This window comes from Cohnella baijiui, from assembly GCF_020731285.1.
GTDB lineage: Bacteria > Bacillota > Bacilli > Paenibacillales > Paenibacillaceae > Cohnella.
The window spans coordinates 55,896-157,009 of record NZ_JAJFOW010000010.1; the positions used below are offsets into that span (position 1 = coordinate 55,896).

At 62.0% G+C, this 101,114-nt stretch carries 72 protein-coding genes and 3 pseudogenes (1 of these 75 only partly in view); 16 read left to right on the forward strand and 59 right to left on the reverse strand.

Annotated elements, in window-relative coordinates; all coding sequences use genetic code 11:
- On the forward strand, nucleotides 1-773 hold the 3' portion of the coding sequence (locus LKX83_RS12770) for an AraC family transcriptional regulator (RefSeq protein WP_227882655.1). Its footprint begins 97 nt before the window's first position; 773 of the gene's 870 nt are visible here — the last part of the coding sequence; the start codon falls outside the window, past its left edge; its stop codon occupies nucleotides 771-773.
- Between the two features lie 171 nt (nucleotides 774-944).
- On the opposite strand, the gene LKX83_RS12775 is transcribed toward LKX83_RS12770, so the two are convergent.
- A complete protein-coding gene (locus LKX83_RS12775) occupies nucleotides 945-1,856 on the reverse strand; it encodes a helix-turn-helix transcriptional regulator (protein ID WP_227882656.1) in 912 nt (303 codons plus the stop codon).
- A gap of 137 nt (nucleotides 1,857-1,993) precedes the next feature.
- Between LKX83_RS12775 and LKX83_RS12780 the strand changes: the two genes are divergently transcribed.
- Nucleotides 1,994-2,728: a ThuA domain-containing protein gene (locus LKX83_RS12780; RefSeq protein WP_227882657.1), complete on the forward strand. Its 735-nt coding sequence runs from the start codon at nucleotides 1,994-1,996 to the stop codon at nucleotides 2,726-2,728.
- Between the two features lie 805 nt (nucleotides 2,729-3,533).
- Here LKX83_RS12780 and LKX83_RS12785 read toward each other — a convergent pair.
- The 3 genes and pseudogenes from LKX83_RS12785 to LKX83_RS34350 form a co-directional block, all read right to left on the reverse strand.
- Nucleotides 3,534-4,514, reverse strand: a complete 981-nt coding sequence (locus tag LKX83_RS12785; protein ID WP_227882658.1) for an NAD-dependent epimerase/dehydratase family protein — start codon at nucleotides 4,512-4,514, stop codon at nucleotides 3,534-3,536.
- Entirely contained in the window at nucleotides 4,511-5,086 is a 576-nt protein-coding gene (locus LKX83_RS12790; protein WP_227882659.1) for a TetR/AcrR family transcriptional regulator, read from the reverse strand. The genes LKX83_RS12785 and LKX83_RS12790 overlap by 4 nt, the downstream gene beginning before the upstream one ends.
- Before the next feature lie 805 nt (nucleotides 5,087-5,891).
- Nucleotides 5,892-6,022 (reverse strand): annotated as a pseudogene (locus tag LKX83_RS34350) (IS110 family transposase); the annotation flags it as partial.
- A gap of 278 nt (nucleotides 6,023-6,300) precedes the next feature.
- On the opposite strand from LKX83_RS34350, the gene LKX83_RS12795 reads away from it, so the two are divergent.
- The 3 genes from LKX83_RS12795 (at nucleotide 6,301) to LKX83_RS12805 (ending at nucleotide 9,347) form a co-directional block, all read left to right on the forward strand.
- Nucleotides 6,301-6,975: a futalosine hydrolase gene (locus tag LKX83_RS12795; RefSeq protein WP_227882660.1), complete on the forward strand. Its 675-nt coding sequence runs from the start codon at nucleotides 6,301-6,303 to the stop codon at nucleotides 6,973-6,975.
- Nucleotides 6,972-7,811 (forward strand): 1,4-dihydroxy-6-naphthoate synthase, encoded by an 840-nt coding sequence (locus LKX83_RS12800; protein ID WP_227882661.1) that lies wholly within the window; start codon nucleotides 6,972-6,974, stop codon nucleotides 7,809-7,811. The genes LKX83_RS12795 and LKX83_RS12800 overlap by 4 nt, the downstream gene beginning before the upstream one ends.
- Nucleotides 7,812-8,357: 546 nt before the next feature.
- Nucleotides 8,358-9,347: a bifunctional 3-deoxy-7-phosphoheptulonate synthase/chorismate mutase gene (locus LKX83_RS12805; protein WP_227882662.1), complete on the forward strand. Its 990-nt coding sequence runs from the start codon at nucleotides 8,358-8,360 to the stop codon at nucleotides 9,345-9,347.
- A gap of 193 nt (nucleotides 9,348-9,540) precedes the next feature.
- Here the strand turns inward: LKX83_RS12805 and LKX83_RS12810 are convergent, their stop codons facing one another.
- The 3 genes from LKX83_RS12810 to chrA all read right to left on the reverse strand — a co-directional run bounded on the left by LKX83_RS12810 (nucleotide 9,541) and on the right by chrA (nucleotide 13,650).
- On the reverse strand, nucleotides 9,541-10,719 hold the full coding sequence (locus LKX83_RS12810) for a MalY/PatB family protein (protein ID WP_227882663.1): 1,179 nt from the start codon (nucleotides 10,717-10,719) through the stop codon (nucleotides 9,541-9,543).
- Nucleotides 10,720-10,907: 188 nt separating this feature from the next.
- Nucleotides 10,908-11,741 carry a metallophosphoesterase gene (locus LKX83_RS12815; RefSeq protein WP_227882664.1) on the reverse strand — a complete coding sequence of 278 codons (834 nt, stop codon included), beginning with the start codon at nucleotides 11,739-11,741 and terminating at the stop codon, nucleotides 10,908-10,910.
- A gap of 535 nt (nucleotides 11,742-12,276) precedes the next feature.
- The gene (gene chrA / locus LKX83_RS12820) at nucleotides 12,277-13,650 is read right to left on the reverse strand and encodes a chromate efflux transporter (protein ID WP_227882665.1); all 1,374 of its coding nucleotides are present in this window, start codon (nucleotides 13,648-13,650) and stop codon (nucleotides 12,277-12,279) included.
- Nucleotides 13,651-13,807: 157 nt separating this feature from the next.
- On the opposite strand from chrA, the gene LKX83_RS12825 reads away from it, so the two are divergent.
- Nucleotides 13,808-14,827 carry an MsnO8 family LLM class oxidoreductase gene (locus tag LKX83_RS12825; RefSeq protein ID WP_227882666.1) on the forward strand — a complete coding sequence of 340 codons (1,020 nt, stop codon included), beginning with the start codon at nucleotides 13,808-13,810 and terminating at the stop codon, nucleotides 14,825-14,827.
- Nucleotides 14,828-14,958: 131 nt separating this feature from the next.
- Here the strand turns inward: LKX83_RS12825 and LKX83_RS12830 are convergent, their stop codons facing one another.
- The 5 genes from LKX83_RS12830 to LKX83_RS12850 are packed head-to-tail and all read right to left on the reverse strand — an operon-like array spanning nucleotide 14,959 to nucleotide 19,707.
- Nucleotides 14,959-15,939 (reverse strand): 1-phosphofructokinase family hexose kinase, encoded by a 981-nt coding sequence (locus LKX83_RS12830; protein WP_227882667.1) that lies wholly within the window; start codon nucleotides 15,937-15,939, stop codon nucleotides 14,959-14,961.
- On the reverse strand, nucleotides 15,900-16,769 hold the full coding sequence (gene fba / locus LKX83_RS12835; RefSeq protein WP_227882668.1) for a class II fructose-1,6-bisphosphate aldolase: 870 nt from the start codon (nucleotides 16,767-16,769) through the stop codon (nucleotides 15,900-15,902). The genes LKX83_RS12830 and fba overlap by 40 nt, the downstream gene beginning before the upstream one ends.
- A gap of 34 nt (nucleotides 16,770-16,803) precedes the next feature.
- A complete protein-coding gene (locus LKX83_RS12840) occupies nucleotides 16,804-17,757 on the reverse strand; it encodes an ROK family protein (protein WP_227882669.1) in 954 nt (317 codons plus the stop codon).
- Nucleotides 17,758-17,802: 45 nt separating this feature from the next.
- Nucleotides 17,803-18,618, reverse strand: a complete 816-nt coding sequence (locus LKX83_RS12845; RefSeq protein ID WP_227882670.1) for a DeoR/GlpR family DNA-binding transcription regulator — start codon at nucleotides 18,616-18,618, stop codon at nucleotides 17,803-17,805.
- 39 nt (nucleotides 18,619-18,657) lie between these two features.
- Nucleotides 18,658-19,707 carry an SIS domain-containing protein gene (locus LKX83_RS12850; protein WP_227882671.1) on the reverse strand — a complete coding sequence of 350 codons (1,050 nt, stop codon included), beginning with the start codon at nucleotides 19,705-19,707 and terminating at the stop codon, nucleotides 18,658-18,660.
- 211 nt (nucleotides 19,708-19,918) lie between these two features.
- On the opposite strand from LKX83_RS12850, the gene LKX83_RS34120 reads away from it, so the two are divergent.
- Nucleotides 19,919-20,581 (forward strand): DNA translocase FtsK, encoded by a 663-nt coding sequence (locus LKX83_RS34120; RefSeq protein WP_304518331.1) that lies wholly within the window; start codon nucleotides 19,919-19,921, stop codon nucleotides 20,579-20,581.
- A 25-nt stretch (nucleotides 20,582-20,606) separates the two neighbouring features.
- On the opposite strand, the gene LKX83_RS12860 is transcribed toward LKX83_RS34120, so the two are convergent.
- The 7 genes from LKX83_RS12860 to LKX83_RS12890 form a co-directional block, all read right to left on the reverse strand.
- Complete coding sequence (locus tag LKX83_RS12860) at nucleotides 20,607-21,770, reverse strand: MFS transporter (protein WP_227882725.1); 1,164 nt, start codon at nucleotides 21,768-21,770, stop codon at nucleotides 20,607-20,609.
- A 59-nt stretch (nucleotides 21,771-21,829) separates the two neighbouring features.
- Nucleotides 21,830-22,597: a hypothetical protein gene (locus tag LKX83_RS12865; protein ID WP_227882672.1), complete on the reverse strand. Its 768-nt coding sequence runs from the start codon at nucleotides 22,595-22,597 to the stop codon at nucleotides 21,830-21,832.
- Nucleotides 22,569-23,843 carry a M48 family metallopeptidase gene (locus LKX83_RS12870; RefSeq protein WP_227882673.1) on the reverse strand — a complete coding sequence of 425 codons (1,275 nt, stop codon included), beginning with the start codon at nucleotides 23,841-23,843 and terminating at the stop codon, nucleotides 22,569-22,571. Before LKX83_RS12870 ends, LKX83_RS12865 begins: the two co-directional genes overlap by 29 nt.
- A gap of 295 nt (nucleotides 23,844-24,138) precedes the next feature.
- Nucleotides 24,139-25,239, reverse strand: coding sequence for a GerAB/ArcD/ProY family transporter (locus LKX83_RS12875; RefSeq protein WP_227882674.1), 1,101 nt, complete (start codon nucleotides 25,237-25,239; stop codon nucleotides 24,139-24,141).
- Between the two features lie 20 nt (nucleotides 25,240-25,259).
- Complete coding sequence (locus tag LKX83_RS12880) at nucleotides 25,260-26,432, reverse strand: Ger(x)C family spore germination protein (RefSeq protein WP_227882675.1); 1,173 nt, start codon at nucleotides 26,430-26,432, stop codon at nucleotides 25,260-25,262.
- Nucleotides 26,429-27,940 carry a spore germination protein gene (locus LKX83_RS12885; RefSeq protein WP_227882676.1) on the reverse strand — a complete coding sequence of 504 codons (1,512 nt, stop codon included), beginning with the start codon at nucleotides 27,938-27,940 and terminating at the stop codon, nucleotides 26,429-26,431. The genes LKX83_RS12880 and LKX83_RS12885 overlap by 4 nt, the downstream gene beginning before the upstream one ends.
- A gap of 302 nt (nucleotides 27,941-28,242) precedes the next feature.
- Nucleotides 28,243-28,980 carry a phytanoyl-CoA dioxygenase family protein gene (locus LKX83_RS12890; RefSeq protein ID WP_227882677.1) on the reverse strand — a complete coding sequence of 246 codons (738 nt, stop codon included), beginning with the start codon at nucleotides 28,978-28,980 and terminating at the stop codon, nucleotides 28,243-28,245.
- Between the two features lie 167 nt (nucleotides 28,981-29,147).
- Here LKX83_RS12890 and LKX83_RS12895 point away from each other — a divergent pair, with 167 nt between their 5' ends.
- Both LKX83_RS12895 and fabV read left to right on the forward strand, forming a co-directional pair.
- On the forward strand, nucleotides 29,148-30,017 hold the full coding sequence (locus tag LKX83_RS12895) for a helix-turn-helix domain-containing protein (protein ID WP_227882678.1): 870 nt from the start codon (nucleotides 29,148-29,150) through the stop codon (nucleotides 30,015-30,017).
- A 125-nt stretch (nucleotides 30,018-30,142) separates the two neighbouring features.
- On the forward strand, nucleotides 30,143-31,333 hold the full coding sequence (gene fabV / locus LKX83_RS12900) for an enoyl-ACP reductase FabV (RefSeq protein ID WP_227882679.1): 1,191 nt from the start codon (nucleotides 30,143-30,145) through the stop codon (nucleotides 31,331-31,333).
- Between the two features lie 76 nt (nucleotides 31,334-31,409).
- On the opposite strand, the gene LKX83_RS12905 is transcribed toward fabV, so the two are convergent.
- Together LKX83_RS12905 and LKX83_RS12910 are read right to left on the reverse strand one after the other, a co-directional pair.
- A complete protein-coding gene (locus tag LKX83_RS12905; RefSeq protein WP_227882680.1) occupies nucleotides 31,410-32,819 on the reverse strand; it encodes a galactose-binding domain-containing protein in 1,410 nt (469 codons plus the stop codon).
- A 346-nt stretch (nucleotides 32,820-33,165) separates the two neighbouring features.
- Nucleotides 33,166-36,039: a family 78 glycoside hydrolase catalytic domain gene (locus tag LKX83_RS12910; RefSeq protein ID WP_227882681.1), complete on the reverse strand. Its 2,874-nt coding sequence runs from the start codon at nucleotides 36,037-36,039 to the stop codon at nucleotides 33,166-33,168.
- A 125-nt stretch (nucleotides 36,040-36,164) separates the two neighbouring features.
- Between LKX83_RS12910 and LKX83_RS12915 the strand changes: the two genes are divergently transcribed.
- The gene (locus LKX83_RS12915) at nucleotides 36,165-37,055 is read left to right on the forward strand and encodes an AraC family transcriptional regulator (RefSeq protein WP_227882682.1); all 891 of its coding nucleotides are present in this window, start codon (nucleotides 36,165-36,167) and stop codon (nucleotides 37,053-37,055) included.
- Here LKX83_RS12915 and LKX83_RS12920 read toward each other — a convergent pair.
- Complete coding sequence (locus tag LKX83_RS12920) at nucleotides 37,052-38,161, reverse strand: SGNH/GDSL hydrolase family protein (RefSeq protein WP_227882683.1); 1,110 nt, start codon at nucleotides 38,159-38,161, stop codon at nucleotides 37,052-37,054. The genes LKX83_RS12915 and LKX83_RS12920 overlap by 4 nt on opposite strands.
- Nucleotides 38,162-38,299: 138 nt before the next feature.
- On the opposite strand from LKX83_RS12920, the gene LKX83_RS12925 reads away from it, so the two are divergent.
- A complete protein-coding gene (locus LKX83_RS12925; protein ID WP_227882684.1) occupies nucleotides 38,300-38,458 on the forward strand; it encodes a hypothetical protein in 159 nt (52 codons plus the stop codon).
- A 161-nt stretch (nucleotides 38,459-38,619) separates the two neighbouring features.
- On the opposite strand, the gene LKX83_RS12930 is transcribed toward LKX83_RS12925, so the two are convergent.
- From LKX83_RS12930 to LKX83_RS12965, 8 genes and pseudogenes are all read right to left on the reverse strand, one after another.
- Nucleotides 38,620-40,191 (reverse strand): response regulator, encoded by a 1,572-nt coding sequence (locus LKX83_RS12930; RefSeq protein WP_227882685.1) that lies wholly within the window; start codon nucleotides 40,189-40,191, stop codon nucleotides 38,620-38,622.
- On the reverse strand, nucleotides 40,181-42,010 hold the full coding sequence (locus LKX83_RS12935) for a cache domain-containing sensor histidine kinase (RefSeq protein ID WP_227882686.1): 1,830 nt from the start codon (nucleotides 42,008-42,010) through the stop codon (nucleotides 40,181-40,183). The genes LKX83_RS12930 and LKX83_RS12935 overlap by 11 nt, the downstream gene beginning before the upstream one ends.
- 25 nt (nucleotides 42,011-42,035) lie before the next feature.
- On the reverse strand, nucleotides 42,036-43,364 hold the full coding sequence (locus tag LKX83_RS12940) for an ABC transporter substrate-binding protein (protein ID WP_227882687.1): 1,329 nt from the start codon (nucleotides 43,362-43,364) through the stop codon (nucleotides 42,036-42,038).
- Between the two features lie 189 nt (nucleotides 43,365-43,553).
- Nucleotides 43,554-45,155, reverse strand: a complete 1,602-nt coding sequence (locus tag LKX83_RS12945; RefSeq protein WP_227882688.1) for an ABC transporter substrate-binding protein — start codon at nucleotides 45,153-45,155, stop codon at nucleotides 43,554-43,556.
- A gap of 72 nt (nucleotides 45,156-45,227) precedes the next feature.
- The gene (locus tag LKX83_RS12950; RefSeq protein WP_227882689.1) at nucleotides 45,228-46,133 is read right to left on the reverse strand and encodes a carbohydrate ABC transporter permease; all 906 of its coding nucleotides are present in this window, start codon (nucleotides 46,131-46,133) and stop codon (nucleotides 45,228-45,230) included.
- A gap of 27 nt (nucleotides 46,134-46,160) precedes the next feature.
- Entirely contained in the window at nucleotides 46,161-47,123 is a 963-nt protein-coding gene (locus LKX83_RS12955) for an ABC transporter permease (protein ID WP_227882726.1), read from the reverse strand.
- A 60-nt stretch (nucleotides 47,124-47,183) separates the two neighbouring features.
- A pseudogene (locus LKX83_RS12960) lies at nucleotides 47,184-50,053 on the reverse strand (beta-galactosidase).
- A gap of 474 nt (nucleotides 50,054-50,527) precedes the next feature.
- Nucleotides 50,528-51,427 carry a helix-turn-helix transcriptional regulator gene (locus tag LKX83_RS12965; protein WP_227882690.1) on the reverse strand — a complete coding sequence of 300 codons (900 nt, stop codon included), beginning with the start codon at nucleotides 51,425-51,427 and terminating at the stop codon, nucleotides 50,528-50,530.
- Between the two features lie 120 nt (nucleotides 51,428-51,547).
- On the opposite strand from LKX83_RS12965, the gene LKX83_RS12970 reads away from it, so the two are divergent.
- Nucleotides 51,548-52,321 (forward strand): phytanoyl-CoA dioxygenase family protein, encoded by a 774-nt coding sequence (locus tag LKX83_RS12970; protein WP_227882691.1) that lies wholly within the window; start codon nucleotides 51,548-51,550, stop codon nucleotides 52,319-52,321.
- 144 nt (nucleotides 52,322-52,465) lie between these two features.
- The gene (locus LKX83_RS12975; protein WP_227882692.1) at nucleotides 52,466-53,320 is read left to right on the forward strand and encodes a sugar phosphate isomerase/epimerase family protein; all 855 of its coding nucleotides are present in this window, start codon (nucleotides 52,466-52,468) and stop codon (nucleotides 53,318-53,320) included.
- A 66-nt stretch (nucleotides 53,321-53,386) separates the two neighbouring features.
- Here the strand turns inward: LKX83_RS12975 and LKX83_RS12980 are convergent, their stop codons facing one another.
- The 14 genes and pseudogenes from LKX83_RS12980 to LKX83_RS13045 all read right to left on the reverse strand — a co-directional run bounded on the left by LKX83_RS12980 (nucleotide 53,387) and on the right by LKX83_RS13045 (nucleotide 71,487).
- Complete coding sequence (locus tag LKX83_RS12980) at nucleotides 53,387-53,869, reverse strand: C40 family peptidase (protein WP_227882693.1); 483 nt, start codon at nucleotides 53,867-53,869, stop codon at nucleotides 53,387-53,389.
- Nucleotides 53,870-54,055: 186 nt separating this feature from the next.
- Nucleotides 54,056-54,205: a hypothetical protein gene (locus LKX83_RS12985; RefSeq protein WP_227882694.1), complete on the reverse strand. Its 150-nt coding sequence runs from the start codon at nucleotides 54,203-54,205 to the stop codon at nucleotides 54,056-54,058.
- Between the two features lie 133 nt (nucleotides 54,206-54,338).
- Nucleotides 54,339-55,449 (reverse strand): annotated as a pseudogene (locus LKX83_RS12990) (IS3 family transposase).
- Nucleotides 55,450-55,669: 220 nt separating this feature from the next.
- The gene (locus LKX83_RS12995) at nucleotides 55,670-56,614 is read right to left on the reverse strand and encodes a transposase (RefSeq protein WP_227882695.1); all 945 of its coding nucleotides are present in this window, start codon (nucleotides 56,612-56,614) and stop codon (nucleotides 55,670-55,672) included.
- Nucleotides 56,615-57,144: 530 nt separating this feature from the next.
- Nucleotides 57,145-59,349 carry a hypothetical protein gene (locus tag LKX83_RS13000; RefSeq protein WP_227882696.1) on the reverse strand — a complete coding sequence of 735 codons (2,205 nt, stop codon included), beginning with the start codon at nucleotides 59,347-59,349 and terminating at the stop codon, nucleotides 57,145-57,147.
- A 99-nt stretch (nucleotides 59,350-59,448) separates the two neighbouring features.
- Nucleotides 59,449-61,155, reverse strand: a complete 1,707-nt coding sequence (locus LKX83_RS13005; RefSeq protein WP_227882697.1) for a type 2 periplasmic-binding domain-containing protein — start codon at nucleotides 61,153-61,155, stop codon at nucleotides 59,449-59,451.
- Nucleotides 61,156-61,210: 55 nt separating this feature from the next.
- A complete protein-coding gene (locus LKX83_RS13010; protein ID WP_227882698.1) occupies nucleotides 61,211-62,125 on the reverse strand; it encodes a carbohydrate ABC transporter permease in 915 nt (304 codons plus the stop codon).
- A gap of 33 nt (nucleotides 62,126-62,158) precedes the next feature.
- Nucleotides 62,159-63,109 carry an ABC transporter permease gene (locus LKX83_RS13015; protein ID WP_227882699.1) on the reverse strand — a complete coding sequence of 317 codons (951 nt, stop codon included), beginning with the start codon at nucleotides 63,107-63,109 and terminating at the stop codon, nucleotides 62,159-62,161.
- 272 nt (nucleotides 63,110-63,381) lie between these two features.
- Nucleotides 63,382-66,435 (reverse strand): alpha-mannosidase, encoded by a 3,054-nt coding sequence (locus LKX83_RS13020; RefSeq protein ID WP_227882700.1) that lies wholly within the window; start codon nucleotides 66,433-66,435, stop codon nucleotides 63,382-63,384.
- 229 nt (nucleotides 66,436-66,664) lie between these two features.
- Nucleotides 66,665-67,840 (reverse strand): substrate-binding domain-containing protein, encoded by a 1,176-nt coding sequence (locus LKX83_RS13025; RefSeq protein ID WP_227882701.1) that lies wholly within the window; start codon nucleotides 67,838-67,840, stop codon nucleotides 66,665-66,667.
- A gap of 230 nt (nucleotides 67,841-68,070) precedes the next feature.
- Nucleotides 68,071-68,631 carry an SLOG family protein gene (locus LKX83_RS13030; RefSeq protein WP_227882702.1) on the reverse strand — a complete coding sequence of 187 codons (561 nt, stop codon included), beginning with the start codon at nucleotides 68,629-68,631 and terminating at the stop codon, nucleotides 68,071-68,073.
- 60 nt (nucleotides 68,632-68,691) lie between these two features.
- Nucleotides 68,692-69,522, reverse strand: a complete 831-nt coding sequence (locus LKX83_RS13035; protein WP_227882703.1) for an NAD-dependent epimerase/dehydratase family protein — start codon at nucleotides 69,520-69,522, stop codon at nucleotides 68,692-68,694.
- Between the two features lie 29 nt (nucleotides 69,523-69,551).
- Nucleotides 69,552-70,775: an enolase C-terminal domain-like protein gene (locus tag LKX83_RS13040; protein ID WP_227882704.1), complete on the reverse strand. Its 1,224-nt coding sequence runs from the start codon at nucleotides 70,773-70,775 to the stop codon at nucleotides 69,552-69,554.
- A gap of 13 nt (nucleotides 70,776-70,788) precedes the next feature.
- Nucleotides 70,789-71,487: a sugar phosphate isomerase/epimerase family protein gene (locus LKX83_RS13045; protein ID WP_227882705.1), complete on the reverse strand. Its 699-nt coding sequence runs from the start codon at nucleotides 71,485-71,487 to the stop codon at nucleotides 70,789-70,791.
- 259 nt (nucleotides 71,488-71,746) lie between these two features.
- On the opposite strand from LKX83_RS13045, the gene ant(6) reads away from it, so the two are divergent.
- Nucleotides 71,747-72,607, forward strand: coding sequence for an aminoglycoside 6-adenylyltransferase (gene ant(6), locus LKX83_RS13050; protein ID WP_227882706.1), 861 nt, complete (start codon nucleotides 71,747-71,749; stop codon nucleotides 72,605-72,607).
- Nucleotides 72,608-72,759: 152 nt separating this feature from the next.
- Here the strand turns inward: ant(6) and LKX83_RS13055 are convergent, their stop codons facing one another.
- The 14 genes from LKX83_RS13055 to LKX83_RS13120 all read right to left on the reverse strand — a co-directional run bounded on the left by LKX83_RS13055 (nucleotide 72,760) and on the right by LKX83_RS13120 (nucleotide 98,524).
- On the reverse strand, nucleotides 72,760-74,895 hold the full coding sequence (locus LKX83_RS13055) for a carbohydrate-binding protein (RefSeq protein ID WP_227882707.1): 2,136 nt from the start codon (nucleotides 74,893-74,895) through the stop codon (nucleotides 72,760-72,762).
- Between the two features lie 220 nt (nucleotides 74,896-75,115).
- Nucleotides 75,116-81,115, reverse strand: a complete 6,000-nt coding sequence (locus tag LKX83_RS13060; protein ID WP_227882708.1) for an S-layer homology domain-containing protein — start codon at nucleotides 81,113-81,115, stop codon at nucleotides 75,116-75,118.
- 126 nt (nucleotides 81,116-81,241) lie between these two features.
- Nucleotides 81,242-82,807, reverse strand: a complete 1,566-nt coding sequence (locus LKX83_RS13065; RefSeq protein WP_227882709.1) for an extracellular solute-binding protein — start codon at nucleotides 82,805-82,807, stop codon at nucleotides 81,242-81,244.
- Nucleotides 82,808-82,865: 58 nt separating this feature from the next.
- Nucleotides 82,866-83,750 carry a carbohydrate ABC transporter permease gene (locus LKX83_RS13070; RefSeq protein WP_227882710.1) on the reverse strand — a complete coding sequence of 295 codons (885 nt, stop codon included), beginning with the start codon at nucleotides 83,748-83,750 and terminating at the stop codon, nucleotides 82,866-82,868.
- Between the two features lie 33 nt (nucleotides 83,751-83,783).
- Complete coding sequence (locus tag LKX83_RS13075) at nucleotides 83,784-84,710, reverse strand: ABC transporter permease (protein ID WP_227882711.1); 927 nt, start codon at nucleotides 84,708-84,710, stop codon at nucleotides 83,784-83,786.
- A 190-nt stretch (nucleotides 84,711-84,900) separates the two neighbouring features.
- Nucleotides 84,901-86,274: an ABC transporter substrate-binding protein gene (locus tag LKX83_RS13080; RefSeq protein ID WP_227882712.1), complete on the reverse strand. Its 1,374-nt coding sequence runs from the start codon at nucleotides 86,272-86,274 to the stop codon at nucleotides 84,901-84,903.
- A gap of 201 nt (nucleotides 86,275-86,475) precedes the next feature.
- Nucleotides 86,476-87,453: a carbohydrate ABC transporter permease gene (locus LKX83_RS13085; RefSeq protein ID WP_227882713.1), complete on the reverse strand. Its 978-nt coding sequence runs from the start codon at nucleotides 87,451-87,453 to the stop codon at nucleotides 86,476-86,478.
- Nucleotides 87,450-88,349 (reverse strand): carbohydrate ABC transporter permease, encoded by a 900-nt coding sequence (locus LKX83_RS13090; protein ID WP_227882714.1) that lies wholly within the window; start codon nucleotides 88,347-88,349, stop codon nucleotides 87,450-87,452. The genes LKX83_RS13085 and LKX83_RS13090 overlap by 4 nt, the downstream gene beginning before the upstream one ends.
- Nucleotides 88,346-90,292, reverse strand: coding sequence for a DUF5696 domain-containing protein (locus LKX83_RS13095; protein ID WP_227882715.1), 1,947 nt, complete (start codon nucleotides 90,290-90,292; stop codon nucleotides 88,346-88,348). The genes LKX83_RS13090 and LKX83_RS13095 overlap by 4 nt, the downstream gene beginning before the upstream one ends.
- A gap of 274 nt (nucleotides 90,293-90,566) precedes the next feature.
- Nucleotides 90,567-92,582, reverse strand: a complete 2,016-nt coding sequence (locus tag LKX83_RS13100; RefSeq protein WP_227882716.1) for a YIP1 family protein — start codon at nucleotides 92,580-92,582, stop codon at nucleotides 90,567-90,569.
- Nucleotides 92,583-92,609: 27 nt separating this feature from the next.
- Nucleotides 92,610-93,467: a carbohydrate ABC transporter permease gene (locus tag LKX83_RS13105; protein WP_227882717.1), complete on the reverse strand. Its 858-nt coding sequence runs from the start codon at nucleotides 93,465-93,467 to the stop codon at nucleotides 92,610-92,612.
- A gap of 4 nt (nucleotides 93,468-93,471) precedes the next feature.
- Nucleotides 93,472-94,446 (reverse strand): carbohydrate ABC transporter permease, encoded by a 975-nt coding sequence (locus LKX83_RS13110; RefSeq protein ID WP_227882718.1) that lies wholly within the window; start codon nucleotides 94,444-94,446, stop codon nucleotides 93,472-93,474.
- Nucleotides 94,443-97,394, reverse strand: a complete 2,952-nt coding sequence (locus LKX83_RS13115; RefSeq protein ID WP_227882719.1) for an extracellular solute-binding protein — start codon at nucleotides 97,392-97,394, stop codon at nucleotides 94,443-94,445. The genes LKX83_RS13110 and LKX83_RS13115 overlap by 4 nt, the downstream gene beginning before the upstream one ends.
- Nucleotides 97,391-98,524 (reverse strand): ABC transporter ATP-binding protein, encoded by a 1,134-nt coding sequence (locus tag LKX83_RS13120; RefSeq protein ID WP_227882720.1) that lies wholly within the window; start codon nucleotides 98,522-98,524, stop codon nucleotides 97,391-97,393. Before LKX83_RS13120 ends, LKX83_RS13115 begins: the two co-directional genes overlap by 4 nt.
- 283 nt (nucleotides 98,525-98,807) lie before the next feature.
- Here LKX83_RS13120 and LKX83_RS13125 point away from each other — a divergent pair, with 283 nt between their 5' ends.
- The gene (locus tag LKX83_RS13125; RefSeq protein ID WP_227882721.1) at nucleotides 98,808-98,957 is read left to right on the forward strand and encodes a hypothetical protein; all 150 of its coding nucleotides are present in this window, start codon (nucleotides 98,808-98,810) and stop codon (nucleotides 98,955-98,957) included.
- Nucleotides 98,958-99,016: 59 nt separating this feature from the next.
- Here the strand turns inward: LKX83_RS13125 and LKX83_RS13130 are convergent, their stop codons facing one another.
- On the reverse strand, nucleotides 99,017-99,583 hold the full coding sequence (locus tag LKX83_RS13130; protein ID WP_227882722.1) for a dihydrofolate reductase family protein: 567 nt from the start codon (nucleotides 99,581-99,583) through the stop codon (nucleotides 99,017-99,019).
- Nucleotides 99,584-99,943: 360 nt separating this feature from the next.
- Between LKX83_RS13130 and LKX83_RS13135 the strand changes: the two genes are divergently transcribed.
- Nucleotides 99,944-100,864: a hypothetical protein gene (locus LKX83_RS13135; RefSeq protein ID WP_227882723.1), complete on the forward strand. Its 921-nt coding sequence runs from the start codon at nucleotides 99,944-99,946 to the stop codon at nucleotides 100,862-100,864.
- The last annotated feature ends 250 nt before the right edge of the window (nucleotides 100,865-101,114 follow it).

Below are 101,114 nucleotides of genomic sequence, written 5' to 3' on the forward strand. Positions count from 1 at the left end.
TGAACGAGCACCGTCACGATTTTCTGGAAATTTGCTGCGTGGCCGAAGGCGCCGGCACCCATCACGCGGGAGACCGGTCGATGCCGGTCGCGCAAGGCGACGTCTTCTGGATCCCGGTCGGCGTCTCCCACGTGTTCCGTCCCGCCTCCGCGGCCAAAGGAAGAACGCTCATCGTCTACAACTGCGTCGTATCCGTCGATGCCGTGCGGCGGCTGCTCGACGCGTTCCCCGGCGGCGCGGTCTGCCTTCCTCTGCTGGCGCATGCCGAGCTAAGGCACTACCGGGACCTCGACGGAGAAGCCGGCCGGCTGTTCCGCAAGCTTCACCTCGCCTACGCTTCGCGCAGCGAGATCCGCGAGGCCTCCCTGCACGTCGGGCTGCTGGAGCTGCTGCTGCTGCTCTACCGTCTGGGCACGGAGGCTGCGTCCCCCGCCCCCGCGGCGCCCGCTGCCGGCGTGGAAGCCGTTCTCCGGCTGCTGCACGACAGGCCGGAGCGCCATCTGCCGCTGGCGGAAGCCGCGGCGCTGTGCGGCGTCGGCGAGCGGCAGTTCCGCCGGCTGTTCCGGCGGCAAACCGGCATGACGCTGACCGCCTACGCGCAGGACGTGCGTATCGGCGAGGCATGCCGGCTACTGCGTACAAGCGACCGGGCCGTCGCGGACATCGCCGCCGCGGTAGGCTATCAGGATCTCCCGTTCTTTCACGCGTTGTTCAAAAAGAAAACCGGCCTCGCTCCCCGCGATTATCGGCGAAGAGCCGCAGCCGCCGAGTGAGCGGAAGCGAGCGGCCGGGATCAGATCCCGCCTCGCGGCAGACACCCTTGCCTTTGTCTAAGGGTAGGCGCACGCCAGCTCCCCCTCCGGACTACCACCGTTTCGATGTCGCCCATGCCGGGCGCACGCAAAAAGGAGCCGCCCGCAGCGGCTCCTTTCATTTTCTGGCGATTAACCCCGCATCCGTTCCCTGAACTCTTTGGGCGAGCGCTGGTTGTGCCGTTTGAACAGCTTGTAGAACTGCGCCATGTTCCAGATGCCGACCTCGAAGCTGATCTCCATGATGCTCAGCTCCGTCGTCAGCAGCAGGCGTTCGGCTTTTTTGATCCGGTTGTAGTTGACGTAGTCGACGAACGGGATGCCCATCGTCCGTTTGAACGTCTTAATGAAGTGATGGTAGCTCATGTTCAGCAGGGCACGGACATCGTCCACGGAAATTTTTTCCCCCAGGTGCTGGTCGACGTAGTCGAGGACGGGGCGAAAGCGGCTGATCGCCGAGCCTTCCCCCGCCTGCAGCGTCTTGCGGGAGTCGCTGCGGAGCAGCAGGAGCAGCAGCCGCTTGATCGACGCACCGATCGCCATCTCGTACCCGGGTGCCTCCCGCTGCGACTCCTCGAAAATGTCGAGCACGAGCGAATACGCTACCCGCCGCGCCTCCGGCTGCTCGTCAAAAATATAGTTGAGCCGATCGAGCGGCTGGGTCAGCTCGGAGAACAGATTCAGGTAGGGCATCATGCTCTGGTCGAAATGGCGCGGCAGGTCGACCTGGAACACGATGTACTGCAGCGGCTCCGGCGTCGCCTTGTGCGTGCGGTGCGGGCGGGAAGCGCCCAGCACCATCACGTCTCCCGGTCCGAGCGTCCGCAGCCCCTGCATCGTCTGCACGGTCAGATGGCCGGTTACGATCGCCAGGAACTCCACTTCTTTATGGTAATGCCAGTTCCAGATCTCGCCGTGGCCGCAATCCGGCGCGTCCGAAGCCAGCTCCCAAATTTTATGGAACAGCAGCGGATGCTGGTACACGACCTCTTCGTTCACGGCATCCGCATGCGTGTCGGCGATCGCCGTCTGCTGTCGCGTCATCGCGATTCCCCCCTTTCGGACAATAGCAGTATACCACTTTTGAATATAAAAGGATTAAGATTCGGCATATTCGCAAGCGGCAGGTTTGCCTATACTAAGGACAGGAAAGCATATTCATCGCCAGGAGGAATCGAACGATGACACAACGCTTGCGAGTTACGGTATGGAACGAAAACCGCCACGAAAAGACGAACGAGAAAGTTCGCGACGTCTATCCGAACGGCATCCACGCCGCGATCGGCGAAGGATTGGGAACGAACGACTTTGAAGTCGCTTATGCGACGTTGGACGATGCCGAGCACGGTCTGACCGAAGCGCGTCTGAACGAGACGGACGTACTCTTCTGGTGGGGCCACATGGCACACGGCGAAGTGAGCGACGAGATCGTCGAGCGCGTGCATCAGCGCGTGCTGAAGGGCATGGGCCTCATCGTGCTCCATTCGGGCCACTTCTCCAAAATTTTCAAAAAGCTGATGGGCACCTCTTGCGACCTGAAATGGCGCGAAGCCGACGAGAAGGAGCGTCTGTGGGTCGTCTCCCCGGGCCATCCGATCGTCGAGGGCATCGGCGAGTACATCGAACTCGAGGCGGAGGAAATGTACGGCGAGCACTTCGACATCCCGCAGCCGGACGAGCTGGTGCTCGTGAGCTGGTTCGAAGGCGGCGAAGTGTTCCGCAGCGGCTGCACGTTCTCCCGCGGCCAGGGCAAAATCTTCTACTTCCGTCCCGGCCACGAAACGTACCCGACGTACTTCAATCCGCAAGTCCGCCGCATTCTCGCGAACGCCGCGAAGTGGGCCGCGCCGTCCACGCGCGACTACCCGAAATACGGCAACGCCAAGCCGTTGGAATCCATCAAGGCCAAAGGCTAAGCCGCTGGAAAACATCAAGGCCACAGGCTAAACGCTTGCGCTTGCGTGATCGAGCCGCCCCGTCCGAAGGACGCGGGCGGCTTTTTGGCGTGCGCGGGCGGAGGTGGAGCTGCCTTGCAGGAGGCAAGGCGGCGCAGTTGGAGCGTTTTGCTCCAACTGGCGTGGGCGCGGGGCGCTCGGCGGCGAAGTTGGGTAAGCTTCAAATAGCCCCCACCTTGTTGGAAGGTGAGGGTTATTTGACGCTTACGTTTTGTCCATGAGTTCTCATAACCTCCGCATTGATTCCCTTGATCATCTGAGTACGTGAAACCAAACGGACGACTGGTGACTATCGCCGGCCAACCGAATGGAAAGCGGGTAAAAGAGCAGGGCATTACGGCCATTTCATCAATTGGATCTCCAAGCACGGACCAGCTAGGGACTATCGCTAAGTGGGTCTCGGAAGGGAAAGTAAATGTTAAGATTACAGTAACTTTCCCAATGAAACTAGAAGGCGTGCGAATGCGCATGGGCTGAGCGAAACGGGGCACGCAAGGGGGAAAATCATCGTTAAGGCAGGATCACGAAAGGATGTCGGCAAGAAGGACTCAAGTGCACGCGCGAGTCCCATTCTGTCATTTCTACTATAATTAACAATCGATTAACCATAATTGCTCTTGCGTATACGGGCTGCGAAAATAGTGTAAGGAGTATAAATCCACCTACATCAAGCCTCATACCGCAGGCCAGTGTCAAACTTCATTCAATCCGTCCCCTTAGTTATACATAGTGAGCCGGGGATTGCCGTCGTTCGCCCTCCAAAGCACTATCGTCGAGCAGATGGTTCCTGATAGCTTTGCAAGCCGGCGTCGCGCAAAGTTCTTCCGACATAGCCCAACTCTCGACGTGCAGCGGCATCGTTGACAGTGAACTCACGCCCGATCATGCGTATCATCGAGCGTGAGATCGGCGGATCGCCGTCTTTCCGCGTAACGGCCCATATCGTGTCGAGCAGCCGGCCAATGGCAGAGGCAAGCCAGTAGGGCATCGAACGCAGCTTATCGATGGACAGGCCCTGCAAGTTCGCGAGCGAGGCGACGAACTCTCGGAAAGTCTGCCCTTCCTGGTCTTTGATGAAGAAGGCATGACCGCCTTCTCCGCGTTCAAGAGCGCATTGTATGGCTTCGACCACATTGTCCACGTGGCAGGTTGCAAAAGCGTAGTCGCCGCGGTTGATGAAGGCGAACTGTCCAGATCTGACTGCTTCGGGAAGTGCTCGACTAAACGGATCACCAGGCCCCCAGATAGCCGGTGGGCGGAGCGCGACGGTGCGAAAGCCGGGTTTGTTGGCTGCCAGAACCAATGGCTCGGCCCGTGCCTTGCTCGCCAGGTAGGCGGAGAAGTGGTTCGGGAAAGCTGGCGCGCTTTCATCGGCGTCGCGGATGGGCGTACCGCCATTATCCATGAGGATCCCCGCCGCGCTGATGTAGACGAATGTCTTCGCACCGGCGGACTCAGCTGCCTTCAACAAGGCTACGGTGCCATCGACGTTGGTACGGAAGAAGGGTTCGCGAGGCCCTGAGAAGCGGAACAGGGCGGCTGCGTGCACAACCGCATCAATCACCGGCAATAAGAGTGGCGTGTTGCTTTCGAGATCGGCATCGACTGGCGTCGCACCCATGGACTTGAGTTTGGCGTGAGATGATGTGGAGCGTGTAAGAGCGAAAATCTCGTGACCGTCCTCCCCGAGCTTCGCGATCAGGCGGCCGCCGAGCAGACCGGTGCCTCCCGTGACGAGAATTTTCATTGTGTTCGTCCTTTCTGTTCGGGATTTAGGATGGACCGTATGGCGCCCTCGCGGATTTGCTCCAGGACCTCAGAAGTGGGTGGCGCCACCTTGCGTAGCCGAGCTGTGACGTGAAGTAGGGATGCAGCATTCGCAGACGCCCACATGAGATCGGCAGCCACCTCCACCGTCGGCCTGAGCCGGCCCTCAGCGGCGATGGCCGCGATGCGTTGGATCAGGAGCGCAAAGGCCTGCTCGGCGGCGGGAATTTCAGCGTCGTCGAGAACGCGGCTCATCATCACCGCGTAGAGCCGTGGACGAGCCGCCGCGAAGCGCACGTAATCGTCCCAGCCCTCGCGTAGCGCCATCACCGGATCGGAGGATTGGGTGGCAGTCCTTTTGCTTTCGAGAAACTGTGTAAATGCTTCCGTAATGGCGGCGCTCAGAAGCCCGTCGGCGCTGCCGAAGTGATGGTACAGCGTCGGTGCGGTCACCTTCGCAATTGCGCAGACGGAGCGTGTCGAGAACTGTGCCTCGCCCTCTTCCTCGAGAACTTGTAAAGCCGCATTGAGCAGCGTGTCGTGTGTATTCATGTGACCAATATAGCACAGCTATATTGGTTCGTCTATAGCGATGCTATATTGGTGCCGATACCCTCCTGACATCCGATAAAACCCCAGTTCCCGACGCGACTGCATCCGTTTCCCGCACGGACGCTGAAAATTCCTCTAGTAGATTGATCCAAAAGTAATGTAACTATATTCCGGTTGTTGCTTTTCCGTTAGGTTACAAAAGGGATGCCAAAGTCATCATAAAAAACCGCCTAACAGCGCGGTCGTGGAGTCATCTCGTTCGTTCAAGCTGGCGGATTTCCGCCTCAACCTGAATTCGGTGCTTGACCAACGGGTTAGCCTCGAACGAGTGATCGGTTTGGAACATGGCTACGCTAACGGTTGTGATAGCGCTTAAACGGCCCAAAAAATGGAGGTTTCTTTTCTAACGGCTGTATGCGCGCTTATTTGGACGAAACAGCCCTTCTGTCTACGAAAAAACGGGAAATAGGATCGCTGGCACCCGCTACATTTTGCAAACCCCATTTTTACCCAAATAGCGTCGCTCGCAACCGTTAGAATTTTCGCCCGCTTTTACGCACTCCCATCTACTCCTCTGGTCAAGCATCGATATCGGTTTTGAGCTGGATTTCCGGTTAATCCCCGGGTTGGGGCTTAAGTACGTTATTTCAGGATCTTCCTACTAGATTCAGATGGTTATGGCAAACACAAAGTGCTCATTTTTGTCGAGCGCTCCCGCCATCGAAGTCTGGCACAGTATGGCATGCCGAAGGTGGTTGGCCCGTAGAAGCGACGTTCTCTATGCGGCATGCTGGTGGCCGACATCTTCCTGCAGCGGTGAAATAATCGTTGCCACGATTTTCCCACCTATACCGTGAATGGATTCGATAATCTGATACTCTTCAATCTCAACAGCGAGTGCAGCTATCTCACTTCGATGGCGGATAGATGCTCTTTTTTATTGAAGAAGCATCTGACCGATCACCGCCCAAGCCCCGCCGCCCTCTCCATCCCCCTGTCCGTACATTCCCACCTCTACGCCGCCCCCGGCGCCTCCTCCCGCCTCGCAGCCTCCCTTCTCCCCTCTCACAGCCGGAGCCGATACCGCTCCCGGCCAAAGGCGACTTTGTGAACCCTGGTCCGGAATACGTGAAACCGGCGCCCGACTCCTGTAAAATGGAGGGGATGCCTCCGTTGCGAGACATGCGGACGAACGACGGAAGGGAGCAGAACGGATGAAGGAACCTGCAACAACGACCGGCCGCGTCTTGATCATGACCGCGGTCGAGGCCGAGCGCGAGGCGGTGCTGCGCGGGCTGAACGGCGACGCCCGGTTCGACGTGCGCCTCGCGGGCGTCGGCCCGGCGACCGCCGCGGCGCGCACCGCCCTGGCGCTGGCGGCCGAAGACTACGCGCTCGTCGTGAGCGCGGGCATCGGCGGCGGCTTCGCGGAAGCGGCGCCCGTCGGCACGCTCGCGGTAGCCAGCCGCGTCGTGGCCGCGGATCTGGGCGCCGAGACGGCGGAAGGCGGCTTTGCCTCCGTGGACGAGCTCGGCTTCGGCTTGTCCGCGCTGGACGCCGACCCCCGCCTGGCGCCGGCGCTGGCGGAGGCGCTCCGCGCCGCCGGACAAGCCGTCGCCTACGGGCCGGTCCTCACGGTCGCGACCGCGACGGGCACGCGGCAGACGGCGGACGCCCTCGCGCGACGGACGCCTGGCGCTGTCGCCGAAGCGATGGAAGGCCACGGCGTCGCCGTCGCGGCGAACGAGCGGCAAACGCCGTTCCTCGAACTGCGCGCCATCTCGAACGCGATCGGGCCGCGAGACCGTTCCGCCTGGCGGATCGGCGATGCGCTATCGGCTCTGACCGCCGCTATCCCCGTACTAAAGGAGGCTGTACGTCAACCATGAAAATCGCCTATTCCCCTTGTCCGAACGACACCTTCGTTTTCCACGCCTGGGCGCACGGGCTCATCCCCGGCGCGCCCGCGCTGGAAGTGACGTATGCCGATATCGACATCACGAACGGCCTGGCGCTGAACGCGGAGCCCGGCGGACTCGATGTCCTGAAAATTTCGTACGCCGCGCTCCCTTGGGTTCATCCCGAGTATGCGCTGCTGCCCTGCGGGGGTGCGCTCGGCCGCGGCTGCGGCCCGCTCGTCCTCACCGCCGACGGCGCGGAAGGACCCGCGGCGCTGGCCGGCAAACGCGTCGCGGTGCCGAGCGAACGCTCCACCGCCTACCTGCTGTTCCGCCTGTGGGCGGCGCGCAACGTGCCGGGCGGCGTCGGCGAGATCGTCGTCATGCCGTTCCACGAGATCATGCCCGCGGTGCGCGACGGGAAGATCGACGCCGGGCTCGTCATCCACGAAGCCCGCTTCACCTATCCGAACTACGGGCTTACGATGCTCGTCGATCTCGGAAATTGGTGGGAATCCGACACCGGCCTGCCGATTCCGCTCGGCGCCATCATCGCCCGGCGCTCCCTCGACTTGCAAGCCGTCGCCGGTTGGATCCGCGCCTCCGTGGAATACGCCTGGGCGCACCCCGATGCTTCGCGCGAATACGTGATGGCGCATGCCCAAGAGCTGTCGCCGGACGTCGCGCAGGCGCATATCGACCTGTACGTGAATGACTTTACCGCAGCGCTCGGCGACGACGGCTACGCGGCAATCGACGCGCTGCTGTCCCGTGCCGCCGATGAAGGTCTCGTGCCGAAGATCGATTTGGCCGCGCTTCGCCTGTAACTCTTTTCCCGGCATATCCCAAGCGAAGCCGCCCACGGCGGCTTCTTTTCCGCGTGCGCCCCTTTCGTCCCGCAAGCCGAACCGGCAGCGCCTCTGCCGCCGCCCTCGGGCCGTATGCGCGGGGCCGCTCCGCCGCAATGAAGCAAAACTGCTTTAAAAGATCCGCTTGCACAATCGCTCGCACAAGCATACAATACGAACAAGCGAAAATTGCATGACGTACAAGCGATGAAGGAAAGAGTAAGCGGAACAGCGCTGCAGACAGGGAAGGGCCGCCACCGATTGAGAGCGCCCGGCAGACACGCCGCCGAAGTTCATTCCGGAGCTGACGCCTGAACGATGCCGGTAGTTTCGGCGTCCGGTAGGGCGGCCCGCCTCCCCGCGTTATCGGGATCAAGTGAGAACTGTGCCGTCCGCAGCCATGCGGTGCGCGCAGGTCTAATTAGGGTGGTACCACGACTCCTCGTCCCTTTGCGGCGGGGAGTTTTTTGCGTTCGCGGTGCAAGGCCAAAAGATCGCCAATCGGGGCAAAAGGAGAGAGCACGAATGAGTCAAGTCGGCTTGGAGAGCAACAAAGCGCGGCTGCGGGAAATCGACCGCCAGCTGCTGGCGTTATGGACGGAGCGGACGGAAGTCGTCCGCGAAACGGGGGATGACGAAGCGTTTCGGCTGCGCTTCGGGCAATTGATTCAGGAAGGGCTGACCCCCGCCGCGAGCCCGAAAAAACCGCTGCTCGTCAGCCGCCAATCGAAGATGGCCGACACGGTCATCCCGCTCGGGGACGTCGCCGTCGGCGGCGGACGGCCGTTCGTCGTCGCGGGGCCGTGCTCCGTGGAGAGCTACGCGCAGGTTCGGGCTGTCGCCGCTGCGCTGAAGGACGCGGGCGTCTCGGTTATGCGCGGCGGCGCGTTCAAGCCGCGGACGTCGCCGTACGAGTTCCAGGGACTCGGCATCGAAGGGCTGCGCATCCTGAAGGAAGCCGCCGACGAATTCGGCCTGAAGACGATCAGCGAGATCGTCGATCCCGCGCATTTGGAGTTGGCGTGCGACTATGTGGACGTCATCCAGATCGGCGCCCGCAACATGCACAACTTCGAGCTGCTGAAAGCCGCCGGCCGAATCGGCAAGCCGATCCTGCTCAAGCGGGGCCTGTCGGCGACGATCGACGAGTTTTTGCACGCGGCGGAATACGTCGTCTCGAGCGGCAACGGAAACGTCATGCTGATCGAACGCGGCATCCGGACGTACGAAAAGGCGACGCGCAACACGCTCGACATCTCCGCCGTGCCGATCCTGAAGCAGGAGAGCCATTTGCCGGTGCTCGTGGATGTCACGCATTCGACCGGACGCAAAAGCATCATGGCCCCCTGCGCTAAAGCCGCGCTCGCCGCGGGCGCCGACGGCGTCATGGTCGAGGTCCATCCCGATCCGGCCAAGGCGCTGTCCGATGCCGCCCAGCAGCTGGACCTGCCGGAGTTCCGCCGTTTCTATGAGGAGCTCGTCGGCTCCGGACTGCTCACGGGGCGACTAGCCTAGTTCGGCGTCTTATCGCGGCGGCCGGCCCATGGAAAATGAAAAGGACCTCTCCGGCTTTTCGTCCAGGGAGGTCCTTGGTGCAGAAAGGCGGTCGCGCAGCCCATCGTAGGCGAGGTTTGCTTGGATGTGCGGCCGTCAAGACGGGACTGCCGCCCGTTTTCGCCGCTCTTCGCGCGTCATGGTCAAGGCGCGGCTAGCGTCCGCTCGCGCCTCCGAGCGTCTCGGCGATGCGCCGCAGCCCCTCCTCGACCCGCGCGCGGCGGGAAGCGAGGTTGATCCGGATGAAGCCCTCGCCTTCGCTGACGAAGATCTTGCCGTCGCTGACCGCTACCTTGGCTTCGTTCACAAGCTTGGTCTGGATGTCCTTGGCGGACAGACCGAGCGCCCGCAGATCGACCCAGAGCAAATACGTAGCCTCGGGTACGAGGCATTTCGCCTCCGGCAGATGCTCCTCCAAATAACGGACGGCGAATTCGGCGTTGCCGCGAAGGTAATCGAGGCATTCCGCAAGCCATTCTTGCCCGTGGCGATAGGCAGCTTCGGTCGCGGCCGCGGACAGCGGATTCGGCTCCTTGTGGCCCAAGGCTTTATCGAAAGCGAGACGCAGCCCCTCGTTCGGCACGATGGCGAACGCCGATTGCAGTCCCGCGATGTTGAACGTCTTGCTCGGCGCGATGCAGACGACGGTCCGATCGGCCATGCGCGGATCCGCCAGGACGAGGGGATGGTGCTTGCCGCTGAGCACGAGGTCCGCGTGGATCTCGTCCGATATGACGGTAACGTCGTATCGGATGCACAGGTCCGCCAGGCGAGCCAACTCCTCCTGCGTCCAAACGCGGCCCACGGGATTGTGCGGACTGCACAGGAAGAGCAGCTTCGCTCCCGACGCCTTCAGTTTCGTTTCCAGATCTTCGAAGTCCATCTCGTAACGTCCGGTATCCGGATGCCGGCGAAGCGGATTGGAGACGATTTCCCGCCCCTGCGAGGTCACGACCGAACCGAACGGCCCGTACACCGGCGGCTGCACGATCACCTGGTCACCGGGCGACGTGAAGGCGCGGACCGACGTTTCGAGCAGCGAGATGACGCCCGGCGCAAAACGAATCCACGCCGGCTCGACCGCCCAGCCGTGGCGCTCCTTCATCCACGCCGCCACCGCCTCCAACGCCGAAGTCGGGATCGATGTATACATGAAAAGGCCGGCTTCCGCGCGGCGCACGATCGCATCGACGACCGGCTGCGGCGCCCGGAAATCCATATCGGCGACCCAGAGCGGCAGCAAGTCCTCTCCGCCGTACAGCTTGTCGGCCTGCCCCCATTTGAGCGTATCTTGAACGTCGTTCGTAAAATCCCGGTCAAAGTCGTATGGCATGATTCGAAGTCCTCCCGCGCATGCTTTTGGTTTGGCTTCATCATAGCTTCTATTGAAGATTTCCACAAGACGAGGGCATCTCCCCCGCCACCGCCCGCCCCCTTCGTACGCGCCTCCGCGCTCAGACAAAAGCCGGCCCCAGCCGCGCTAAGCGAGTCGGGAGCCGGCCCGGATCGGCCGCTGTTCGGTTACTCGATGTCGATGTCGATGACGCCGAGGGCAAGGGACACTTCGCGGTACGCATCCTGGGAATAACGCCATTCTCGGCGGTAGCCGAGGCAGCTGCTGATCAGCTCCGTCCCGGCCAGCGTCACCTGCTTGCGATAGTGGACGTGTCCGGAAATGGCGCACGGGATCGAGGCTCCGTACGCGCGGATCAGATCCCCGTAACGGGTGCTCCCGAGAAACGCGTTGAAATAATCCCAACCCGGACGCGTCTCCGGAACGGTGAGCGAGGCGTCCGGCACGACGTGCGTAACGAGGATGACGTGGCGGTCCCGGTAAGCGGCGAGCTGCGACCTCAGTTTGTCGTAAAAATACGCGGTCATCGCCGCGGGCTCGCGATCCCAACGGGCGTAGCGCTTGTCCTTCCACACCCGCCCGTCGAGCTCCATCCGCCCGAAGTCGGCTTCGTCGTAACGATCCGCGTTGCCCAGCGAATAGTCGAACCAGCCCGCGTCCCCGATGACGATCCACCGGTCGCCGAGCGGATAAGGCCCGGCCGCCAGATTATGCGTATACCGAAGCAACGCCTTGTAGGCGATCCAGGCGTCTTCTTCGGGCCGCGCCGCATTCCACAGATCATGGTTGCCCGGCACGAACAGGCAGGGCATCCCCGACCGCGCTTCGATCTCCTCGAGCGCGCGCAGCGTCACGCGATGGTCGTCCGAGACGTCCCCCGCCACGATGAGAAGTTCCGCGCCGCGCTCTCTCGCGGCGCGCGCCAGCGCTTCCTGGACGGTCGCCTGTCCGGGGACGTTGTTCTTGTCGATATGCAAATCCGAGAGGATGCCGATTTTCATTGCGGTTCACCTGCCTGGGAGTGGGATTGGTCCGGAAAGCCGCCCTTCGCCTCATTATAAGGCTCCCGGCAACGCGATCCAAGCCAGCCCCTTCTCTCGTCCAGGCTTCGGTCACGCCTCGTATAGGTGGCAGCGCACGCGGCGATCGTAGCCGACGTTGCTCGTTCGGCGAATGTATTCGAAATATCATACACATTCTCGTTGCGCATGCTCGTTCCGGCAGATTGTATTCGAAATATCGCACACATTCTCGCTGTACACGCTCACTCCGGCGAATGTATTCGAAATATCGCACACATTCTCGCTGCACACCTCACTCCGGCGAATGTATTCGAAATATCGCACACATTATCGCGGCGCACACTCATTCTGACGAATTGTATTCGAAATATCGCACACATTCTCGCTGCACACGCTCACTCGGCGAATGTATTCGAAATATCGCACATTCTCGCTGTGCCATTTGCGCGTGCCCGCCAGCCATGCCAACACGGCGGGCGGGGGAAAGCCAAAACCGCGCGGAACGTACCTCCACTCACCCCCAATAGCCCATCCCCCAGCCCAGGAGGACGCCCGCCACGACGACCGCCCAGGGCGGCAGGCGCCAAAAGACCAGCAGAGCAAACAGCACCAAGGCGGCTGCAAAGTCGCCCGCCGACCGAACGGTGGTCGTCCAGATCGGATCGTACAGCGCCGCGAGCAGCAAGCCGACGACCGCCGCGTTCACGCCGGCGAACGCCCCCTGCAAATGGGGGCTGCTGCGCAGCGACTGCCAGAACGGCAGCGCCCCCGCCGTCAGCAGAAACGCGGGCAGGAAAATGGCGATCGTCGCCACGGCCGCGCCGAGCGGCCCGTCGGCCGCGAACCCGACGTACGAGGCGAAGGTGAACAGCGGTCCGGGCACCGCCTGCGCCACGCCGTAGCCGGCCAGAAAATCCGCGTCGGACACCCATCCCTGCGGCACGACCTCGCCCCGCAGCAGCGGCAGGACGACGTGCCCCCCGCCGAATACGAGCGCGCCCGAGCGGTAAAAGGAGTCGAACAGCGCGACGAACCGGTCCCCGCCGAGGCGAAGCCAAGGCAGCAGGACGAGCAGCCCCGCGAACGCGAGCAGGAAGCCCGCGCCGAGCCGCCGGCCGATCGGCGCCCGGATGTCCGCGTCGGGCTGCGGCTCGGCCAGCCTGTCGCGGCGTCGGTAAACCAGCCAGCCGAAACCGGCGGCCGCGACGATCGCCGCGATCTGGCTCAGCGGATGTCGCCACAGCAGCGCGAGCGCGGCTGCGCCTACCGCCACGCTCGCGAGGACGCGGTCGGACGCCCACTTGCGTCCCATGTCGAGCACGGCCTGCGCGACGATCGCCACCGCGACCAGCTTCAACCCGTGCAGCCAGCCGGTCTCGGCCAGCGTCGCTCCGCGGGCGAAAGCGGCGAAGGCGACGAGCGCGAGAACGGACGGCAGGGTGAACCCGAGCCACGCCGCCAGCCCGCCCCAGAGCCCGCCGCGAAGCAGACCTACGCCGATGCCGACCTGGCTGCTGGCCGGCCCGGGCAAAAACTGGCAGAGCGCGACCAGGTCCGCATAGGCGCGCTCGGTCAGCCAGCGCCGCTTGCGGACATACTCCTCGCGAAAATAGCCAAGGTGCGCGACCGGGCCGCCAAACGATGTCAGCCCGAGCTTCAGGGCGACGAGCCCCGTTTCGCCGACGCGACGCCAGCGGCTTTCGCGGGACGGCGCGTCTGGTTCGGCCGCCACATCGCCCCGCAACGATCCGGCAAGCTTGGTGCGATCGGACCGCGCACCGGCTTCGGCCGTGCTGCTTTCGGCATCCAGACCGGCGGCCTCGATACCCGTCAGCCCCTCCGGCCGTCTCGCATCCGCAGCGGGTCCCCCGCATTTTTTCTCTCTCATCGTACGCCTCTCCTTGCTTTGATATCTGATGTTATGAATATACCAGACTTTCGTTAACGGAGGATCATCGCCGGCGGATTCGCCCCGTCAACGGTGGGAAAAGCCTCCCCGCTCCGCTATACTGAGAGCATAAGATTCCGGAATGGGAGGCTTCCTCTTGAACATCAGCATCTTGGACCAGGCCCCGATCGCCGCCGGCGGGAGCGCAGGCGACGCGCTCCGCCAAGCCGGCCAACTCGCGCAAGCGGCCGACAGGCTCGGCTACGTCCGCTATTGGCTGGCCGAGCACCACGACCTGGGCGGACTCGCCTGCTCGGCGCCCGAAGCGATGCTGGGCTACCTCGGGGCGCTGACCTCGCGGATTCGTCTCGGCGCCGGCGCCATCCTGCTGCCCTACTATCGTCCCTACAAAATCGCAGAGACGTTTAATCTGCTCGCATGCCTGTTCCCGGGGCGCATCGATCTCGGCATCGCGCGGTCCCCGGGCGGGCCGGCGGAATCGTCGATGGCGCTGTCGGACAACTATCTGGAGCACGTATGGAAGCTGCCCGAGGCGTTCGACGAGCTGCTCGGCTTTCTGGGCGACGGGTTCCCGGAATCGCACCCCTACGCCAAAACCTCCGCCGCGCCGCGACCGCCCGTCCCGCCCGCGCCGTGGGTGCTCGGCACGAGCGCGAAAAGCGCCAAACTTGCCGCCGAGCGGGGCGCATCTTACGCGTACGGGCACTTTATGAACGCGGAGCAGGCGGCCGAGGCGCGGGAGACGTACTTTCGCCACTTCCGGCCGCATCCCGGGCGCGGAAGCGGCAAGCCTTACTTTCTCATGGCCGTATCCGCCTTTTGCGCGGAAACGGAGGAGCGGGCGCTCGAACTGTCCCTCGGCACGTACGTCTGGAGGCGGCAAGCGGCAGACGGACGGCGTCCGGACGGCCTGCCGTCTGCCGCGGAGGCGAGGGCGGCGCTGGCCGGCGAAGACCTCGGCGGCGTTTATGCGCGCATCCGGCAAACTTCGGCGGTAGGGGACCCCGAGACCGTCCGGGCGCGTCTCTCCGCGCTGCAGGCGGAACACGGCGCGGACGAGCTGATGATTCTCTCCTACGCGCACGAATTTGCGGACCGCGTCCGTTCGTACGAGCTGATCGCGGGCGCGCTCGGGGCGAACGGAACCGAGGCGTAATTCGTGCGCAAGCCCTTCACCTGACGGCATCTTACGCGATCGGACGCGAACAGGCGCCGCCTGACGCGCCATGCCAAAAAGAGAGGCCCGGTGAGCCGCCAATGGGGCTTCCGGGCCTCTCTTTCGAACCCTTAATCGAGCACGTCGACGTCGATCTCGCGCAACAGCCGTTCGTGATCGGCCGGGTTCACCTGACCGGCGGCATCCGACAGCGCGTTTGCGCAGCCGGCCGCGGCCGCGTGCCGCAAGCTACGCTCGACCGGCCAGCCGCGCACGAACCCGAAGGCGAAACCCGCGACGAACGCGTCGCCGCTGCCGACCGCGTTGACCGCCTGAATCCGCGGAATGCGTACGCGGTACAGCCGCCCGTCCGCGCCGGCGACGGCGCCTTCGGCGCCGAGCGTCACCGCGACGTTCGGGATGCCCGAAGCGGCGAGTGCGGCCGCCGCCTGCCGGAAGCCGGCCTCGCCGCCTTCTTCGCCCGCCATCCAGGGCCGGATCTCGTCCTCGTTGGGTTTGATGAATGCGGGCCGCGCCGCGAGTCCCGCCGTCAGCGCCGCGCCGCTCGCGTCGAGGAACGCCTCCGCGCCCGCCTCGCGCGCGATGCCGATCAGCTCGGCGTACAAGTCTGGCGAGCAGCCGCGGGGCAGGCTGCCGGAGAAGATCACGAGCGCGGCGCCGGAAGCCAGCTCGCGGATTTTGGCCCGCATCGCCTGTTCGTCCTCGGGCCGGATATCGGGGCCGGGCTCCAGCACCTCGGTCGACGAGCCGTCGCGGCCGTCCATAAAGTTCAGGCAGAGCCGGGACTCTCCGTCCGCTTCGACGAAGTCCGATCCGATGCCCGCCGCCCGCACCTGCTCGGCGATGAACCTGCCATTATACCCGGCTGCGAAGCCCGTGGCCGTCACGTCCTCGTGGCCGAGATGCCGAAGCACGCGCGCCACGTTGATGCCTTTGCCGCCCGCCGCCGCGATCACCCGCTCCGCCCGCATCACCTTGCCCGCCTGCCAGGCCGGCATGTAATACGTCTTGTCGATGGCCGCGTTCAGCGTGACGGCGACGATCCGGGAAGTCATGGACGGCAGTCCTTCGCCCGGCCGATCGCGCCGCACAGGCGCATCTTCTCGATCGCCGCAGCCCGCAGCGCGTCCTTCGCAGGCACCATGTACTTGCGCGGGTCGTTCTCCGCCGGGTTTGCCGCGAACACATCCTTGATCGCGTCGGAGAACACGATGCGCAGCTCCGTCGCGACGTTCATCTTCGCCATGCCGAGCGAGACGGCCTTCTTCACTTGCGCCTCCGGAATGCCGGAGCCGCCGTGCAGGACGAGCGGAACCGCAACTTTCTCGGCGATGCGGCCGATCCGGTCGAAGTCGATGTTCGGCTCGCCCTTGTAGATGCCGTGCGCGGTACCGATCGCCGGGGCCAGCGTGTGGACGCCGGTCAGCTCGACGAAGCGCGCGCACTCGTCCGGATCGGCGAGCAGCGCGTCGCGTTCGTCGACGACGATATCGTCCTCGACGCCGCCGACGCGGCCCAGCTCCGCCTCCACGTTGATGCCGACCGCGTTAGCCGCTTCTACCACCTTGCGGGTGAGCGCGACGTTTTGGTCGAACGGATCGTGCGACGCGTCGATCATGACGGACGTATAGCCGGCACGAATGCACTGCATGATGACGTTGAAGTCGGTGCAATGGTCCAGATGCAGCGCGATCGGCACGCTCGAACGGTTTGCCGCTACCGTGGCCGCCGCCGCGATATAGTCCGGGCCGAGATGCTTGACGGTGCCGACCGTCGATTGCAGAATAAGCGGCGAGTTCGTCTCTTCGGCCGCCTCGACGACCGCCTGCAGCATTTCCAGCGTATGAACGTTAAAGGCGCCGACGCAGAATCCGCCTGCGCGCGCCGCTTCAAGCATGGATGTAGAAGATACCAATGCCATGGATGAGTCCCCCGTTTCGTTGTTCGCTCTCTCGCTAGGATAAGCGCGCTTTCGCCAGCATCGCGCTGCCGATCACGCCCGCGTCGTCGCCGAGCTCCGCCACCTTGATCCGGATGCCCGGACGGAAGTCCGGCAGCAGTCCGTCCATCAGCGTCTCGCGCAGCGGGCCGAGCAGCCGCTCTCCGGCCTGCGCCGCGCCGCCGCCGACGAGGATCGTCTCGGGGCTGACGAGATGCACGGCCGGAATCAGCGCCCGTCCCGTCAGCTCGCCGGCCCGTCGCACGATCTCGGTCGCCAGCGCATCGCCCGCGTCCATCGCGCGGGACAGATCGGCCGCAGCCAGCTCCGCCAGGCGTTCGCCCGGGAACCAGTCGGCGAGCACCGTCTCGCGTCCCGCCGCGATCGCCCGCTTGGCCTCGCGGACCATGCCCGAGGCCGAGGCGACTGCCTCCAGGCAGCCGACGAGCCCGCAGGCGCACGGGACGTCGACGCCGGCCATCGGACCGTGACCCAGCTCGCCCGCCATGCTTTTGTAGCCGTACAGCAAATGACCTTCCTGTACGATCGCGGCCGCAATGCCCGTGCCGATCGTCAGCCCGAGCACGTACGCGCTGCCGCGACCCGCGCCGTAGACGGCTTCGCCGTAAATATACATGCGCACATCGTTGTCGATGCGCGTCGGAATGCCGAGCCGGCGCTCCAGCTCTTGAACGACCGGCACGTCGCGCCACGCGAGGTTGGTCGAGTTGCGCGAGAGGCCGGCCGCCGGATCCACCAGGCCGGGGATGCCGACGCCGATGCCCGCCGGCGCCGCTCCAACGCGCTCGGCCGCTTCGCGCGCCATCGCCGCGATGCGGTCGAGCACCGCGGCCGGCCCTTCCGCGGCGCCGGTCGGGCGCTTCAGGGCGTGAAGCACGCGGCCGTCGTCCGCCACCGCTCCGCATACGATATTTGTGCCGCCTACGTCGACTCCGATCCACACGCTCATCGAAGCCCCTCCTTTTCCGCTGTCCGCTCTACCTTTTTCCGCATGTCACAGCTCCTCCTCGCGACCGAAGCCGGCCGGCGCCCGGGCGACGTGCATCCGCACGCCGGCCTCCTGCATCGCCCGCGAGATCGCCTCCGGCGGCTCGTTGTCGCTGATGCAGGCGTGCAGCCGCGTCAACGGGGCGACCGTGAACAGGGAAGAACGTCCCGCCTTCGTCCGGTCGAAGACGGCCACCGTCTTGTCCGCGCGCTCCATCAAAAGGGCGGCGATGTTCGCCTCCAGCTCGGAGTACGTGCTGACGCCCTGCTCGGTCAACCCGTCGATGCCCATGAACATCGTATGGATATTGACCGCCTTCACCGTTTGCTCGGCCAGCGGCCCGCACAGCTCGAAGCTTTTGTTGCGCAGCACGCCGCCCGTCAGGACGACCTGCAGCTCTTCGTTGTCCGACAGCTCCATCGCGATGTTGACCGCGTTGGTCACGACGGTAATCCGGCGTCTGCGCTTCAGCGCCCGGGCGATCAAAAACGTCGTGGTCCCGCCCGTCAGCCCGATGACGTCGCCTTCCTGCACGAGGTCGGCCGCCGCTTGCGCGATTGCTTCCTTTTCCCGGAAGAGCGCCTGCTGCTTTTCCCGGAACGGGATTTCCCGCAAACTCGCTTGCGGACCGGCGTACATCGCGCCTCCGCCCATCGTCCGGATGATCGCGCCCGTCTGCTCCAACTCCTCCAGATCGCGCCGCGCGGTCGCCTCCGAGCAGTCGAACGCCGAGACGAGCTCCTGCAGCGTGATGCTGCCGTTCGCCTCCAGGTAAGCGAGCAGGCGCTCCTGCCGCTCCGCCTTCAATCCGATGCGTGCCATCGGCATCCACTCCTATCGCCTGTCTTGGGCCGCGGCCGCCTAGATGATGACGACCTGCGTCAAATTCCGCGGATGGTCCGGATCGACGCCTTTGGCCATCGCCGAGCGGAAACCCAGATATTGCAGCGCCGGCAGGTACAGCGTCGCCCGCGCCTCGTCGCTCAGCTCCGCCCCGCCGATCTCGAACACCGCATCCGCGAACGCCGTGTCGTCTCCCGCCTTCGCCGTGACGAGCAGGACGAACGCGCCGTATGCCTTCATCTCTTCGGCGACTTTCAGCTCGTAGGAACGCGCCGTCTCGGAAACGAGCACCGCCACGAGCGTGCCCGGCTCGACGATCGACTTCGGCCCGTGGCGGAACTCCAGGGTGCCGTAGCTCTCCGTCCAGACGTACGCCATCTCCTTCAGCTTGAGGCAAACCTCCTGCGCCAAACCGAAATAGCTGCCCATGCCGAGATAGATCGTCTTCGCGAATGCATTTTCCGCCGCCAGCGCTTCCGCGAAGGCGTCCGCGCGTTTGACGACCTGTTCGGTCAACGCCATCGCCTCGGCCAGCTCGCCCAGCTTCTCCGGACCCGCGACCGTCGCGATCGCCGCCTGCATCATGAACGTCATGCTGCTGAACGACTTGGTCATGACGGTGCTCTGCTCCTTGCCGAGCGGAGAGACGAGGCATTCCGCGCGCTGCGCGAGGCCGCTGTCCTCATAGCAAGTAATGCCGCAGACCGTCCAGTTCGGCACGTCCTTCACCGCGTCGATCGCGAGCAGCACCTCGGTCGACTCGCCCGAGCGGGAAACCCCGACGAGCAGCGTCTTGCGCCCCCGCGCCACGGCCTGGTCCCGGAACAGAAAAATTTCCGAGGACGGAAACGCGCTCGCGCTGCGTCCCAGCCAAACGCGGAACGTCGCGGCCATCGTTTGCGCCTGATAATACGAAGAGCCGGAGCCGATGAAGACCACCTCTTCGAACGAGGTATCGGCCACATATTTCGCCACCCAATCCTGCTGCTGCTTCAACTGCGTCCAGGCGGCGGCGATCGCTTCGGCCTGCCCCCCGATTTCCGGATACGTCAAAACTCCACGGTTCACGGTTCGTCACTCCTATCTCCATTTTCCTGACAATTGAAATTATATCGCTTAAAAATGAAAATTTCAATCATAAATTATGATTGAATTTTTCTAAATCGAGCAAGCCCCGCGCCCAAGAGACAAGATCGTACAGCGCTCGCGCCGCGCTTTGACAAACATTGCGCGAAGATCCTGATACGATGGAGGAAAAGGAAACGGACGGTGACCGAGGATGCATATGGTCCAATTCGAGCTGCATCGGGACAAGTATCTGACGTTTGTAACCGACAACGAAAGGCTGGTGGCCTCGCTTCGGCGCAAGGAGTTCGTCCTGCAGCACCGGTCGGAGCTCCTCTTCGGCGCGCTCATGATCGATACCGACGGGGACGGCTACCGGTCCGCCGTCGCGATCGAGCCGTGGCTGGCGCAGCTCGCGGAGGACGGGCAACTCGGCCCCTTCATCGTCTCCTGCCACAAGTCGTCCGGCGCTCGGATCCAGGATCTCGTCGTCTTCGCCAACGGCAAATACGACCGAGACACCGTCGACCGCCTGAACGAATGCGTACGCCAGTCAGCGGGCGCGCCTCCCGGCGTCTCGCTCGTCGTCGGACGGGTGCGGACGCTTCTGCACATGGAGCCGGAGCGGGATCATCCGGGCGACGTGCTCTATGAAGAAGCCGCCGCGCTCATCCTCGAGACGCGGCGGGCTTCGGTGTCGCTGCTGCAGCGGCGGCTTCGGATCGGACATGCCCGAGCGTCGCGGCTCATGCAGCAGTTGGAGGCCCGAGGCGTCGTCGGACCCTACGTCAAGACGAAGCCGCGCTCGGTGCTGCTGGCCGTCGGCGCGGAGCCGGGCGCGGCGGCCGGGGACGCGCAGCGGGAGGCGGAAGGGTAGATCCTCCCCAACTCGGCACGTCGACTCAGAGCAATCGGCCCTGCCGCCGCAAATAGCGGTAGAGCGCAAGGCCGGCCAGCGCGCAGCAGAGCGCCGAGCCGCCGATCAGCCAAAAACCGGCCCGCAGGCCGAGCAGCTCCGACGCAGCGCCGATGACGAAGTTGCTGGCGACGCCGGCCAGACCGACCATGATGACGGTGAAGGTGATCGCCGTGTCGCTTCCCTTCGGATAAAGCTTGGCGAGCAGCGCCATCGCCGTCGGATAGATGGGCGCGATGCCGAAGCCGGACACCGCGAACAGCGCCGCAGCCGGCTCCCCGATCGCGAGGGAAAGCAACGTGCAGAGCGCCGACGCCGACGCGAACAGGATCATCGACCGCACGAAGCCGAATTTGTCGGCGAACGGGCCGAGCACGAGCCGCGCGACCGTAAAGCATAGGAAGAAGGCGGACAGCATGCCCGCCGCATCCGCTCTTCCCCACCCGTAGCTTTTCTCCAGGAAGTTCACGAGCCAGCTGCCAACCGCCAACTCCGCCACCACCCCGAACGACAGCAGGACGATGACGAACCACGCCACCGGATCGCGAACGTAGTCGCGCCAAGCGAGCGGCGCTTCGTGCGTATCCCCGTCGCGGCCCGGGAAACGTGCGAGCAAGCTCGGGATAAGCGGCAGCGCGCACAGGGACAGCAGCGCGGCGAACATGCCGCGCCAACCGAGCTCCGCGCCGCCGGCGAAGTTCGCCCCCATCAAGCCCGTCGCCGCCAGCGGGGCGGCCGTCGAGCTGAGCCCGTAGAAGAAATGGGACAAGTTCATCATCGTGCCCGTGTATTTGGTGAAGATCCGGGCGCTGAGCAATGCCAGCACGATCTCCAGCAGTCCGTTCCACAGGTTCAAGAAAAAGTAGCCGAACGCGAACGCGTAAAACGTTCCGGCCGCGCCGATCAGCCAGCCCGACGCCGCCATGCAGGCGAAGGCGACCGCGCAGGCCGCCTTGATGCCGAAGCGTCGGACGAACAGGCCCGCGAACGTGCAGGCGATCAGGAAGCCGATCGAGTTCAGCGACAAGGCGAGCCCCATCCGCGTCTCTCCGACGCCGAACTCCGCCTGGATCGCGGGCAGCGCGGGGCCTTTGAGGTTTTCCGAAATGCCGAATACGAGGTATCCGGCAAAAACGACCAGCATCAGCATCGCGAAGTTGGCGCGACCGGTTTGGGGTTTGCGCGCTTCGAGCTCGGTACGGGCGAGATTCAAGTCGTCGACATCCTTTCTTCCAGCCATGGCCAGACGGCCGCGAGCGTGACGTCCAGATTGGACTGCCCAGCCGCGTTCACGTACGGCTCGCGCCGCCGGAAATAATCGGCGTGGCCGCCCAAAATCGCGAGGCCGCGCACGGCGTCGGGCGCATGTTTGTCCGGCTGCCATGCAGGCATCCGGTAGCCGCCTGCCGCGCGCCAACCGCCGAAGCTGCCGATCCGGCAGATCGGATCGGCCGGACGGAGCCGGATCGCGTCCGCTCCTGCGCCATCCGGCGGCCGCTCTCTCGGGCGCGGCCGCCGCAGGCCCGCCGCGTACAGATACAGCACCGACCGGCGAAGCGCCGGCGGGATGCGGCAGCGCGGCGAGCCGATCATGACCACCGCGTCCGGCTCGCCTCCTTCCCGCGCGAGGCGCAGCCCGGATGCATGCACGGCCGCCACGCCGCCCCCGCTGTGCCCGACCCAGATCGTCCGGTCGGCGCGGGGCGAAGACGACGCGGCCTCGAGCGCGAGGCGGCCGCCGATCGACCGCCCGTAACGGGCGATGCCAAGCGGCAGATCGCGACGCATCTCCCGCAGCTGGGCGATCGCGCTTCGCGACCAATCGCCGTACGGGAACACCAGCTCAGCCCGGACAGTGCGGCCGGTTTCCGCGAGCTTCGCGGCGAGCGCTTCGCGCAAGCCTTCCATAAATAGCGGGGCCGTCTTGACCCCGGCAAGCACAAACAGGTTAACGGTCTCGGGGATGTTCCCGGTCATATCGCTCCGCATTGGCTATCCTTTCCAAATCGCTCGGGTGGGTGTCGCGGAACCATCGGACGAGCAGGGGCGGATTGACGTCGCCAAGGGAGGAGACCGCGAGCTTTTGATGCATCGTGACCGCGCCCTCCGCGCTGCCGATCAGCCGAAGCGCGTAGTCGTCCGCCGCTCCCTCGGCCTGCCGCGACACCGCGTTCGAAATCGGCAGCGACGCGAAGTTCAGCACGGAGATCAGCAGCAGGAGCAGCGGCAGCGCACTCCAGTCTGCCCGCCGCCGGATCCCCCACGCCGCGCCTTTGCGCCGCACGATCCGTTCGTACAGCCAGCCGCCGGCGGCCAGGGCGACGAAGCTGGAGCCGATCGCGCCAGCAGCGCTCCATTCCAGATGATGCATGACGTAATGTCCCATTTCGTGGGCCATGATCTGCAAAATTTCCGGCTCCTCCAGCTTGTTCAGCGTCGTATCCCACAGCACGATCCGCAACGAAGCGCCGATGCCGTTCACGTAGGCGTTCATGGCGTTCGTCTTGGACGACATCTCGACCTCGTAGACGCGATGGGCCGGAATGTCCGCCCGCGCGGCCAAATCCAGAATCCGTTGCTCCAGCTTCGGATCCGACAACGGCGCGAACTTGTTGTACAGCGGGTCGATGACGACCGGCTGGACGTACATCATGAACAGGGTGAACGGAACGGAGAGGAGCCACAGCTTCAGCCACCAGCGGCCGCGCCGAGAGAGGATCCAAAAGGCGACGGCCGCTGCCGCTAGCGCGGTGAGGTAGCCCACGCCGAAGTCGACGAGCTTATCCCGGAGCCAGCCGGCGACGGGCTGGGTCGAGATGCCGTAGCTGCGCGACACGGCGTAGCCGAGCACCCGGAGCGGCAGGTAGAGCAGAAACGACGCCGCTTGGACGAGCAGGACGAAGACGGGGAAGCGCACGGCGGCCGGCAGGCGAAGACGCGCCAGCGCTTCGTTCCAGCGGCGGGCTGCGCCGCCGAGGAGGAGGATGCCGTAGATCAGCCACTCCCAGGGGCCGCCGACGAAGAAAATCCAGTTTCGGACCGCGTTCAGCGTTTCGCTGTCCTTGAGCTGCGCGGGCGTGAAAAACGTCGCCGGGTCGGCCGCCGTGCCCTGGTAGGCGGCGGGAACGTCGTTCGGCGACGTATAGCGAACGTAAAGCGCCATGACGGCGGCATAAACGGCGAACAGGATAGCGTAACGCAGCAGCTTGGCGGTCGGTTTCATGGCGGCGGCTCCTCCCCGGCGGATCGCGACTTCTCATTAGCCTCATCATATCGAGCGGAACGCCCAATTGCAAAGCGCTCCCGGCAACGGACTAACGCCGAGGTTCGGGCGAATCCGGACGATGCGCAGGAATGAGCCCGTTTCGGACCTTGCGCCACACAAGTCTCCCTGCCGACCGCTTCGACGCGGCGAATGTGGGCGGCATCGTCTGCATCAAGTTGTTCCGCCCGTTCGGCGCCGGTCGCAAAAAGAGACTGCACGCGATCATCGCTTGCAGCCTCTTTCCCCGGTTGTTTCATGGCGCCCGACAACTTCTATTCCGTTTGAGCTTTCCAACAACAAGCAGCACCAATGGAAGAACGAACATATTGAGGGGCATCGCTATCGGAACCCAGTAATGCTGCAAATAATTCGAAGACGCTTGCGTGACGTTTTTCGGCAACAAGGCGAGCAACAATACGATGGGAGCGTTCAAGATCACCAGTCTTCGCCAACTTTTGATCCCCAACAGCTCCGTCGTTCCATATGCGATGATGAACATATAAAGTGCCAGCTTGATAAACACGCTGGCCACCCACGTGATGATCAAGAAAGGATCGAGGTTTTCGACAAACCCGAATAGCGAAATTTTTCGGGTCATTTCAAAAAAGGGATACCACAGCCGGGGACTCATATGAACGCCAATCGTCGTAATCGTCATGGTCATGGCGATCGTTACGATTGCAGAGGCAATTCCGACTGCCCAATAAACGTAGGTCTTTCCTTTTTCCGGCTGATACAGAAAGGTGGCAAGCATTAGATATTCGACGCAATGTCCCAGATAGGAGGCGGGAGGCAAAGCGCCCTTGAAGATCGCCGCTGCCCCGCTGTCTGCAAAAACAGGGAGTAAATTTTTCACGTTCACGTTGTTAAGGCTCGCAAAGAGGACGAGCAGAATCATCACGATGATGACCGGCCCGAGCATTTCGCTGCAGCGTCCAATCGATACAATTCCTTTAGAGGAGGATGACGCATAGGTAATAAGGAGGAGCATGACGATCATGATCGCAAGCTTTGGCGTTTCCGGCATAATCATAACGTTGATGACGTCGGTAAATTGTCGCAGCACGATCGGCGTAATCGTATACCACTGCACCAAATAAACGACCGCAACGAGTTGGCCAAGACGCTTCCCCAAGACAAATTGACTGATCCGGATGAGATCGTGCCCGGGATAAAGATCGGCTACATTCGTAATAAGCCAAGTCATCAACATGGCGAAACCGCCCGCGATTAAGGCCGACATCCACAAGTCCTGCCGAGCAAGCTGAACGGCCGGCGTCAGCGTCATGACCAACGTCATGCCCACATCCATGATTAGAATGATCCAAAAAAGCTGAAGACCGGTAATTTTCATCAGGTCTCTCCTATTCGCCGTTACTCCAACAAATGTCCCGACTTATTCGTTCTTCCTATGCGTTCCAAGTTCAGATCCGTATTTACGCGGACATCCATTTGGGGATAGGCTTGGAGCCATGCCCCTTTCTTCAATTTTTTCCACGCTTCCGGATGCTGAACATGCAGCTCTCTCGCGAATCCGATAACGTCCGACTTGAAGTCCTTTTGCGTTTGCGCGATCAGACCCACGATCTGGTCGTTCAGTTCCCGCAACAACACGCGCTCTGCCCTGTCATGATCAGGGGGTTTGCTCAGATCCAGGGTGGTATCGTTCGATACGGCTCTGACTGCCGCATGTACAGCAACCTCTGTCCGCAAACGACCTTGATCCGTAAACGTGCGGATTTTTTTTTGAAAATGAAGGAACTCGACCGTTAGCGTGCCCTTCGTAAATGGCTTCTCAGGCTCCAGCCTTACCGTGAGCTTCTGCCCCCTGGCTTGGCCATCCATCATTTTGAATGCTTTCAAATGCTCGCCGGAAAGGTAACCGACCAGTTTGTTGTTCCGATAGACCGCCGTTTGATCAATCTGGAAACCCGTTTCTCCCTCCTTCATGGATGAACGGATGGCGCCGGTGAAGGGCTGAATTTCATGCGTAGAGACAGCGTCAAGAAACTCGTCGATTTTGACAGCCGTTCCGTATCCTCCGGTTTGGAGCGTTTTCATCCCGATCGCAGGGATGACTTCCATTTGGTACGGGGCTTGCAATAGTTCTTTTGCGGATACCCCATGCGTTGTAAGAATATATGAATTGTACCGACTTTCCGGAAATCGAAGCAGGGAGTCGAGAACTTGATCGATGCCGTGACGGGCAAACGATTCGCCGATAATGACCACTGCCCGATGCCCGAAAAATATTTTTCGCGACAAACGCTCCTGCAACTGGCCGATTAATTCGTGCACGTTTGCTCCTTTTTCCGACACTGTCATGAACGGGTTCTTCCCCTTCCCGGAGCTTTGAAGCATTCCCGGCATTCCGATGGGAAGGGCGATCTGCAGCGTCAGCTCCACTTGCCCGTCATCCGTCATATCCGTACCGCTCGCCATGACTAGCGCGATTTCGTCCATTTCTCTGCGATCCCAACAACCGGCCAACATCAGGCAAACGAAGAGGAAGAAGAGAATGAATCGGCTATTCCGAGCGCTCCTCATCGCTTTTCCAACTCCTTTCGAAGTTGAATATGCTGCTGTCTCTTCGACATGAACTGCCAAGGGGCACGGGCAAAAACATCCTCCAATCCCGCTCGATTGAAAGGGGCCAATGGCCATAAGTAAGGCAAACCGAGGGATTCCAGTTGGCTGAGATGAATCAAGATCGCAATGACGCCGGCGCTTACTCCGTAAAGTCCTAATGTCCCTCCCAATATGACCAACGGAAATCGCAAGATGCTGAAAACTTGGCTCATGCCCGTATGGGGGATCAAAAACGATGCGATGCCTGTCATCGCCACGACAATAATGATCGGAGCGGATATAATTCCTGCTTGCACAGCCGCCTGTCCGATCACGAGCGCGCCTACGATACTGATGGTTTGACCGACTGGACGGGGCAGACGTACACCGGCTTCCCGAAGCGCCTCGAACGTCGCTTCCATCATCAAGATTTCGATCATGGCCGGAAACGGAACAATTTCTCTTGCATTCGCCAGGCTTAATGCCAGACTGGTCGGGATCATCTCCTGATGGAACGTCGTGATCGCCACATAAACGGAGGGAAGAACAAGCGCGAAGAACGCGAATAAAAATCGGAGCCACCTTAGTACCGTTCCAAAAAGGAAGCTCATGTAATAATCTTCGACCGACTGAAATCCATACCAGAACGTGATGGGCATGAGAAGCGTCATCGGCGTCCCATTCACAAGCACCAACACTCTTCCAACGACCAGAGAGGCGGCGGCCGTATCGGGGCGTTCGGTTGCCTGCGAAGTGGGAAAAGGGGAGTAGGGGTGGTCTCTTACTAATTCCTCTATATATCCGGACTCGATGACGGTGTCCATGTCGATTTTCGAAATGCGATTTTTGATTTCTTCCACTAAGCTCTGTACGGCATAACCCTCTACATACACCACCGCAACATCGGTTTTACTAAGCTTGCCGACGGTCAATCGCTCGATTTTCAATTGTGGACTCCGAATAATTTGCCGAAGAAGAGCCAGATTAACCGATAAATCCTCGACAAATCCGTACCGGGGCCCCCGGATGACGGCCTCCGTTTTCGGTTCTTCCAATTGCCGATGCTTTTGGTTCGTGAGCGGAATGGCTAACGCCGTTTGATGAGAATCGAAAAATAACACAACGCCGCTATAAATGACACGATGAACGACCTCTTCCAACGATTCCAGAATTTCAGGGGGAGCGGTAAACGGCAATATCACCTTCAGCCGCTCAGGCAGCCCGACCGCATTCTCGGTTGCTTTCGAATCCCATTTCTGCAGCGGTTCGAGAACGCCCTCGTTCCATTGGGACTCGTCAATAAGGACGCTTAAATACACGGCCAGACAAGTGATCGAATCGGACAAGGAAAACCTACGGATGACTAGATCCGAGCACTTCTCAAAAGCAGCGAGAATATTGGCTTCATTGACTTTCAGATCGCCGGAGATTTTTAGGGGTTCAATCGATTGTTCGGAAGCGTTTGTCCTTTTCGCTTTTATTCTCATCATGCGCACCTTAGCGTCGTTTTGGAAACCATCTTCATCTTTCCCATGTATTCTCCATTTATGTATGTCAAGCTTTAGGTGTCCACGAATAGGCACCCAGCAGAACAAAGCTGTAGGAAATGGAGCAGATAAATGGATCAGGTCAGGAAAATAGTCGGATTATTAATCATTGTCGCGATCTCGGGTATGGTTCTTTACTATGCCGTTGCCGATTGAGCGACGACGAAAATGAATCGCAGACGACTGGACGAACGGAAAAACCGCCGGGAGATCCCGGCGGTCCGTTCGTTTAAGCTTTGCAGTCATGCGTTGACGAAGGCGCTCCCCGCGATGTTTTTCCCCCGCGCGAGCCATACCTTGAAGCCCGGATTTTTCTCCGGAATGACGAGCGCTTCGGTGGAAAAGTACCGCATCGTGTAGCCGCAGCGGCGATAAGGGCTTTTGTTCGGCGCCGCCCCGTGGATAATCCGCGAGTCGTGCAGCGAGCACTCGCCCGGCTCCAGCTCGAAGTAGACGGCTTTGTTCTCGTCCACGTTTTTGATTTGCGTCGCGAACAGATTCGTCCGGCTGTCGATGTCTTCATAGTCGGAGAAGCCGTTGTCGTGCGTGCCGGGAATGACGCGCATGCAGCCGTTCTCCTTCCAGCTCCGGTCGATGGCGAGCCAGACGGTGACGATCTTGTCGAAGGCGCTGAGCCTGCCGTTCCAGTAGGCGGAGTCCTCGTGCCACGGCGTCGCGCGGCCTACGAACGGATCCTTGCATATGAAGTGGCTCGACCACAATCCGATGTTCGGGCCGATGAGCGGCTCGACCAGGTCAAGCACCTCGTCGCTCAGCAAATAGTCGAGCAGCCGCTCGTCGCGGAAGTGCGGCGTATCCAGCTCGTCCGAAAGCTTGCTCCCCTTTAGCGCGAGCTGCTCTTCGAAAATGTCGGTTAGGCCTTTCATCTTTTCGGGTCCGAACAGCGGTTTTTTGTGCAGCAGGTAGCCCTGCTCCCGATAATGCCGCGTTTGTTCCGGCGTGAGTGCGGGTACGGTCATCTTCGCTCTTCTCCTCTCGGCGTTAAATCTGCGATATCGCTTGATTTCATTGTAGGACTTTCAGCCTGCATGCGCTTCCAGTCTGTTCGGAAAAAATACGCTTATCTTCCGGTCTTGATGAATATGCGTTACAATCGCAGGGAGGACCGAAGAGGAGGTGCGATGCCTTGAGCGCCGAACGGGGCTACCCGGATCGCCTGACCATCGACCAGTATATGGCCGACGCAGCCTACTGTCTGTTCCGCCAGTCGCTGCCCGGCCGGGTATCGCTGCACTGGCACGAATTTTACGAGCTGACCTTCGTTCTCTCCGGCGAAGGGATCAACACGGTCAACGGCAAGGACGTTCCGCTGCGCGAGGGAAGCTTGTTCCTGCTCACGCCCGCCGACTTTCACGAGATCCGGCCGGTCGGCGGCCGGCCGCTGGAGCTGTACAACCTGATCTACCGCGAGGAGTGCATGGACCCGGAGCTGCGCGGCCTGCTCCTCGCACCGGACTGCCTCCGCCTTGCCGAGCTGGACGAGCATGCGGCGGCCGCGACCGCCGAGGCGTTCGCCCTGATCGAAGCCGAATCGCGCCGGGACGCGCCGGATATCGGCTCGCGCCTGCTGTTCCGCGGCGCGCTCGACCGGATCCTCGTCGCCCTGTATCGCCATGCCGAGCCCGGCGGCGCCCGCGATCGCGAAGCGGAAGCGGCCGGCCGGCATCCCGGCAGCGTCCAGCCGGCGCTGCTCTACATTCATCACCACTTCCGCGAGCCGATCTCGCTGCAGGACGCCGCCCGGCAGGCCGGTTTGTCGCCCCACTACTTCAGCGAGCGCTTCCGCCGGACGACCGGCTCGACGTTCCAGCATTATTTGCTGCATTTGCGCCTGCAGTACGCGCGCTCCCTGCTGCGGGCCTCGGCGCTGCCGGTGTCCGAGATCTGCTTCGTCTCCGGCTTCAATACGCTCGCCCATTTCGAGAAAATGTACAAGCGGCGCTACGGGCATCCGCCGAACGCGGGACGATCGGACGGGCGGACGGCGCGTTCGTAGCCGGTGCGTTTCCGTTTCCGATTTTTGCATGCCTTCTTCCCTAACGGGGCCCAAATTAGGTACAATAAGAGAGGGTTGTCCGCAGGGACGGCGCTACATTTTTCAAGGAAAAGGATAATTCGAATATGATCATTCAACCGAAAACGCGCGGCTTCATCTGCACGACCGCGCATCCGGACGGATGCGCCGCCCAAGTGCAGCGGCAAGTGGAATACGTTCAGTCGCAACCGGCCGTCGAAGGCCCCCGCAATGTGCTCGTCATCGGCGCCTCGACCGGCTACGGTCTCGCCTCGCGGATCGTCGCGTCGTTCGCCTCAGGCGCGAATACGATCGGCGTCTACTTCGACAAGCCCGCCGAAGGCGCGCGCACCGCGTCGGCCGGCTGGTACAACTCGGCGGCATTCGAACAGGCGGCGGCCGAAGCCGGCCGCAAGTCGTTCAGCATCGTCGGGGACGCTTTCTCCGACGAGATCAAGGCGAAGACGATCGACCTGATCAAGCGCGAGTTCGGCGCCGTCGACCTCGTCGTCTACAGCGTCGCTTCGCCGCGCCGCACCCATCCGAAGACGGGCGAGACGTTCGCGTCGGTCATCAAGCCGCTCGGGGACACTTACTCGAACAAGACGGTCAACTTCCATACCGGCGAAGTAACGACCGCCTCCATCGAGACCGCCACCGAAGACGAAGTGCGGCAGACGATCGCCGTCATGGGCGGCGAAGACTGGCAGATGTGGATCGATGCCCTGCAGGACGCCGGTGCGCTGGCGAGCGGCGCGACCACGGTCGCCTACACGTACATCGGACCCGAAATTACGCACGCCGTCTACCGCGAAGGGACGATCGGCCGCGCGAAGGAAGACCTCGAAGCGACGGGCCTTCGCCTGAACGCGCAGCTCTCCGAGACCGGGGGCCGCGCGTTCGTCTCCGTGAACAAGGCGCTCGTCACCCAGTCGAGCTCCGCGATTCCGGTCGTGCCGCTGTACATCTCCGTGCTCTACAAGGTGATGAAGGAGCGCGATCTGCACGAAGGCTGCATCGAGCAGATGTACCGCCTCTTCTCCGAGCGCCTGTACGGCGCGTCTCCGACGCCGGTCGACGACAAAGGCCGCATCCGGATCGACGATTGGGAGATGCGTCCCGAGATCCAGGCCGAAGTCGCCCGGCTTTGGGCCGAGCTGACGACGGACAACGTCTACGCGCTGTCCGATCTGGAAGGCTACCGCAAAGAGTTCTTCCAGCTGTTCGGCTTTGAGACGGACGGCATCGACTACGAAGCCGATGCCGATCCGGAAGTCGCCATTCCGAACCAGCAATAATTTCCCGCCATACGGCAAAAGGGCGCGCCGCCCGGGTCCATCGGATCCGGCATCGGCGCGCTCTTTTCTTCTCCCGCTATTCCTTTTCCTGCACCCCGTCTACGAACGATACGCCTTCGGTCCGGTACTGCCGGACCGCCGCCGAGACTTCGGCGGGCGTCAAGGCCCGGTCCTGTGCATGGTACACCCAATCCACATCCATGACGTAAGACCGCTTTTTGCCGCTTTCGAGCAGGCCTTCCGGCAGGAACCACAGGTTGAAGTGGATCGCCATGTCCTGGCGGGGATAGTACTTGCCCCCATGCGTGGACAGCCGCTTGCCGTCGACGTAATAGGTGATCTGACCTCCGGACACCGTCATGACGAGCTCGTGCCAGCCCGCGTAGCCGCCCGGGTGGTAGTCCTGCTCCGTATCCTGGCGCCACGGCTCGCTGCGGTAGGTAAACCAGGACGTATGCCAGAGCGCCGGCTGGTCGACGCCCCACCCGCCGTTCGGCAGCAGCTCGAAATCCAGCTCGCTGTAGAGCGGATCGTCGTCCCGCGCCATCGGCGAAATCGTGAAAAACGTCTGCACGATCCCGTCGCCGTCCGGGCCGGACACGGGCTTGTCCGTAAAGCGGACCCGGGCGGCGTACGTCCCTTCCCGGAACTTGGTCGCCGTCGTATAGATTTCCCCTTGGCGCGTCCCTTTGCCCTTCCCGTCCGTCTCGGCCGTCAGCCGCGCCAGCCGGTTGCCCGCGCCCGCGGGATCGGGCACGAACACGACCTGCCCGGTCCCCCACGACACGCCGCGGGGACCGGGACCGCCGCTATACGTCCGCACCCTCCAGCCGTGCTGGCCGAGCTTCTCATCCCGGGCGTCCGTATAGCTGAAATCGTCAAACAGCGCGCGTTTCACCTGCAGCGCGCCGCCTTCCGTTCGGGCGGAGCTCGCCGTGCCCCATACTTCCGCTTCGACGTAGTGGTTGAAGCCGTTCGCGCTGCTCCCGTTCGAGTAGAACCGCACGTAGCGCGCGCGGACGGCAGGGAACCGCACGCGCAAGCCGTCCGCCGACTCCGCGTACTGCGAGTTCTCGCCCCGTCCGAAGCCGACGCTGTTGTCCCGGTCGTTGTTAAACACCGTCGTCACGCCCGTCCGGAACGCCGGATCGTCGGACAGCCGGATAACGACGTCCCGATACGTCCGGCCGTCGGCGTAATAGTGCCAAAGCTTGATCTTGGCGACATCGAACGACTTGCCTAAGTCAATCTGCACCCACTGCACGCCGCTTGAGACGCTCGCGTAGTCGGCGCTGCTCTTCGTTCCGTCCGTCAGCACGGCGCCGCCGCGAAAATCCGCGTAACCGGCCTTTGCCGGCTTGCCCGCCGCCAGATTCACCAGCGGCTCCGCATGCGCCTTGGGCCAGGAGGCAACCCCCGACAGCAGCGCGATCGCCGCCGCCAGGCGCAGGGCGCCCCGTTTCCATCCATAATTCCGTTCGCTCATTCGCCCCTCCATCTCTCGTTGCCTGCGGCCGTTCCGCCGCCTTGACGTCCGTCTGTCCTCCTCCGCGAAATTTTCATCTAGAATAGGCGATCCATTCCGGTTTGTAAACCGGACCAGAAGACTAGGACCCGGGCGGACTTCCCCGCGCTTCCGGGAAAATCGTTCGCGGTTTCGCCTTCAAGACAAGCAGGCACGCGACGTCTCCCGCGGGTCTCGAAGCCGTTTAGCTTCTTTCTAGGGATCGGACTGCACAAAAAAACCGTCCCTTCGAAATGGCGGGATTCACCTCCATTTGGCAAAGGGACGGTTTGGTTGCGTTTGAAGAAGTCATCTTTTTACAAGGAGGTCACAGCGTTCCGTAGGTCTCGAGCTTCAGCTCCCCCTGCACGCCTTCGGGCCAGCGCACCTCGATCCGGACGTCCGACGGCGCCTCTACGCGAAGGGCAAGCCGCGTCCCTTCCCGGCGCCATCGCACGGCGATCTGGCCGCCCTGCGGCAGCGGCACGGCGCCCTCCGCCCAGGTCAATCCGCACGGCTCGGGCGCGATCTCCACCGTTCGCCAGCCCTCGTCCAGCCGCCGCACGCCGAGGATGCTCGCGCCGAGAAAGTAGCCCGGCGCCGCGGACCAGGCGTGGCAGTGGCTGCGCGTCAGTTGGTTCGGATTGGCCCGGTTCTCGTCGAAGTTCGGGTACATCTCCCAGCAGGTCGTCGCGCCGTGGTCCAGCATCATGCCGTACCGTTCGCGGATGTCGTCCAGCAGATGCCGATGCTGACCCGCTTTCTCCAGCGCTTCGTAATAGAAGAAGGACATGAACGGGCTGCCGATTTGCACGAACGCGGGCGGAGGCGAGAGCAGGAAGGCCTCCATCGCCGCTCGCCGATCGCCCTCGGCTACGTCGCACAGATAGGCGACCACCTGCGTCTGCATGCTGAAGACGTTCGAACGGCGGCCGTCGGCATGGATGCAGTCGAGGTAGGCCCCTTGCGCCTCGTCCCACAGATGCCGGTTGATCGCTTGGGCCAGAGCGTCGGCCTTCTCCGTGTAGGCGGGCGCTTCGTCGGCGGATCCGGCCAGCGCGGCCAGGCGCGCCGCCTGGCGAAGCGCCTTGACGAGAAACAGGTTCTGATGCGTCACGATGCCGTCGCCCGGCTGATCGATCGGCGCCCAGTCGAGCAGGTTCCACCCCCGGATAAAGAGCAGACCCGCTTCGTCCAGGTGCCGCAGGTAATGTTCCAGCGTGTGGCGGACGGACGGCCAAACGGCGCGCGCGAACGCCCGGTCGCCGGCATGGGCCGCGTATTCCTCGCAGGCGATGATCCAGAAAAAAGTCCAGTTCGGGATGACGCTGTTCCAGGCGCTCGGCACCTGATCCACGTAAAGCGGCGTCATATCCCCCGAGCCGGGCACGAGGTTCAGACAGCGCTTCACGATGTCGGTCGCCCCGAACACGTAATAGTTGACGAGCGCCTCGTTGCGGCTGTCGCCGACCCAGAATACCTGCTCGTAAGCGGGACAGTCGACGAACGTATCCTCCATGCACAGCCGCGTCGTGTGCCGGCTCATCTTCCAAATCTCGTTCAACTGCGCGTCCGAGCAGCGGAATTGCCCCCGCTCGGCCACGGGATACGTGCTCTGGTTCACGTACGCTTCATGGAGCTTGACGCGCCCGGCCCCGCCCCGCACCGTCAGCAGGAGGTAGCGGAAGCCTCGCCGCACGGGCGACAGGTACCGCTGCCTCCCCTCCCGGCAGACGTAGCGGAACGTATTGTCCAGCCCGTACGTGTGCTGGATGTAGTCGTCCCGCATATACTCCACCCCGTAGCCGTCCACGACCGTGCCGGCCGGCGCCTCGATCTCGAAGCCGACGTAGCCGGAGCGCTCCTGGCCCAGATCGAGGACGAGCTCGACGTCGCCGTCCGCGAACGCCGGCAGCTCGGCCGGCTCCGGCACCGGCAGCACGGCGTTCTGGAGCGACGGCGGGACCGCCAAACGCTCCGCGACCGTCCGCCAGACGCAGGATCCGAAGACATCGTCTTCGGTGTACAGGTCCGCGTCCGCCGGACGGATCCATTCCCGGTAAGCCGCAAATTCGGCCGCCGAAGCGCAGGACCGGAGCGCCACGTACGCCGGATGGTCCAGGCGCAGCTCGCGGCCTGGCTGGTGGTCGATCCGCTCCGTATGATCGAACGGACCGACGGTGACGAGCGGCGTCTCCCCCTTCTCCCCGCCATCCGCCGGACGGCGAAGGCGGAAGGGAACGTCGCCGTCGACCGCGAGATGGAAGCTCCCCCCGTGGTCGCCCGACGTGACGTCGACCAGCACCAGATGCTCGCCGGCCGCGAGCCGCAGCTCGTAATACCGCTCCGGCTGTTCGCCGCGCCAAGTCTCGCAGGGGACGCCGTCCACGAACAGACGGCTCGCCCGGCCGCCCGGGAAGCCGATCTCGACGCGGCCGTCCTCCTCCAGCTCCAGCAGCGTCGCCACGTAGCCGCAATACGCGATCGGATTGGCGTGGTTCGCGCTCTCCGGCACCATCTGGTTGCGCAGGTCGAGCGCGGCGGCGTAAGCCGGCGCCCGAACCCGGCGCAGCGACGCGACCGCGGCCGGATAATGCTTTTCCTCCGTCAGGAACGGGATGTCCCGCGGCACGAGTGTCGTCCAGGGGGCCGTTCCCGCCCCGCCGATCGGCCGCGCCCGCTCCCAGCCTCCGTCGTCGAATCCGGGCTGCGTCCAGCGGTCGTCGCCTTCCCGGGCGTCGATCACCTCCGCGAACCCTTGCTGGCAGGCCATCCGCGGAGAGCCGGTCTGCTGGCCCGGCAGCCGGATCGTGCGCCATTCGCCGTCCGTGGAGACCAGGGGGCGTCCCCCGGCTTCCGCATCGATCAGCAGACCGCCGCGACCCCGAATATAGTAAAAGTTGGACACGCCAAAATGCAGGACGAGCGCCGCGATCGTATTTTCGCCGGCGCGCAGCAAATGCCCGATCTCGTACGTATCGTAGAATTGCTCCTTCGGCCAGGAGCGGACCGGTCCGCGTCCGACCTGCTCTCCGTTCACGTACAAGATGTAACGGGAGTCGGCGCTGATATGCAGCCGCGCAGAAGTTCCTGCTTCCGCGGGGCCGTCGAACGTTCGCCTGAAGCAACGCCATTCGTTTCGCGGACTTTCCGCGTCGCCTCCCCAAATCCAGGAGGCTTGCCAAGCTCTGCCCGCCACCATCTTCTCGCCACCTTCGCTGATCTCGAATGGATTTCTCTCTCATTCTACCGCTTCCCCGGCGGCAGAAAAGGGTTGATCCTGCCATTATGCGGGAGTATGCTGACAAAAAGAGAGGAGGCGCCGCGATGATCAAACGTTCGGTCGAGCTGACGCCGGCCCGTCTGTTCCTGGACGACAAGCTGCCGTTTTACGTGAATCGGGTGTCGGAATCGTACGCGCTTCAGCAGCACGCGCACGAGTTCACAGAGCTCTGCTACGTGTTCGAGGGACAAGGCTTTCACTATATCGGGGAAGAGACGCTGTCCGTCGCCCAGGGGGATCTGTTTATCCTGCCCGTCGGGACCGACCACGTCTTCCGCCCCCGGTCGACCGATCCCCGGTACCCGCTCGTCGTCTACAATTTCCTGTTCGACGCCGCCCGAATGGCCCGTGCGCTGGCGGGCTTGCCGGGGATCGACGAGCTTCGGACCGCGCGATGGCAGCTCGACCTGCTTCCCGCGCCGGAGCGGCCGGGCTGGCGCCGGCTGCGGGACGATTCCGGCGCTTACCGGACGTTTTTCGCCGGCGCCTACCCGGAGCTGCTCGGCCGCCGGACCGGCTACGTTCCGCGCATGTACGGCGCGTTTCTCGTGCTTCTGACCGAGCTCGAACGCCATTTGGCCGAGAACGGGTCCGAACGCGGGGAGGCGGAGACGGCGCGGGGCGCGGGGGCGCTGGCCGCCGCGCTCGATTATATCCGAAGCGCCTACGGCGCGCCCATCACCGCCGCGCAAGCCGCCGCCGCGGCGCAGATGAGCGAGCGCCAGCTGCACCGCCTGTTTCCCCGGGCGACCGGCCTGACCTTCGCCCAATACGTGCAGGACCTGCGCGTCGGACGCGCGCGCGAGCTGCTCCGGACGACGCGGATGACCGTCCAGCAGGTGGCGGAGGCCGTAGGCTATCAGGACAAGGGCTATTTCGCGGACCTGTTCAAGAAAAAAACGGGGCTGACGCCCCGCGCCTACCGCCAGCGCTAGAGAATGCCGATAAACGCCAAGTCGAACCGCGTCCCCGCGCAATCCGGCGCGTTGCCGTGGACGACCTCGATTTCCGCCTCGTGCCGTCCTTCGGGCAGATCCTCTGCCAGCGTCTCCAACTTGAACCAGCCTTGCGGACCGCACCAGTCCGGCCGCTCCCGGACGGAGCGCATCCATTCGCCGCCGTCGATCCGCCAGCGGAATTCGGCGGACAGATTGCCGAAGTCGAAGCCGAGCGCGAGGCCCCGTCCCTCGAACGAAAAGCGGAGCTTCGCCCCGACCGCCGACGTCGAGAGCGCCCGGTCGATCCAGTGCAGCGTCACCCAGCGGCGGACCGTCCACGGGCCTTCCGTCCGGACGTCCTCGAACGGGACGAACCGCACCCGCTGCCAGTGGCCCTCGTGCAGCGGCGCCGGCAGCGGGCGTTCGGCGGCGTCTTCCGCGAGGTCCGCCGCGGCGTCCGCACGCAGCGTCTCCCGGAGGAAGCCGATGACGCTTTCGCCGTAGCTCAGGCTGCCGCGTTCGGTCGGATGAAGTCCGTCGGGCAGCCATTCCTCCCACCGCATGCGACCCCGCTTCACTTCCTCCAGCGCGTATTTGCCCATCCAGACCGAGCTGAGGCCGTAATGCTCGCCGAGCGCTTCGAATTCGGCGATGCTGTGCGGCGCGTCGCCGCGCATCATCGCCTCGTACATCGGCTGGCAGTACGTATAGACGAGCACCACGTCCCGCCGGCCGTCCGCCAGCAGCTGCCGCAGCAGGCCTTCCCGCGTCCGGTTGCGCCGCTCCGGCGGCGTGTCGTAGTCGTTCACCGCAAACTCGACGAACACGAGATCGCAGCCGGTGTCGATCAGGTCGCGCTTCGCCCGGAAGGCGGCCAGGTCGCTTCCCGTCGCGCCGATGCCCGCGTTCTCCACGAAGAACCGGACGTCCGGATAAGCCTCCGCGAGCCAGCGCGTCACCGGCTCCGGCCAGTTGTGACCGGGCCTCGCGTCCGTGATCGATCCGCCGATGAAGCCGATCGTGAGCGCGCCTTCCTTCAGCTTTCGTTTCGTGCGGGCCAGCCCGCCTCTCCTGCGTACAATGCCTTCTGCCATGGGCAACATGATCTCTCCTCCATTCGTTGGTTTCCTTCCTCTCATTCTATCAACCGGGCGATTTCCCGCAACCGGGCCAAGCGCACGTCTTTCAAAATGCCGCGACCGGGGTAATAAAGATCATCACAACGAGACGGAGGGATACGCATGGTACTCATTCTCGGCATTCTTGCAGTCGTCGTCGCCATCATCCTGTGGATTGCCAAGGTCGCCACCGAAGTCGTCTTCTCGTTCGGCGGCATCGGCGCGATCGTCATCATCATCGGCCTCATTCTGCTGACGCGCAACCGGAGAGGCGCGGTCTAGGCCGGCAAGCGGAAAAACTTCGAATCGGGTTTCATCAACCGATCGCGAAAAAGGAGCGTGCCCCGTTCGGGGAGCGCTCCTTTTTTCATGGCGGGGCGCTCCTTTTTAAGCGTCGGGACGCTTCGTCCTGGGCAGGAGTCCCCTTCGGACGCTGCGCAAGCCTACTCGCTTTTGCGGAATTCGGACACCGTCTGCCCCGCGACCTCCTTGAACACTTTGCAGAAATACGAGGCGTCGGGATAGCCGACCTTCTCCGCGACCTCGTACACTTTGAGCCGCGTCTCGCGGAGCAGGCGCTTGGCGACGTCCGTCCGATGGCGGTTCACGTACTCGGTGAGCCGCATCCCCGTCTCGCTGCGGAACAGATTGGACAGGTAGTTCGGGCTGAAGCCGAGCACGTCCGCCAGCGCGGGGAGCGTGATCTCCTCCGCGTAATGCTCGCGGATGTATGCGATCGCCTGCTGGATCTCCTTGCGGCACGGACGAGCGCCGGCGTCCGCGGACGGCGGGGACAGCTTTGCGAATTCGCCCAGGATGAGGGCGAAGAGGCGCTCCGGCGGCTCCATCCGGCGGAGCGCCTGCTGCAGCGCGGCCTGCCGGTCGCGCGCGGCGCGCGCCGCGTCTTCGCCGGCGCCGCGTTCCTCGGCGAGCACGGCCGCGAGCGAAAGGCCGTCGGCCAGACACTGCTGCAGCTGCGCCCGGTCGCACCGGAGGCGGCGCAAGCGGCCGACCAGCGCCTCGGTCGCCGCCTCGCCCGCGGCGGGGTCCCCCTTCCGCAGCGCGGCGAGCCAGTCGCGCGCGCAGGCGGGGTCCAGGCCGCCGGGCTCGGCCGGACGGCTCGCCCCGTAGACGCGCCCCCAGCCGTCGTACGCGGTCTGGAACAGCGCCGCGTCCGCCTGCGCGTACGCTGCCGGCAGCGCCGCGCACCCGCGGCGGGCGTCGCTCAAGCCGACCGACGCGCGGAGCCCGGCGGCCGCCGCCTCGGCCGGCAGGCGGACGGCCAGCGACCGCGCGGCGGACTGCGCCAGCGCCTCGTCGGGCGCGAAGACGGCGACCGCCCAGCACCCGGGCGACAGCCGGACCGTCAGCGCTTGGGCGCCGTCCGAAGCGCCCGCCCGCGCCCGCTCCAGCGCCTCGCGGAAGCGCTCGTCCGCGGCGGCGTCTCCCGCGAGCGCTTCGGCGCAAGCGAGCGCGAGAATTCGGTACGGCGCGGCGCCGTGCCGGAAGCCGCAAGCCTCCGCCTGGCGCGCCAGCTCCCGCTCGTCCGGCCAGTCGCCGAGCATCGCCCGCCGCGCGAATTCCGCCTCGGCCGCGGCGCGTTTCGCCTCCCTCTCCCCGCGCAGCCGCTCCGCCTCCTCCAGGCGCGCCTTCACCTGGTCGAGCAGCTGCGCCAGCGACTCCGGCTCGAGATCGTGCTTCAGCAGGTAATCCTGCGCGCCCAGCTTCAGCGAATCCTTGACGAACTGAAAGTCGTCGAACGAACTCAACATGACGACGACGGTATCGGGCGTGCGGCGCTTCACCGCTTCGATCAGGTCGATGCCGTTCATTTCCGGCATGCTGACGTCCGTCAGGATCAGATCGAAGCTCTCGCGATCCATCACCTGCAGCGCCTGCTTGCCGTTGATCGCTTCGGCTGCCAGCTCGAACCCGTGCGCCCGCCAGTCGATAATCGTCTTGACGGCATAGCGGTAGATGGCGTTGTCTTCGACGATCATGGCTCTATACGGCATGTCGGTTAGCCTCCTCCGGATGGGTCGTGTACGGCAGCCGGACGATCGCCCGCGTGCCCGCCCCGGGGGCGGTCTCGAAGCGCAGCCCGTAGGCGTCGCCGTGATGGGAGCGGATGCGCTCGTGCACGTTGCGGACGCCGATGCTGTTCAGTCCGGGATACTGCGTCTCGCGGTCGGCGACGAGGAGGCCGGCCGCGAACGCCGGCGTCATCCCGACGCCGTTGTCCTCGACGACGATCCGCAGCGCCGTTCCGTCGAGCGACGCCGCGATGCGGATGAGCCCGGTTCCTTTCGACATCTCCAGGCCGTGCAGAATGGCGTTCTCGACGAGCGGCTGCACGAGGAAACGAGGCACGATGCCCTCGGACAGCGATTCGTCCACGTCGAAGACGACCTCGAAGGCGTCGCCGTAACCGATTTTCTGAATGTGGATGTAGTTGCGCACGTCCTCCAGCTCCTCGGACAGCCGGTGGAACTCGCCGGCCTTCCGGATCGACGACTTCAGCAGCCCGGTGAGCGCGCCGACCATCCGCTCGATCTCGGTTTGGCCGCGGCTGCGCGAGAACCAGCGGATCGTGCCGAGCGTGTTGTACAAAAAGTGCGGGTTGATCTGCGCGAGCAGGACCGAGTATTCCGCCTTCTGCTTGGCGAGTCGCTCGGCGGACACGTGGTGGATCAGCTCGTCGATGCGCGCCACCATCATGTTGAACCGGATGGCGAGCATGCCGATTTCGTCGCGTCCGCGCGGCGTCGCTTTGACGTTGAAGTCGCCTTCCTCTACGCGCCGCATCGTGCGCTCCAGCCGCTTGATGTCGCGGGTCGTCCCGATGGACAGCCAGAACGCCAGGATCAGGGCGACAAAGATGAACAGGGTGCAGACGCCGACGATGATCGTCTCCAGCATCCGCGTCCCCGCGAGCAGCTGCGCGAGCGGGATGAAGCAAAGGATCGTCCAGCCGGTGTTCGCCGACCGGTACTCGGCCAGCAGCGCTTGCTCCCCCTTGACGCGGGCGACGCGCCCTTCGGGACCGACGCCATCTTCCAGCTCCGGCGAGGGGAGCGGCCGGACCAGCTCCGCGTCCGTCTGGCCGTAGCGGCCTTCGATCAGCGGCTGGCCTTGAGCGTTGACGATGACCAGATTGTCCGTATGGATGATCGAGCCGTCCGCGAGCAGACTCGTGAAGTAGGCGCGGTTGAGATGAAAGACGATGACGCCGAAGCGGCGGTCCACCTGATTGAGATCGAGATAATAACGGACAAGCGCGACTTCGTCGGTGCCCCGGTAGGACGATGTCCACGCGATCCCCCGCTTGCGGCTTCCGAGCTCCCGCTCCGCGCGGTCCATGATCTGCGCCGCCTTCGTCGTGTTCATTCCGCTGCCTTGGGCGGAGGGGCGCTCCCACCAGAACAGTCGGCCCTGGTTGTTGCGGATCGTGATCGCGTTGATCATCGGATTGTTGTTGCCGTATTGAAAGAGCAGGTTGGCGACGCGGGTGTAGGCGGAAGGATAGCTCTCGTCCGTGATCGGCTCGCTGCGTTCCGAGACGATCTGCGTCAGCAGCTTGTCGTTCAGCAGGAATACGGTGCCGTTCACGAATTCCTCTACCTTGTTGTCCACGTTTTTGGAAAATTGGTCGATGACGCTGAGAGAGAGCTCCCGCGTATTCGCCTCGATATAATGCTTCGAAGCGAAAGCGGCGGCGCTTCCGATCGCCAGCGCGAGCAGCAGGATGATGAACAGGTTCGACAGCAGGATCTTGGTCCGGATGCGAAAATGCTTCAGTCGCCCCAGCGGGTTAAGCCCTTCGAGCCATCGCATGATCGGGCTCCTTTCCGCCGCGCCGTCAGCGGCGCGGCCGAATTCGGTCGAACGCTTCGTCGAGCGCCCGGATGCACTTGTCGACATCGTGCCGCGGGTCGTAGAGGAACAAAGTCAGCTCGTTCTGATACGCGGCGAGAAGCTCCTGATTGATCACTTCGGGGTAAAAAAACGAGTAGTCGAACGACCGTCCCGTCTGCAAATATTGGCGATCCAGCTCCTCGAACGCCGGATCGAACGAGAGCGGGGCGCCGGCCGCGAGGGAGATGCCTTTTTTTTGCGTCTGGAACACCTCCGCCATTTCCGGCGTCGCGAAGGAACGTGCGACCTCGAGCGCCAGCGCCTTGTTCGGCGAATTGGGGTTGATGACGATGCCGCCGGTCGTCTTTATGGCAAAGCGGGCGTTTGCGGGATTTTCGGAGTAAGGAAAAGCGAACATGCCGATGTCGGCATCGGGGTTCTCCGACCGCAGCCCGTCGACGGTCCACGTCCCGTTGATGATCATCGCCGCCTCGCCGTGCGCCACCATCCGGAGCGCGTCGCTCCAGCCCGTGCTGAACGGCGCGTCGCCGACGTAGCGAAAGCGCTCGGCTAGCCGCTTCAAGACGCGCTTGAAGCCCCCTTTGTCATCCGCGAACGTCGCCTTGCCGGCTTCGATGTCCCGGATCCAGCTCGGCGCGCCGATGCCGCTCGCGATGACGTCCGGCTGAATGTCCGCGTTCAGCGTCCAGATGTCCTTGTAGCCGGCGGCGATCGGCGTGACGCCCGCCTTGCGCAGCCGTTCGCAGACCGCGAGGAATTCGCTCCACGTCGTCGGGACGCGTTCGATGCCCGCTTTGGCGAACGCCGCCTTGTTGTAGACGACGCCGACGCCGTCCCGGTCGAACGGCATCGCCCATACCCGGCCGTCGGCCGTCTTTACGCCCTTGAGCGCGTCGTCGCTAAGCCCGTCCAGCAGCGGTTGTCCGGTCAAATCCATTGCGTAGCCGGCATCGATGAACTCCTGCAGGGCGAAGATGCTGTCGGTCATGTAGAGATCCGGCATCTTCTCGACGGCGACCAGGTTGTGCAGCGTGCTGGCGTACGCGTTCGCGTCCGCGGCGATGATTTCGAAGTTGACCCGGGGATGGGACCGGGCGAACCGGCTTGTGCCGATCTCCAGCCATTTGCGGGCCCCCTCCTCGCGGAAGTGGTGGTACCAGACCAGCTTGACGGTCGGCGCCTTCGGCTTGCCGGAGGCGGGCCCCGTCGCGAGGCCGCCGTCGGCCCCCGGCCACCCGCAGCCCCCCAGTCCGCCCGCGAGCAGCAGGAGCGAGAGGGCACGGCAGACGTTTTTTCGAGTCCGTGTTTTCAAAGAATCACCTGCCGTCCCATGATCGTAGAAGCGCTTACATTCCCCATTTTACATGGATTCTTCGCCCCCTTCTATCCCCCGGCGGATGCAGCGCGCAGGTACTTTTTCCCCGATCGGCGGGAACCATGGCCAAGAGCCCCCTCGGACGAGGCGGCTCTTGGCGCTGCGGCGGAACGAAGAGCTGGGACTTTAGCCCTCGATCTGCTTTTTGTAAGCGTCGAGCTGCTTTTGCAGCTCGGCCAGCACCTTGTCGTAGCCGGCCGTTTTCAACTTGTTGCGGAATTCCTCGACGGCCTTCGCGGGATCGCCGGCCTTGCCGTAGGTGATCGCCGGCCCCAGCTCGCCGGTAACTTGGGAGATGGCCGTAATTTCCGCTTCGACCGGCGTCTTGTCGAAGACGAACTGGCCGTACGGATAAGGCTTTTTGATCTTGTCGTATTCGGCGTAAAGCGTGCCGATCTGATCCCAGGTCGTGTCGCTCGGAATTTCGAGCTTGTCGTTGCGGCCGCCCCAGAAGTCCGAGTAAAACTCGTCTTTTTTCGGATCGTAACCGCCCGGGCGAACCCGTTTGCCGTCTTTGATCTCGTATTGCACGCCTTCGATGCCGTAGTTGATCAGGCGGTACACCTTCTCGTCGTTGCGGATCAGGTCGTACGCCATCAGGGCGCGCTCCGGATTTTTGCTGTGCGCTCCGATCGACGTGCCGCCGTGGGTGATCGACAGCTCCATCAGGTTGCCGCTCGTCCGGGAGAACGGGTACATCTGCAGCTCCGAGCCGGGCTGCTCGCGGTCCATGTCGACGCGCAGGCCGCTGAACGTCTGCGTGTGGTGCTGATCGACGCCCGTGAGGCCGCCCTTGAGCAGCGTGCGCGTATCGCCTTTGTAGTTCAGCACGTCTTCGCGCCAGAAGCCTTTGTCGGCCCAGCTCTTCATCTTCTTGGCGAAGTCGAGGAACGTGTCCTCGAACACCGGGCTGACCGCCGTATAGCGCTCGTCGTAGCTCTTCGCGGCGAAGACGGGCAGGTAACCGGTCGACATCGGCAGCTCCAGATTCTGCGTATACGACTGAGTCCAGCCGCCGAACGTGCTCGTCCCGCCCGTCGCGTCCCACGGCACGACTTTTTTGTTGTCCTTCACGTACTGCATGTATTTCTCCATGCCGTCCCAATCCTTGATCGGCTCCGTGATGCCGGCTTCCTTGGCCCAGTCGCCGCGGTAGAAGAAGCCGTGGTTGACCCATTGGGTATAGGCGTCTTCGGGGATGAGCACGATTTTGCCGTTATACTTGCTTTGCGCCCAGTTTTCCGGCGGCACCGACTCCCAGGTGACCGGCGCGTACTTCGGCAGCAGATCGTCGAGGTTCAGGAAGGCGCCGCGCTGCGCGTTCGCCCACGTGTCGAGCCAGTCGGTGCCGATCGTGATCAAGTCGACCGCTTCGCCGGAAGCGAGCAGCAAATTGTACTTCGTCTGCCAGTCGGCCCACTCGACCCATTTCCACTCCAGCTCGGCGTTGATCTTTTCTTTCATGATCTTGTTGACTTCCTTCATCGTCGCTTCGAACTGCCCGTTCTTCGGCTTGTCGCCGAGGATGACGTAGCTGATCTTCACGAACTTGGACGTGTCGATTCCGCCGTTCCCTTCCGGCTTGGCCGATTCCCCGGCCGACGGCGAGCTTTCGTTTCCTTTGGGCGTGTTGTTCACGTCCGCTTTTTTGCCGCCCGAGCAGGCCGCGAGCGCGACGACGAGCGCCAGCACGGCGAGCATCGCGGTCATGCGTTTAAACGTCTGCATCCGATGGATCCTCCCCCGGTTTGTTGGATTTGGGGCGCGAATGCGCCCATATGGAGCAGATCGGCGTGGCCGTCAGCCTTTGACCGCGCCGACCGTGATCCCTTTGATGAAGTACCGCTGCACGAACGGGTAGAACAGGATGACCGGCCCCGTCGCGACGACGGCCGTTGCCATCTTCATCGACTCGAGCGGCAAGTCGCGCAGCTCGACGTTCGAGGCGGCCGCGGAATTGCGAATGTAATCCGCGCTGGTGATGACCGTGTACAGGAAAAGCTGCAGCGGCCGGTATTGCATGTTCGGAGACAGAAAGAGAAAAGAATGATACCACTCGTTCCAGTAGCCGATCGCGATGAACAAGCCAATCGTGGCGAGCGCGGGCGTCGTCATCGGCAGAATGAGCCGCACGAAGATCGTGAAGTCCCCGGCGCCGTCGATTTTGGCCGACTCGGTGATCGCGTGCGGAATCGATCGGACGAAGCTTTTCATCATGATGATGAGAAACGGGCTCATCAGCCCCGGCAGCAGGACAGCCAGGTAGTTGTCCTTTAGGCTCAAATACTGCGTCATCAACAAATAGAACGGCACGAGCCCGCCCGTGAACAGCGTCGTGAAGTAGATGAAGAACGAGATTCGGTTCCGATACGGAAAGTCCGGCCGCTGCAAAGCGTAACCCGTCATCGCGACGAGCAGCAGGCCGAGGGCCGTACCGACGATGGTAAGAAGAATCGTTACGACGTAAGCGCCGACAATCAGATCGGGATTTTCAAAGACGATCTTGTAGGCGAACGTGCTCCATATCCGCGGCCAAAAGTTAAAGCCGTGCTTCGCGATCGAACTTTCGGCGGTGAACGAGGTGCCGATCACGAGCAGGAAAGGCAGTAGGCAGCATAGGGCGAATAAGCCGATGAAGAGATAACCGAAGCTGCGAACGGCGATGGACGTCGCGTCGGTGCGAATTCGGGCGCGTGCCGCGTCCATGGCGGTCCCTCCTTTCGTTCATTCGGACTAGAAAAGCGAGTTGTCCGGCGACAGCTTCTTGACCAGCCAGTTCGCCGTGATAACCACGAGGAAGCCAAAGACGGACTGATACAGGCTTACGGCACTGCCGAGCGAGAAGTTGAAGTTGTTCATGAGCGATCGGAACACATACGTCTCGATGATGTCCGTCGTCGCGTACAGCGCCGTGTTGTTCGCGCCGACCAGGTTGTAGATCAGGCCGAAGTTCCCGCGGAGCACGCCGCCCAGCGAGAAGAGCAGCAGAATGATAAAAGTGGGCTTCAGCCACGGCAGCACGATATAGCGGATGCGCTGAAGGGCGTTGGCTCCGTCGATTTCAGCCGCCTCCACGATCTCCGAGTCGAGCCCCATGATCGCGGCGAAATAGACGATGGAGCCGTAGCCGGTCGACTGCCACAAATAAGTCAGCACGATGATGAACGGCCAGATGTGCGGGTTTGAATACGTCTTGACGGGATCCGCCCCGAACGCCTTCAGGACGACGTTTAGCAGACCGTAGTCGTAGCTCAGGATGTTGTAGGCGATCAGACCGATCAGGACGAAGGAAATGAAGTACGGGAGAAACATCAGCGTCTGCGTCAGCTTTTTGAACCACTTCTTGCGGATTTCGTTCAGCAGAATCGCGACGAAAATTTGCAGGACATTGCCAAGCAGGATGAAGGCGAGATTGTATAGGATCGTGTTGGCGGTCAGCCGCCACAGATCCCCCGTGATGACGAGAAACCGGAAGTTGTCCCAATGCACGAACGGGCTGCGGAAGATGCCATCCGTGTAGTTGTATTTGATGAAGGCCAGATAAAGTCCCGGCATCGGCAAGTAGGCGAAGACGAGGAAAAAGGCGATGGCGGGCAGGCACATGAGCAGCAAGGTCCGGTTCGCGCGCAGCCGGCGTAGCCGGGAGCGGGCCGGGGGCCGCAGCGCGGGATCCGCCGGCGTCGAGGTCGGCAGCATGTGGTCGGACTGGGCGAGCGTAGGCATGGTGAGCCTCCTTTCGTCGTAGGTCAATCGCAATCAGACCGGTTGGAACAGCAGCGCGTGCAATACGCCGGGCTCCGGCGCGTGAACGGCTTCCGCGAGGACGGTCAGCTCGCCGCCGGCGGCGTCGAACCAGATGCCCGGCAAGTAGAACGAGTCCTCGCTCCCGCCTTTCATCGCGGGCCGCTCGCCGCCTCCCGGCAGCCACAGGCGCGCGACGATCCGGCCGGCGAAGAAGACGGTGAGCTTGACGCGCTCGCCGCGGACGCGGACGCGCCAGCCGCGGCCGCCCGCCGAATTCGGCAGCGCGCCGTACGCCCAGGCGACGCCGCCCGGCTCCAGGCGGAGCGGCAGCGAGACTGCGACCGCGCTATGCCTGGCGGCGGCCGCATGGTTCAGCAGCTCCGCCTCCTCGGCGGCGGACAGCCGCCACGATTCGGCGGCGTTGCCTTCGAGCAGCGTCACGCGGCCGGCGGGCAGCCCCATCGTCCGCTCGAGCCGGATCGTCAGCTCGTGGGCGGTCGCCGCCGGATCCATGTACGGCGTGAGGTTCAGGTACGGATCAAACGGGGTAACCGGCCCTGCCTCGCGGCCGTCGACATACACGACGGCGGTCGCCTGCAAGCCGTCGAAGCGCAGCGTCCAGTCGTCCGCGCCGGACGAGAGGAAGATCGTCTTGCGGTACGTCTCGCGGGCCGGCTGATCCGGCGACATCCACCCGCCGAAGGCGACGATCGGCTCGCCGTATCCGGCCACGCCGGCATCGGCCTTCTCGTCCTTGTGAACTTGCGTCCGGCTCACCCGCCAGTTGCTCGTGATCTCCCGGGATCGGGTCACGGCGACGAGGCCGTTCAATCCTTTGGTGGCGCGAAGCCGCAGCCCGGGCAGCCGGATGTCGTCGAAGTTCGAGTGGCCCCAAATTTCCGTGCGCGCCGTCCATTGATGGACGGTTCCTCCTCCTTCCAGCGGGAGGTATCGACTGGAACCTCCCGGCGCGACCGTGCCTAGATATCTCCCGTCCGCGTAGAGCGAGACGACGTCGCTGCCCTCGCGGACGAGGACGCCCAACGTTTCCCCGTGGTAACGCGTCTCGGCTTCGTACCACGCGAAGCCGCGGTAGACGCCGTGTGCCTCCAACGGTCCGGCCGACGGGATCGCCGCAGCTATAGCCGTCATCGGCGCATGGGGCGCCTGCACCGCCATCGTCCACGCGACGGCGAGCGCTTCCGGCTCCGGCGCGGACGCGGCCGCCGCCCCGAAACGGATGCCGCCCGTCTCGTCGACGCCTTCGACGAGTAGCGCTTCGGCTCGCGGCAGGACGACGACCTCGAGTACCCGTCCGCCGGCCAGGCCGACGACGCAGCGACCGGTCTGCCCGCCGGCGAACCGGAGCAGGAGCCGGTCTCCCGCTTGGCTCGCGTCCATTCCCTCCGGCTCGACGAAGACGGTCTTCTCCGAGAGACGGAAGGCGACTTCTCCTTCCTCCCCCGTCTCCGTATGCAGCACCAGCGTCGTCTTGCCCGCGCCCCGTACCGCATCGCATAGTTCGGTCGTCGCATATTCGAGCGTGCCCGGCAGGCCCCACGGAGCCATCGGCACCTGCATCGGCAGGATGACGCAGCGGCCGGGCAGGACGGTCAGCGACCGCGTCTCGCCGCGCGAATCTTCATCCGGAATTCCGTCCCGCCATGCGACGGGAATCTCGGTCCTGAGCGGTGCTTCGCCCGTCTGGGAGACGAACAGCAGGCTCCCGCCTCCCGCCAGCGCCAGCCGGTAGCAGCTTGCGGCGGCCGGATCGGCGATGCCGGAGCCCGGCGGACGTTCTCCCGGGTCCGCCGGCAGCGCCTCGGCGAGCGCAGACCCGTAGGCGTTCAGGATGCGCCGCAGCAGCCTGCCCTCGTAAGCTTCCTCCCGCACCCTTCCTTCGGGGGAAATCATGCCGCCGAAGTCGTAGTCGCTCGTCATGAACGCGAGCGGCTCGCCCCAGTTGTTCGTTGCATTGGTGAAGCCGAAGTCCGTGCCCGATACTTGCAGGTAAGGCCCGAGCAGCTTGGCTCCGCAGGAGAGCAGCCGCCTGAGCAGAAAGTGGCTGCGGTTCGTCTCCGTGACGAGCAGCGGGTGCCCCTCTTCGGCTAGCCGCTCCCGGTAGGCCAGCACCTTGGATTCGAAGTCTGGATCCCGGTCGTACGGGTAAAAGTTGCAAGCCGGCACGATCTCCTCCGCCCGTCCGCCGGCGGCATCCAGTCCGCCCTGTCCCGCGCAAGCGACGAGAGGGACCGAAATGCCGCGTTCTCGCGCGAGGTCCCGCAGCGCTGCCAGATAGCCGCGGGGATCGGCGCAGCCGAAAAAGTCCAGCTCGTTCTCGAGCTGCACGCATACGATTGTCCCCCCGGCTCCAACCTGAAAGTCGCGGAGAATCGGCAGGATGCGGTCGAACCACCGGGAGACATGCCGGAGATATGCAGGATCGTTGTCCCGCAACCGGACATCCGGATCGGCGAGCAGATAGGAAGGCAGTGCGCCGCCGTCCCACTCCGAGCAAATGTAAGGGCCCGGCCGGGCTACAACCCATAGCCCGACTTCTTTGGCGATCCGCAAGAAAGCTTCCGCATCCCGCTCCCCGGAAAATCCCATACTCCTGGCGTCCGCTCATGATGATTCCAAGGGAAGTAAACGTCGATGGCGTTGTAGCCGTACGCCTTCAACTGCTCCATCCGTTCTCTCCAAAGACCGCGAGGAATTCGAAAGTAAAACAGAGATGCGCAAAGCAGAATCACGCTTTGGCCGTCCACCGAGACGCGATCCGGGGCAAGCCGAACCGTCCCCTCCAAACCGGTCTTTTGTTCCATCGTCATATTCCTCCTCTCATGCTCGTTTCGCTTCGCTGAGCCGGCTTCCGCGTCCATGCAGCTTCGGTGCAGTCACTCACCGGCTTGTTTGGCTATGATGCAGTCACTCACCTGCTACGCTGCAAGTCGCTCACCGCGCTTGTTTGGCTGCGCTGCGCCCGACTCCCGCGCTCATTTACCTACGCAGCAATCGATACCTCCATCCGTCCGCTCCATTTCATGTAAGCGGTTACGAAATTCATTGTAGAGCGTCCGCCCCGGCATCTCATTCAATAAAACTTCGATCTGCTGGAAAAAACAAAGAACCTTCGTCCGCTTCCGTCCGGTTTCGTTCTTCCAACTTGGCCGACGTGGCGATTTTGCTGGAAAAATCTACGATTTGTTGTCTTTATCCCCGAAATGGCACCCCGATGGGATATTCCCGATATTCCGATTCCCATTTCCCGTTGTCCAGATTCCCTACCCCCTGACAACTCTAAAAAGCCCCGCCTTCCCAAGAGAGGCGGGGCAGATCCCGTATACAGTTGACGTCTAACCTCGACCTAACAGCTTTTTCTTGCGAAACTCGGCCGGGGGCATACCAAAGGTGTCCGCGAACACGCGGGTGAAATAATGGAGGGATTGAAATCCTGTATGCTCCGCAATCTCCTTGATGGGGGAGACCGTTGTCTTCAGCAGCGTCTCCGCCGCCTGCATCCGTTCGCGTCGGATAAAGGCGACAAACGAGGTGTCGCCCTGCTCCCGGAACAAGCGCGAGAGGTGGCGCTCCGAGATATGCAGCGCAGCCGCGACGTCGCCCAGCTTGAGCGGCCGGGACAGGTTGTCGCGGATGAATCGCTTGGCGAGCTGCGTGAGATGCGAGGACGATCCGGCGCCGCCGGGCGGCCTCGCCGGAGATGGGCGCTGAGCCGGCAAGCGGCCTAATGCGCCGGGGAACGAAGCGAGCAGGACGCCGCCGAGCGCGGCCGTCTGCTCGGCACTCGTATCCCGGCGCCCGCACTGGCGCAGCAGCGCGCGCCACAAGAGGCCGGACGCGCCTTCTCCGTCCGCGATGACGGGCGCTTCACGGTCCCGCATCGCCGATTCGTAGGCGCTGGCCGCATCCGCTCGTTCCGGCGTCCCCGTCTCCAGCTCGTAGCCCGCATACAGCAGGCGAAGACCGTTCTCGCTGCGGATTTGATGCCAATCGCCGGGGAGGGAGACGAACAGGCTCCCGGCCGTCAGCCGGTACGTCTCCCCCTCCTCCTCGTACTCGCCTTCCCCCTCCACGACGTAGCAAGCTTCATAAAACGAATGCCGGTGAACCGGATTGTCCCGGTGATCCCATATCATGCCCCAATAATTCACGCGAAAGGCCAACTGCCCTGTTTCGCATGCTGTAACCATCTCGTTCAGATGCCGGTGCGCTTCGGCAAACTCCGCGGCGGACATCGCTCTTCACCTCCATGGCGTAAATGTTCAAATTCAAGTCGCGCTTGTGCAAATACGGCCGTTGCGATTTTCCTTATGATGATAGCAAGAAAGCCAGTTCAATCAAGGAGGCTGTTCAAGTTGATTAAAACAGAGGATGTCGATTTTTACAAGGAAAACGGCTACCTGCTCGTGCGGAGCGTCTTTACCCCGGACGAAGTCGAAGAGATGCGTCGGGCCGTGGACGGCATCATCGACCGCGCCGCGCGTTCCAAGTATGACCAGAACGCCGCCTGGCAGGGCGACTATCTCCCGCCGGAAGAGCTCAAAAAGCTTGTGCTCAAGGGCTTTCACGACGTTCACTACCACGACGCCGCCTTCACTCGCGCGGCCGTTCACCCGAAAATGGCCGCCGTCCTGTCACGGTTGATCGGACCTAACGTTCAGCTGCATCATAGCAAAATGCTCGTCAAACCTCCGGAGAAAGGGGCCGCCTTCCCGCTGCATCAGGATACGCCCTACTTCCCGCACGAGCATCATACGATGATCGCGGGGAGTGTCCATCTGGATGACTCGGACATGGAAAACGGCTGTCTTTGCGTCATCCCGGGCTCGCACAAGCAAGGACTGCTGCCTCACGTAGGCAAGTATTATTTGGATCATCGGGAGTATCCGCTTTCGGCCGCCACCCCCTGTCCGGCTCGCGCCGGCGACGTCCTGTTCTTCAACTATTTGACCATACACGGCTCCGACGTGAACAAGAGCCCGCGCAACCGCCGCAACGTCTTGTTCCAATACCGGGATCCGTCCGACCCGCCGTCCGAGGACGTCCACGTCAACTGGGGACAGGGACTCATGGTTTGCGGCGAAAATCCCGTCTATCGGGAGTTCAAGCCGGAATACAAGCTCCGGTAAACGAATCTGCCCCAACTGATCCCATACGGATCAATCCCATTGGACATATTCGCACAAACATTCGCCAAATGCAGCAGGTTCCGTGCGGCTCCGCGCATGGTAAGCTAGGGCTGTGACCGACCGAAAACGAGGAGGAATCGGAACATGTCCTATTTATCCGTGAGTACGTGGAGCCTGCACCGCTTGCTCGGTCCCCTGCGCTGGACGGCTTGGGATGCCAAGGCGGGCGAGCATCGTTCGCATGAACAGCCCCAGCCCCAGAAGCTGACGCTGCTGGAGCTGCCGGCGGAGCTGGCTGCGAGAGGGTACCGAGCCGTTGAAATCTGCCACTTTCACTTCCCGTCGGTCGAAGCATCCTATCTTGCACAGCTGCGCGATGCATTTGCAAACGCGAGCATTTCGTTCGACACGCTGCTGCTTGACTATGGGGACTTGACGGCGGAAGATGTGAAGCGCCGTCAGGCCGACTTCGCGCTCATGCGCCGTTGGATCGAGATCGCGGCGGCGGCGGGCGCCAAGCAAATTCGCATCGTCGCCGGCGAAGCCCAGCCTGACGACGCGGACGCCATCCGCCATTCGGCGGAAGCGCTTCAGTCTTTGGCCGTCTATGGAGACTCGCAAGGGGTGCGCGTTATAACCGAAAACTTCAAATCTCTGACCTCGAAGGGATCAAGCTGCCTGTCTCTGCTGAAGCAGGCCGGAGATCGCTTGGGAATGATCACCGATTTCGGCAATTTCTCGGGCAGCGCCAAGTATGAAGAACTGGCGATGATCTTGCCGCACAGCGTCTCCGTCCATGCAAAAGCCCACTACGACGAAAAGGGCTTCCCGGACGTGGCGGAGTACGTTCACTGCCTGGACACCGTTCGCGCATCGGGATTCGACGGCGCTTACGTGCTCATCTATGACGGACCCGGCGACATGTGGGCGGGTCTGGATCGCGTGAAACGCCTCGTCGAGCCGTATGTGAAGACGAATGAAGACAAAGTGAAAGCATAACAGCGTTCCACGAAAAAACGGGCCATTCGGCAGTGTTTCGCCGAGGGCCCGTTTGGGTTATGGATATTAAAGAATACGTTTCGCAGTTACGTAATTGTTCGTCCAGTAGCTGGAGTTGAGATTGGAGAGCGTGACGCCTTGGCTGCTGCTCGCGTGCAGAATCTTTCCGTTACCTGCGTAGATGGCCACGTGGCCGATCCAGTTGCCCGGCGAGCTGAAGAAGATGAGATCGCCTACGCTCAGATAAGACTTGGCGACCTTCTGGCCCAGCTGCGCTTGCGCCGCGGCGGTACGCGGCAGGTTCTTGCCCTGCTCTCCGAACACGTATTGCACGAACGACGAGCAATCAAATTCGGACGTATCCCCGCTCTGAGCGCCATAGCTGTAAGGCGTGCCGATGTATTGCTTGGCGAGCGTCAGCAACTCCAGCGACTCCGCCGTCGCGGCGCTGGCTTTCGATGCCGAACCGATCGCCGCTCCCCCGACCCATACCGAAGTAGCCAACATGCAAGACAACAAAACTTTCGTCATATATCTGCCAGTCTTCAAATCGTTGTTCCTCCCGACTTCTCTCGCGGTTCATTTTTCCGTCATGTTTGCTGAAATCACTATAACACACGGAAAATTACCGTTATTTTTCCAAGGAGAGAAGGAAGGCAGGCCAAACAACGTTTTGTTGACGTTTCTTAAAATCGCGTGAGAATTCTCTCATCCTTCATGCGAGATCAACCTCCCTCAAACCCCTTTATAACGATATCCCTCTTGCTCAGGATAGAGCGCTTCAAACGCCTTTACGACGATATCCCGTTCACTCAGGATAGAGAAACTCCACTCCCCTTTGCAACGATATCCCGCTTGCTCAGGAAGAATGACTTCAACACCCATTACGACGATATCCCTTTCGCTCAGGATAGGGAGACTTCAACCCTCTTTACGACGATATCCCTTTCGCTCAGGATAGAGAGTCTAACCCCCTTTTACGAAAGATCTGGATTGTCAACACGAAACTGGACAGTTTTTATGAGGGCAAACGCCTCGCTTCTACCGGTGTGCGGTAACCCAGTGTTCCGTGAATACGATGATGATTAAACCAATTGACATGATCGCCAAGCTCCAAGGTTAATTGCTCTAGGCTATGGAATTGTCTTTGGTTGACAAACTCCGTCTTAAACAGCTTGAATGTAGCCTCGGCTACCGCATTATCGTAAGGGCAGCCTTTCCTGCTAAGCGAGCGCTTAATCTCGAATGTCTCCAACGCCTCTGAGATCAGGCGATTATCGAATTCACTGCCACGATCGGTATGGAACATCCGGATGCAGTCCAACCGTACTGTGAGGCTTGCTACGGCCTTGTAGACGAGATCGGCCGTCTTCTGCACCCCGCAGCTGTAACCGATAATCTCGCGGTTAAAGAGATCGACAAATAAGCAGACGTAGTTCCATTACCGGCTACGCGTACGTAAGTCAGATCGCTTACGACGACGGCATACGGCTCGTCCTGGTTGAACTTGCGCTGCAGAAGGTTTTGGATCTCCGACTCGTTTGAGTCCGCCTTGTGGGGCTTGTACTGGGCGACGGTGTAAGTGGAAACAAGCCCATGTTTCTTCATGATTCGGCCGATTTTACGGCGTGAGGCACGCAAGGAGCGCTTGGTGAGCTCCACCTTGATTTTACGGGTGCCGTAGTTGTTGCGGCTGTCCCTAAAGATCTCGATAACCGAGTCTTCAAGCTTCTGCTCGTCCGGATTCAAGGCCGGCTTCGGCTCGTAGTAATAGGTGCTCTTGGGGAGTTGCAGGACGGTACACATTGCTGATACCGAGTATTTGTGTGCATTGTTGCGAATCACATTTACTTTCGTCCCATGATCAGCGCGGCTTGCTTTAAAATGTCGTTCTCCATCTTGAGCTGTTGATTTTCCTTACGCAGTGCAATGAGCTCGTTCTCTTCTGGGGTTCGATTATCCTTAGCAGAGAAAGACCCCGACCGCTGGCTCTGACTGATCCAGCGATCTAGAGCCGAGGCAGTCAAGTCGTATTCTCTTACAATGCTCGATCTCGACTTCCCGCTCTCATACAACTGCACCATCTGCTTTTTAAACTCTGTTGTAAATGTCCGTCTGGCTTGGGGCATTCCATATACGCTCCTTAGTCGCTTTTCTCTATTCTATCCCCCCTCATTTTTTCTGTCCAACTAAGTGTAGCCGATCCAATCCCGTTCGTTCAGATAGGAAAGGCTACCATAACAACTGTCATGATGAGGGACATACAGAATTTTCGTTCGGGATTGGGCTTATCTGCACATTGGTATGAAATCGATAAGAATATTTCTCTATACGCGCCCAAGTTAACGATTAAATGGCCCCCGAGGCGGCTTGCAGCCGCAGCCTTGAAGCCGGCGAAAGCATGGAGCGAGACGTTGCGTGGAACGGGGCCGAACCCTTGTCCGGGGAGCGGCGAACCAATTGAGGATAAGTAAGTGTAAAGGTGTTTGCGCAAAGCTGCGTGAGGGTGGCGGTCAGTTGGCGGGCATGATTAAAGCGAAAGGCAAATTCCGTCAAATAGGCTTGCAGATGTTTGGGGCCAATCCCGATAAAGGTAATGCTCAGCCAGCGGAAAGCAAATCTCAACATCTGCGACAAAGGCTTAAAATACCGTCTGCAAGGGCGCGTCTCGATGAACAATTGTTGGGCGCTGTCCGCCACTTGGCGCCGGGCAAAATCCTCTCCCAGCTCCCCGATCGGGTATCGGCGTTTCAATCGGGTGGGCGATACTTGTTCTATTTTGACATAGTTCAACTGCCCGTTCGCATCCACCTCGGCCCCCGCCAGAACGGGTTGATCCTTGGCATGCGGATAGGCGCTCGTATGAGAAAACGGACCGGAATAAATCGCGTCCTGGATATGTACGGTGCCCGTCAAAAGCGTCCTCTCGTTAGCCTCGGTCATCGCGTGGCGGAGCTTGTGATTGATCAACCAAGCCGTCTTGTAGGTTACCTGAATCCGTTGAGACAGCTCGCGCGCGCTGATGCCTGCGGACATCCATCGAATGGCCTGAAACCACTTGCGCAGCGGCGTTCGGCTTCCCTCCATAATAGTGCCGGCAAGCAGAGAGGTCTGATGCCGACAGGCGCGGCATTCGTATAGCGGATGATTACGGGTACGAATCGGATAGTACAGGCTGAAGTTGCAACGCGGGCACGAAAAACCGTTGGGCCACTTGGCGGCAAAAAGAATTTGTTCGCAGAAGGTTTCGGAAGCGTCCAAGTCTTCCGCTGGCACATTCGGAACACAAAACATGACCTTCCTCCCCCGCCCAAAAGGGAACGTATGTTCTTATTTTATTGTACCTTTTATTGGACGATATTTCAAGTTTTTTTGTAACCCCCCCCCCTCAAATTAGGGCTCACTGCCTCATCGTAAAACAATCAATCCGTTCCCTGACCGAAAGGGATATCGTTCGAAAGTAGCCAAAATCGAGTAAATTCGCTCCTTTTCCGAGCCATTGAAATAACGTGCATAACCGATCGTTCCTGAGCGATTGGGATTCCGTGCAAAACACCATTCCTGAGCGATTGGGATTCCGTGCAAAACACCGTTCCTGAGCGATCGGGATATCGTGCAAAAGTAGTAAAAAGAGATGTTGCTCCGAGTTATCCTTACAGAAGAAGGGTTCAAAGGTATGCGAACGGAGACTCGGGACGATCTGTGATTCGAAAAATCGGGACGATCCGTGAATCGCAAATGGGAAGCGCGAGGAGAGCCCTGCCGATACGTTAAAAACCGCAAGGCGCGAACTTCGCGCGCTTGCGGTCGATGGTGTTTCCTGGTTACCAGTAGACGGCTATTCGGACGCCTGAGGGCGAGCCGGCATGGCGGACGAGGGCCGTGCCCGACGTCGCATCGTAGCGGCACTCGGTGGCCGCGCCGTCGGCTTCCGCCCAGCGAGGCTGGGCCGGTACGCGGATGCGCGTGCTGACGGTCATGTCAGCCGGCGATTCGGAGACATAGATCAAGCTGTCCGGGCCGGACGCTTCGTCGCGAATGCGCGACGAACTGAGCAGGATCTCGGGCGCGTCGGTCGGACGGTCGCCGTCGCGCCAGCTCAGATCGTACAGGAGCGCATCCTCGTTCGGCGCGAGCTCGACCCGGGATCGGATCGGCAGATCGGACTCGAACACGTCGATGAACGAGCCTTCGAGTACGGTCGGATCTGCCGACGCACCTTCATCCAGCGCATGGACGACGAGGTACGGACCGCGCTGCAGACGCAGCGAACGACGCTCCAGATAATGATCCGCCTCGCCGCGCATGGCGAGCGCTTGCCGGATAAGGTCTCGCACCGTCTCCGCGCCTTCGGGCGAGCGGGACAGTGCCGCCGGTTGGGTGCGCAGCAAGATCACGGCGCCATCGCCAACGTGATGCGTTCCTTCCGCGGGACGGCGGCCGAGTCCCAAGGCTTCGAACAAGTGATCGTCCGGCCGTTCGTAGCTTCGGCGTCCCTCGTCCCGGTTCCACCATTCCTGCACGGCATGGAACGGGTCCGAGCCGTCGCCGACGTAGACGAGCACGCCCCCCTCCCGCACCCATTGGCCGAGCGCCTGGTGGATGCCCGGATGCTCGGGCTTCATGAACTCATAGCTGAGCAGCAGCACCCGGTAGTCGTCCAAATAGCCGGGAAAGGCGAGCACGTTGTCGAGCTGCACCGGACGCAGCGGAATTCCCCGCTTGACCAGCGGTAGCGCCAGCCCGTAAAATGCCGACCAATCGAGCAGTTCCCGCTGGGCATCGGTGAGCGCATCGGTTGTCGTCGTGCCGTCGTATTTGAACGCCTCGCGTTCGGCCTCTTCGGGTGTCAGTACGTCTCCGCGCTGAAACATGGCGGAGTTCGCCAGCAGCAAGCCGATGCCCGCCGTGCCCGCATCCCGCTCGGCGGCGGCACGAGCCGCCTCGTCGTGACGGTGCATGTCGCGCAGCACGCCCATGACCGCGAGCAGGACGGTAGCGTAGTCGCCGGGGATGCCCTCCTTCCCGGTGCCGTCCTCGGTCGGATACCGCCCTTCGAAGACGCGGCGCGGCCAAGGGCACACCTCGTACTGCGAGACGCCGGGGTGCAGCAAGGACGCAATGACGGTCGCCCGATAATTGCGGCGGTAGTCGCTCCAGGTATACCGGGGATTGTCTTCGATCGGATCGTGCAGGAACCACATTTCGCGGCCGGTGCCGCGCGTCAGCTCCTGCATGACGCCGTACTCCAAATACGCCGTCTCAAACGTCCGTTCGCGCCGGACGCCCGCGTAAACGTTTGGCGTCCGCGACGTCCCCGTCCAAATCTGGGCGATGAAGCCGTCGCAGGCGGGCATGTTCACGAGCATCGCTTCCGGACTGACGATTCGCCACTGGGTGTAGTTGATCAAGCTGTGGGTCGGCACGTAGAATCGCACGGTCCGGCCGTAGGTGACGAGCGAATACTCCTTCATCTGGGCGCAGATGCGGTCGAGCGCGCGATAATACATGGCGGCCTTCAGCTTGGAGGCCCGGTATTGGGCGTCCGGCGAAAGATGGGGAGGCTGCCATTCCTCCCCATAATAGTTCTGCCATTCCCGCTTGAACGCCTCCGAATAGCCGCCCGCCGCCCAAAACTCCGGCTCCTCCATATGGATCGCCTCGGCCCCGGCGTCGATCGCCCGCTTAATGTGCGTCGCGAGATACTCCGAGAAGGCAACCGTCGGGGCCATGTACGGCACGTCGTGCCCGTGTAGAATGTGCTTGCCGGCCCGATCCGTCTGCGCTTCGTCCCAATGCTCGCGGCCGTCGAACCGACCGTAGAGGTAGTCCTGATACTCGCCCCAGGCGACTCCCGTCATCAGATGGATCGTATACCCGGCCTTGCGCCAGCCTTCGATCCGCTCCGGCAAATCTGCGGAGATGCCGTACACCATGACGAAGTCGGTGCGCAGGTCGTATTTCGGGCCGTAGGGACGAGACTCTTGGAATCCGGTCCACTCCGGTGCCGCTTTCGTTCTTCGGCTCAACGTTCACCCTCCCTTAACTTCCTTCAGACGCCGGTTCTTATCATGGCGATGAATGGGATGGTGATTGGCTCACCATCCCATTCCGATCTTCCGCTGCGATTAGAATCCGATATCGTTTCTTTCCGCAGCCTTCTGCGCAACGTATTCCGCCATTTCATCTGCGCCTGCGGCTCTGAACTTGTCTTGAATGTCATGAAGAATCTTCAGCGCTTGATCGTCCGTCTTCGCAAAAAGCGCTTTCTTAAATTCGTCGCCGTAGTTCAAGCTGCTGGTCGCATCTCTGAATTGCTGGTACTTGGGCCAATCTCTTTCCAAGTAGTTGGCGCTGACCTTATCGATGATTTGGATCGGCATTTTTTTCGAGAAGCTATTCTCCAATTTCTCCCACTGCGTCTTTTCGTCTTCCGTTTTGGGCCAGGCAACGTCGTTGGAGAAGCCTCCGATAAAGTTGGCATTGAGATAATTGAGGCCCGCATCTCTTTTCAAATCCGTATTATCGTCATACTTTTGTTTCACTTCGGGAATCCATTTGGGAGCCCCGTTCACCATTTGATAGTCTTTTCCTTCGATCCCCCAATAGGCGAGCAGTCGGCCTTCGTCGCTGTTGATATAATCCAGGAAGCGCAGCGCAGCGTCGGGATTTTTGATCTTCGCGCTCAGGAAGATGACAGGGAAGCCCGAGCGTCCCGGTTTTTCGACTTGCGTCGCGATGTTCCCGCTCTTGTTCTTCATCGGTCCGAGCAATTCGTATTGCATGTCCGGATTCGTTTTATAGAGCGTATTTTGAAGCGTCCCCATCATGCTTTGGGCGCCGAATACGGCAAGTTTCCCCGTCGTCAGTTTTTCGGTTGCCATCGTATCGGTATTGCTGAAAGCTTCGGGGTCGAACAAACCGTTGGCGATGACCTTTCTCATGTACAACAATTTTTCTTCTTCATCTTTAGAGAACATCCAGTACGTCAGCTTGCCGCTGCTGTCCTGGCGGAAATCGGAGATATTGTAGTCCGACCAGCCGGTGAGGAAGCGGCCGTAATCCCATCCGTCGTGCATGGTGCCGGCCGGAATGACCGGCTTGCCGCTAATATCTTTGAAATTGCCGTTCTTTATCTTAACCAACAGGTCGAATACTTTGTCTTCGGTATCGATATCCTCTGGATTGACGTTCAAAGCCTTCAAAATATCTCCGCGGGCGTAGAGGCCGTAATTCCAGTTGTGGATGCTCTCCGGCGTGCCGTCCGGCGTCTGCATCGGAATCACGTACGTTTTGCCTTGCAGATCGGGGCTGTTCAGTTCGAATTCGGCAAAGTCTTTCGCGACGCCGGTCGTCAGAAGCTTCTTCACATTCGGATACTTATCCAGGTAAGGCGTCAAATCCAGCAGCTGCCCTTCCAAAGCCGCTTTCTTGATGACTTGGCCTTCTCCGCCCGTCGTAGACCAGAAAGGCGCGTTGACCATATCGGGAACCGTATCCGAAGCAAAGATCGTGTTCAGCTTTTCCGTCTCGTTGGTCGTAATCGACTCCAACTTTAACGTTACGCCGGTTACTTCCTTGACCCGCTGGGCGACGGGATTGTTGACTTGGTCTTGCGGGAAGCTCGCACCGCCGCCGTTCCAGTTGCTCAGGAAGGACACCGTGACCTGCTCCGGCTTATTCCCGCCCGACGCCGTGCTGCTTGCGCTCGGTTCGGTCTGACCGCTGGACTTGTTATCCGAATTGCTGCTGCTGCATGCCGTCGCGGCCGATAATAGCAGCGGTACGGCAAGCGTAATGCCCAGGACTCTTTTGAGCTTCTTCTTACTCGGCATTGTTCATAACCCCTTCACTCATTTTTATATAAAAGGCAGTGCCTCTTATATGCTGCTATTCCTTCAGCGAACCCACCAATACCCCTTTGACGAAATACTTCTGAAGAAACGGATAGATGCAAATGATCGGGGTCGTGATGATGATGACGAACGTCATTCTTAGGGCTTCCGGCGTTACGCCGCGCAGCTCCATCTGGGCCTGGTTCATGTTCTGAATGGAGGATCCGCCGTTCGACGACGTCATGGACTGGAAGGACGCTTCGCTGATCATCTTGTTCAGGAACGTGGCGGCAGGCTGGAGCTTCTCGTTCTGAATGAAAAACTGGCCGGTAAACCAGTCATTCCAACAGCCGACGCCGACAAACAAGGCAATGGTCGCCATGACCGGCAGCGATAGGGGCAGGATGATTCGCGAGAAGACCGAGAGTTCGCCTGCGCCGTCGATGCGGGCCGATTCCGATAGACTTGCCGGAATTCCGTCGAAGAACGTCTTCATGACAATCGCGTTGAAAAAGTTGTACAACGACGGCAACACCAGCACCCAAAAGGTGTTGAGGATGTGCAATTGCCTGAACAGAATAAAAGTAGGAATGAGTCCTCCGCTAAACAGCGTGGTGAAGAAGAAGAAAAAGACGATGTATTTCCTGCCGGGCAGTCCTTTTCGCGATAGCGCGTAGGCCAGCATCGCCGTCAACAGTACGGAAAGAACGGTCACGACGACTGTTCGGGAGATGGAGATGAAGAACGAATTCAAGATCAACGGGTTGCTGAAAGCCTTGCTGTAGTTCTCCAGCGTGAAGACTCTCGGGATCAGGTAGATCCCGCCCTTCATCGCGTCATAGCCGTCGTTAAAGGAAAGAGCCAGAAAATAGAGAAACGGATAGAGTGCCGTCACGCAGAATATGAGCAGCACCGCATAGTTCAGCGTCGAATAAATACGATCGGGTAACGACATCCTTCTCACGCCCATACGCACACCTCCTTGGATTCGATTGCTGCCGTATTACCATAGCGACGTATCGCTAAGCCGTTTCGAGATCTTGTTGACCACGACGATGAGGAGCAGCGAGATCACGGACTTGAACAATCCAATGGCCGTCGAATAGGCAAATTGGCCCTGTTGAATGCCTGTTTTGAGCACGTAAGTGTCCAAGATCTCCGAGACGTGCAAGGTGGCGGGAGTTTGCATGAGATAGATTTGATCGAAACCTGCGTTCAAGATTCCGCTGAGGGAGAAGATAAGTAGAATGGCGATCGTAGGCGTCAGGCAAGGCAGCGTGATTTTGAATAATGTGCTCCATCGGCCCGCCCCGTCGATCTGCGACGCTTCGTATAAATGGGGATCGATGTTGGTCAACGCGGCCAAATAAATGATGGAACCCCACCCTACGCCTTTCCAAATATCCGAGATGATGACCAGTGGATAGAATAAGGAGGGATTGCCCATGAAGAAGATCGGGTCCAGTCCCATATGCTCGCGAATATCGTTGACAAGACCTACGTTAGGGGACAATATTTTTTGGAGCAGCGTGACGACGACGACCCATGAAACGAAGTGGGGCAGGTAAGAAATCGTCTGAAACGCCCGCTTGATTTTTCCTTTTGTGATGGCATTCAGCATTAAGGCCAGAACTAACGGAGCGGGAAATCCAAAAAGCAATTTGAGGGCGCTGATGGACAGCGTATTGCGCAGCACATTATAAAAGTTGGAATCGTTCAAAAACTGCTTGAAATAGCGAAAGCCTTCCCAGGGACTTCCCAATATCCCCAGATTGTATTTGAAATCTTTGAAGGCGATTAAGATGCCGTACATCGGATAATAAGCAAAGACCAGAAACCAGATAATGGCCGGCAGCAGGAACAAATAAATATACCTGAAGCTCCAGATTTTCGAAAGCGTCTTGTTCTTTTTGGTTTTTTGCGTGAATGGCAAGACTTCTTCCCTAGCTTCCATCCTCTGTACACCTCCTGCAAATAGTTTTACGAAAGCCTCAAAACAAGATTTTGAAAAGGCTTACAAATTCCTATTTACGCAAATATAGCGGCGCAAAACGACTCGCTAATCTTAACTTTGAAAGGTGAAACTGTTCGGAAATGGGATCTCTGAAAAAGTCGGTCATCTACCCTATTTTTTCGCAGAGCCGCCGTCGGTCTGGACTCCGCGCGTGAACGCGGAGCCGCAAACTCGGGCAGGCTGGTGCTGGAATTATCCGGCATAGCCTTCGCTTACTTGATCGGAATTGAAAGTCTTAGCGTCTTAATCTCGAACGGTGCGAAGCTCAGCGCGACCGCCCGGCCCGCCGGGTGAAGCTGTTCGGTCTTCGCTTCCATCAGATCGGCTTCCCATACTTGCGCGGTGTCGAAGCCGGCATGCAGCGTCGTGCGCAAGCGGGAACCAGCCGTCTCGTACAGTCGCACGATCAAATCCTCGCCGTCTTCGGCTCGCTTGACGGCTTCGATCATGACGTTCGGATGATCGGCCTGAAGCAAGGTATAGGCGACGTCCGTCCGGCTTGAGCTGGCGGTTTCGCTGCCCACGGCGGCAGTCGCCGTGCGAAGCGGCACGTTCAGCTCGTAGCCGCGCTTGTAAACGTCGGCGGCGACGAGATCGCCCGGATGCGGATAGAGCGAATAGGTGAACGTGTGCTCCGCGCGGTCCGCCTCGGGATCGGGATAGGACGGGCTCCGCAGTAGGTTCAGATCGAGGGTGCCGCCTTCGGCCCGATGGCCGTATTTGCAGTCGTTCAGCAGCGCGACGCCGTAGTCCGGCTCGGACATGTCGATCCACTGATGGGCGCATATCTCGTCTTTGGCGTAGTCCCAAGACGTATTGCGATGCGTCGGCCGATTCAGATAGCCGAACTGAATTTCGCAGCTCGCGCTGTCCGAACGGATGTCCAGGGGGAACGACGTGCGGAGCATCTTGTCGTCCTCCCGCCAGTCGACCGTCGTCTCGAAGTCGAGCCGCCGGCTGCCTTGCGTCAAGATCACCCGCTGCGTCAGCTCGGACCCGCCGTATCGGTAGCGGTGGACGAAGCCGGCACGGGGGCCGTCCGCGAACGCCGTCGTTTCGATCAGCTCCGGCGCCGCGCTGCCGCCCGTCTGGCGGTAGTCCTGACGGAAATCCCAGGCGTCGCCGCGGTCGTCGTAGACGCGGAGGGCGTTGCCCTTGCCGCCGGGCGCGAGCACCTCGCGGCGGGCCGCTTTGTCCCGGATCGAGACGATCGCGCCTTCCTCGCCGAAGGCGACTTCGAGCAGCTCGTTCTCGAGCTTCCGCGCTTCGGCGGATGCCCGGGGCGCGGGGGCCGCGCTGCCTTCTCCCGAAACGGGCTGCTCAGCTTCGTCCAGCCGCGCGTAGCCCATGGCCGGGACGCGGACACGCCGCCATTCGCCGGCTGCCTGCAGCCACTCTTCCCGCTCCCACGGCAGCGAGTTGAAGACGAAGGTCCGGCTGCCGCCTTCGGCGCCGTCGTCACGACGCCGCGCCGCGATCGCCCCGTAGATGTCGGCGATCCGCTCCTCCACCTCCGCGAGCAAAGCCGCGTACCGTTCGAGCGACTCGTCGTAGACGCGCTTGATCGACGAGCCCGGCAAAATGTCGTGGAACTGGTACAGCAGCACTTCCTTCCAGATCTCCTCAAGCGCCTCGGCCGGATAGTCGTAACCGGTCTCGAGACCGGCCAGCACGGCCGCGAACTCGAGCTCGCGCAGCGCTTTCTCCAGCTTGCGGTTGAAACGCTTGTTGCGAGCCTGGCTCGTCAACGTGCCTTGGTGCTTCTCCAGGTACAGCTCCCCGCGCCAGGACGGGTAGCGCTCCGTTCCCTCCGCGAGCCGCTCGAAGAACTTCGCGGACGACTCCTGCTCGACCGGCGGCAGTCCGAGCAGATCCTTTTCCCGCCTGAGCCGCTCCAGATGCTCTTCGCCGGGACCGCCGCCGCCGTCGCCGATGCCGAACAGCATGAGGCAGCGGTCGGAGACGTTTTTGTCGGCGTAATTTTCCTCGGCCTTGGCGAGGGAACGCGGAGCGGCCGGGCTATTGTACGTGTCCTCCGGCGGCATGTGCGTCAGCACGCGGGAGCCGTCGATGCCCTCCCATTGGAACGTGTGATGGGGATGGCGGTTGTAGACGCTCCAGCTCAGCTTCTGCGTCATCATGTAGTCGACGCCGGAACGCTTCAAAATTTGCGGCAGGCTGGCCGAGTAGCCGAACACGTCCGGCATCCACAGCGACTTCATCTCCTGGCCGAACTCCTCCTGGAAAAACCGTTTGCCGTACAGAACTTGCCGGACCAGCGCTTCGCCCGTCGGCACGTTCGTGTCGGACTCGACCCACATCGCGCCCTGAAGCTCCCAGCGGCCTTCGGAGACGCGCGCCTTCACTTGGTCGTACAGCTTCGGATAATGCGTCTTCATCCATTGATACAGCTGAGGCTGGCTGGCGCCGAAGACGTATTCGGGATAGCGCTCCATCATGCGCAGCGCCGTCGAGAACGTGCGCGCGCCTTTGCGGATCGTCTCGCGGATCGGCCACAGCCAGGCGAGATCGATGTGCGCGTGGCCGATCGCGCTGATCGTGAGCGCCGCGTCCCCGCCGCGCTTGGCTAGCGGTCCGGCGAGCAGCCGGCGCGCCTCCGCGACGCGCTCGTCGCCGAAGTCCGTCAGGTGCAGCGACGCCTCGTACAGCGCCTGGTAGGCCTGCACTTGGCGAGCCGAGCCGGCCGGCAGCCGTTCCGCCGTCTCCAGCAGCACCTCCGCGTCGTAGTACAGCTGCCGGACTTCCTCACGGCAGATGGCGATGCACGCTTCCTTCAGCGTGCCGCTGCGATAGTGGCCGAAGAGATCGTTGCAGCCCGCGTCGCCCCACAGGTCGATCTCCTCGCCTCCGGCGGCGGACGCGCTGACGTCAACGACCCGCTTGCCCGGCAGCCCGAGCGTATAATCGAACTCGGAATTGATATTCGTCAATCCTTGGGCCGGCGTCCCCGCTTCGTCGACGAGGCACACTTCGCCGTTGACGTCGATCAGGAGCACCACTTTGGCTCCCGCCGCCTGCGCCGGCACCCGGCCGCGGAAGCGGAACCACGCGCAGTCCCACAGCTCGCCCCAGCGATCTCCGGGCTTCAGCGCCGTTTCCCGGCCCGTCGTCCGTTCCGCGTACGGAACGGGCTCTTTCGTTACCCATGCGGTCACGCTTAGATCCTCGAGGGGGATATAGATCTGTTCGTTCAACCGACCCAGCAGCGAACGGAGCTGCTCCGGTCTCACCGTCTCGTAGGGCATTCTCCCACTCCTTCGTTCCAAGCTCATCGCATATGTCTCGGAGACATCTTCACGAATAATATAATATATATATTTTATATAATCAATATTTACTTATCTGAAAAAAAACCAACTTTTCGTCGCATTTTCGCGAAACGATGCCCGAAGGCTGATTTTTGTTAGTCCTGTGCATACAAAAAAGCCATTCCTCCGCCGCCCGGCGGGGGAATGGCTTTTTCGCGTCGACCGTTTATTCGCCGGCCTCGGCCGCGGCGCGGCAAGGGCCGCTCGTCTGCCGTACGATCAGCTCCGGTTTGATTAAGGTTTTGCTGTAGCTGCCGCCGCGGCCGGAACCGCTCTTCACGATCTCGATCAGCCGGCTTGCCGCCCGGTAGCCCATATCGCGCTCGAACTGCTTGATATGGGTGAAGATGCTGAACTCCTCCACGATCGACGTCGGGTCGTCGAAGCTGACGATCGACAGATCGTCCGGGACGCCGAGGCCGGCATGGCGCGCCATCTGGTAGATCTGCACGCCGAGCCGCCCGTTCAGCGTAATGTAGGCCGTCGCCATCCGGTTGCGGATGTACCGGTACAGCGGATGGGAATCCGCGTCCTTCAGGCTCCCCACTTGAAAGTCCGTGATGATGTGCGCCGGATTGATGAGCGCTCCCCGGTCCTTGAGCGCTTTCATGTAGCCGTCGATCCGTTCCTGCACGGTGACGGTCTGCAGCGGCGAGTCGGAGCAGATGGCGATCTCCCGGTGGCCGAGCTTCCAAAGGTGATCGACGGCGAGCTCCGTGCCCATCCGCCCGTCGGCCGCCATGTAGTGCGTCTCCACGCCCGGCAAGTAACGGTCGATCAGCAGAAACGGATAGCCCTCGAGCTTCATCGCCAAAATCTCTTCGTTGTACTGCTCCTCGTCCATCGGGAAGATCACCATGCCCTCGGCCCCGATCTCCCGCAGCGTACGGATCGCCTCGATCTCGAGCTTCGTCTGGTTGCTCGACAGCAGGATGACCGCACGATAGCCCTGATCCAGCATGCCCCGCTGGATCCCCTCGATGAGCCTCGCCGCGAAGTAGTCGTCGATCGACGGCATCACGAGGCCGATGATGCCCGTCTTCGCCCCCGGCAGCGGGCGCTCCTCCAGACGCGAGGCGGCGCCGTGGGCGGCTTCGGCCGCGGTTTCCCGCTCGGCCGGGTCGCTGACGAAGCTTCCCCGCCCGGGCACGCGCATGATGACTTTGTCGTTGGCGAGTCCGGACAACGCGTTCACGACGGTGATCTTGCTCACGTTAAACAGTTCCATCAGCTCTTTGTCGGTCGGGATGCGCTCGCCGCTCTTCAGCCCCTCCGACTCGATCAGCGTCTTAATGTAGTCTTGGATCTGCTGGTAGAGCGGGATTCGATCGTTCGTGTTCATTTTCATCTCCAATGCCCATTGACATATATATATAATATATATGGACGACGAATATCATGCAATCCCATCCGCCGTCTCGGATATGCGAAAAGTCCCGATCCGGGCCTATGTTTCTCCGGCTTCCCGCCTACCGAATTCCATTCCCATACGAAAAAGAGCTCGCGCAAGAGCCCTTTTTCGCTAAATTCCGGCATGCGGAGACGAGGTGCGAACGGCATCCCCACGTCCGGTCAATCGAACGATTCCGGCCGGTCCTCCTCCGCCAGCCCCTGCACCTCGTCGGCACCAATCGCCATATAGCGGTAACCTTCCTCGTCCGCGAGCTTCAGCGCACGCTCCTTGACGAACTTGGGGCTGGCCTCGCCCATTTCCTCGTCGTAGAACAGCAGGATGCCGTCCGTCTTGCGGAACAGCAGCTCGTCCCGCGCCTTGAACTGCCAGGCGCCCTCGTACGGACGGTTGCTCACCGCGCCGTAGTAGTCGAGGTCCTTCAGGATGGCCCGGTAATAATTCTGCTTGTCTTCCTTCCACTTTTCGTCCGGATTGGCGTAAGCCGTCACGATGCCGAGCTTCAGATCGGGGAATCGCTCCCGCTTCAGCGCGATGACGGTCTCGCACGCCCACAGGTCGACGCCGAGTTGGCCGGGCGTCAGCACCCACTCCAGCCCTTCCTCCGCCAGCGGCGCGAGACGGGCGGCGATCGCCCGCTTGATATAGACGATGGCTTTGTTCTTCTGGTCGAAGATATTCAGCTCGTTCATCCGGTAACCCGTCACCAGAAGATTTTTCACGCGGCTCGTCCCCCTCCCTACCATCATAGGACGAATTCGGGCCCGCGCCAACCCGCCGGTTTATCTTTCTTGCCAGCTATGCAGCGGCAGCCACCCCAGCTTTTCCTTCGCCAGCCGGTTGGAGACGACCGCGCTTCGCCCCTCCAGCGACGCTCTGCGCGCCGTCACGTCCGGGTAGCAGATCCGCAGCAGCTCCTCCGTCGGCAGCTCGCTCATCGTGTCGTCCGCCGTCACGTTCAGCGAGATCGCGCCGAGCCCGTCGGCCTCCAGAGCGGCGACCGTCGCCCGCGCCGCGTCGCGGATATCGATGTAGCTCCACATCGACTTTTCGTATCGGCGCGGATCCCGGGTGTCCATCCGCCCGTATTCCTCCATCGTCATGATTGTCGAATAGCGCATCGACACGACCTGCATGCCCGTCCGCCGATGGAACATTTCGCCGGTCAGCTCGTTCACGATCTTCGACAGACCGTAGCACTCGCTCGGGCGCTGCGGGTGCTCTTCGTCGACCGGAAAATAGTCCGGCGCCAGCCGCTCGGGCGACCAGGCGAAGCCGTAGGACGACTCGCTCGAGCCGGATACGACCTTGCGGACGCCGAGCAAGGAGGCCGCCTCGAGGACGTGATAAGTCGAAACCGCGTTGTTCGCGAAGATGACCGGATTGGGAAAACCGTTCGGCGACGGAATGGCGGCCAGGTGAACGACCGCGTCCGCCCCTTTCAGCGCCTCCTTCACCTGCCCGAAATCGCTCAGATCGACCCGGTGCTGCCTGCACGGCAAATCCGACTCCCGCCGGTCGAGCGAAACGACCTCGCACTGCCGTTCCTGCAGCGCCGCGACGACGCGCCTGCCGAGCTTGCCGCTCCCGCCGGTGACCGCGATCGTTTGCATGGCTGTTTGCCTCCTTTATTGCGCCTTCGTTACGGCCGCACCAGCGTGCCGTCCGCTTTGCGGTCGAGCGTGTACGGTTGATGGTAAATCGAACGGCTCCAGCCTTCTCCGAGCAGGGAAGCCGCCAGCGCCTCGTCGATGTCGATGCCGAGCCCCGGCCGCTCCGACGTATACAGGTAGCCGCCCCTGCGCTCGATATGCCCGGGGAAGGCCGCCTTCTCCTCCGGCCGGAAATGGTTGATCTCCTGGATGCCGAAATTCCACACCGCCATATCCAGATGCACTGCGGCGGCTTGGTTGACGGGGTCGTTCTCCCCGCCTTCCTGCCAAGCCGTCCGCACGCCGAACGCCTCGCACAGCGCCGCGATCTTGCGGGCGGCGCTAATGCCGCCGACCTTGGACACGCGGACGCGGATGAAGTCGATCAGCCGCTCGGCGACGAGCGGGGTCCACTCCTGCGGATTGGCGAACAGCTCGCCGATCGCCTGCGGCGTCGCGCTCGTCTGGCGCAGCTGCCGGTACCAGCCGATCTGCTCCGGCGGCAGCGCATCCTCCAGGAAAAAGAGGCCGTACGGCTCGAGACGCCGGGCCAGCTGGATCGCCAGGATCGGCGACAGGTGCTCGTGCACGTCGTGCGTGAACGGGATGCCGCCGCCGAACGCCACCCGCAGCTGTTCGAACATGTCCGGTATCGCGTTCAGGTAGGCGCGCTCGTCGAAGACGGCGTCCGTCCGCCAGGCGTTGTCGGGCAGCTTCGCCCGGTCGCCCGGAACAAAGCCGCCGCCGCCGTAGCCGCCAAGCTGGGCGCGCACGACGGTGTAGCCTTCCTCCAGATAGCGGTGCACTTCTTCCTTCAACTGAACGATGTCCGAGCCGCCCGCATGGCCGTAGCAGGCGACCGCCGAACGGCAGGCGCCGCCGAGGAGCTGGTAGACGGGAAGGCCGGCTTCCTTGCCCTTGATGTCCCACAGCGCCATGTCGATGCCCCCGATCGCCGTCTGCAACAGCGCGCCGTTGCGCCAGTATCCGCTCGTGTACATCGTCTGCCACAAGTCCTCGATATGGGCTGCGTCCCGGCCGACGATCCTTGGCGCGAGCAACTGCTCGATCACCTGCACGACCGCCTCCGGGTTGTAAAGATCCGACGCGGAGCCGATGCCGTAGAGCCCGTCTTGGTCGGTCGTCACTTTGACGATCGTCCAGGTGCCGTTTTTGCGGGTCCGGATGCACCGGACGCCGGTAATTTTGGCCATGTACTTCTCCCCCTTAGAAATAGGTCTTCAAATGCCGATAGCTGATCGCGAGGCTTTCGAACGGGTCGCGCCTGCACTCGTCCTGCCCCACGACGTACCAATCCGCCCCGGCCTCCCGGCAGGCGGCGACGATCGCTTCGTGATTCAGGTTGCCTTGCCCGATCTCCGCCGGGACGGGACGGCCGCCGACGACCGCCATGTCCTGCAGATAGACCAAGCTCAGACGATCCTTCGTCCGACGGATCCAATCGACCGGAAACGCCCCGCCCGCCTGAACTTCGAACGGGTCCATCGCGAAGCCGACGCTCTCCGGGTCCGTCTCGTCGAGCAGGATCTCGAGCCCCGTCCGGCGGCCGCCGAAACGCTCCAGCGCGTACCGGCGGCCGCGAAAGACGAACGCGAGACCGCGGTCCCGGAGGCGCCCGGCGATCGCTCCCGCCTCGCGGGCGAACGCCGCATAGCCGGCTTCGCTCGCGCGATAGGCGTCCGGCACGGCGTCCACGACGACGTAGCGGCACCCCCATAGCCGATGGACCGCGACGACGTCGGCGAACGCGCGCTCCAATGCCGCAAAGGGAACGTCCGCGGCGCAGAGGCGCAGCCCGGACGCGTCGGCGGCCGCCTTCACCTTGCCCGGCGCGACGGGGCCGAGCGCCGATGCCTGCACCGCTTCGTACCCGATATTTCGGATGCTGTGCAGCGCGTTCCGCAAATCTTCCTCGTGCCGCGTATATTCACGGACGGTGTCGAGCCGGGCCGCCACGGTCGAACGTTTCAGGACGCCCGCCTCCTTCTTTCCGTTTTCCTCCCCATTCTAAAGCAGATGGGCGGCAGGCCAAAGGAGACATCTCTAAACTTTACGTTCCGTTCTTGGCGTATTAACGCGGAACAAGGGATCGAGGGCGAAAAAGTAGCCAGACCGCACCGTCTATATTAAGGTAAGATCAGGAAAAGGAAACGGAGGGGCCGCTTTGCGAAACGAACGAGAAATGATGGAGCTGCTGCTCGATTGGACGAAGAACGATCCTCGCGTCCGCCTGGTCACGCTGGAAGGCTCGCGCGCGAACCGCCATATCCCCCGGGACGCCTTTCAGGACTACGATATTTCCTATTTCGTGACCGATATGGCGTCCTTCAAGGAGAGCGACGGTTGGCTCGACCGGTTCGGCCGCCGTCTGATGATGCAGAAGCCCGAGGACATGGAGCTGTTTCCCGCCGAGCTCGGCAACTGGTTCTCCTATCTTCTCCTGTTCGAAGACGGTAACAAGCTCGACCTCACGCTTATCCCGGTCGAAGAGACGGAGGACTATTTCGCGGGCAGCGACGGCCTGGTCGAAGTGCTGCTGGACAAGGACGGACGGGCCCCGGACGATTGGCGGCCGGACGACCGGTCCTACTGGATCCAGCCGCCGACGGCCCGCTCGTTCGACGATTGCTGCAACGAGTTCTGGATGTCGTCCACCTACGTCGTCAAAGGGCTGGCCCGCCGGGAATGGCTGTTCGCCATCGATCATCTGAACGAAGTCGCGCGGCCGAATCTGCTGCGGATGATGGCTTGGCAGATCGGCGGCGAGCGGGGGTACACGTTCAGCGTCGGAAAAAACTACAAGTTGATCGACCGCTATTTGGAGCCGAAAGACTGGGAGGCGCTGTTGTCCACGTACGCCGAGCAGGACAGCGACAGCCTGCGGCGGTCTCTGCGAACCTGCTACGCGCTGTTTCGGCAGTTCTCCCAAGCCGTGGCCGCTCGCTTCGGATACCCGTATCCCGATTATGACGAAGCGATCACGGGATATACCGATCGCATCTTCAGCCGGCATCATTGCAAGTAAAAACGGCTTTGCCGTCCTCAGATGAGGGCGAGACGTTTTTATCGGAGACCATTTTGAAATGAATAAGCATGAAACTTATAAATTCTAAATGGTACAAAAAGGCCGCTCCCGTTGCCGGGAGCGGCCTTATCGCGCCTTAGAAGGCGAGACGGCTATTGATGGCTCGTCGGGTGGGTCGCCGTAATCGGGATCTGCCCTTTGAACAGGCGGTTGATGTCGCCCGCGAGCCGCAAGTAAAAGTCCGACGACACGGCCACGCCGTCCGCGTCGAGCGTGAGGAAATACTGATTGTTCGGAATCATCGAGCTGTTTTCCGCGATTTTGGCGATGGCCGTCCCTTCGTCGTATTCGTCGAACATCGCGATATAGCCCGTGCTGATGCCGATGTTTTTCATGTTGTAGGCTTGGCGCCACATGAAGTCCCCGTGCAGGCGGGGATTCTCGTTGCGCGGTCCGCCCGTCATGTTCGACCAGGCCGAGCCCGGCCAAAGAACCGGCTGGTAAGCCATGCCGTTCTGCTGCGTGAAGGCGTAGTCCGGCTGCCAGACGTTCGCGCTGAACTGGTCGGCGCCGGAGAGCTGTCCGAACCGTCCGACGAACCAGGGCGAGATCATGTCCAGCGACTTGTAGACGTCCAGAAATCCGGCCTTGGAGTCGTTGACGCCCGTCCGCCAATACGTCGGCACGCCGCCGATCACGTAGACGCCTTGACTCTTGAACCAGCTGATGAGCGAGGCGGCTTCCGCCGCCGTGCCGGGCCGGTCGGTGAATCCGATGCCCCAGATGCAGACGACCGTTTTGCCGTCCTGCTTGGCATAGGCGGACGAGGCGGTTAAGCCCATGTTGCCGACGACGTTTGTCGTCCAGTCGTGCTTCACTGCGTTCGCCCAATTGGAGGCGTTCATCCCCGTGATGTCGTACATGACGTAAAACTTGCGGCCGTACGTCTCGGCCGCGTTCTTCGCCTTCACGGCCACGCTGTCCCGATTCGTCTTCCACGGATTCGGCGCATCGCTCTCGTCCGCTCCGAACCGCTGCAGGGCGGCCCCGTCGATATTGTACGTTTTCATCCACTCGAAATGCTTGTTCACGGTTTCCTGGTCGTACGAAGAAAACAGCTTGGCGGGCTGGCCGTTGCCCAGATTGCCCAGTCCCGTCGCGTACAGCTTCGTATACTCCCGAATGTCCGGATACAGCTCGAAGTTCACGTTGTTGTTGGACCCTGCCGTCGGAGCGCTGCTGTTTTTGGACCAATGCACCCAGCCGCCGTTCGGCGAGCCGTCTCCGGCCGCGTTGAACCAGCCTTGATAGCCGGCGTACAGCTTGCCGACGACGTCCCCTCCCGCAGGCGGCGCCGAAGCGGCGAACTTGAACCAGAGCAGATTGAACAGATTCCCGGCCCCGCCGGTAAACTTCAGATACAGATTGTGGGTGCCGCCTGCGCCGCTGACGGAGCATGTCCGGGTCACCCAATTTTGCCAGCCGCCGGTGCCCGAGACCGTGCAGGTGCCCGCTAGCGTGCCGTTCAGGCTGTCTAGCCGGATCTCGATCGCGCCTCCGTTCGCATTGCTCGCGACGCGGGCGTCGAAGGAGACGGCTCCGGTCCCGAAGTCGACGTTGTTGAACAGCACGTAATCGCCATTGTCGATAAAGGCGACGTTCTGCCCGCCTTCGCTGGAGGCTTCCAATTGGATGCCCGACTGAGCGTCGTAGGAGGAAGCGGCAATCTGGCTGAACGCGGACCTCGAAGCCGCCGAGTCCGGACCATACACCTCGAGCTCCGACACTTGGCCGCCGGACGCGCCGGAGTTGGCCGTGAAGTTGATTTTCACGTAGCGCGCTGTCGTTGCGGGGAACGTTACGGAGACGGTATTGCCGCCGCTCGGGTTAAACGCATAGGTTGCCGAAGCGACGATGTCGCTGTAGGCGGCGTCGTCCGCGCTCTTCTGCACGGCCAGCGTCTGCGTCCGCGCGCCCCAGGCGGAGGGCAGCTTCAGCACGACCTGGTTGACCGTCTGGGCGCTGCCGAGATCGACGCGGATCCAGTTCGGATAGGCGTTCGGAGCGCCCTCCCAATACGTCGACGGATTGCCGTCGTTGGCGTTGGCGGCGGTGTAGACTTGCGTGTAGCTGCCCGCTTGGATCGGCTTGTTCAGCGCCAGATTGGTCGCCGCCCACGCTTCGGAGGGCCGAAGGGACAGCGGGGCGATCGCGAGAACCAGGATGAGCAGCCCCATCCGTAGCGGGTTCTTGCACCTGCGGACGAAAGCCGAAAACTTGATCGACATAGCGAACCTCCTCAAGGCATTCGAATGGTGTTGCGCTTCCGTTCGGATGTCCGTCCCGCCGAAGCCCCGGCCGGCCGCTGCGCGCGAACCGATGGCCGGAACGCATGCGCGAAGCGGTCCGGCCGCGAGGACGGCGAACGGATCCGTTCGATACTGCCGCAAACTCGCGAACCTCACCCCCTCCCCGCCGTCGCCGCCACGCCGTCTCTGCCGTGCACGCCTAAGGCCGGGCGTCTCCGTCCGAAGCCCAATGCCGGTACAGCAGCGCCGCCAGCTCGGAGCGGGTCAGCGTGCCGCCCGGGCGGAGCAGGCCGCCGCTGCCCTGCAGCAAGCCCGCTTCGACGAGCGCGGCTGCGCTATCCCGCGCATACGGCGCGATCTGCCTTTCGTCGCGGAAGACGGCGAGCGCCTCCGCGCCGCCTGCCGGCAGACCGCGAAACGCCGCGCGCAGCGCACGGTCGATCAGCGCCGCCGCTTCCTGGCGGCTGATCGGCGCGTCCGGGCGGAAATCGCCGCCGGAGCCGGTCGCGATGCCGAGCGACTGCGCGATGCCGACGGCCTCGGCGTAATACGCGTCCGGCTTCACGTCGGCGAAGCCATCGCCCGCGGAAGCCGCCGCCAGGCCGAGATAGCGGACGAGGAGGACGGCCAGATCGGCCCGCTTCACCGCTGCGCCCGGCGCGAAATCGCGCTCCGACACGCCCTGGATGACGCCTCTCGCCGCCAGCGCCTCGATCGCTTCTTGCGCCCACGGCGCCTTGGCCAAATCGCCGAACGTCCGCGCTTCGTAAGTGACCGCGTAAACGCTGAAGTGCGGGGTGCGGAAGACGATCGCTCCGGCGTTCTTGTCGTAGCGGCCGTTCGTCACCGCGCGGAGTTCGCCGCCCGGCGCGATCTGCCAAACGACCAACCGCTCCGGATGCGCCTGCTCGGCGGCCGTTGGCGCGTAGGGAAGCGCGATTCGCGCCTGCGACCGCTCGTTGTTCCAATGGATCTCTCTGCCCCCGGACAACAGGAGCAGCTCCACGGCGGGAAACGTGCCGACGCGCGAGCGCAGCGCCGCGTCCCAGCCGCTCGGATCCGCCTGCCGGACGACCAGCTTGAACGTATCGCCCAGCCCTTGCCGCGCGGCCTCCTCCAGCCAATCGCTCGCGATCGTGACGGCGCCGATCGGGGTCGCGATGTCGAGCACCCGGTCCCGCTTGCCCGGCGTCAGGAAGGCGGAAGGCAGCTCGATCTCGTAGCCCTGCGCCTGGGCCGCCGCTTCCAGCCGGATCAAGACGCGCTTCGCGCCGTCCGTCCCCGCCTGCACCTCGCCGAACGCGCGGTTCAGCTCATCCGCCGTGACGGAGCCCGCGGCCGTATGGCTGCCTGCCGGGAGCGTCGGCTTGAGGTTCATTACGCCTTTGCCGTTCTCGCCGGGCGTCGGCGAAGGGGTCGGCTTGGGCCCGGAAGTGGGCATCGGTGTCGGCGTAGGTGTCGGCGTAGGTGTCGGCGTTGGGCTTGGCGTCGGGCTGGGCGTCGGCGTCGGACCGCCGGGATTCGGCTCGCCTCCGCCGATCGCGGCGAGCCGATTCGCGAGCCGCGTCTTCTCGGCGCCGTCGGGCAGCACCCGCACGAAGTTCGCCGCCGCGTCGACGCTGGTCGGCCCCCGATCGCGCTCGGCCGCCGCGACCGCCGCTTCCGCGGAAGGCGCGAGCAACTGCCCGTAGGTTCCGCTTAGCAGGTACAGGTCTCCGAACGTCGCCGCGTCCTTGCTCGTGCCGATCCCCTGGTTGTACTCCACGAAGCCGGAGCGGCCGTCGCCGTCGTTTTCGTTCAGCAGCACCGCGAAGCCGATCGGCTCGGACGGGTCGAAGACGAATCCCGGCCCGTGCAGCCGGTCGAACGGGATGGCGATCGTATACGTCGTTTGCCCCTTCTCGTCATCCCGGACGATGTCGGTCTGGACGCCCTGCGGCTCACCCGTCGCGAGCCCCGCCGGCGCCCGCCAGCGCCATTGCGCGATGCGGCCGTCCCCGCCGAGGGCGAAGCCCAGCTCGCTCACGTTGCGGCTCGCCGCGCCGTCCTTGCGGGACAAGTCGATGGCGAGCTGAAGGCTGTCGCCCTGCCAAATGTCCCCGCCGCTCCACGTTTGATAGTGGTGGTCGTCTTGCGCCTGAACGGTGACGTACAGATTGTCGTCGTCCCACCGCACGCTCGTTCGGGCGCTCAGGTCGGCGACGCCCTTCCACTGCCCGCCCAGGCTGAAATATTGCTCGGCGTGCACGAGATCCAGCGTCGGCGCGTCGCCCGGATCCGCCCCCTGGCGGACGGCGAACGACCGACCCAGCTTCACCGAGGTCAAGTAGCTATCGCCGTTGTCCAGGACAACCTTGAGCTTCAGCGTGTCGCTCGCCAGCAGCGGCAGCGGAATGTCCGCGGACGCTCCGAGCGCGACGCCTTCGAAGCGGATCGGCGCGAGCAGCGACGCGTATCCCGGCGGAAGCACCCATTCGATTCGCCCGGAGATCGGCTGCGCCTGCGTGCGGTTCGTCAGAACGAGCCGCGCGTTCGTCCGCTCGGGGAACGCCGGGTCGAAGCCGGTCTTCGCCAGGTCCAGCGAGACCGGCACGAGGTCGGTGCCCGTCACCTTCGTCCCCGCCTCGTTCGTCAACCGCATGCCGCCGTTGTACAGATTGTTGCTCAGTTCCATGCGCGAGATGCCTGGGCCGGCATACACGTGCGTCGTGCCCGCCTGCTGGAAGTACGAGTCGTATAGGACCGCCTCGCCGCCCGTCGCGTTGATGCCCCGCTCGCCCACCCGGGCGAAATTGCTCATCTGCATCGTCAGCTTGCCGGAGAGGACGTCGACCGATCGGGTCGTGTCGCCCCACATCGACGTGTTGTAGAACGTCGCCTCGCCCGCGAAACGATCGCCGAGGGTGACGTACGCCTTGTCGGACGTGCTCATCGACACCAGCTCGGTGTTGACGAAGCGCAGCCCGCCCGGGCCGGCATCTTCCAGGTAAGCGCCCTTCTTGCTGCCGTCGGTGCCGTGGCCGATGACGACCGCTTCCGGCCCTTGCCCGTCCTGGGCGACGAAGTGGATGCCGTATTGCGAGCCGTACACGAACGTGTTGAAGATCGTCTCGTCCTTCACGCCGGCGATCCGGAACGCGTCGAGATGCTCCTTTTGATAATTCCATACCTGATCGAAGTCGGCCGACGTAGCCGGATGGTTCGGATAGCTGCTGCGGCCGTAATAGTGCGGGTTGAACTGCACGTTGCGCACGATGCCGCCCTGCGCGCCGCCGCCGACGAAGATGCCTTCCTTAAGCGGCGAGCCCGCCACGTAATCGATGTAGTGGCCGCTCGTGTCATGGCTGCCGAAGTCGACGCCCTGATACGGGTTGACGAGCGTTACGTCGACGGCGTAGACGTCATGGCCGAGACCCCGGATCGTCCACGGATACGCCTTGACCGCGCTCCAGGACTGCTGGTCGTAGTACACCGACAAGCCCCGCACGCCCGCGGTTGCCGCCAGCGAAATAAGCGCCGTCCCGTCCGCATCGCCCTCGCCGTAGTTCGTGAACAGGACGGTGCCGCCGCCGATCGTATGGTGCGGCACGTCCCAAGAGCCCCGAAGCTCGACGCCGCCGGGCACGGCAAGCGGCTGCTCGACGCGGTAGACGCCCGCCGGCAGGTAGACGGTGCCGCCGCCGGCCGCGCCGGCGTCGTCCAGCGCCCGCTGGATGGCGGCGCTCGCGTCGGCGCTGCTGCCCGGCTTCAGATCATAAGGCGCGGCGGCGACGTTAAACAGCTGCGACGTCGCCGGTTTCGGCCGGGCATCCCGGTCGACGGATGCGACGGTCGGCAGCGGCTTCGGCGAGAAAGCCGCATCGCGCTTGACGCTGACCTCCGCCGCCGCGCTCTCGTCCTTCACGTCCAGCCGATCTTCGTAGCCGGAGTTGACTGCCCGCGCCGTCTTCGCGCCGCCTTCCAGAAGGAGATGCCGATCCGGCTTCGCGAACGACGTCTGTCCGAGGAGGACGGATCCGCCCGCCAGGTCGATCCCGTAGCCACCGGCTTGATCGTTCCAGGCTTCGATGACGCTGTTCTCGAAGATCAGCACCCCGCTGCCGTCGCTCTTCACCGCGTGCAGCGGGCTGCCGCCCACCGTAACCGCGTTGAACTGGACGATGGAGTGGAAGCCCTGCGTCGCATAGATCGCGATCGGGTCGTTCCCTTCGCTCGCGCGGAAGCTGCTGTCGGTCACGAGCAGGCCGTAGTCGTTGACGCCTTCGATCTTCAGCGCGACGTTGCACTGGTCGATGCGGATGCGGTACAGCTGCGCGTTGGCCGTCTCCAGCGACCCCGTCCGGGTCGTGATGCGCATGCCGTTCTTAAAGCCGGAGATGTCGATGTCGGACATGTACTCCCAATCCGACCGGCCCATGACGATCCCTTCGGCGTGGGCTGTCATATATCCGAACAGCGCCGCCCGGTCCGGGGCGCCCGGCAGGCCGGACTTCGCCCAAGCGTCGGGGCCCAGGCGGATGCCCTCGAGCCGGCCGATGTCGGTCGTGAAGTCGAGGAAGATGCCGGTTTTCAGCGCCGTGCCGTACAGGTCCCTTACCGTGTGAAGCTCGTTCCACGCCGGGCCGATCTTGATGCCGTTGTAGGCGTTCACGAGCGTCACGCGGTCGACCGTGGCGCTGTCGCCGGACAGCTGCTCGATCGTCCACGGATACGCAGCCGGCTGCTCCGCCGACTGCTCGGGATACCAGACCGACAGATCGGTCACGCCGCTGACCTGCTGCAGCTGCAGGAAGCTTGGTCCGTTCTCGTCTCCCTTGCCCTCGTAAGCCGCGAGCACGGTGCCCTGCACCGCCCCGTCCGAGGCGAGCGGATCCGCGCGGTCCCCGCGCAGCGTGACGCCCGTCGGGACGACGAGGTGCCCGTTGATCCGATACCTGCCGGCCGGGACGAAGACGACCCCGCCGCCGCGCTGGGCAGCCGCGTCGAGCGCGCTCTGGATCGCGGCCGTATCGTCCGCGATGCCGTTGCCCGTCGCGCCGAAGCTGGCGACGTTGAAGTCCGCGATGACGACGTCATCCGTCGGATACAGCGTCGGATAGACGGCCGTCTGCACGGAGACTTCGTTTCTCAACGTTTTTTTCACCTTGACCGATGCCACGTACAGGTCCGGATTGTCGGCCGGCGCCCCCGCGCCGCTGATGCCCAGGCGGAAGTCCGAGCCGTTCGTCCGGTTCGCGAATTTGGCGTCGCCAAGCTTGAACGTCTGCGTCTTCCACTGCCCCGAGTCCTGATAGGCGAACAGCGGCGCGTCCTTGAACGGCGCCGACTCCGCGTCGTACTGGAGGACGATGCTGCCGTTGCCCCGGTCGAGGTACTCGACGGTGACGTACACATCCTGCGTCTGGTTGTCGTACAAGTAGCTGTCGTCCACATTCAGGTACAAATAGAGCGTCTTCGGTTCCGGCGCCCCTTTGTTCGTTTTCCAGTAGCCTTTGCCGTTCAGCGTCCCCGTCTCCAAGCCGGCTTCGTAATCGCCTGCCCGCGCGGCGATGCCGCTCGAGACCGGCGCGTCGCCGAACGCAATGGAGACCTCGTCGGCGGGCTGCGGCTTCGGCGTCTTCGTGACGGAGACGGAGGCCAGCTTCAGATCGGCGTTCGTATGCCAGTCCGCGCCCCCGCCCTCGACGCCGATCCGGAAGTCCGCGCCGCTCGTCCGGTTCGCGAATTTCGCGTCCGACAGGCGGAACGTATGCGTCTTCCAGGTTTTCGTATCCGTGTAGGAGAAGAGAGGCGCGTCCTTGTACGGCGCGGTTTGGGCGTCGTACTGAAGCACGATTTTCCCGTTTCCCTCGTCGTAGTATTGGACGGTCACGTCCACATCGAAGGCGTTGCTATCGTGCAGGAAATCGTCGGCGACGTTCATGTAAAAGTAAATCGTCGGCGACGCTTCGTTCGTCTTGTTCGTCTGCCAGTAGGTCGTCCCATCGATCTCGCCGGTCTGCAGACCGGCAGGATTGTCTCCCGCCCAGGCGGTGATGCCGCTTGGTTGCGGCGTCGCGCCCAGGACGATGCTAGCGCTTTCAATCGTCTCCGCCGCAGCGCGCCCCGTCGTCCATGTAAACGAAGCGAGCAAAAGCAGGAGCGCCATGGCGCGGGCCGTCGCGGTCTGAAAACGGCGGTGCAGGAAAATGGCGTACATCATTGATCCCTCCATGCGTTCATCGGATAGGGGCGGAACGGACGAGAAGCCTTCCTCGTCTGCAAGGTCGGCTTCTCGTGGTGTCCGTTCGAGTTCGGGTTCGTTTCGATTGCGGGGTGGCTTCCTTTACTTTTTGCTGGCCAAGTAGGCGTCGATTTGCTTTTGCGTCTCGGCGATGATGCGGTCGAGCCCGTTTCCTTTCTGCTTTTCGATATAGTCCGCCACCGCTTGATCGACGTCTTTGACGATGCCGAATTCGATCGGCTTGCTGAATTCCTCGGATGCCTGGTCGCGCTTCGCCAGCTCGTTTTTCATCGCGTCCTCGGCGATGAACAAGCCGTCGATCGGCGAGTTGACGTTCATCGGCTCGCTGGCGAATTCCGCTTCTTTCACCCAGAAGTCCTTCGGGTACGTCATCGTCGGCCGCATGAACTGCGGCTTCCAGAATGCCCACTGGCCGCCCCACTCCATGTAGTTGCTCGTCGTCGTCTGCATGCCCTGCGGGTATATCGCCTTGTCGCCGTCGAGAACGTACGTCTTGCCTTCGATGCCGTATTGAAGCAGGTCGTACAGCTTCTGGTCGGTCTCCACCATATCCAGGAAGCGCAGGACGCGGTCCGGATGTTTGGAGTTGCGGTTAATCGCGACGACGTTCGCGAGCGCCGTCCGGTTAACCTGCTTCTTGTCCGGATAGAGCAGCGACATTTGCTGCTTGTACGAAGGGTCCGCGAAGCCGGGATCGGCGTTCGCCCATTCGTGCGACGTCACGGTAAAGAGCGTCTTGCCGTTGCGCCATTGGGCGGCGCCGTCTTCCTTGTCGATCATCGCGTCGCGGTTGATCAGCTTGTCGTCGTACCACGTTTTGGCGCGGACGGCGGCTTCCTTGTAGAACGGCTGCTGCTCGACCGACTGCACGGTAATCTTCGGATCGTTCAGGTAAAATCCGAGTCCGTGGAAATTCAGGTCCACCCACTCGTCGCGGATCATGTAGATCGAAAGCGGGTTCGTGCGGGACAGCTTCTCGTTCGGATACGCTTTCTTCAAATCGCGCAGCAGCTTGTCGACGTCCTCGATCGTCTTGATCGAATCCGGCGGCACCGTGATGCCCGCCTTCTCCGCGAGATCCGAGCGCCAGCCCGCGAACAGCCGCTGGTTCATCTTCATCGTCCACGGCAGGCCGACCACTTGGCCGTTTACCGTCGCGGCCGACAGCGTGCCCTGCTCTTCGTACTTGTTGGCCAGATTCGGCGCGTACTTCGGCAGCAGGTCATTCAAAGCCATGTAGGAGCCTTTGGCGGCCATCTGCTTGTACGAGAGCCAGTCGCCGTCGAAGTTCATGTCCCAGTTGTCGCCCGAGGCGGCCATGACCAGCATTTTGTCCTTGAAGTCGCCAAACGGGATGAAGTTGACGTTGAACTTGACGTTCAGCCCCTTGGACTTGACGTAGTCGCTGATCGCGGACCACACTTCGTCGGTCGCCGCCTTCTTGTCCCCGCCGAAGTAAAACTTCAGCGTGGCCTCTTCCTCGCCGGCCGCGGACGGCGATGCCGAAGCGCCCGCGGAGGCCGGTCCGGTCGGACCGGCGTCCCCGCTCGACCGGGCGCCGTCGTTGCCGCCGCAAGCCGAGAGCGCGGCGCCGAGGAGCATCGTGCCGGCGAGCAGCAGCGGAATGCGGAGCTTGCCTTTTATCATCGGATCCCCTCCCCTGTTGGTTCGAAATGTATCCTATAACAGCCTGTGGCTGAGATAGTCATCCTTTGACGGCGCCGACCATGAGCCCCTGCACGAAGTACCGCTGCAAAAACGGGTACAGGAACACGATCGGCCCGATCGTCACGACCGTCAGCGCCATTTTCATCGATTCGGAAGGGATCTGGTTGGAGATGCGCTGCATGGCGGCCGCGTTGCTGGAGCTCTTCAGAAACTCCACGTTGGAGATCAGCGTCCGCAGGAGCAGCTGCAGCGGCTGCAGCTCCTGCTTGTCGACGAACATGAGGCCGAGGAACCAATCGTTCCAATATCCCAGCGCCACGAACAAGCCGACGGTCGCGAGCACGGGCTTGGCCAGCGGGACGATCAGCTGCCAGTAGATCCGAAATTCGCCGGCGCCGTCCATCTTGGCCGACTCGTGGAGGTCTTCCGGCATCGAGAGCATGAAGTTGCGGATGAGGAACATGTTGAAGGCGTTGGCGAGCGGCGGGAGGATCATCGCCCAGAGCGTATCCTTCAGATCCAGGTACCGGACGCAAATGATGTACCACGGGACGAGTCCGCCGTTGAAAAGCATCGTGACGATGACGTAAATCGAGAGGATATTGCGGTATTTGAACGACCGCCGGGCCATGACGTAGGCGCCCATGCTGGTCACGACAAGCGACAGAATCGTGCCGACGACGGTCACCGTAACGCTGATCCCGTAGGCGTCGACGATCCGGTTCGAACCGAGGAACAGGATGCGGTACGAATCCAGGGTGAGGTGCCTCGGAAGCAGCGCGTACCCGTGGTCGACGATGTCCTTCTCGGTGCTGAGCGAGCCCGAGACGACCATCAGAAACGGAAACAGGCAAGCCAGACTGAACAGGGCGACGAGCGCCGCGACCGTCCATCGGCCGATCGAGAATGGGCGGATCGACATCTCTCCGAACCTCCTAACCGATCCTAGCGGGAATTAGAAGATGGCCGAGTCGCGGTCGAAGCGGCGGGCCAGGTAATTGCTGCCGAGCACGAGGACGAAAGCGACGACCGACTGGATGAATCCGGCGGCCGAAGCCATGCCGATGTCCCCTGACTTGCGCAAGCTGCGGTAGACAAGCGTATCGATGACGTCCGTCGTCGGGTACAGGAGCGTCGCGTCGCCGACCATGGCGTAAAACATGCCGAAGTCCGCGTTCATGATGCGGCCGATCGCAAGCAGCGTCAGAATCATGACGGTCGGCTTGAGCATCGGCAGGCTGATGTAGCGGATCTGCTGCCAGCGCGTGGCGCCGTCGATCGAAGCGGCTTCGTAGTAGGCGTTGTCTACGTTGGTCAAGGCGGCCAGATAGATGATCGTGCCGTACCCGGTCACCTTCCACCGAAGCGCCAGCGTCAGGATGAGCGGCCAGAGGCCGGGCAGGCTGTAGAAGTCGACCGCCTCCAAGCCGAGCGATACGAGCAGGCGGTTGATCGCGCCGCTCTCGTAATTCAGCAGGTTGTAGGTGAAAACGCCGACGACGATCCAGGAGATGAAGAAAGGCAGAAAGGTGAGCGATTGCGCGACGCGCTTGAAGATCTTGTTGCGGAGCTCGTTCAGCAGCAGCGCGAGTCCCACTTCGAACAGGAGGCCGACGGCGATGAACAGCGCGTTCAGGAGAATGGTGTTGCGGATGGCGCGGAAAGCGACCGAAGACGAAAACAGGTAGTCGAAGTTGTTCAGCAGCGGGTGCATCCAGTCGCTTCCGAAAATCCCTTTGCTGAAGTCGAAGTTTTTGAACGCGATGACCAGCCCCGCCAGCGGCAAGTAATTGAACACGAGGAGCAGCGCGGCGACGGGCAGGAACATGAGCAGCAGCGTCCGGTTGCGGTACAGCTCTCGGAGGACTCCGTCCGATTTCATGTCGTTTCCCCTCCCTCGTTCGGGATACTTTCATCATAATGGGAGGCCGCAAAGGCCGCCATGAGCCAACCTTATCCTTTGCAGTACAAGATTAGCCTGTCGCGACTGGCCCCCAAGGCGGATCTCTTCCCGCCCCTCCCCCGAACATGGCGAAGAGCGGGAGGCCTCCCTCCCGCTCTTCGCTTTGCGCTTATTTGAGCGATTCCCGAACCTCGAGCGTCCGCTTGTTCCACTTCTCCGTTTCCGGGATGATCCGGTTGATGTCGGCGCCTCCGAACACGATGTCGTTCATGATGTTGTTCCAGTTGTATTCGGACCAAGCGGGGATCGTCGCGCCGGGCTGGATTTTGGCGTTTTCCTTGGCCATCTTGACGGCGGCGATGTTTTTGCCCTTCCACATCGGCGACTCGTCGTAGTACGCGGTCAGCTCGGGATCGACGACGGACGCGTTGGCGCCTTGGTCGATTTTCCACTTCTGCGCTTCCTTGGAGAATTGGTAGCTGATCCAGAGGAACGCTTCCTCCTTGTGCTTGGAGCCGCTCAGCAGCGACAGCGGGCCGTAGATGCTGTAGCCCGGCTGGCTCACCTTGCCGCGCGGGAACGGCAGGACGTCCCAATCGAACTTCGCGTTCGCTTTCAAGGTCGGCAGCACCCAGTCGCCGCCGATCGCGAAGCCGGTTTTGCCGTTGATGAATTCGCGCGTCACGTCGCCCGAAGCTTTGGCGGCGTCGTAGCTCTGCATGGAGCCGTCCTTCGTGACGAACTCGGTCAGCCAGCGCACGTCGTTCATGACGTCCGGCGTGTTCATCACGCTCTGGGTCAGGTCTTCGTTCATGTACTGCAGATTCGCGGCGTGGCCGTCCGCGATCGCTTTCGTGTTCAGCAGGCGCATCTGGAATTCGGGCTGCGTCGTGAGCCCGTATTCGCCCGCGTCCTTATCCGTCAGCTTTTTCGCGATCTCCCGGAAGTCGTCGTACGTCCAGTCGTTGGACGGCATGTCGACGCCGTGCTTGGCCATCAGGTCCTTGTTTACCAAAATCCACATCGGGACGTCGACGAACGGGACCGCCAGCTTTTTGCCTTTGAACACCATCGTGTCGAAGAAGCCTTCGGGCAGCGTTACGCTTTGGAACGTCGGATCCTTGTCGATGTAGGGCGTCAGATCCTCGACGAGCCCGTTCTGCTCGAACGAGATCAGATCCTGGTCGATCCAGGTCAAGTCCGCAGGCGTGCCCGCCGCTTCGAGCGACGCGATGATCTCCATGATCGGCTTGCCGTTGACCGGCACCTGCTCGACCGTGATCCACGGGTACTTCTCGTGAAACATTTTGTACAGCTCCGTGTACGAATCGGACCACGAGATCAGCTTGATCGTGACCGGATCGTGCTTCTCCTCCGACGCCGACGCGCTGGCCGATGCGCTAGACGACGCGGTGGGCGATGGGCTGGCCGAGCCGGACGGGCTGGCGTTGCCGCCGTTGTTGCCGCCTCCGCAGGCGGAAAGTACGAGAGACATGGCGAGCACGCTGCCGGTCCAGCCTGCCCAAGTTTTTTTGTTTTTCATGCGTTCGAGTCCTCCCCAATGGCATCATAATGGTAAATTTATTGCCGTTCCTGCCGTTCGAGCCGCCGCCGCGCGGGCGTGCGCGATGGCGCGGCGGGACGCGCCTGCCGGGCGATCCCTAAGTTCCTGCGCGTCGAATTCCGGGCTTCCTCGCCCCGGCATCCCTCCCTTCGAAGGCGGCCCGCGGCCGCCTCCGCGCGATCATTCGACGATCCCCGTCCGTTCGATGCCGCTCACGAACCACCGCTGCAGAAACATGAAGACGATAATCGGCGGCAGGATGATGAGGAAGGCCGCAGCCATTTTGGTCCCTTCGGTGATCGGATTTTTGACGATTTTCGTGTTGCCGAGAAGCGACGGGTTGAGCACGTCGTCCAGGCCGTCCAGACGGATCGACAGCGGGGTGAACGACTTGGCCAGAAACATCGACGGCTCGTAGTACATGTTCCAGTACCAGATGAACGAAAACAGGAAGACGACGAGGCAGGCGGAGCGAGCAAGCGGCAGCATGATGCCGAAGAACAGCCGGACGACGGAGGCGCCGTCGAGCTTGGCCGCTTCCTCGAGGCTGGCCGGCTGCGCCCGGAAAAACTGCCGGAAGATCAGGATGAACAGCCCGGCCTTGAGCCCCTGGCCGAAAAGGGCCGGAATCAGGAAAACGAAAGGCGTGTTCAGCAAACCGAGCTTGCTGAAGATGACGTACAGCGGAATGATGACGATCTGCGGCGGGATCAGAAACGTCAGGATGACGAGCGCCGTCAGGAGACCTTTGAACGGCACCGCCAGCCGTGCCAGCGCGTAGCCGGTCATCGCGCAGACGAGCACCTGAACGAGCGAGCAGGAAATGGACAGCACCGCCGTGTTGCGCAGCGCGTCGGGGTACTGCAGCCCCTTCAGCGCTTTGGACAGATTGTCCCAAGTGACCTGTCGCGGGATCCACTTGACCGTCGGGTCGAGCAGATCGCTCACGTTTTTGAGCGCCGTGCTGATCATGTACAGCAGCGGCTGCAGGTAGAGATAGGCGACGATCGAAAGCAGCACGTAGAGGATGAGCTTCGCCAGCAACCCGTCGGACAGGCTGCGGCCGAGCACGATCATCTTGGCCTGCTGGGCCCTTCGGCTCCAGAGCAGGTCCCGGAGCCGGCCGCCTACCTTGCGGAACCAGAGCGCGGTATTCAAGAGCGAACCCTCCTTGTCTTCATGCTTCGGTCGAACAGCCACAGCACCAAGGCGATCAGCACGAACACGAAGCCGAAATAGATCCACGCCAGCGCGCTGGAGTAGCCGTAGCCCGTCTCGACCTTGAACATGTTGTCCTTGATGTGCTTCAGCACCGGGTTCAGCGGGAAGGTGAACAGGTCGATGATCGTGTAGAGCACGTTCAGGCTGATGAACGGCACGCAGGCCGGCAGCGTGATTTTCCAGAACGAATCCCAAGGCGACGCCCCGTCGATCCGGACGGCCTCGTAGATCGTCGGCGAGATCGTCTGAAAGCCTGCGATGAAGATCAGGATCTGCACGCCGGAGTACCAGAGGATAAGCACGACGCGGCCCAGCACCCCCATGACCGTCTTCGCGAATTCGCCGCCCACGTACTGGGTGACGAGCGGCTCCAGGTTATATTGGTCCAGGAACGGGATGTCGCCCGCTCCCTGGACGAACAGCTCGGAGAGCACTTGGCCGGTCGCGAAAATGACGGGCAGGAAAAACAGCGCCCGGTACAGGAACCGCCCGGGAAACCGCTGATTCAGCATGAGCGCGATCAGCAGGGCGAAGATGACGATGATCGGCACCATGAGCAGCATTTCCTGAAAGTAGGTGATGAGCTCGATCGGGAACACGTTGTCCTTCAGAAACGCGTCGCGGAAGTTTCGAAAGCCCTGCCAATCGTACTTGAAGCCGCCCGGCACGACCTTGACCTGGTTGAACGACATGAAGATCGACCAGCCGATCGGAATCGCGACGAACAGGCAGAACCCGACGATCCACGGCAGCATGAACGCGAGCCCCGTGCCGTACCGCTTCAGCTGAAAGAGGCGGGCTTGGCGTTTGGCGTCGTCTGCGGAAGATTTCATGCGCCGCCTCCTTTCTCCACCTTGAACGTCTTGGCGCCATAGTCCACGACGACCCGCGTCCCGTCCGCATACGTCGTGGCGTAGCGGTTCGCGGACAGCCGCTCGTGGTTCGTCATTTCCTGGGCGTAAAGCGGCGCGAGGCTGTCGAACTTGGCGTACTCGGCCGCGATGCGGTCCGCCCACTTGGCGTACTGGCTGCTGTACAGGAAGTTCGACGCCGTGTACTGCAGCTTGCGCGAATCGTCGTGCGTCAGGAAAAACGAAGGCGCGGCGCCGTACTCCACGGCTTTCAAAAATTCGGTATCCTCGTCGTCGCGCAGGTTGCCGTCGCCGAACGAATACGGCACGAAGCCGTGCAGTACGATCGGGTAGAAAGGCACCGTCTCGTCGACCATGAAGTCGAAGCTGGACTCGTGCGGCAGATCGTCGATGTAGCCGACCTCGCCGATCGCGTAGGCGTTGCCGCGGTATACGGAGGCGGTGCCGAGCGTGCGCTTCGCGTAGTCCAGCAGCCCCTCGTACACCGAGATCGTATCCGAGCGGGTGGCGATGCGGTCGCCGGCGTAGTCGTGGAACACCCACTCGCCGATTTGGTTGAACAGGACCCCCGCCGCGCCGATGCCCTTCAGCTTGCGGATCGTATCGTAGGCCATCGCGACCGTCTTGGCGGGTTTGCTGATGAACCACCCCTCCTCGACGTACACGGTGCCGTCGATGCCTCGGACGCCGTCGTTTTTGCCGGATGCGGACGAGTGGTTGCCGTCGATCCAGACGAAGTCGTCTTCGAAAAGGACGTCGATGCCTTTGGCCCGCATGTCGGAGACGAAGGAACGGGCGCCCGCCCCCCCGCCGAGCGACGGTTCGATCGGGAATCGCTTATCCATCTTGTAGTCGCCCTGGTTCTGCCAGCCGTAATAGACGACGGTCGGCTTGGCGACGCCCCGCTTCAGCAGGTCGTTCATGATGGAGGTCGCCTGGGCGAACGTCGTCGCGGCGACGTACTCGACGCGGTTGAAGGCGCTGCGGTAGTTGCCGCCCATCATCTTGATGTAGATCGGCGCGTGATCGGACGGCTTGAGCGGCTCGCCGATTCGCCCGTTCGCCTTCAGGTAGGCGCGGTAGGACTTGGCCATGCCGACATAGCTCGCGTCCGCCTGACGGAGAAACCGGTATTCGACCTCGCGGTCCGTGTCGAGCCGAACCTTCTGGATCGCCTTGAGCGGCGCGGCCAGCCGGCTCATCTGGTACAGATATTCCTCTCGGTAGATTTGGCTCGAGAAGATGTTGAAGTACGAGGATTTGAGACCCGGCGGGATCGCCGCCACGTTGGCCGAGTCGGCGCCGCGCGTCATCACCGCGAGATAGGCGTGTTCCCCCCGCTTGATGCCGAAGACGGGATAAGCGATGTCCTCCCTCCGCTCGCCGGAGCGGAACCAGTTGCCCATGTTCGTCACTTCCATGCCGTACACTTGATGGATGTAGCCCCGGGAGAGGTCGGCCTGCTTGGTCCCGAAGTTGACGAGGCCGCCGGGGCCGTCCGGCACGAACAGATAGCCGTCCTCCTCCGGCTTGGCGGCGCCGAAGTACGGCAGCAGATCGAGCGAGAAGACGGCGGCCTCTCCTTCCTCCCGGATGCCGGCCGTCGGCATGCGCGCGCGGAGCCCGTCGGCCGTCAGCTCGTATTGGATGGCGAAGCCGAGCTGCTTGTCGGGAAAGTCGTAGGCGACTTGCAGGCCGGTCTCGGTCTTCGTCAGCGACGTCTTCGTTTTCGGGCTCTCCGCGTTCAGCGATTCGCGGATCGTCTGGTCGGCGCCCTGCGTCTTGACGAACGTCAGGACAAACGGAGACCGGAGGTTGGACAGCAGCTGACCTTTGACGGTCTCTTGCTTTAGCTGCTCCTCGGTCGGATTGCTGGTCCAGCGGTAGCCGTCCCGTTTGTCCACGAGGGCGATCTGGGTGTTGTCCGGCCGGATATAGAGCGCGTAGGTATCGTTCTCGAGCGCCAGCGCGAACCCGTCGGCGCCGGGCGCCGGCTGCCAGGCGGCGCCCTCGTAGAGGGCCGCGCGATCCTGATGCGGCTCGGGAATGCCCGCCTCCGCCAGCGCTTCGGCGGCGGTCGGCTCGCCTCCCCGCAGGAAGAAAAGCAGCGCCAGGAACAGGACGACGATCGCGGCGGCGGACGCCAGCTTTACGCGAAGGGATAAGCGCCTGATGAAGTTAATGATAGAAACTCACCTCTTTGTAAAGCTGGTAGAAAAAGTCGTACAGGTTGTAAGAGAGGCCGAACACGATAAAGCCGAACAGCCAGATGATGCCGATCGTAAACAGGGTGATCGCCGAATTTTTGATCGTCTCCAGGAAATCGAAGTTATGGATGACCTGCGTCATGACGAGGAACATCGCCGCAAGCCACAGGTACATGAGAGACGACAGGGAGTCGACGAGAACCCGCTCCTCCAGCGTGACGATGTGCGAGAGGATCAGGATCGGCACGGAAAACGCCAAATAGGGGACGAGGGCGAACGTGCTGCCCTGGACGACCTCCCGGAATTTCCCTTCCCCGTCCTTGATGCTGCACACCAAGTAGTTCGCGATGATCCAGGTCGCCCACGGAACGGCGAACAGCGCGAGGCTGCTCCAGACGTTGATCTGCGACGTGTCGACGGGATGGAACAGGAAACCCGTCTCGTAAATGCCGAGCAGCTTCACGAGGATGACCGCGGCCAGGATGCTCAGCGTCACCCAGGGCGAAACGCGCGCTTCCTTCAGCCGGTAGAAGCCGTTGTACGGATGGATCAGAATGTAGCCGAAGGTCCGGTAATCCGCCAGGATGCGCTGCCAGAACGCAGACGGCGGACGGCGCCGGAGCGCCGGGCGGATGAGCCGAAGGCCGTACCGCCAGACGAGGTAGGCGGCGATCAGGCCGGCGACGAGGGCGACGAAGTGGTGCTGCAGCCAGATCAGCCGCAGCTGCCAGAACGCCTTGGAATAGCCGTCCGTATCGAACGCCGTCTTCATGAACGACAGCGCCTGATCGTTGTCGTTTTCGTGCAGGTACACTTTCCCAAGCCCCTGGAATGTGCCGTTGTACATGTCGTTGCGTGCGTAGACCCGCTCCCAGTACGGCTTGCTCTCCTCATAATTGCCGTCCGCGTAAAGCACGAGCGCCTTCAGGACGTCCGAGCCGAAAGCGGTGCGCACGTACTTGTGCACGGTCTTCGAGCGGCTGTCGGAGATCCAGATCGCGTCGTGGCCGTCGACGCCGATGGCGGTCGGAAAGCCGAGCACGCCGTATTGCTGCGTGCCGTTGTCGATATGGCCGAAGGCGAACAGCGCGTTCGCGTTCCGGTCGTACAGGTTGATCTGCCCCGATTCGGTGTCGATGTTGTACAGGAGGCCGTCGCGGTCGATCGCGACGTCGACGATGCCATGGCCGTCCACGAGCGTCTTGTTCTTCAAGGCGTCCACGCCGCCCGCGTTCAGCTTGCGGATGGCGCCCTTGCCGAAGCCGGCGGCCGTCGCCGTGTAGATGAAGCCTTCGTCGTCGAGCGCGACGTTCGTGATGGGACGCGGCAGAGCGGCCGTTTCCTTGGCGAGCTGCTCCTTGTTGAGAATCAGCTTTTTCAGCCAGTTGAGCAGCGTCGACTGCGCTTTGTTGGCGCCGAAGTAGCCCATGAACGCCCCCTCTTCGCTCAGTCGCACGAGGCCTTGGTAAGAGGAATTCAGCGCGACGTAGAGGACGCCCCGCCGGTCGACGACGAGCTTGACCGGGACGAAATGCTCCGAGCCGAGGAACGCCGAATCCGGCTTCTTATATTCCCGCGCGTACGCGCCGTCCGGACCGAACACCGCGATCCGCTGGTTGCCGGAATCGGCGACGTACACCTTCCCTTCGGGGGTGACGAACACGCCTTCCGGCGCGCTCAGCCGGCCCGGCCCGTCTTCCTCGCCGAGCGTGCGGACGAGCTTGCCGTCGTTGTCCAGCACGACGATCTTGTTCGCCCCTTTGTCGGCGACGTAGATCCGGTCGTCCGCGCCGACCTGCAGGTCGACGGGCTCCTCGAAGTCCGCCGTGTAAGCGGCGGCGGGCGTATAGATCGGCTGGATGCGCAGCCACATGGATTGGTTCGGGTCGAAATAGAAGGTCCTGTAGGGAAGCCTGGCGTGCGTCGTTCCGGGCACGGCCAGGACGGCGGTCGCGACCAGGAGCAGGAGAGCGATCATTCTCTTCATCGTTCCGACTTCCTTTGCTTAGTGGGGTTACTTGATACCGGAGTGGATCATCGTCTCCAGCACCTTGCGCTGGAAGAGCAGAAAGATGATCAGGTTCGGGACGAACATGAGCAGTCCCGCGGCGGCCGCCATATTCTGGCCGGAAACGCTGTTCTGCAAGCCGCTCAGCAGGCTGTTGACGTAAAAGGCGAGCGTCCGCATCGTCTCGTCTTGCATGAACAAGGTCGAGGTTTCCACGTCTCCCCACACGCCCTGGAAGGTGAAAATCGAGATCGTCGCGATGGCCGGCACCGAGAGCGGCAGCACCATGCGGACGAAAATGCCGAAGTGGCTCGCGCCGTCGATCCTAGCCGCTTCGACCAGCTCACCCGGAATTTGGGAGATGAAGCCGACGAGCATGAACACCGCGACCGGCGAAGCCAGCGCCGGCAAAATATGGCCGAAGTACGTGTCGTTCAAGTGCAGGCCGCTGATGATCAGGTAACGCGGGATGCTGACCGTCTCCGGCGCGAACATGAGCGAAAGCGTGATCGTCGCAAGGATGAGCTGCTTGAAGTGGAAGTTGTACTTGGCGAGCACGTAGGCGGCCATCGTGCTGACGACGATGACGCTGGCGAGCGTCAGGCCGGCGACGACCAGGCTGTTGAACAGGTACCGGGTGAACGGCACCGTCGCGTTGGCGGCGTGCAGAAAGAGCGATTCGAAATTCCGCGCCGTCGGATGCTGGACGAAGAAGCGCGGCGGGAACAGGAACAGCTCGTTCTGCGGCTTGAACGCGTGGTTCAGGATGAACACGATCGGCAGCGACATGAACGCGGCGAGCAGCGTGAAGGCGGTCACCAGCACATATTGAAACGGCGGGATGGTGCGTAAGCGGCGAATCATCTCTCTATCCTTCCTCCTTCGAGCCGAACAGCCGGTAGGCGAACCTCATCGCGAAGTAGCTCACGAGCAGCAGCATGACCGAGACGGCCGAAGCGTAGCCGAGTTCGAAACGGATGAAGGCGTAGTCGTCGATGTGGTTGATGATCAGATGCCCGGCGTATTGGGGCGTAATCGGCAGCCCGGTCAGCTGCGTCGAGATGGCCCCCGCCTTCAGCGTGCCGACGATCGTCATCACCGCGCTGAACAGCATCTGCGGCTTCATCGAAGGGATCGTGATGTAGAACACCTCCTGCAGCCGGTTCGAGATGCCGTCGATCCGGCCGGCCTCGTAAAGCTCGCGGTTGACCGTCTGGAGGCCGGCCAGCATGGCGAGGAAGCCGACGCTGAAGCTGATCCAGAGCGAGACGAGGATCATGATCTTGAGCAGGTATTTGGGATCCTGGAGCCAGACGACCGGGCTGTCGATCCAACCTATCGACAGCAGGAAGTTGTTCACGTATCCGACCCGGTCTCCGCTGAACGCCGCGATCCAGACGACCGACAGCGCCACCCCGCCCGCCATCGAAGGCGCGTAGAACGCCAGCGTGTAATAGTCCCGGATGCGCAGCGGCAGCTGGTGAATGAGCCAGGCGAACGCGAACGAGAGCAAATAGCCGCCGGGTCCGACGAGGAGGGCAAACAGAAACGTATTCGGCAGCGCCTTGGTCAGGAAGACGATGTCTTGCGTAAACAGCGCGATATAATTGTCGAAGCCGATGAAGTGCAGCTTGCCGAAGCCGTCGTACGACGTAAATCCCAGCGTGGCGGCCATGACGACCGGCACGACGATGAAGACGACGAAGCAGATCAGGAACGGCGCGAGAAACAGGTAGCAGAAGGCGTCCCTGCGCATCTCCATCCAAAAGCGGTTCCAGCGCAGCCGGATGCCGGAGGGCGCGCGGCGCGCCTCGGCGGCGCGGGGGGCTAGCTCGGTATTCATGGGGTCGGTCCCTCCCATTCGTAAGGCTGGACGATCTGCGGCACGCTCAGATCGTCGCCGGCGCGAATGCCGAAGTCTTTTTGCCGCCGGTTCATTTCCCGCTGCAACGACAGCTGCGCCTGCTCCAGCGACTCCTGAGCCGGGATGCCATCGAACACCGTCCGGTTCCAGGCGAACTCCATCTCCCGGTTCAAGAAGTAGTAGCCCGGCACGTACGGCATGTTCTTCGCCCAACGGGTCTGCTCCCGGATCGCCGCGAGGTCTTCCTTCGGCCAGGTCAGGGCGCCCATCGCCTCGACGTTCGCGGTGTTCCACCGGAACTCGATGCCGTAAAACGACTCGATGTCCTTCGCGTACTGCGACTGCACCTCGGCCGAGGTCCACCATTTCAGAAATTCCCAGGCTTCGTCCTTCCGGTCGCTCTTCTTCATGATCATCGCGCCGGATACGCCCTGCGGCGACCACCGGGCGACTTCGCCGTCCGCCTGGCGGATCCCCGGGAGCGGTGCCATTTTCCAGTGGCCCGTAATTTCCGGCGCCGCGACGAGCAGCTGGACGTACGTATTGAAGTCCGCGACCCCGATCGGAATGTCGCCGTCGCGGAAGTGCTGGAAGAACGCCGGAATATCGATGGGCAAATTGTACTTGCGGAACATCTCGGTCCATTGCTTGAAGGCGGCCTGGCCGGCCGCGCTCGTCAGGTCCGACTTCAGCCCGTCTTTCGAATACGGCTCCGCGCCGTTCTCGAAAAACATCGTCGCGAAGTCGCCCTTCGGGTAGTTCATCGTCATTCCGTTTTCCTGCAGCGTCGGCAGCAGGTCGAAGACGTCGTCCCACGTATCCGGCACCTTCAGGCCGAGGCGCTCCAAGATGTCCGTCCGGTAGAACAGCATCTGGAAGTTCTGTACCTCGGGCAGCCCGTACACGCCGCCGTCGTAAGTCATCGCGCGCCGGACGCCCGGAATGAAGCGGTCGTAGACCTGCTGGAAGTCCGGGAACTGCTTCAGGTCGGCCACCGCGTCCCGCATCGCGTAGTCCGCCGGCGTCGCCTCCCCGATGCCGAGCGCCACGTCCGGGACTTCGCCCGCCGCGTTGCCGAGGATGAGCATGTTCGGATTCGGCATGAGGTTGATGTTGACTTCGATCCCGGTTCTCGGCGTGAAGTCCTGATCGACCATCTCCCGCAGCAGGTCGACGTAGTCGCGGCCGCGCTGCACCCAGATCGTGAGCGCCTGCTGCTTGTTGTGCTTGCGCGTGTCGTAGTCCATGTAGAACGACCGCGCGAAGTCCGTCAGCGAGTACGGCACCCGCGACCAGGCCGTCGGCTCCTTCAGCCCGGTCTTCGTGCCCGGCGACCGGACGACGAGGTAGTCGAGCAGCAGCGGCTGCTGCGTCAACGTGCTCATCCAGGTGCCGATCTGGCTCTGGATCGTCGCGAAGTCGGAGAGCTTGTTCGGAATTTCGTCGATGTCCTCGCGCATGTTCTCCAGCATGCTGATCGACACCTTGATCGCCTGGGACAGGTCCGAATCTTTGCCGTTGAGCCCGTTGATATAGTCCCGGATATCCGTCAGCCGCCGGATGAACGTCTCGATCTTGTTCTCCGTATCGGGATCGAACTTGGCCATGTCCCAGGTCCGCGTCTTATCGGCATTGTCGTCGAACGCCTTGACGCTGTAGTTGCCGGTAATAAGCCTGACGTGCCGGTCGAACGCCGCCAGCTCGGCCAGCGTGTCCTGGAGCGCCAGGGTGACGGGGGCGAGCGGCGAAGCGTCCGCCGTCATGCGGATCGTGTGCGCGCCCTTGGCCAGATAGAAGGAGTAAGGCTTGCCGTCGCCGTCCGCGAGCGTCGTGATCTCGAACTCTTTGTGGTACGGCAGCGCGTAATGAAGCATTTCGCGGAACGGCACCTCGCCGTCGATCTCGATCGTCCGGTACGCGGGGAAGCCGTTGCGGTAGTTTTGAAAGTTTTTGAGATCGATCTCATACCAGCCGTCGGCGGGCACTTCCAGCTTCCATTCCACCCACTCGCCCGGCAGCCGCCATCGCTGCCCGCCGAGCACGTTGTACGTGATGCGGCCTTTCGGATCCGGCGAAATGTACGGCTCCGACCAGTGGTCCGTCTGGATCGCCAGGCTGGACTTGCGCTCGAAATGCTCGGCCTCGACGGTGGCGAACCAGTCCGCGGGCGCGGCGGAAGCGGACGGCTGCGCCGCCGCGTAGTCTGCATAGGCGCGCGTCTCCTGCCAGGGCCGGAAGACCAGCGTCTTCAGGGCGAACGGCTCCCGTTCGCCGACGAGCCGCAGCGTATGCGGGCCGGCGTCGAGCCGGTAGAGCAGCGGCTCGGACGATGCGGCGTAGTCGGAGGCGGCCTTGACGGACCAGCTGACGAGCTGCGTCTGCTGCGGCCGGATCTCCATGCCGATCTCGTTGCGGTCGTACGGATATTTGGCGTCCTTCCACTGCCGCTGCAGCTCGATGCGCTGGGATTCGGCGAACGGATACTTGCCGTCGATCTGCACCCCGCGAACGACGGAGGCATTGCCGCCTTCGAGCGGCTTGTAGGTCAGCTCCAGCGCGTACCAGCCGGCTTGGGGGGCGTCGAACTTCCACTCCGCCCAGCCATCCGCGTTGCGCCATTCCAGCACGGGCGCGCCGTCCTCCGCTGTCTTCGCGAGCGCGGCTTCGGGCGCGGCCGCGGCGTAGTCGGCCGCGCCGAGCGCGATCGGCCGATCCGCCTCGCCCGCCGGCCGGGCGCCGGCTTCGCGCATCAGCTTGGCGTACGGCTGCGGGCCGTCGCCGTCCTCGAACCCCAGCAGCTGGTCGACGCTTACGTTCGAAGCGTAGATGGCGGAACCGCCGGAGGCGAACCAGCGGATCGCTCCGAACAGGACCAGGACGGCCAGCAGCAGCCGGAAAAGGGTCTTCCATGCGCCGGCCTTTCTCATGCGTCGTCTCCCCCGTGCGCCAGCGACAAACCCGTGGTTTCGTCGAAGAAGTGGATCTTGCCCAGCTGGAAGCCGACGCCCGGCTGATCGTCCTTCCGGTACAGGTCCTCGGGATCCGTGCGGGCGATGATCCGCGTCTCCCCTACATTCACGTAGACATAGGAGTCCGCTCCCGTCGCCTCCGTCATCTGCACGACGCCGCCGAAAAACGCGCCGTCCTCCGACGCGCCGCCGGCGTCGCGTCGCAGCAGGACATGCTCAGGCCGGACACCCATGACCACGTTCCGCACCGCGCGCTCCATCCGGTCGAACATCGCGCCGAACCGGGGAGGCAGCGCCAGCTTCATCCGCTTGTTGACGAAGTAGTAGACACCCTCCTCGCGCGTCACGTTGCCCGGAATGAAGTTCATCTGCGGCGAACCGATAAAACCGGCGACGAACAGGTTGGCCGGCTGGTCGTACAGCTGCCGCGGAGGTGCGACCTGCTGAATGACGCCGTCCTTCATAACGACGATTCGCGTCCCCATCGTCATCGCCTCGACCTGATCGTGCGTCACGTAGACCATCGTCCGCTGGAGATCGCTTTGCAGCTTGATGATTTCCGCCCGGGTCTGGGCGCGCAGCTTGGCGTCCAGGTTGGACAGCGGTTCGTCCATCAGGAACACCTGCGGCTCCCGGGCAATCGCCCGGCCGAGGGCGACCCGCTGCTTTTGCCCGCCCGACAGCTGGCTCGGCTTGCGCTCCAGCAGATGGGCGATTTCCAGTATTTTCGCGACCTTGTTCACCCGCAGCTCGATCTCGTACTTGGCCGTCTTGCGCAACTTGAGGCCGAGCGCGATATTCTCGAATACCGACAGATTGGGATAAAGCGCGTAGTTCTGGAACACCATCGCGATGTCCCGGTCCTTCGGCGAAACGTAGTTCATGAACTTCCCGTCGATATACAGCTCGCCGCTGCTGATCTCCTCAAGCCCCGCCAGCATCCGCAACGTCGTCGACTTGCCGCACCCGGACGGGCCGACGAGCACCAGAAACTCCCCTTCTTCGATGGACAGGTGAAAGTCGTTGACGGCCGGACGGGCTTCCCCCTTGTATTGTTTGAACACGTGATTGAATGCGATGCTTCCCATCCATCCTCACCTCTCGTAATCGCTGCCAAATCTTATGGTCTTAATGGTAACGTAAGGCCTCGTTCGCAAAGTAGGAGGGAGGATTGGCTTTTGCAGGGCGATATTGGCTTCATTCCCTTCGTTCGACAATCCCGCCGCGCATGCGAAAAAAAGCCGCCCGGGCGGGCGGCTTTGACATGGGGACGCTATTGAACGTCGAGCGCAATCCCGCCGTGTACAAGACGGACGCCTTCACCGGCGCGCCGACGCCGACGATGGAAAAATCGGCGACGCCCTGGACGAGTTGCTCTACGACGCGATGCTCAAGATCGTCTACGGCCAGGAGCCGCTGCCCTACTTCGATCGCGTCGTCGCCAAATGGCACGCGCTGGGCGGCGACGAGATGACCGGCGAGGTGAACGAATGGTACGCATCGCTAGGGAAGACGCGTTGATCGCGGGCCGTATGCGGCAAATTGTCCGCACGACGCGACGACGCCTCAGACGCCCCCCTCTATTCCGATTTGACGATCCGATACCGGAGGTGGGCGATTCCCTGGGATTCCATGACCCCGGTCGTTTCCAGCCGTATTCGTTCGGAGCCGATCGAATCGAACAAACGGATTCCCTCCGCGAGCAGGACGGGGGCGACGTGCACTTGAATCTCGTCCAGGAGCGAGGCTTGGAGGCATTGTTGGGCTACGCTCGCGCCGCCCAGCACATAGACGTCTTTTTCGCCTGCCGCCGCCTTAGCCTCTCGTATAGCGGCTTCAATGCCCGCCGAGACAAAGGTAAACGGCGTCTCGCCTTGCGGAACGGTATCCGGGCGGCTGTGGGAAAGCACAAAGACGGGAACGCCGCGAATCGGATGGTGGCCGCCCCATCCGGATGCGATCTCATAGACGCGTCTGCCGGCAACGATCGCTCCCGTCCTTTCGAACAGCTCGTTTAGAACTTCGCTTTTCTTGAAAATGCCGGTATCGAAATCCACAATCCATTCGTGCAGCGGTTGCACATCGTCCTCTCTACCGGCTATGAATCCGTCCAGCGACATGGAAATGTCTAAAAAAACACGGCTCATCTCGTTCAATTCCTCCTCGTTTTTTCTCGAAGTCTTCACTCCCCCATTCTACCGTTTGGATAGATATGATGATTCTTCTCGATTGCGCAGTTGCGTCCACGTCTGCGTTTTTGCCGAATGTGCGTATATAAACTACGCTCTTTGAGCTACTGCCTGCATTTCCGTCGAATGTGCGTATGTAAACTACGCTCTTTGAGCTACTGCCTGCATTTCCGTCGAATGTGCGTATGTAAACTACGCTCTTTGTGCCTTGGTTCGTTTGCGCCATATCATTCTACTCTTGAATCCGAATACACAGTTCATTAATAATGGAACAAGCGAGATGGACTCTTGCGAAATGCCCACCTGGAGGACTGAGAGATGAGGTTTACGATTGAAGAACGGGATCACTTGCTTCAAAACTTAAACCATCATCAAAGAGCCTTTCTAACGGATACCATGATAAGAGGACGCAGGACAGCCTTTGCAAACGCGATGGCCAAGCAAAAGGGATTCCACCTTCCGGATGACGCATCATTCGAGGAGATTGAAGCGCTGCTCGAGGATTGGATCTACGTCAGCACCTATGATGCCGGATACGTAAGCCATGATCTTCGCTGCGAATGCGGCCGGCCGTTACGATATCAGCACCGCGTCGAACACAAAACAACGGGCGAAGTAAAGAAATTCGGGATCGAACACTTAAAAGAGCACCTGGGAATCGACGCAGCCGTTGTCGCAGCAGTTAAAAAAGGCTTTGATGCGATTGATTACGAGTTGGACGAGATCCTGGCCAAAGCAGCGAGCAACTGGCGTCTGGATCCCGAATTCCTGCAGGTAGATGAGATCCCTTCAGATATACAAACGCACTTGGACCACGGGCTTCCGCTGCTGGAACGCCAGATCGCAAGGCTTCGCGATCGCCGGCGAAAACGGGTTAAACCTGATCTGCAGCAAGCAAATGTTGCTCCTGCCTATCAAAACCAAGCTCCCCGAGACCTATTTGAATGGCAGGAAATGCAACAGATTTCCACTTCAGATCAAGCACCCCAGATCCCCATATCGGATCTATTCCGTCTTCCGGATCGTCTACACAAACATGTTCAGCACTATCTAAATAGAGGCATAAAAAGCGCCCGCATCATCTGCGAGCTGCTCATCAAAGAGCATGGGGCTCCGAATGCCAGATACATCACCGGCAAACCGCACTTATTCGTTCCATTGTGCAAGCACATCGAGAACCATCATTCCGATTACAACATGAAGCCTTTAGGGGCAGACGACCGATCTTATCAAAAATGAGGTCCGTTTTAGATGGAGGATTTCCGGCTCAACCTAGAAATCGGTGCCTGACCAACGGGTTAACCTCGAACGAGTACCCTGTTTGGAACATTGCTACGCTAACAGTTGTCATAGCGCTTAATCAGCCCCAAAAACGGAGGTTTTCTTTCTAACGGTTGTATGCGCGCTTATTTGGACGATACAGCCCCTCTGCCTCAGAAATTTTGCAAAGAACATGACACGGATAACGGCGTGGGAAATTTTACAAAAG

Excerpts from the sequence above, each read along its gene's own strand:
- LKX83_RS12775 (WP_227882656.1), bottom strand. The coding sequence starts at position 1,856 with ATGACGCGACAGCAGACGGCGATCGCCGACACGCATGCGGATGCCGTG.
- LKX83_RS12780 (WP_227882657.1), top strand. The coding sequence starts at position 1,994 with ATGACACAACGCTTGCGAGTTACGGTATGGAACGAAAACCGCCACGAA.
- LKX83_RS12785 (WP_227882658.1), bottom strand. The coding sequence starts at position 4,514 with ATGAAAATTCTCGTCACGGGAGGCACCGGTCTGCTCGGCGGCCGCCTG.
- LKX83_RS12790 (WP_227882659.1), bottom strand. The coding sequence starts at position 5,086 with ATGAATACACACGACACGCTGCTCAATGCGGCTTTACAAGTTCTCGAG.
- LKX83_RS12795 (WP_227882660.1), top strand. The coding sequence starts at position 6,301 with ATGAAGGAACCTGCAACAACGACCGGCCGCGTCTTGATCATGACCGCG.
- LKX83_RS12800 (WP_227882661.1), top strand. The coding sequence starts at position 6,972 with ATGAAAATCGCCTATTCCCCTTGTCCGAACGACACCTTCGTTTTCCAC.
- LKX83_RS12805 (WP_227882662.1), top strand. The coding sequence starts at position 8,358 with ATGAGTCAAGTCGGCTTGGAGAGCAACAAAGCGCGGCTGCGGGAAATC.
- LKX83_RS12810 (WP_227882663.1), bottom strand. The coding sequence starts at position 10,719 with ATGCCATACGACTTTGACCGGGATTTTACGAACGACGTTCAAGATACG.
- LKX83_RS12815 (WP_227882664.1), bottom strand. The coding sequence starts at position 11,741 with ATGAAAATCGGCATCCTCTCGGATTTGCATATCGACAAGAACAACGTC.
- chrA (WP_227882665.1), bottom strand. The coding sequence starts at position 13,650 with ATGAGAGAGAAAAAATGCGGGGGACCCGCTGCGGATGCGAGACGGCCG.
- fba (WP_227882668.1), bottom strand. The coding sequence starts at position 16,769 with ATGGCATTGGTATCTTCTACATCCATGCTTGAAGCGGCGCGCGCAGGC.
- LKX83_RS12840 (WP_227882669.1), bottom strand. The coding sequence starts at position 17,757 with ATGAGCGTGTGGATCGGAGTCGACGTAGGCGGCACAAATATCGTATGC.
- LKX83_RS12845 (WP_227882670.1), bottom strand. The coding sequence starts at position 18,618 with ATGGCACGCATCGGATTGAAGGCGGAGCGGCAGGAGCGCCTGCTCGCT.
- LKX83_RS34120 (WP_304518331.1), top strand. The coding sequence starts at position 19,919 with ATGCATATGGTCCAATTCGAGCTGCATCGGGACAAGTATCTGACGTTT.
- LKX83_RS12860 (WP_227882725.1), bottom strand. The coding sequence starts at position 21,770 with ATGCTGATGCTGGTCGTTTTTGCCGGATACCTCGTATTCGGCATTTCG.
- LKX83_RS12865 (WP_227882672.1), bottom strand. The coding sequence starts at position 22,597 with ATGACCGGGAACATCCCCGAGACCGTTAACCTGTTTGTGCTTGCCGGG.
- LKX83_RS12870 (WP_227882673.1), bottom strand. The coding sequence starts at position 23,843 with ATGAAACCGACCGCCAAGCTGCTGCGTTACGCTATCCTGTTCGCCGTT.
- LKX83_RS12875 (WP_227882674.1), bottom strand. The coding sequence starts at position 25,239 with ATGAAAATTACCGGTCTTCAGCTTTTTTGGATCATTCTAATCATGGAT.
- LKX83_RS12880 (WP_227882675.1), bottom strand. The coding sequence starts at position 26,432 with ATGAGGAGCGCTCGGAATAGCCGATTCATTCTCTTCTTCCTCTTCGTT.
- LKX83_RS12885 (WP_227882676.1), bottom strand. The coding sequence starts at position 27,940 with ATGAGAATAAAAGCGAAAAGGACAAACGCTTCCGAACAATCGATTGAA.
- LKX83_RS12890 (WP_227882677.1), bottom strand. The coding sequence starts at position 28,980 with ATGACCGTACCCGCACTCACGCCGGAACAAACGCGGCATTATCGGGAG.
- fabV (WP_227882679.1), top strand. The coding sequence starts at position 30,143 with ATGATCATTCAACCGAAAACGCGCGGCTTCATCTGCACGACCGCGCAT.
- LKX83_RS12905 (WP_227882680.1), bottom strand. The coding sequence starts at position 32,819 with ATGAGCGAACGGAATTATGGATGGAAACGGGGCGCCCTGCGCCTGGCG.
- LKX83_RS12910 (WP_227882681.1), bottom strand. The coding sequence starts at position 36,039 with ATGGTGGCGGGCAGAGCTTGGCAAGCCTCCTGGATTTGGGGAGGCGAC.
- LKX83_RS12915 (WP_227882682.1), top strand. The coding sequence starts at position 36,165 with ATGATCAAACGTTCGGTCGAGCTGACGCCGGCCCGTCTGTTCCTGGAC.
- LKX83_RS12920 (WP_227882683.1), bottom strand. The coding sequence starts at position 38,161 with ATGTTGCCCATGGCAGAAGGCATTGTACGCAGGAGAGGCGGGCTGGCC.
- LKX83_RS12925 (WP_227882684.1), top strand. The coding sequence starts at position 38,300 with ATGGTACTCATTCTCGGCATTCTTGCAGTCGTCGTCGCCATCATCCTG.
- LKX83_RS12930 (WP_227882685.1), bottom strand. The coding sequence starts at position 40,191 with ATGCCGTATAGAGCCATGATCGTCGAAGACAACGCCATCTACCGCTAT.
- LKX83_RS12935 (WP_227882686.1), bottom strand. The coding sequence starts at position 42,010 with ATGCGATGGCTCGAAGGGCTTAACCCGCTGGGGCGACTGAAGCATTTT.
- LKX83_RS12945 (WP_227882688.1), bottom strand. The coding sequence starts at position 45,155 with ATGCAGACGTTTAAACGCATGACCGCGATGCTCGCCGTGCTGGCGCTC.
- LKX83_RS12950 (WP_227882689.1), bottom strand. The coding sequence starts at position 46,133 with ATGGACGCGGCACGCGCCCGAATTCGCACCGACGCGACGTCCATCGCC.
- LKX83_RS12955 (WP_227882726.1), bottom strand. The coding sequence starts at position 47,123 with ATGCTGCCGACCTCGACGCCGGCGGATCCCGCGCTGCGGCCCCCGGCC.
- LKX83_RS12965 (WP_227882690.1), bottom strand. The coding sequence starts at position 51,427 with ATGTCCGCCGCGGAGTTTGCCGAAGCGCACCGGCATCTGAACGAGATG.
- LKX83_RS12975 (WP_227882692.1), top strand. The coding sequence starts at position 52,466 with ATGTCCTATTTATCCGTGAGTACGTGGAGCCTGCACCGCTTGCTCGGT.
- LKX83_RS12985 (WP_227882694.1), bottom strand. The coding sequence starts at position 54,205 with ATGGGTGTTGAAGTCATTCTTCCTGAGCAAGCGGGATATCGTTGCAAA.
- LKX83_RS12995 (WP_227882695.1), bottom strand. The coding sequence starts at position 56,614 with ATGTTTTGTGTTCCGAATGTGCCAGCGGAAGACTTGGACGCTTCCGAA.
- LKX83_RS13005 (WP_227882697.1), bottom strand. The coding sequence starts at position 61,155 with ATGCCGAGTAAGAAGAAGCTCAAAAGAGTCCTGGGCATTACGCTTGCC.
- LKX83_RS13010 (WP_227882698.1), bottom strand. The coding sequence starts at position 62,125 with ATGGGCGTGAGAAGGATGTCGTTACCCGATCGTATTTATTCGACGCTG.
- LKX83_RS13015 (WP_227882699.1), bottom strand. The coding sequence starts at position 63,109 with ATGGAAGCTAGGGAAGAAGTCTTGCCATTCACGCAAAAAACCAAAAAG.
- LKX83_RS13020 (WP_227882700.1), bottom strand. The coding sequence starts at position 66,435 with ATGCCCTACGAGACGGTGAGACCGGAGCAGCTCCGTTCGCTGCTGGGT.
- LKX83_RS13025 (WP_227882701.1), bottom strand. The coding sequence starts at position 67,840 with ATGAACACGAACGATCGAATCCCGCTCTACCAGCAGATCCAAGACTAC.
- LKX83_RS13035 (WP_227882703.1), bottom strand. The coding sequence starts at position 69,522 with ATGCAAACGATCGCGGTCACCGGCGGGAGCGGCAAGCTCGGCAGGCGC.
- LKX83_RS13040 (WP_227882704.1), bottom strand. The coding sequence starts at position 70,775 with ATGGCCAAAATTACCGGCGTCCGGTGCATCCGGACCCGCAAAAACGGC.
- LKX83_RS13055 (WP_227882707.1), bottom strand. The coding sequence starts at position 74,895 with ATGTCGATCAAGTTTTCGGCTTTCGTCCGCAGGTGCAAGAACCCGCTA.
- LKX83_RS13060 (WP_227882708.1), bottom strand. The coding sequence starts at position 81,115 with ATGTACGCCATTTTCCTGCACCGCCGTTTTCAGACCGCGACGGCCCGC.
- LKX83_RS13065 (WP_227882709.1), bottom strand. The coding sequence starts at position 82,807 with ATGATAAAAGGCAAGCTCCGCATTCCGCTGCTGCTCGCCGGCACGATG.
- LKX83_RS13070 (WP_227882710.1), bottom strand. The coding sequence starts at position 83,750 with ATGTCGATCCGCCCATTCTCGATCGGCCGATGGACGGTCGCGGCGCTC.
- LKX83_RS13075 (WP_227882711.1), bottom strand. The coding sequence starts at position 84,710 with ATGAAATCGGACGGAGTCCTCCGAGAGCTGTACCGCAACCGGACGCTG.
- LKX83_RS13080 (WP_227882712.1), bottom strand. The coding sequence starts at position 86,274 with ATGAAAAACAAAAAAACTTGGGCAGGCTGGACCGGCAGCGTGCTCGCC.
- LKX83_RS13090 (WP_227882714.1), bottom strand. The coding sequence starts at position 88,349 with ATGAAATCTTCCGCAGACGACGCCAAACGCCAAGCCCGCCTCTTTCAG.
- LKX83_RS13100 (WP_227882716.1), bottom strand. The coding sequence starts at position 92,582 with ATGAAGAGAATGATCGCTCTCCTGCTCCTGGTCGCGACCGCCGTCCTG.
- LKX83_RS13105 (WP_227882717.1), bottom strand. The coding sequence starts at position 93,467 with ATGATTCGCCGCTTACGCACCATCCCGCCGTTTCAATATGTGCTGGTG.
- LKX83_RS13110 (WP_227882718.1), bottom strand. The coding sequence starts at position 94,446 with ATGAATACCGAGCTAGCCCCCCGCGCCGCCGAGGCGCGCCGCGCGCCC.
- LKX83_RS13115 (WP_227882719.1), bottom strand. The coding sequence starts at position 97,394 with ATGAGAAAGGCCGGCGCATGGAAGACCCTTTTCCGGCTGCTGCTGGCC.
- LKX83_RS13120 (WP_227882720.1), bottom strand. The coding sequence starts at position 98,524 with ATGGGAAGCATCGCATTCAATCACGTGTTCAAACAATACAAGGGGGAA.
- LKX83_RS13130 (WP_227882722.1), bottom strand. The coding sequence starts at position 99,583 with ATGAGCCGTGTTTTTTTAGACATTTCCATGTCGCTGGACGGATTCATA.
- LKX83_RS13135 (WP_227882723.1), top strand. The coding sequence starts at position 99,944 with ATGAGGTTTACGATTGAAGAACGGGATCACTTGCTTCAAAACTTAAAC.